Origin of the sequence: Rhodococcus aetherivorans (assembly GCF_025722975.1) — a bacterium.
In the GTDB taxonomy this organism is placed as follows: domain Bacteria; phylum Actinomycetota; class Actinomycetes; order Mycobacteriales; family Mycobacteriaceae; genus Rhodococcus; species Rhodococcus aetherivorans.
Genome location: NZ_CP106982.1, coordinates 5609348 through 5724690 on the forward strand (window position 1 = coordinate 5609348; position 115343 = coordinate 5724690).

Annotated in this window: 107 protein-coding genes, 2 tRNA genes, 3 rRNA genes and 1 riboswitch (2 of these 113 running past the window's edge); of the genes, 40 read left to right on the forward strand and 72 right to left on the reverse strand. The window is 70.4% G+C overall.

The window, feature by feature from the left end; all coding sequences use genetic code 11:
• Both radA and dinB read left to right on the forward strand, forming a co-directional pair.
• On the forward strand, positions 1–300 hold the final stretch of the coding sequence (radA, locus tag OCS65_RS25660) for a DNA repair protein RadA (protein ID WP_043797668.1). 1119 nt of this gene lie to the left of the window's left edge; only the last 300 of its 1419 coding nucleotides appear in the window; its start codon lies off the left edge, out of view; it ends in the stop codon at positions 298–300.
• A gap of 25 nt (positions 301–325) precedes the next feature.
• Positions 326–1573: a DNA polymerase IV gene (gene dinB / locus OCS65_RS25665; protein ID WP_065923078.1), complete on the forward strand. Its 1248-nt coding sequence runs from the start codon at positions 326–328 to the stop codon at positions 1571–1573.
• Between the two features lie 9 nt (positions 1574–1582).
• Here the strand turns inward: dinB and OCS65_RS25670 are convergent, their stop codons facing one another.
• Positions 1583–2143 (reverse strand): PaaI family thioesterase, encoded by a 561-nt coding sequence (locus OCS65_RS25670; protein WP_029540763.1) that lies wholly within the window; start codon positions 2141–2143, stop codon positions 1583–1585.
• Between the two features lie 97 nt (positions 2144–2240).
• Here OCS65_RS25670 and disA point away from each other — a divergent pair, with 97 nt between their 5' ends.
• Positions 2241–3326: a DNA integrity scanning diadenylate cyclase DisA gene (disA, locus tag OCS65_RS25675; RefSeq protein ID WP_006947908.1), complete on the forward strand. Its 1086-nt coding sequence runs from the start codon at positions 2241–2243 to the stop codon at positions 3324–3326.
• A 42-nt stretch (positions 3327–3368) separates the two neighbouring features.
• Here the strand turns inward: disA and OCS65_RS25680 are convergent, their stop codons facing one another.
• The gene (locus tag OCS65_RS25680; RefSeq protein WP_029540760.1) at positions 3369–4130 is read right to left on the reverse strand and encodes a hypothetical protein; all 762 of its coding nucleotides are present in this window, start codon (positions 4128–4130) and stop codon (positions 3369–3371) included.
• 58 nt (positions 4131–4188) lie between these two features.
• Entirely contained in the window at positions 4189–4815 is a 627-nt protein-coding gene (locus OCS65_RS25685; protein WP_006947904.1) for a carbonic anhydrase, read from the reverse strand.
• A gap of 95 nt (positions 4816–4910) precedes the next feature.
• On the opposite strand from OCS65_RS25685, the gene OCS65_RS25690 reads away from it, so the two are divergent.
• Positions 4911–5801, forward strand: coding sequence for an HhH-GPD family protein (locus tag OCS65_RS25690; RefSeq protein WP_006947902.1), 891 nt, complete (start codon positions 4911–4913; stop codon positions 5799–5801).
• Here the strand turns inward: OCS65_RS25690 and OCS65_RS25695 are convergent, their stop codons facing one another.
• Positions 5802–6542, reverse strand: coding sequence for an alpha/beta fold hydrolase (locus tag OCS65_RS25695; protein WP_006947901.1), 741 nt, complete (start codon positions 6540–6542; stop codon positions 5802–5804).
• 32 nt (positions 6543–6574) lie between these two features.
• On the opposite strand from OCS65_RS25695, the gene OCS65_RS25700 reads away from it, so the two are divergent.
• Positions 6575–6901, forward strand: coding sequence for an antibiotic biosynthesis monooxygenase family protein (locus OCS65_RS25700; RefSeq protein ID WP_006947900.1), 327 nt, complete (start codon positions 6575–6577; stop codon positions 6899–6901).
• Between the two features lie 10 nt (positions 6902–6911).
• Positions 6912–7415 (forward strand): DUF1990 family protein, encoded by a 504-nt coding sequence (locus tag OCS65_RS25705; RefSeq protein ID WP_050034533.1) that lies wholly within the window; start codon positions 6912–6914, stop codon positions 7413–7415.
• 79 nt (positions 7416–7494) lie between these two features.
• Here OCS65_RS25705 and OCS65_RS25710 read toward each other — a convergent pair whose 3' ends face one another.
• Complete coding sequence (locus OCS65_RS25710) at positions 7495–7935, reverse strand: OsmC family protein (protein WP_006947898.1); 441 nt, start codon at positions 7933–7935, stop codon at positions 7495–7497.
• A gap of 185 nt (positions 7936–8120) precedes the next feature.
• On the opposite strand from OCS65_RS25710, the gene OCS65_RS25715 reads away from it, so the two are divergent.
• Together OCS65_RS25715 and OCS65_RS25720 are read left to right on the forward strand one after the other, a co-directional pair.
• Positions 8121–8738, forward strand: coding sequence for a YrhK family protein (locus OCS65_RS25715; RefSeq protein ID WP_006930360.1), 618 nt, complete (start codon positions 8121–8123; stop codon positions 8736–8738).
• Positions 8739–8786: 48 nt separating this feature from the next.
• Positions 8787–11645 (forward strand): ATP-binding protein, encoded by a 2859-nt coding sequence (locus tag OCS65_RS25720; protein WP_263508058.1) that lies wholly within the window; start codon positions 8787–8789, stop codon positions 11643–11645.
• 24 nt (positions 11646–11669) lie between these two features.
• Here OCS65_RS25720 and OCS65_RS25725 read toward each other — a convergent pair whose 3' ends face one another.
• A complete protein-coding gene (locus OCS65_RS25725) occupies positions 11670–12869 on the reverse strand; it encodes an acyl-CoA dehydrogenase family protein (RefSeq protein WP_050034531.1) in 1200 nt (399 codons plus the stop codon).
• A gap of 106 nt (positions 12870–12975) precedes the next feature.
• Here OCS65_RS25725 and OCS65_RS25730 point away from each other — a divergent pair, with 106 nt between their 5' ends.
• Positions 12976–13740 carry a PIG-L deacetylase family protein gene (locus OCS65_RS25730; RefSeq protein WP_029540736.1) on the forward strand — a complete coding sequence of 255 codons (765 nt, stop codon included), beginning with the start codon at positions 12976–12978 and terminating at the stop codon, positions 13738–13740.
• Positions 13741–13749: 9 nt separating this feature from the next.
• Here the strand turns inward: OCS65_RS25730 and OCS65_RS25735 are convergent, their stop codons facing one another.
• Positions 13750–14697, reverse strand: coding sequence for a helix-turn-helix transcriptional regulator (locus OCS65_RS25735; RefSeq protein ID WP_006930367.1), 948 nt, complete (start codon positions 14695–14697; stop codon positions 13750–13752).
• Between the two features lie 93 nt (positions 14698–14790).
• Here OCS65_RS25735 and OCS65_RS25740 point away from each other — a divergent pair, with 93 nt between their 5' ends.
• Positions 14791–15384, forward strand: a complete 594-nt coding sequence (locus OCS65_RS25740; protein WP_050034530.1) for a TIGR03086 family metal-binding protein — start codon at positions 14791–14793, stop codon at positions 15382–15384.
• 70 nt (positions 15385–15454) lie between these two features.
• On the opposite strand, the gene OCS65_RS25745 is transcribed toward OCS65_RS25740, so the two are convergent.
• From OCS65_RS25745 to ftsH, 16 genes are all read right to left on the reverse strand, one after another.
• Complete coding sequence (locus OCS65_RS25745) at positions 15455–17980, reverse strand: ATP-dependent Clp protease ATP-binding subunit (protein ID WP_029540728.1); 2526 nt, start codon at positions 17978–17980, stop codon at positions 15455–15457.
• Between the two features lie 256 nt (positions 17981–18236).
• Positions 18237–19667, reverse strand: a complete 1431-nt coding sequence (locus OCS65_RS25750; protein ID WP_065923080.1) for a phospholipase D-like domain-containing protein — start codon at positions 19665–19667, stop codon at positions 18237–18239.
• A gap of 288 nt (positions 19668–19955) precedes the next feature.
• Complete coding sequence (locus OCS65_RS25755; protein ID WP_006930387.1) at positions 19956–20312, reverse strand: histone-like nucleoid-structuring protein Lsr2; 357 nt, start codon at positions 20310–20312, stop codon at positions 19956–19958.
• Positions 20313–20414: 102 nt separating this feature from the next.
• Positions 20415–21923, reverse strand: a complete 1509-nt coding sequence (gene lysS, locus OCS65_RS25760) for a lysine--tRNA ligase (RefSeq protein ID WP_006930389.1) — start codon at positions 21921–21923, stop codon at positions 20415–20417.
• Between the two features lie 91 nt (positions 21924–22014).
• Positions 22015–22458, reverse strand: a complete 444-nt coding sequence (locus tag OCS65_RS25765; protein ID WP_006930391.1) for a rhodanese-like domain-containing protein — start codon at positions 22456–22458, stop codon at positions 22015–22017.
• Positions 22459–22545: 87 nt separating this feature from the next.
• Complete coding sequence (locus OCS65_RS25770; RefSeq protein ID WP_006930394.1) at positions 22546–23388, reverse strand: type III pantothenate kinase; 843 nt, start codon at positions 23386–23388, stop codon at positions 22546–22548.
• A 2-nt stretch (positions 23389–23390) separates the two neighbouring features.
• A complete protein-coding gene (gene panD, locus OCS65_RS25775; protein ID WP_029540720.1) occupies positions 23391–23828 on the reverse strand; it encodes an aspartate 1-decarboxylase in 438 nt (145 codons plus the stop codon).
• A gap of 32 nt (positions 23829–23860) precedes the next feature.
• The gene (panC, locus tag OCS65_RS25780) at positions 23861–24802 is read right to left on the reverse strand and encodes a pantoate--beta-alanine ligase (protein WP_006930397.1); all 942 of its coding nucleotides are present in this window, start codon (positions 24800–24802) and stop codon (positions 23861–23863) included.
• A complete protein-coding gene (locus OCS65_RS25785; RefSeq protein WP_006930399.1) occupies positions 24795–25730 on the reverse strand; it encodes a Rossmann-like and DUF2520 domain-containing protein in 936 nt (311 codons plus the stop codon). The genes panC and OCS65_RS25785 overlap by 8 nt, the downstream gene beginning before the upstream one ends.
• A gap of 129 nt (positions 25731–25859) precedes the next feature.
• Complete coding sequence (locus tag OCS65_RS25790; RefSeq protein ID WP_263508066.1) at positions 25860–26678, reverse strand: DUF6779 domain-containing protein; 819 nt, start codon at positions 26676–26678, stop codon at positions 25860–25862.
• A 130-nt stretch (positions 26679–26808) separates the two neighbouring features.
• Positions 26809–27273 (reverse strand): DUF3180 domain-containing protein, encoded by a 465-nt coding sequence (locus tag OCS65_RS25795; RefSeq protein ID WP_037200442.1) that lies wholly within the window; start codon positions 27271–27273, stop codon positions 26809–26811.
• The gene (gene folK / locus OCS65_RS25800; protein WP_050034528.1) at positions 27273–27797 is read right to left on the reverse strand and encodes a 2-amino-4-hydroxy-6-hydroxymethyldihydropteridine diphosphokinase; all 525 of its coding nucleotides are present in this window, start codon (positions 27795–27797) and stop codon (positions 27273–27275) included. The genes OCS65_RS25795 and folK overlap by 1 nt, the downstream gene beginning before the upstream one ends.
• A complete protein-coding gene (folB, locus tag OCS65_RS25805; RefSeq protein ID WP_006930416.1) occupies positions 27794–28162 on the reverse strand; it encodes a dihydroneopterin aldolase in 369 nt (122 codons plus the stop codon). The genes folK and folB overlap by 4 nt, the downstream gene beginning before the upstream one ends.
• Positions 28159–28977 (reverse strand): dihydropteroate synthase, encoded by an 819-nt coding sequence (gene folP / locus OCS65_RS25810; RefSeq protein ID WP_263510384.1) that lies wholly within the window; start codon positions 28975–28977, stop codon positions 28159–28161. The genes folB and folP overlap by 4 nt, the downstream gene beginning before the upstream one ends.
• 32 nt (positions 28978–29009) lie before the next feature.
• Complete coding sequence (gene folE, locus OCS65_RS25815) at positions 29010–29663, reverse strand: GTP cyclohydrolase I FolE (RefSeq protein ID WP_263508070.1); 654 nt, start codon at positions 29661–29663, stop codon at positions 29010–29012.
• 32 nt (positions 29664–29695) lie between these two features.
• Positions 29696–32002, reverse strand: coding sequence for an ATP-dependent zinc metalloprotease FtsH (ftsH, locus tag OCS65_RS25820; protein ID WP_029540710.1), 2307 nt, complete (start codon positions 32000–32002; stop codon positions 29696–29698).
• 224 nt (positions 32003–32226) lie between these two features.
• Here ftsH and OCS65_RS25825 point away from each other — a divergent pair, with 224 nt between their 5' ends.
• Positions 32227–34347 carry a protein kinase domain-containing protein gene (locus OCS65_RS25825; protein ID WP_072634221.1) on the forward strand — a complete coding sequence of 707 codons (2121 nt, stop codon included), beginning with the start codon at positions 32227–32229 and terminating at the stop codon, positions 34345–34347.
• On the opposite strand, the gene hpt is transcribed toward OCS65_RS25825, so the two are convergent.
• The 4 genes from hpt to dacB are packed head-to-tail and all read right to left on the reverse strand — an operon-like array spanning position 34335 to position 38348.
• Positions 34335–34889 carry a hypoxanthine phosphoribosyltransferase gene (gene hpt, locus OCS65_RS25830; RefSeq protein ID WP_006930428.1) on the reverse strand — a complete coding sequence of 185 codons (555 nt, stop codon included), beginning with the start codon at positions 34887–34889 and terminating at the stop codon, positions 34335–34337. The two genes, OCS65_RS25825 and hpt, sit on opposite strands and share 13 nt — an antisense overlap.
• Before the next feature lie 20 nt (positions 34890–34909).
• Positions 34910–35908, reverse strand: a complete 999-nt coding sequence (gene tilS, locus OCS65_RS25835; protein ID WP_006930429.1) for a tRNA lysidine(34) synthetase TilS — start codon at positions 35906–35908, stop codon at positions 34910–34912.
• Positions 35909–35910: 2 nt separating this feature from the next.
• Positions 35911–36951, reverse strand: coding sequence for a zinc-dependent metalloprotease (locus tag OCS65_RS25840; RefSeq protein ID WP_006930430.1), 1041 nt, complete (start codon positions 36949–36951; stop codon positions 35911–35913).
• On the reverse strand, positions 36942–38348 hold the full coding sequence (dacB, locus tag OCS65_RS25845; RefSeq protein WP_263508074.1) for a D-alanyl-D-alanine carboxypeptidase/D-alanyl-D-alanine endopeptidase: 1407 nt from the start codon (positions 38346–38348) through the stop codon (positions 36942–36944). The genes OCS65_RS25840 and dacB overlap by 10 nt, the downstream gene beginning before the upstream one ends.
• Positions 38349–38518: 170 nt before the next feature.
• On the opposite strand from dacB, the gene OCS65_RS25850 reads away from it, so the two are divergent.
• Positions 38519–39010, forward strand: coding sequence for an inorganic diphosphatase (locus OCS65_RS25850; RefSeq protein ID WP_006930432.1), 492 nt, complete (start codon positions 38519–38521; stop codon positions 39008–39010).
• A 54-nt stretch (positions 39011–39064) separates the two neighbouring features.
• Here the strand turns inward: OCS65_RS25850 and OCS65_RS25855 are convergent, their stop codons facing one another.
• Together OCS65_RS25855 and OCS65_RS25860 are read right to left on the reverse strand one after the other, a co-directional pair.
• Positions 39065–40174 (reverse strand): SRPBCC family protein, encoded by a 1110-nt coding sequence (locus OCS65_RS25855; RefSeq protein ID WP_231772051.1) that lies wholly within the window; start codon positions 40172–40174, stop codon positions 39065–39067.
• A gap of 11 nt (positions 40175–40185) precedes the next feature.
• Positions 40186–41016, reverse strand: a complete 831-nt coding sequence (locus tag OCS65_RS25860; RefSeq protein WP_006930434.1) for a crotonase/enoyl-CoA hydratase family protein — start codon at positions 41014–41016, stop codon at positions 40186–40188.
• Positions 41017–41163: 147 nt separating this feature from the next.
• Between OCS65_RS25860 and OCS65_RS25865 the strand changes: the two genes are divergently transcribed.
• Positions 41164–41685: a 2-oxo-4-hydroxy-4-carboxy-5-ureidoimidazoline decarboxylase gene (locus OCS65_RS25865; protein WP_006930435.1), complete on the forward strand. Its 522-nt coding sequence runs from the start codon at positions 41164–41166 to the stop codon at positions 41683–41685.
• Between the two features lie 65 nt (positions 41686–41750).
• A complete protein-coding gene (locus OCS65_RS25870) occupies positions 41751–42224 on the forward strand; it encodes a YbaK/EbsC family protein (RefSeq protein ID WP_006930436.1) in 474 nt (157 codons plus the stop codon).
• A gap of 55 nt (positions 42225–42279) precedes the next feature.
• Here the strand turns inward: OCS65_RS25870 and OCS65_RS25875 are convergent, their stop codons facing one another.
• Positions 42280–43599 carry an aminotransferase class V-fold PLP-dependent enzyme gene (locus OCS65_RS25875; protein ID WP_029540699.1) on the reverse strand — a complete coding sequence of 440 codons (1320 nt, stop codon included), beginning with the start codon at positions 43597–43599 and terminating at the stop codon, positions 42280–42282.
• Positions 43600–43665: 66 nt separating this feature from the next.
• Positions 43666–43781: riboswitch (SAM riboswitch) on the reverse strand.
• A 248-nt stretch (positions 43782–44029) separates the two neighbouring features.
• Between OCS65_RS25875 and OCS65_RS25880 the strand changes: the two genes are divergently transcribed.
• Both OCS65_RS25880 and OCS65_RS25885 read left to right on the forward strand, forming a co-directional pair.
• Entirely contained in the window at positions 44030–47944 is a 3915-nt protein-coding gene (locus OCS65_RS25880; RefSeq protein WP_051359163.1) for a Pls/PosA family non-ribosomal peptide synthetase, read from the forward strand.
• Entirely contained in the window at positions 47941–49302 is a 1362-nt protein-coding gene (locus OCS65_RS25885) for a M1 family metallopeptidase (RefSeq protein ID WP_006930439.1), read from the forward strand. Before OCS65_RS25880 ends, OCS65_RS25885 begins: the two co-directional genes overlap by 4 nt.
• A gap of 4 nt (positions 49303–49306) precedes the next feature.
• On the opposite strand, the gene OCS65_RS25890 is transcribed toward OCS65_RS25885, so the two are convergent.
• Together OCS65_RS25890 and OCS65_RS25895 are read right to left on the reverse strand one after the other, a co-directional pair.
• Complete coding sequence (locus OCS65_RS25890; RefSeq protein ID WP_230304602.1) at positions 49307–50488, reverse strand: MFS transporter; 1182 nt, start codon at positions 50486–50488, stop codon at positions 49307–49309.
• An 83-nt stretch (positions 50489–50571) separates the two neighbouring features.
• Positions 50572–51213: a GntR family transcriptional regulator gene (locus OCS65_RS25895; protein WP_263508079.1), complete on the reverse strand. Its 642-nt coding sequence runs from the start codon at positions 51211–51213 to the stop codon at positions 50572–50574.
• 325 nt (positions 51214–51538) lie between these two features.
• On the opposite strand from OCS65_RS25895, the gene OCS65_RS25900 reads away from it, so the two are divergent.
• Complete coding sequence (locus OCS65_RS25900) at positions 51539–51880, forward strand: YciI family protein (RefSeq protein ID WP_006930444.1); 342 nt, start codon at positions 51539–51541, stop codon at positions 51878–51880.
• Positions 51881–52115: 235 nt separating this feature from the next.
• On the forward strand, positions 52116–52496 hold the full coding sequence (locus tag OCS65_RS25905; RefSeq protein WP_029540694.1) for a hypothetical protein: 381 nt from the start codon (positions 52116–52118) through the stop codon (positions 52494–52496).
• Between the two features lie 540 nt (positions 52497–53036).
• Here OCS65_RS25905 and rrf read toward each other — a convergent pair.
• The 6 genes from rrf to OCS65_RS25935 all read right to left on the reverse strand — a co-directional run bounded on the left by rrf (position 53037) and on the right by OCS65_RS25935 (position 60572).
• Positions 53037–53153, reverse strand: a 5S ribosomal RNA gene (gene rrf / locus OCS65_RS25910).
• A 158-nt stretch (positions 53154–53311) separates the two neighbouring features.
• Positions 53312–56448: ribosomal RNA gene (locus OCS65_RS25915) — 23S ribosomal RNA — on the reverse strand.
• A 296-nt stretch (positions 56449–56744) separates the two neighbouring features.
• Positions 56745–58266, reverse strand: a 16S ribosomal RNA gene (locus tag OCS65_RS25920).
• Together the 16S, 23S and 5S rRNA genes form the textbook arrangement of a ribosomal RNA operon.
• A 496-nt stretch (positions 58267–58762) precedes the next feature.
• Positions 58763–58960 carry a hypothetical protein gene (locus tag OCS65_RS25925; protein WP_029547229.1) on the reverse strand — a complete coding sequence of 66 codons (198 nt, stop codon included), beginning with the start codon at positions 58958–58960 and terminating at the stop codon, positions 58763–58765.
• Between the two features lie 286 nt (positions 58961–59246).
• A tRNA-Thr gene (locus tag OCS65_RS25930) sits at positions 59247–59319 on the reverse strand.
• Positions 59320–59384: 65 nt separating this feature from the next.
• The gene (locus OCS65_RS25935) at positions 59385–60572 is read right to left on the reverse strand and encodes a DNA polymerase III subunit delta' (RefSeq protein WP_006940064.1); all 1188 of its coding nucleotides are present in this window, start codon (positions 60570–60572) and stop codon (positions 59385–59387) included.
• 94 nt (positions 60573–60666) lie between these two features.
• Here OCS65_RS25935 and OCS65_RS25940 point away from each other — a divergent pair, with 94 nt between their 5' ends.
• Positions 60667–61053 carry a VOC family protein gene (locus OCS65_RS25940; protein WP_029547227.1) on the forward strand — a complete coding sequence of 129 codons (387 nt, stop codon included), beginning with the start codon at positions 60667–60669 and terminating at the stop codon, positions 61051–61053.
• 4 nt (positions 61054–61057) lie between these two features.
• Here OCS65_RS25940 and OCS65_RS25945 read toward each other — a convergent pair whose 3' ends face one another.
• The 4 genes from OCS65_RS25945 to OCS65_RS25960 all read right to left on the reverse strand — a co-directional run bounded on the left by OCS65_RS25945 (position 61058) and on the right by OCS65_RS25960 (position 65754).
• Positions 61058–61732, reverse strand: coding sequence for a helix-turn-helix domain-containing protein (locus OCS65_RS25945; protein ID WP_168579019.1), 675 nt, complete (start codon positions 61730–61732; stop codon positions 61058–61060).
• 32 nt (positions 61733–61764) lie between these two features.
• Positions 61765–64698, reverse strand: a complete 2934-nt coding sequence (gene topA, locus OCS65_RS25950; protein ID WP_263508084.1) for a type I DNA topoisomerase — start codon at positions 64696–64698, stop codon at positions 61765–61767.
• Positions 64699–64833: 135 nt separating this feature from the next.
• Positions 64834–65421, reverse strand: coding sequence for a hypothetical protein (locus OCS65_RS25955; RefSeq protein ID WP_029547224.1), 588 nt, complete (start codon positions 65419–65421; stop codon positions 64834–64836).
• 129 nt (positions 65422–65550) lie between these two features.
• Positions 65551–65754 carry a cold-shock protein gene (locus OCS65_RS25960; protein ID WP_003935252.1) on the reverse strand — a complete coding sequence of 68 codons (204 nt, stop codon included), beginning with the start codon at positions 65752–65754 and terminating at the stop codon, positions 65551–65553.
• A 391-nt stretch (positions 65755–66145) separates the two neighbouring features.
• On the opposite strand from OCS65_RS25960, the gene OCS65_RS25965 reads away from it, so the two are divergent.
• Complete coding sequence (locus OCS65_RS25965; RefSeq protein WP_263508092.1) at positions 66146–68491, forward strand: DEAD/DEAH box helicase; 2346 nt, start codon at positions 66146–66148, stop codon at positions 68489–68491.
• A gap of 9 nt (positions 68492–68500) precedes the next feature.
• On the opposite strand, the gene OCS65_RS25970 is transcribed toward OCS65_RS25965, so the two are convergent.
• The 7 genes from OCS65_RS25970 to ssd are packed head-to-tail and all read right to left on the reverse strand — an operon-like array spanning position 68501 to position 73061.
• On the reverse strand, positions 68501–68845 hold the full coding sequence (locus OCS65_RS25970) for an Rv3654c family TadE-like protein (RefSeq protein WP_263508094.1): 345 nt from the start codon (positions 68843–68845) through the stop codon (positions 68501–68503).
• Complete coding sequence (locus OCS65_RS25975; RefSeq protein ID WP_006941351.1) at positions 68842–69156, reverse strand: TadE family type IV pilus minor pilin; 315 nt, start codon at positions 69154–69156, stop codon at positions 68842–68844. Before OCS65_RS25975 ends, OCS65_RS25970 begins: the two co-directional genes overlap by 4 nt.
• 17 nt (positions 69157–69173) lie before the next feature.
• Positions 69174–69377, reverse strand: a complete 204-nt coding sequence (locus OCS65_RS25980) for a DUF4244 domain-containing protein (RefSeq protein WP_006941350.1) — start codon at positions 69375–69377, stop codon at positions 69174–69176.
• Between the two features lie 42 nt (positions 69378–69419).
• Complete coding sequence (locus OCS65_RS25985; RefSeq protein WP_050034520.1) at positions 69420–70058, reverse strand: type II secretion system F family protein; 639 nt, start codon at positions 70056–70058, stop codon at positions 69420–69422.
• Complete coding sequence (locus tag OCS65_RS25990; protein ID WP_006941346.1) at positions 70022–70822, reverse strand: type II secretion system F family protein; 801 nt, start codon at positions 70820–70822, stop codon at positions 70022–70024. The genes OCS65_RS25985 and OCS65_RS25990 overlap by 37 nt, the downstream gene beginning before the upstream one ends.
• Positions 70819–71991, reverse strand: coding sequence for a TadA family conjugal transfer-associated ATPase (locus OCS65_RS25995; RefSeq protein ID WP_050036261.1), 1173 nt, complete (start codon positions 71989–71991; stop codon positions 70819–70821). Before OCS65_RS25995 ends, OCS65_RS25990 begins: the two co-directional genes overlap by 4 nt.
• On the reverse strand, positions 71988–73061 hold the full coding sequence (gene ssd, locus OCS65_RS26000; RefSeq protein ID WP_006941338.1) for a septum site-determining protein Ssd: 1074 nt from the start codon (positions 73059–73061) through the stop codon (positions 71988–71990). The genes OCS65_RS25995 and ssd overlap by 4 nt, the downstream gene beginning before the upstream one ends.
• A 377-nt stretch (positions 73062–73438) precedes the next feature.
• Here ssd and OCS65_RS26005 point away from each other — a divergent pair, with 377 nt between their 5' ends.
• Positions 73439–74281: an HAD-IB family hydrolase gene (locus tag OCS65_RS26005; protein ID WP_006941337.1), complete on the forward strand. Its 843-nt coding sequence runs from the start codon at positions 73439–73441 to the stop codon at positions 74279–74281.
• A gap of 409 nt (positions 74282–74690) precedes the next feature.
• On the opposite strand, the gene OCS65_RS26010 is transcribed toward OCS65_RS26005, so the two are convergent.
• Positions 74691–75443 carry a Fic family protein gene (locus OCS65_RS26010; RefSeq protein WP_185713948.1) on the reverse strand — a complete coding sequence of 251 codons (753 nt, stop codon included), beginning with the start codon at positions 75441–75443 and terminating at the stop codon, positions 74691–74693.
• 204 nt (positions 75444–75647) lie between these two features.
• On the opposite strand from OCS65_RS26010, the gene acs reads away from it, so the two are divergent.
• Positions 75648–77585 carry an acetate--CoA ligase gene (gene acs, locus OCS65_RS26015; protein ID WP_029547218.1) on the forward strand — a complete coding sequence of 646 codons (1938 nt, stop codon included), beginning with the start codon at positions 75648–75650 and terminating at the stop codon, positions 77583–77585.
• 71 nt (positions 77586–77656) lie between these two features.
• Here the strand turns inward: acs and OCS65_RS26020 are convergent, their stop codons facing one another.
• A complete protein-coding gene (locus OCS65_RS26020) occupies positions 77657–79030 on the reverse strand; it encodes an MFS transporter (protein ID WP_006945544.1) in 1374 nt (457 codons plus the stop codon).
• A gap of 197 nt (positions 79031–79227) precedes the next feature.
• On the opposite strand from OCS65_RS26020, the gene nhaA reads away from it, so the two are divergent.
• Genes nhaA through OCS65_RS26035 form a run of 3 tightly spaced genes read left to right on the forward strand, consistent with a single transcriptional unit; the run spans position 79228 to position 81895 of the window.
• A complete protein-coding gene (gene nhaA / locus OCS65_RS26025) occupies positions 79228–80445 on the forward strand; it encodes a Na+/H+ antiporter NhaA (protein ID WP_044476468.1) in 1218 nt (405 codons plus the stop codon).
• A complete protein-coding gene (locus OCS65_RS26030) occupies positions 80442–80942 on the forward strand; it encodes a phage holin family protein (RefSeq protein WP_006945547.1) in 501 nt (166 codons plus the stop codon). Before nhaA ends, OCS65_RS26030 begins: the two co-directional genes overlap by 4 nt.
• 8 nt (positions 80943–80950) lie before the next feature.
• Positions 80951–81895: an alpha/beta fold hydrolase gene (locus OCS65_RS26035; RefSeq protein WP_006945554.1), complete on the forward strand. Its 945-nt coding sequence runs from the start codon at positions 80951–80953 to the stop codon at positions 81893–81895.
• Between the two features lie 12 nt (positions 81896–81907).
• Here the strand turns inward: OCS65_RS26035 and OCS65_RS26040 are convergent, their stop codons facing one another.
• The 4 genes from OCS65_RS26040 to nth are packed head-to-tail and all read right to left on the reverse strand — an operon-like array spanning position 81908 to position 85245.
• The gene (locus OCS65_RS26040; RefSeq protein ID WP_006945555.1) at positions 81908–83098 is read right to left on the reverse strand and encodes a MarP family serine protease; all 1191 of its coding nucleotides are present in this window, start codon (positions 83096–83098) and stop codon (positions 81908–81910) included.
• Entirely contained in the window at positions 83095–83793 is a 699-nt protein-coding gene (locus OCS65_RS26045; protein WP_006945556.1) for an NUDIX hydrolase, read from the reverse strand. Before OCS65_RS26045 ends, OCS65_RS26040 begins: the two co-directional genes overlap by 4 nt.
• Positions 83790–84413: a TlpA family protein disulfide reductase gene (locus tag OCS65_RS26050; RefSeq protein WP_006945557.1), complete on the reverse strand. Its 624-nt coding sequence runs from the start codon at positions 84411–84413 to the stop codon at positions 83790–83792. The genes OCS65_RS26045 and OCS65_RS26050 overlap by 4 nt, the downstream gene beginning before the upstream one ends.
• Positions 84414–84450: 37 nt before the next feature.
• A complete protein-coding gene (gene nth / locus OCS65_RS26055; RefSeq protein ID WP_037201375.1) occupies positions 84451–85245 on the reverse strand; it encodes an endonuclease III in 795 nt (264 codons plus the stop codon).
• A gap of 72 nt (positions 85246–85317) precedes the next feature.
• Here nth and OCS65_RS26060 point away from each other — a divergent pair, with 72 nt between their 5' ends.
• Complete coding sequence (locus tag OCS65_RS26060; protein ID WP_029547213.1) at positions 85318–85587, forward strand: hypothetical protein; 270 nt, start codon at positions 85318–85320, stop codon at positions 85585–85587.
• A gap of 198 nt (positions 85588–85785) precedes the next feature.
• Positions 85786–86460 (forward strand): Crp/Fnr family transcriptional regulator, encoded by a 675-nt coding sequence (locus OCS65_RS26065; protein WP_003935274.1) that lies wholly within the window; start codon positions 85786–85788, stop codon positions 86458–86460.
• Between the two features lie 62 nt (positions 86461–86522).
• On the opposite strand, the gene OCS65_RS26070 is transcribed toward OCS65_RS26065, so the two are convergent.
• The 3 genes from OCS65_RS26070 to OCS65_RS26080 form a co-directional block, all read right to left on the reverse strand.
• Positions 86523–87311 carry an MBL fold metallo-hydrolase gene (locus OCS65_RS26070; RefSeq protein WP_006945563.1) on the reverse strand — a complete coding sequence of 263 codons (789 nt, stop codon included), beginning with the start codon at positions 87309–87311 and terminating at the stop codon, positions 86523–86525.
• A gap of 67 nt (positions 87312–87378) precedes the next feature.
• Positions 87379–87858: a RidA family protein gene (locus tag OCS65_RS26075; protein WP_006945565.1), complete on the reverse strand. Its 480-nt coding sequence runs from the start codon at positions 87856–87858 to the stop codon at positions 87379–87381.
• Between the two features lie 5 nt (positions 87859–87863).
• Positions 87864–88028, reverse strand: coding sequence for a Sp36 family protein (locus tag OCS65_RS26080; RefSeq protein ID WP_006945567.1), 165 nt, complete (start codon positions 88026–88028; stop codon positions 87864–87866).
• Positions 88029–88070: 42 nt separating this feature from the next.
• Here OCS65_RS26080 and bagA point away from each other — a divergent pair, with 42 nt between their 5' ends.
• Complete coding sequence (bagA, locus tag OCS65_RS26085; protein ID WP_006945568.1) at positions 88071–89084, forward strand: ATPase BagA; 1014 nt, start codon at positions 88071–88073, stop codon at positions 89082–89084.
• Positions 89081–90220 carry an ATPase BagB gene (bagB, locus tag OCS65_RS26090; RefSeq protein ID WP_006945569.1) on the forward strand — a complete coding sequence of 380 codons (1140 nt, stop codon included), beginning with the start codon at positions 89081–89083 and terminating at the stop codon, positions 90218–90220. The genes bagA and bagB overlap by 4 nt, the downstream gene beginning before the upstream one ends.
• A gap of 25 nt (positions 90221–90245) precedes the next feature.
• Here the strand turns inward: bagB and OCS65_RS26095 are convergent, their stop codons facing one another.
• The gene (locus tag OCS65_RS26095; protein ID WP_026137870.1) at positions 90246–90569 is read right to left on the reverse strand and encodes a WhiB family transcriptional regulator; all 324 of its coding nucleotides are present in this window, start codon (positions 90567–90569) and stop codon (positions 90246–90248) included.
• A gap of 301 nt (positions 90570–90870) precedes the next feature.
• Between OCS65_RS26095 and OCS65_RS26100 the strand changes: the two genes are divergently transcribed.
• Positions 90871–93222 (forward strand): penicillin-binding protein, encoded by a 2352-nt coding sequence (locus OCS65_RS26100; protein ID WP_029547209.1) that lies wholly within the window; start codon positions 90871–90873, stop codon positions 93220–93222.
• A gap of 43 nt (positions 93223–93265) precedes the next feature.
• Here OCS65_RS26100 and OCS65_RS26105 read toward each other — a convergent pair whose 3' ends face one another.
• A complete protein-coding gene (locus OCS65_RS26105; protein ID WP_006945572.1) occupies positions 93266–93742 on the reverse strand; it encodes a GatB/YqeY domain-containing protein in 477 nt (158 codons plus the stop codon).
• A gap of 65 nt (positions 93743–93807) precedes the next feature.
• On the opposite strand from OCS65_RS26105, the gene OCS65_RS26110 reads away from it, so the two are divergent.
• From OCS65_RS26110 to OCS65_RS26120, 3 genes are all read left to right on the forward strand, one after another.
• Positions 93808–94761 (forward strand): metallophosphoesterase, encoded by a 954-nt coding sequence (locus OCS65_RS26110; protein WP_006945573.1) that lies wholly within the window; start codon positions 93808–93810, stop codon positions 94759–94761.
• A 54-nt stretch (positions 94762–94815) separates the two neighbouring features.
• Positions 94816–94889, forward strand: a tRNA-Pro gene (locus OCS65_RS26115).
• Between the two features lie 196 nt (positions 94890–95085).
• Entirely contained in the window at positions 95086–95556 is a 471-nt protein-coding gene (locus tag OCS65_RS26120; RefSeq protein WP_006945575.1) for a DUF5994 family protein, read from the forward strand.
• A gap of 20 nt (positions 95557–95576) precedes the next feature.
• On the opposite strand, the gene OCS65_RS26125 is transcribed toward OCS65_RS26120, so the two are convergent.
• The gene (locus OCS65_RS26125; RefSeq protein ID WP_006945577.1) at positions 95577–96299 is read right to left on the reverse strand and encodes a TetR/AcrR family transcriptional regulator C-terminal domain-containing protein; all 723 of its coding nucleotides are present in this window, start codon (positions 96297–96299) and stop codon (positions 95577–95579) included.
• 114 nt (positions 96300–96413) lie between these two features.
• On the opposite strand from OCS65_RS26125, the gene OCS65_RS26130 reads away from it, so the two are divergent.
• The 3 genes from OCS65_RS26130 to OCS65_RS26140 all read left to right on the forward strand — a co-directional run bounded on the left by OCS65_RS26130 (position 96414) and on the right by OCS65_RS26140 (position 98921).
• Positions 96414–96542 (forward strand): hypothetical protein, encoded by a 129-nt coding sequence (locus tag OCS65_RS26130; RefSeq protein ID WP_006945579.1) that lies wholly within the window; start codon positions 96414–96416, stop codon positions 96540–96542.
• Positions 96543–96608: 66 nt separating this feature from the next.
• Positions 96609–97850: a fatty acid desaturase family protein gene (locus OCS65_RS26135; RefSeq protein WP_006945580.1), complete on the forward strand. Its 1242-nt coding sequence runs from the start codon at positions 96609–96611 to the stop codon at positions 97848–97850.
• A gap of 51 nt (positions 97851–97901) precedes the next feature.
• On the forward strand, positions 97902–98921 hold the full coding sequence (locus OCS65_RS26140) for an ABC transporter substrate-binding protein (RefSeq protein ID WP_006945587.1): 1020 nt from the start codon (positions 97902–97904) through the stop codon (positions 98919–98921).
• A gap of 12 nt (positions 98922–98933) precedes the next feature.
• Here the strand turns inward: OCS65_RS26140 and OCS65_RS26145 are convergent, their stop codons facing one another.
• The 3 genes from OCS65_RS26145 to OCS65_RS26155 all read right to left on the reverse strand — a co-directional run bounded on the left by OCS65_RS26145 (position 98934) and on the right by OCS65_RS26155 (position 103139).
• Positions 98934–99698, reverse strand: a complete 765-nt coding sequence (locus OCS65_RS26145) for a maleylpyruvate isomerase family mycothiol-dependent enzyme (protein WP_065923090.1) — start codon at positions 99696–99698, stop codon at positions 98934–98936.
• 65 nt (positions 99699–99763) lie between these two features.
• Positions 99764–101215, reverse strand: coding sequence for a family 43 glycosylhydrolase (locus OCS65_RS26150; RefSeq protein ID WP_006945624.1), 1452 nt, complete (start codon positions 101213–101215; stop codon positions 99764–99766).
• A 139-nt stretch (positions 101216–101354) separates the two neighbouring features.
• A complete protein-coding gene (locus OCS65_RS26155; protein WP_006945626.1) occupies positions 101355–103139 on the reverse strand; it encodes a cholesterol oxidase substrate-binding domain-containing protein in 1785 nt (594 codons plus the stop codon).
• A gap of 291 nt (positions 103140–103430) precedes the next feature.
• Here OCS65_RS26155 and OCS65_RS26160 point away from each other — a divergent pair, with 291 nt between their 5' ends.
• Entirely contained in the window at positions 103431–104561 is a 1131-nt protein-coding gene (locus tag OCS65_RS26160) for an LLM class flavin-dependent oxidoreductase (RefSeq protein ID WP_006945628.1), read from the forward strand.
• Positions 104562–104575: 14 nt separating this feature from the next.
• Here OCS65_RS26160 and OCS65_RS26165 read toward each other — a convergent pair whose 3' ends face one another.
• The 4 genes from OCS65_RS26165 to OCS65_RS26180 form a co-directional block, all read right to left on the reverse strand.
• Complete coding sequence (locus OCS65_RS26165) at positions 104576–105370, reverse strand: metal-dependent hydrolase (RefSeq protein ID WP_006945629.1); 795 nt, start codon at positions 105368–105370, stop codon at positions 104576–104578.
• 143 nt (positions 105371–105513) lie between these two features.
• Entirely contained in the window at positions 105514–105987 is a 474-nt protein-coding gene (locus OCS65_RS26170; protein ID WP_006945630.1) for a Dps family protein, read from the reverse strand.
• Between the two features lie 298 nt (positions 105988–106285).
• Entirely contained in the window at positions 106286–107746 is a 1461-nt protein-coding gene (locus OCS65_RS26175) for a catalase (protein ID WP_263508111.1), read from the reverse strand.
• Positions 107747–107830: 84 nt separating this feature from the next.
• Positions 107831–108262 (reverse strand): Fur family transcriptional regulator, encoded by a 432-nt coding sequence (locus OCS65_RS26180; protein WP_044476473.1) that lies wholly within the window; start codon positions 108260–108262, stop codon positions 107831–107833.
• Between the two features lie 137 nt (positions 108263–108399).
• On the opposite strand from OCS65_RS26180, the gene OCS65_RS26185 reads away from it, so the two are divergent.
• Positions 108400–109200, forward strand: a complete 801-nt coding sequence (locus OCS65_RS26185) for a DUF5602 domain-containing protein (protein WP_263508113.1) — start codon at positions 108400–108402, stop codon at positions 109198–109200.
• Positions 109201–109202: 2 nt separating this feature from the next.
• The gene (locus OCS65_RS26190; protein ID WP_006945634.1) at positions 109203–110000 is read left to right on the forward strand and encodes a DUF5602 domain-containing protein; all 798 of its coding nucleotides are present in this window, start codon (positions 109203–109205) and stop codon (positions 109998–110000) included.
• Positions 110001–110016: 16 nt separating this feature from the next.
• Here OCS65_RS26190 and OCS65_RS26195 read toward each other — a convergent pair whose 3' ends face one another.
• Genes OCS65_RS26195 through OCS65_RS26210 form a run of 4 tightly spaced genes read right to left on the reverse strand, consistent with a single transcriptional unit; the run spans position 110017 to position 114428 of the window.
• On the reverse strand, positions 110017–110643 hold the full coding sequence (locus OCS65_RS26195; RefSeq protein WP_029547198.1) for an acetoacetate decarboxylase family protein: 627 nt from the start codon (positions 110641–110643) through the stop codon (positions 110017–110019).
• Positions 110636–112351: an FAD-dependent oxidoreductase gene (locus tag OCS65_RS26200; RefSeq protein WP_251550164.1), complete on the reverse strand. Its 1716-nt coding sequence runs from the start codon at positions 112349–112351 to the stop codon at positions 110636–110638. Before OCS65_RS26200 ends, OCS65_RS26195 begins: the two co-directional genes overlap by 8 nt.
• Entirely contained in the window at positions 112348–113853 is a 1506-nt protein-coding gene (locus OCS65_RS26205; protein ID WP_251550162.1) for a flavin-containing monooxygenase, read from the reverse strand. Before OCS65_RS26205 ends, OCS65_RS26200 begins: the two co-directional genes overlap by 4 nt.
• Positions 113850–114428 (reverse strand): TetR/AcrR family transcriptional regulator, encoded by a 579-nt coding sequence (locus OCS65_RS26210; RefSeq protein ID WP_006945640.1) that lies wholly within the window; start codon positions 114426–114428, stop codon positions 113850–113852. Before OCS65_RS26210 ends, OCS65_RS26205 begins: the two co-directional genes overlap by 4 nt.
• A gap of 197 nt (positions 114429–114625) precedes the next feature.
• Here OCS65_RS26210 and OCS65_RS26215 point away from each other — a divergent pair, with 197 nt between their 5' ends.
• Positions 114626–115343 carry the 5' portion of an acyl-CoA dehydrogenase family protein gene (locus OCS65_RS26215; protein ID WP_029547195.1) on the forward strand. It continues 449 nt past the right edge of the window, so 718 of the gene's 1167 nt are visible here — the first part of the coding sequence; it begins with the start codon at positions 114626–114628; the stop codon falls past the right edge of the window.

The window sequence follows — 115343 nt, forward strand, 5'->3', positions numbered from 1 at the left end:
ACCGATCCGGCCGCGGACCTGGCCCTGGCCCTGGCGGTCGCGTCGGCCGCACGTGAGCGCCCCCTGCCGCCGGGCACGGTGCTGCTCGGCGAGGTCGGCCTCGCCGGCGAGGTCCGCCGGGTCACCGGGGTCGGGCGGCGCATCGCGGAGGCGGGGCGGCTCGGATTCACCCGCGCGATCGTGCCGCACGAACCCGCGGCGGCCCCGGTGGGCGGCCGCACGTCGCGGTCCCCGGCCTCCGCCGGGGATCCGATCGAGGTCGGCAACGTCGGCCAGGCGCTCGCCGCGCTGGGCATGTAGACGTGTCGGAACCGGATGCGAACATGTGTTCGTGTCCGGTCACGCGACCATCCTGCACGCCGATCTCGACTCGTTCTACGCATCCGTCGAGCAGCGCGACGACCCGGGCCTGCGCGGCCGGCCCGTGATCGTGGGCGGGGGTGGCGTCGTACTCGCCGCCAGTTACGAGGCCAAGGCCTGCGGCGTCGCGACGGCCATGCCCGGGCGCGCCGCCCGCGCCCTGTGCCCGGCGGCGATCGTCGTTCCTCCGCGCATGCACGCGTACGCGCAGGCCAGCCGCGCCGTGTTCACGGTGTTCGAGCAGACCACGCCGCTCGTCGAGGCCGTCTCCATCGACGAGGCCTTCCTCGACGTCGCCGGGCTGTGGCGAATCGGCGGCACCCCGGCCGACATCGCGGCCCGGCTGCGGCGCGACGTCGCCGAACAGGTGGGGCTGCCGATCACGGTGGGGGTGGCCCGGACCAAGTTCCTCGCGAAGGTCGCGAGCGGCGTCGCCAAGCCGGACGGGCTGCTGGTGGTGCCTCCCGACCGGGAACTCGAGTTCCTCCACCCGCTGCCTGTCGAACGCCTGTGGGGCGTCGGCAAGGTCACCGCCGCGACCCTGCACGCGCACGGCATCCGTCGCGTGGCCGACCTGGTGCGGGAGAGCGAGGTCGAGCTCGTCGCCCTGCTCGGCACGTCCATGGGACGTCACCTGCATGCGCTCGCGCACGGGCACGATCCGAGACCGGTCCGCCCCCACCACCGGCGCCGGTCCATGGGCGCGCAGCACGCCCTCGGCCGGCCCCGCAGCGCCGCCGGACACGATCCCGAGAAGGTCGACGGGACGCTGCGGATGCTGGTGGAACGGGTCACCGGCCGCATGCGCGCGGCCGGGCGGCCCGGTCGCACCGTGGTGCTGCGCCTGCGCTTCGCCGACTACACGCGGGTGACGCGGTCGCACACGCTGCGCGGACCCACCGCCCGGACGGACGTCGTCCTCGGCGCCGCGCGGGAACTGCTGGCGCAAGCGGGGCCGCTGGTCGCCGATCGGGGGCTGACCCTGATCGGCGTGGCCGTGTCGAATCTCGACTCCGCGGACACCGAACAGCTCGAGCTGCCGTTCGACGAACCGGCCTCCGACGGTGCGGCGGCCGGCCATCCGCCCGTCGACCGCCACGCGTTGGACGCCGTGCTCGACGACGTGCACGGCCGGTTCGGCACGCGGGCGCTCACGTCGGCCTCGCTGCTCGGCCGGCGTCCGCACCCGGCCGTGCCCCTCCTGCCGGAGTGACCGGGGCGGCTACACGGACGAGGTGCCGTGCGGCGACCTGGGTACCCCGTCGACGAAGTCCTTGGCCCTGTCGAAGTGCTGCGCGCCGACGGTGAGGAACAACCCGCGCGACGTCGCGACGACGACGTCCGGGTCGGCGAACGGTCCCTCGACGATGCGGGCCTCCGCGCTGGTGTACACCTTGCGGCGCACCGTCCCGTCGATCCGGGCGCGCAGCTCGAGCACCGACCCGAGCGGGATAGGCTTGGCGAAGTCGATCTGCAGGTGGCCGGTGACGACGGGCCGGCGCAGCACCATGCATGCCATGCCCTGCGCCTCGTCGAACGCCGTGCTCAGGATCCCGCCGTGGATGAAGCCGGGACCGCCCTGGTAGCGGTTCGCGACGTCGAGCATGCCGGTGATCTCGAGACCCTCGCCGAACGTGAACTGCATCGCCATTCCCGCGGGCTGGTCGTCGCCGCAGCCGAAGCACTTGCTCCAATGGGACGGAATCGGCGCGCCTGCCCCGGGATGGTCGTCGGGAAGCTTGGGAAGGGTGAGGTCGTCGGGCAGGGTCCAGGTACCGCTCATGGGGCAGTAATCTAGTCGGCGGTTCGGTCGGCTCCACCCGGCGGACCGACACGAAGTGACGTTCGCCGCACCGGCCGGACACGGGAAGGATCCATCGATGACCGATGTGGCACCGTCCGTGACGCTGCGCGAGACCATCGCCCGGCTCGCGCCCGGCACCGCCCTGCGCGACGGACTCGAGCGCATCCTGCGCGGCCGCACCGGAGGCCTGATCGTTCTCGGGTTCGACGACGACGTGGCAGCGCTGTGCGACGGCGGCTTCGAGCTGGACGTGGAGTTCGCCCCCACCCGGCTGCGGGAGCTGTCGAAGATGGACGGAGCGGTCGTGGTGTCCACCGACGGCGGCCGCATCGTCAGGGCCAACGTGCAGCTGGTACCCGATCACCGGATCCCCACCGTCGAATCCGGCACGCGGCACCGCGCCGCCGAGCGCACCGCGATCCAGACGGGCTACCCGGTGGTGTCGGTGAGCCAGTCGATGAGCATCGTGACCGTCTACGTCGACGGCCAGCGGCACGTGATCAACGATTCGGCGACCATTCTCTCCCGCGCCAACCAGGCCGTCGCGACGCTCGAGCGCTACAAGTCGCGGCTGGACGAGGTCACCCGGCAGCTGTCGGTGGTGGAGATCGAGGACTTCGTGACGCTGCGCGACGCGCTCACCGTCGCGCAGCGGCTCGAGATGGTGCGCCGCGTCTCGGTGGAGATCGAACAGGAGGTGCTCGAACTGGGCACCGACGGGCGGCAGCTGGCACTGCAGCTCGAGGAGCTGGTGGGAGACAACGACCTGGCCCGGCAGCTGATCGTGCGGGACTATCTGGCCGGCACCGAGGCGCCGCAGCTCGTCGCCGTCGAGCAGACCCTCGCCGCGCTGGACCGGCTCACCGACGTCGATCTGCTGGATCTGACGACGTTGGCGCGCGTGTTCGGGTATCCGGGCACGATCGAGGCGCTGGACGCGGCGACGAGTCCGCGCGGTTACCGCGTGCTGCATCGGGTGCCGCGACTGCAGTCGTCGCAGATCCATCGGCTGGTCGGCTCGTTCGGGAGCCTGCAGGGCCTGCTGGCGGCGACGGCGGCGGACCTGCAGTCCGTGGAGGGCATCGGCGGGCTGTGGGCCCGCTACATCCGCGAAGGGCTGTCGCGGTTGGCGGAATCGTCCATCAGCGGCCCGTACGACTGATCCGCGAGCACGGCGGCGCGCCGGTCGGGCGGTGTCGGCCGGTCAGGCGATGTTGAACGGCTCCGGCGTGCTGCGCAGGCCCCCGAGCTGGCCGACCACCGTGTAGGCCCCGGCCGGAACCCGCTCCCGCGGTGCCTGGCAACCGGGCTCGGAGGTCGTTCCGGACCACTTCACCGCGAAGGCGGCCTGGTCACCCGGGGCCAGCTTGCGCACATCGGCGGTGGACTCGGGGAAGCAGTCGGTGTTCGCCCACAACCGCCGGCTGCCGTCGAGCGAGTAGACCAGCACCTGCTGCAGGCCCGCGCCGAGGTCGCGCTCGCAGGCGGCCGTGCCGATGTTCGTGATGACGATGGTGAACTCGGGCTCCTCGCCCACCTGGTAGTTGGGCCGGTCCGCGGTCACCCGCACGGCGAGCGACTGGTCCGGGCACTGCCCGGCCGCGACGGCGGACGCACTCGCCGCCGCGGAACTCGAGGACCCGGCGGACCCCGACGTCGTGCTCGACTGCGACGACCCCGACTGCGACGACCCCGAATCGGAGCCTCCGGAGGACCCGCCGGGGCCGGCGGCGGCGACGCCGTCGGCCTCCTCGCTCCCGGTGCTGCTGGTGGGTGTGCGGGTGGTGCTGGTCTCGGACGTCAGGACGCCGGCGGCCGCCGGGTCGGGCTCCGGGTCGTCGCCCCCGCCGGTCAGGGACAGGACGAGCCACACGACGAGCGCGAGCACGACCACGCCGACACCCACGGCGAGCGCGCGTCGACGCCAGTAGATCTCGGGGGGCAGCGGCCCGGTCGGTTCAAGCACGCCTCACACGGTATGTGCCACCGGCGAGGCGTCGCCGCACCGAAGTCGGCGTGTCGCGTCAGTCGACGGTCACACCGATGTCGCCGACGTGTCCCTGCAACTGGACGTGACCGTCGGAGAGCTTGTAGGTCACGCCCGCGATGGCGCACTGCCCCTTGGCGATGCGCTCGGCGATGATCTGGGACCGCTGGCTGAGCAGCTTCCCGGTCTCCACCACGTGGCGGCCCTCGAGCTCGTCGACCGTCGACAGCCCGTCGTTGCGGCCCATGAGAATCGACGGCGCGACGCGCTCGACGATGTCCCGGATGAATCCCGGCGGGATGTCTCCCTTGTCGAGGGCGTCCAGGGTGGCCTTGACCGCGCCGCAGCTGTCGTGACCGAGCACGACGATCAACGGCACGTTCAGCACGCCGACCGCGTACTCGATCGAACCGAGCACCGCGCTGTCGATCACGTGTCCGGCGGTGCGCACGACGAACATGTCGCCGAGGCCCTGGTCGAAGATGATCTCGGCGGCCACCCGCGAGTCGCCGCATCCGAAGAGCACCGCGATGGGGTGCTGCTCGTTGACGAGGGTGGCACGGTGGTCGATGCCCTGGCTGGGGTGCAGCGGGGTACCACTGACGAAACGCTGGTTACCCTCGGTCAGGGCCTTCCACGCGGATATGGGGTTGGAGTTAGGCATAAGGGCATTATCCATCCCTTACTGTGACGCATCCCGCTCGGTGGAGTTACCGCGGGGCTAAATCGGGCCGACAACGGGACGGGAGGATGTGAGAGATGCCGGTCGACGCGACCGCCCTGCTGCGCTGGTACGCCGCCGAGGCGAGGGATCTGCCGTGGCGCGAGGAGGGCGTCACCGGGTGGCAGATCCTGATGAGCGAGGTGATGCTGCAGCAGACGCCGGTGGCCCGCGTGGCACCGATCTGGCTGGAGTGGGTGCAGCGGTGGCCGGTGCCGTCGATGATGGCCGCGACGAGCCAGGCCGACGTCCTGCGCGCCTGGGGCAGGCTCGGATATCCGCGCCGGGCGCTGCGGCTGCACGAGTGCGCCGGGGTCCTGGCCACCGAGCACGGCGACGTGGTCCCTGCCGACGTGGACGTGCTGCTGTCGCTGCCGGGCATCGGCGCGTACACGGCGCGGGCGGTCGCCTGCTTCGCGTACGGCCGGCGCGTCCCGGTGGTGGACACGAACGTCCGTCGCGTCGTCGCGCGGGCGGTGCACGGTGCCGCCGAACCCGGTAATCCGTCGGTCACCCGGGACCTGGCCGACGTCGAATTGCTCCTGCCGCGAACCCGCGAGCGGGCGGCAACGTTCTCCGCAGCCCTGATGGAACTCGGTGCGACCATCTGCACGGCCCGCTCGCCCGACTGCGCCCGGTGCCCGCTGCCGCGGTGCGCATGGGTGGAGGCCGGCCGGCCCGCCCACGACGGCCCGCCGCGACGGGTGCAGAAGTTCACGGGCACCGACCGTCAGGTGCGGGGCAAGCTCATGGCCGTACTGCGCGAGAGCGACGTCCCGGTCGAGCGGCCGGTGCTGGACCGGGTGTGGCTCACGGATCCGGGGCAGCGCGACCGGGCGCTGCACTCGCTGCTCGTGGACGGTCTCGTGGAGCAGACCGACGACGGACGTTTCGCGCTCGCCGGCGAAGGCCTCGCCGGCCAGGCGTGATCAGGCGAGGGTACGGAGGAATCGTTCGACCTCGGCGCGATATTCGTCGGGGCGTTCGTCGTGCACCAGGTGCCCTGCGCCCGGAATCCGGGCGTACCGGGCCCCGGGGTGCTCGTCGGCCATCCGCCGCATCTGTCCATCCGGGGTGATGGTGAACTCCCCCTCGACGAGCAGGGCAGGCACCGAGATCGACCGCCACTGGTCCCAGAAGTGCCGGGCGCCCCACTCCTCGGAGATGTCGCGGAAGGTGGCCACCTCGCCGTGCAGGTACCAGCCGTCGGCCCGATGCTCGAAGGAGTCGAGGAAGTACCGCCCGGCGACGTCGCCGAAGTAACCGACGACCGCCTCCTCGTCCGGGAACGGCTGCGGCCACCGCGCGATCATCGCGGCCCAGTCCGCCGCGGTGCGGCCCCGGAAGTCGGGGGCCATGTCCTCGACGACGAGCGCGGCCACCCGGCCGGGGTGCGCGGCGGCGAAGCACCACCCGTGCAGGGCGCCCATCGAGTGCCCGATCACCACCAGCGGTTCACCGATGCCGTCGAGGTGCGCGGCGAGGTCTGCGACGAACGCCTCGGTGGTGAGCCGATCCGGGGCGGGACGGCCGTGGCCGGCGGCGTCGAAGGTGTGGACGTGGCCGTGCGCGCGCAGCCACGGCAACTGCCGGCGCCACGTGCGGGAGCTGCCCATCAGGCCGTGCAGCAGCAGGATCGGCCGCCCGGAACCACCTTCGTCGTGCAACACAACCGCCAAGGTAGCGGAGTACGCTCGCCGCCATGGCAGTGGTGAAGATCAATGCAATCGAGGTCCCCGAGGGCGCGGGCCCGGAACTGGAGACGCGCTTCGCGCACCGCGCGCACACCGTGGAGAACTCGCCCGGTTTCCTCGGTTTCCAGCTCCTGCGGCCGGTGCAGGGCGAGACGCGCTACTTCGTGGTGACCCAGTGGGAGTCGGAGGAGGCGTTCGCGGCGTGGCGGGACGGCCCGGCCCGGCAGGCGCACGCCGGTGAGGCGAAGCGGCCGGTCGCGTCGGGGGCGTCGCTGCTCGAATTCGAGGTCGTGCTCGACGTGAAGGCCGCCGGCGAGGACACCGATCAGGGCTGAGCGCGCCGCCGTGAACGCGCAGCGCTCGTTCAACTACCCGCACGTCGGCGCCACGCGCGGCAGGGTTCCGGCAGGGTTCCGGCACGCGCACCTCACCCGCCGCCTCGGCTCGGGCGACGTCGCGTTCCGCACCGCCGTTCGGGCACTGGAAAGCTGGAACATGCAGCGGCATGCGGGGTTTCGCGTCGATGCGAATACTCCGCGGCCGCGGGCGGGGCTGGAGGTACGGCTGGCTCCACGGTTCGGTCCGGCGCGCTGGGGCGCGTGGTGCCGCGTGGTCTACGTCGTCGACGAGCCGGATCGCCGCGGTTTCGCGTACGGCACCCTCGACGGTCACCCCGTCAGCGGTGAGGAGGCGTTCGTCGTCGAGCGACGGCCCGACGGCGCGGTGTTCGGCCACATCAGCGCCGTCTCCCGCCCCGGCCGATGGTTCACCCGCCTCGGCGCGCCGGTCCTGCCGCTCGCTCAGCGGTGGATGATGGGCCGCTACCTCGACGCGCTCGCCGGACGGTGACGCACACCGCGGGTGCGCGGGTGCCGGGGACGACACGGTCGTCGCCGCAGCGGGTGCGCACCCGCGGTGGTGGAATCGCTCAGGATTCGAGTGCCGCGTCGAGCGTGATGTCCACCCCGGTCAGTGCCTTGCTGACCGGGCAGCCCTCCTTGGCCCCCTGAGCGGCCTTCGCGAACCCGTCGGCATCGAGGCCGTCGACCTCGCCGCGCACCGTCAGCTTGATGCCGGTGAGCCGGAAACCGCCGTCCGGGTCGGGGCCGAGCGAGACGTCGGCCGTGACGTCGAGGCTCTGCGGCGTGCCGCCGGCCTCGGCGATCAGCGCCGAGAGCTGCATCGCGTAGCACGACGAGTGTGCCGCGGCGATGAGCTCCTCCGGACTGGTGGTGCCGCCGGCGTCCTCGGCGGCCCGCTTGGGGAACGAGACGTCGAACGTGGCGCGGCCGGAGCTGGTGAGTTCCACCTGTCCGGCGCCGTCCTGCAGGCCACCGTTCCAGGCGGTGCGAGCGGTACGTGTGGGCATCGATCGGTCCCTTCGTCGTGGGGTGTCCTCCCCCGCCGAACCTACGCCACGTCGCGCGGCCCGGCTCCGGTTCTGCACGGCGGCGGGCCGGCTCCGGTTCTGCACGGCGGCGGGCCGCCCCTGCTGCACGGCGGCGGGCCGCCCCTGCTGCACGGCGGCGGGCCGCGCCCGCTAGGTTCGCGGGTGTGTTCACCCGGCCGACGCTGCGCCGCGAGTCGCGGCTGTTCGTCATCGGCTCCGCCCTGTTCGCCGCGGGTTCCGGCGGCGTGCTCGTCCTCCCCGCCGCCACCTCGAATCTGCTCTACTTCGTGGGCTCGTGGTTCTTCACCGCGGCAGCGACCGTGCAACTGCTGCTGACGCACCGCCCGCCCGCGGCGACGCGAGTGGACCGGTACGACTGGTGGTCGGCCGCGGTGCAGTGGGCGGGCACACTCGCGTTCAACGTGAGCACCGGATTCGCGCTCGTCGCCGGCCTGACGGCGTCCGAGGAGCGGAACCTGGTGTGGCGGCCCGACGCCGTCGGGTCGGTGTGCTTCCTCGTCAGCAGCGCACTGGCGGTGGTGGCCACCACCGACACCGATGCGCTGTGGGATCCGCACGCCCGCAACTGGCGCAGCACGTGGCTGAACATGCTCGGTTCGCTCGCATTCGGCGCCTCGGCCGTCGGCGCCCACATCGATCCGGCCGGCGAAACACTCGCGCCGCGGCTCGCGGACCTCGGCACGTTCGTCGGGGCGGTGTGCTTCCTCGTCGCGGCGCTGTGGATGCGGCCCGCCGATCCGCCGGAACCGCATCGCACGTGAAGGCCCCGGGTCTCGGCAGGAGACCGGCGGGAGTGGTCCAATGGTTCCGTGGTCACGGGTGGCGACCGGGCGCGAGTCGAGGTACTCGGCCCGCTCCGCGTGCTGGATGCGGATCGGCGCGACATCACTCCCGACGGGCTGCTGCAGCGACGCCTGCTGGCACTGCTGGTGCTCCGGCGGGGCCGGGTGGTGCCGGCGCACTCCGCCGTCGATGCCCTGTGGCCGTCCAGGCGACCGGCGGATCCGGCCGCCGCCCTGCAGAACCACATGTTCCGGCTTCGCCGTGGTCTGCCCGACGGCCTGATCGAGTCCGTCGGTGAGGGCTATCGGCTCGATCCGGCCGGTATCGAGGTCGACGCCGACCGGCTCGTGGTGGCCCTGAGCGCGGGGGCGACGGGGGATGCGGGCGTGCCGGCCGAGATCGACGCCGTGCTCGCGCGCTGGCAGGGCCCCGCCTACCCCGAACTCGACGAGGTGGACGAGGCCCGGGCCGAGGCGACGCGGCTGGAGGAGCTGCGTTCCCGGGCCCACGAGGTCCGGGCCGAGGTGCGGCTCGGACGGGGCGACACCGACGGCCTCGTTGCCGAACTGGTGGCGCTCGCCGACGCGCAGCCGCTGCGGGAACGGCCGCGCGCGCTGCTGATGACGGCGCTCGCGGCGACCGGACGCCGGGCCGAGGCGCTACGGGTCTACGACGACTTCCGGCGGCTGCTCGGCGACGAGCTGGGCATCGAACCGTCGCCGGCACTGGCGGCTCACCACGCGGAACTGCTCGCCGGTGCCGCCGACCGGGTGTGGGCGCCGGTGGGCCGGTTGCCGGTTCCGGCGACGTCGCTCGTCGGCCGGGACGCCCTGGCGGTGGCGGTGACCGAGCTGGCGGAGTCCGGGCGCCTGGTGACCCTGGTCGGTCCGGGCGGGGTCGGCAAGACCCGGTTGCTCCTCGAGGTCGGGCACCGGCTCCGGGCCGCCCGACCGGATCGGCCGGTGGTGTTGTGCGAATTGGCCACTGCCGACCCGGACTCCGCGGTCGACGTGGCCGCCGCCGCCCTGCGGATCGACGCCCGTCCCGGCACCTCCCTCGCCGAGCGGGTGGCCGACGTGCTGGGCGACACCGAGCTCGTGCTGCTGCTCGACAACTGTGAGCACGTGCTCGATCCGATCGCCGCTGTCGTCGAACGCCTGCTCGCCACCTGCGCGCACGTGCGGATCGTGGCGACGAGCCGGGAGCGGCTCCGAGTCGTAGGCGAGCACGTCCGCCAGGTGCCGACGCTGTCGTACGACGGCGAGGACGCACCGGCCGTGCGGTTGTTCGAGGAGCGGGCGCGGGCCGTCGTCCCGGGCTTCGAGCCGGACGGGCGAGAACTCGCCTGCATCGCCGAGATCGTGCGGCGCCTGGACGGGTTGCCGTTGGCGATCGAGCTGGCAGCCGCGTGCCTGCACACCCACGAGGTCGCGGAGGTCGCCGCGGGCCTGGACCACCGCTTCGAGCTGCTGGCGTCGGGGTACCGCACGTCGCCGCGGCACGGGTCGCTGGCCGCGGCGGTGTCGTGGTCGTTCGGGCTGCTCGCGGAGGATCTGCAGCGGACCTTCGCGGAACTGTCGGTGTTCTCGGGCTCGTTCGACGCGGCCGACGCCGCGGCGGTCTGCGGCACGGATCCGGGGACGGTCACCGCGGCGTTGACACACCTCGTGGAGCGCTCGCTGGTGATGCGGATACCCGGCCGCCGGTACATGCTGCTCGAGACGCTGCGGGCGTTCGGCGCCGAACAACTCACCCGCGAGGGCCGGGTCGACCTCGTCGCGGAACGGCACGCCCGGCACCTGGCCGACTGGGTCGACCGGGCGGATTCACGACTGCTGCAGCCGGGCGAGCCGGTCCTGGCGCAGATCGATGCCGCCGTACCGGAGTTGCGCAGCGCGCTCGGCTGGTTGCTCGACCACGACGAGGTCGCGCTCGCGGGTCGTCTCGTCAATGCCCTGCTGGACTACGGGATCTTCCGGCTGCGACCGGACGTGCTGGGCTGGGCGCGGCTGGTGATCGACGCCGATCCGGAGGGCCGGAGCCCGTTCGCCGCGCGCGTGCGGGTGGTGGCCGCCTACGCGGCATGGATGTCCGGCGACGTGGCCGAGACGGGCCGGCTCAGCGCCGCTGCGTTGCGCGCCGTCGAGCGGGCGAAGACCGAGCCGGCGGCGGAGGCGATGACCGTTCGCGGGAGCTACGAGTTGTTCGAGGGGCATCTCGACGAGGCCGCCGCCTGGTACCGGCGGGCCGCCGCGGCCGCCGCGAACGACCCGGCGCAGCGGCTCATGGCGCGTGCCACCGAGCTGCTGCCGTTGGGTTATGCGGGTGACCCGGCCGCCGTCGAGCAGGCCGAGGCACTCCTCGCCGAGGTCGCCGACGCACGCACCCCGCACGCCGCGTATGTCTGGCACTGCGCCGGGGAGGCGGACCTGGCAGTCGACGTCGAACGGGCCCGCGCGCGCTTCGCTCGGGCACTGGACATCGCGGAACAGACGAACGCCTCGTTCGTGACCGGTCTCGCCGGCGCGTCGAAGGCGTCCATCGACGCCCGGATCGGTGACCCGGCGGCCGCCGCCGACGAGTACCGGCGCCTGATCCCGCACTGGCGGCGCGCCGGGATGTGGTCGACGCAGTGGACGATGCTGCGCTCGATCGCCGGGCTTCTCGAACGCCTGGACCGCTACCGCGACGCCGCGGTGCTCGAGGGGGCCGTGCGCGCGACCGCGGCCGGTCATCGCATCTTCGGCGCCGACGAGGTGGCCCTGGACGAGCTCGGCGCGCGACTGCGCGCCGCGCTCGGCGACGACGCGTACGAGGCGGCGCGACGACACGGCGCGATGCTCGACGGCGAGGCCGCCGCCGAGCATGCGCTCCGCGCGCTGTGACCGCCCGGGCCGGGAGCCGCGACCTCACCACCTGGGCTGTTCGCCGAGAATGCCGAGCAGCGACTTGCCGACGAGTTCGTGGGTGAGCGCGTCGTTGCCGGGGTGGAATCCCCCGCACCGCACGTCGCGGTAGAGGCGTTCGAGCTCGTTCCCGGTGAACATGCCGGCGCCACCGGCCACGTCGAGGGCGATGTCGACGACCCGTTTGGCCGCTTCCACCGCCCGCCACTTCATCGCATACACCTTGGGCACCCACTCGTCGCCGTGGTCCGTGCCGGCCACCCAGTCCGCGACGAACCGGTCGAGCGTCGCCGAGGCGGCGTCCAGCTCGAGATACATCTCCGCGACCTGGTGCTGCACGAACGGGTTGTACGCGTACGCGCCCCGCTCGATCGCCACCGAGGTCTTGCGCCGGGCGCTGCGGACGGCGAGTTCCAGGGCGCGGTCGGCGATCCCCAGGTACACCGCCGCCATGAGCGAGAGCGGCCACATCGTCATCGCCACGAGGAACGGGTCGCTGCCGTCGCCCGCGGGGACGACCCGCCCGATGCGGTCGTCGGGCACGAAGACGTCGTCGAGAACCGTGTCGTGGCTCTGCGTCGGCCGCATGCCGAGGGTGTCCCACGTCTCCACGACCTTCACCCCCGCGCTGCGCCGTTCGACGAAGGCGTGCACGATGTGCGGCCCGCCCGCCGCGTCCGCGTCGACGGCGTGTGCGCCGAGCCACCGCCACGCCGGACCGTTGGAGCCGAACTGTTTGCGGCCGGTGAGCCGGTAGCCGCCCGCCACGCGCTGCGCCCGGCACGTCGACAGCAGCACCGGGATGTCGTTGCCCGTCTCGGCGTGTCCGGCGGCGAACACGTCGCCGGCCACCGCGGCCTCCAGGATCCAGCGGAGCGACGTGTCGCCCGTGCGTTCCATTTCGGTGGCGATCCCGATCCAGTAGGAGTGCATCGTCATCGCCAGCGCGGTCGCCGGGGCGTAGCGGGCGAGGCGCCGCTGGCTCGCGGCCAGCCGGGCCAGATCGAGGCCCCATCCCCCGTTGCGGGTGGGTACGGCGGCGGCGAGATAGCCGGCGGCCCGCAGCTCGGCGAGGTCCTCGTCGAAGTAGGAGTTGGACCGGTCGAGTTCGCCGGCACGGGATCGGAACCGCTCCAGCATCTCGGTCGGCAACTCGGCCGCGGTCCGGTTCCGGGTGGGGTTCATGGTGAGTGTGGTGTCCATGGCCACGACGATGCGCCCGCCTGCTCTCACCGCGCTCCCACCGGATCCCAGCGCGCCGAGAGCGCGCGGGAGCGCCGGGGCAGGGCCCGCACGGACCGTGAGAGGCATGAACGCGACGACATCCCTGCCCCTGTCCGGGACGATCCTGTCGATCTGGGCCCACCCCGACGACGAGACCTACCTCGCCGCCGGCGTCATGGCCGCCGCCCGCGACGACGGCCGGCGCGTCGTGTGCGCCTCGGCCACCGCCGGCGAGCACGGAACCGCCGACCCCCGCTCGTGGCCTCCGGAGCGGCTGGGCCGGGTCCGCCGCTGGGAAGCGGCCGCCGCCATGGCCGTCCTCGGTGTCGAAGAGCACCACGTCCTCGGCCTGCCGGACGGTGCCCTCGCCGAGCACGAGGACACCGGTCTCGCGTGGGCCGGACGGCTCCTCGACGACGTCCGCCCCGGCACGATCCTGACCTTCGGTGCCGACGGGATGACCTACCACCCCGACCACACCGCCGTGCACCGCTGGGTCACCCGGGCCTGGCGTGACCGCGGTTGCCGTTCCCGGCTGCTGTACGCCACCCCCACCGTGGAGCATCTCGACCGGTTCCGGGACCTCTACGAGGAATGGGGCATGTACATGAGCGACGAGCGCCCCACGGGCGTGCGCGAAGAGCGGCTCGCGGTCCACGTCCGGCTGCACGGGCTCGCGCTCGACCGCAAACTCACCGCGCTGCGGGCCATGGCGACCCAGACCGCCGACCTCGTCGCGCGGATCGACCCGGCGGTCTACGCGGCCCAGATCGCGGAGGAGGCGTTCGTCGCCGCCCCTCGCGTCCCGGACCGCGGCGATGCGGCGACGAGAACCGCAGTGGCGCGGTGACGGGCCGGGCTACCGGTGCCGCTCGGCGAGGCGCTCGGCCGACGACCGGACCTGCTCCCGGAGTTCGGGCGGCCCGAGCAGCTCGGCGTCGTCGCCGAGTTGCCACATCGCGGCGCCGGCGTGGGTGGCCCCGCCGAACTCCGCCTCGGCCTCCCACCAGCCGTCGCCGGTGGGCCGCTGCGCGACGACGCGGATCGCGATCGCCGCGAGGTCTTCCCGGCGCCGGTCCCGGATCCGCACCGCGGCGGTGACCGTGCCCAGACCGGCCCGGAACTCGGTGCGGCGCCGCTGCCAGATCCGGGCGAGGTCGACGTCGGGTGGGCGGTGAGCCGCGGTGTCGAGCGGTTGCACCCGTTCCATGCGGGAGAGGCGGTAGGTGCGTTCGGCGCCGCGATGCAGCGCCACCAGATACCAGCGGCCCGCCGCGCTGACCAGCCCGAGCGGGTCGACCGTCCGCCACCGCGCCTCGGCGCCACGGGAGCGGTAGCGGATGCGCAGGCGGCGATCGGTGAACACGGCCTGCTGGACGACGCCGAGGTGCTCGTCCCGCCGGTGATCGACCACCCACCCCGACGAGCTGACGACGATCCGCTCCCCGACCCGTGCGGCGGCGGTGCGCTGCGCCTCGGGCAGCGCGACGGTCACCTTCCGCATCGCCGAGGCGAACGCGGAGGCCATGCCGAGCGAGTCGGGGGTGGCCGACGCGCTCGCCGCGAGCAGGGCGGTCGCCTCGTCGACGGTCAGGCCGGTCAGGTCGGTGGTGAAGCCGGGGAGCAGCGCGAAACCGCCGTCGCGTCCGCGTTCGGCGTAGACGGGGATCCCGGCCGCCGACAGGGCCTCGACGTCGCGCAGCACGGTGCGCACCGAGACCTCGAGTTCCCTGGCGATCGCGGGCGCGGTCATCCGGCCCCGGTGTCGCAGCAGCAGGACCAGGGACAGCAACCGATCGGCTCGCACCTGCCGAACTCTCCCAGAAATACATGACAGAAGGTGTCGTGTTTCGCGCGCAGGATCGTGTCCGGCAGCAACCACACGACCGAAAGGCCCGACATGAGCACCGCGTCCGACCCCCGTCCCCTCTACCGCGACGCCCTGGCGTGGGTGGCCACGCTGATCGACGAGGTCCGCCCCGAGCAGATGACCGACCCGACGCCCTGCCCGGACTACGACGTGCGCGCGCTGCTCGGCCACCTCGTCGCCACCGTCGATCGCGGCCGCGTGATCGGCAGCGACGGCGACCCGCTGAGCGTTCCGGAGTTCCTGACCGGCGTGCCCGACGACGCGTGGCGCGCCGAACTCGAGCGGGCGCAGGCCCACTACCGGAAGGTGTGGAGCGACGACGACCTGCTCGACCGGCCCGTCGTCGCGCCGTGGGGAACGGTGCCCGGCCGCGCCGCGGTGCTGAGCAGTCTCAACGAGGCCCTCGTGCACGGCTGGGATCTCGCCGTCGCCACGGGACTGCCGGCCGAGCCGGATCCGGTGCTCGTGGAGGCCGCGTTCGTCGTCGCGCGCAGCAAGATCCCCGCCTCCGTGCGCGGCGGACGGGTTCCCTTCGGCGCGGCCGTCGAGCCGGCGCCGGACGCGAGCCCCGTCGAGCGGCTCGCGAACTGGTCCGGGCGGGACACCGCGGCCTGGCGGCGCTGATCCCGACACACCAACGCCGACGGGCGGCACCCGCAGTGGGTGCCGCCCGTCGGCGTTCGTCGGAGCAGGACTACTCGGCGTCCTTGGCCAGGGCCACCGCCGGGGTGTCGGGCACCGCGGCCGGCTTCTCGCTCGGGGTGAAGGTGAACTTCGCGTTCTCTCCGGCACCCTCGCCGTCCCAGCCTTCGACGTCGACCAGGACGATCTGGCCGGGGCCGATCTCGTTGAAGAGGATCTTCTCCGAGAGCTGGTCCTCGATCTCGCGCTGGATCGTGCGGCGCAGCGGCCGGGCGCCGAGGACCGGATCGAAGCCCCGCTTCGCGAGCAGCGACTTCGCCTTCTCGGTGAGCTCGATGCCCATGTCCTTGTTCTTCAGCTGCACCTCGACGCGGCCGATCATCAGGTCCACCATCTGGATGATCTGATCCTGCGTGAGCTGGTGGAAGACGATGATGTCGTCGATGCGGTTGAGGAACTCGGGCCGGAAGTGCTTCTTCAGCTCGTCGTTGACCTTGAGCTTCATCCGCTCGTAGTTCGACTCGGCGCCGGAGCCCTTGGTGAAGCCCAGGCCGACCGCCTTCGAGATGTCGGCGGTACCGAGGTTCGAGGTGAAGATCAGCACGGTGTTCTTGAAGTCGACCGTGCGTCCCTGGCCGTCGGTGAGGCGGCCGTCCTCGAGGACCTGCAGGAGGGTGTTGTAGATCTCCTGGTGGGCCTTCTCGATCTCGTCGAACAGGACCACGGAGAACGGCTTGCGGCGCACCTTCTCGGTGAGCTGGCCGCCCTCTTCGTAGCCGACGTAGCCCGGAGGGGCACCGAAGAGCCGCGACGCGGTGAACCGGTCGTGGAACTCGCCCATGTCGATCTGGATGAGCGCGTCGTCCTCGCCGAACAGGAAGTTCGCGAGCGCCTTCGACAGCTCGGTCTTACCGACGCCGGACGGGCCGGCGAAGATGAACGAACCGGCGGGACGCTTCGGGTCCTTCAGGCCGGCGCGGGTACGCCGGATCGCCTTGGCGACAGCCCTGACGGCGTCCTCCTGGCCGATGATCCGCTTGTGCAGCTCGTCCTCCATGCGGAGCAGACGGGTGGTCTCCTCCTCGGTGAGCTTGAACACCGGGATACCGGTCCAGTTGGCGAGGACCTCGGCGATCTGCTCCTCGTCGACCTCGGCGATGACGTCGAGATCACCGGCGCGCCACTGCTTCTCGCGCTCGGCGCGCTGCGCGACGAGCTGCTTCTCCTTGTCGCGCAGGTTCGCGGCCTTCTCGAAGTCCTGCGCGTCGATCGCGGACTCCTTCTCCCGGCGCGCGTCGGCGATCTTGTCGTCGAACTCGCGCAGGTCCGGCGGCGCGGTCATCCGGCGGATGCGCATGCGCGCACCGGCCTCGTCGATGAGGTCGATCGCCTTGTCCGGCAGGAAGCGGTCGTTGATGTAGCGGTCGGCCAGGCTCGCCGCGGCGACCAGCGCCTTGTCGGTGATGGACACGCGGTGGTGCGCCTCGTACCGGTCGCGCAGGCCCTTGAGGATCTCGATGGTGTGCTCGACCGTCGGCTCGCCCACCTGCACCGGCTGGAACCGGCGCTCGAGCGCGGCGTCCTTCTCGATGTACTTGCGGTACTCGTCGAGGGTGGTGGCACCGATGGTCTGCAGCTCGCCGCGCGCCAGCTTCGGCTTCAGGATCGACGCCGCGTCGATGGCGCCCTCGGCGGCACCCGCCCCGACGAGCGTGTGCAGCTCGTCGATGAACAGGATGATGTCGCCGCGGCTGTTGATCTCCTTGAGCACCTTCTTCAGGCGTTCCTCGAAGTCACCGCGGTAGCGGCTGCCCGCGACCAGCGAACCGAGGTCGAGGGTGTACAGCTGCTTGTCCTTGAGCGTCTCGGGGACCTCGCCGTTGACGATGGCCTGCGCCAGGCCTTCGACGACGGCGGTCTTGCCGACGCCCGGCTCGCCGATGAGCACCGGGTTGTTCTTGGTGCGGCGGCTCAGGACCTGCATGACGCGCTCGATTTCCTTGGCGCGACCGATGACGGGGTCGAGCTTGCCCTCGAGCGCGGCCTGCGTGAGGTTGCGGCCGAACTGGTCGAGCACCAGCGACGTCGACGGGGTGCCGGCCTCGCCACGGCTGGTGCCGGATTCCTGGGGCTCCTTGCCCTGGTACCCGGAGAGCAGCTGGATGACCTGCTGGCGCACCCGGTTCAGGTCCGCACCGAGCTTGACGAGCACCTGTGCCGCGACGCCCTCGCCCTCGCGGATGAGGCCGAGGAGGATGTGCTCGGTACCGATGTAGTTGTGTCCGAGCTGCAGCGCCTCACGCAGGCTGAGCTCGAGCACCTTCTTGGCACGGGGCGTGAACGGGATGTGGCCCGACGGGGCCTGCTGTCCCTGGCCGATGATCTCCTCGACCTGGCTGCGGACGCCTTCGAGGGAGATCCCCAAAGATTCGAGCGACTTGGCCGCTACGCCCTCGCCTTCGTGAATGAGGCCCAGGAGAATGTGCTCCGTGCCGATGTAGTTGTGGTTGAGCATCCTGGCCTCTTCCTGAGCCAGGACGACGACGCGCCGCGCGCGATCGGTGAACCTTTCGAACATCGCACTCCCTCACACTCTCCGGCCGACAGGTCCGGTACGCGGATCGTTCCGGACCCGGCTGCCGCGTTTCGCTCCGGCACTCGAGTCGTCGAGTGGAACCAGGTTCCACGACCCCACTTGACACTCTAGTTGCCGCCGTTTCGAGGCGCTGCCCCTCCACCCGATCGGCGCCGGCGGCAACTCCGGTCACGAGGGGTAACGCTGCACGTCGGCACGGCGTTCCCGCCTCCGTGTACGCCAGCAGCGAACACGCTGCTCAGCGGGGCATCAGCTGGCGAATGCGCCGTCCGATGCGCTGCGGGGCGCGTTCCGGGTCGACGAGTTCGTTCTCCGCGAGGGGGCTGTCCTCGTCGGCGACGGTGCCCGGCTCGAAGAGCGCGAGGGTCCGACCGGGTCCGCGCAACCGCTCCACCGCGGCGACGAGCGAACCTTCGGACCGGACGGCGGACGCGACGTCGTCCGGGGACACCCCGAGGTGCTCGGACAGCAGGCGCTCCCGCATCTCGACCACCGCGCGGCTGATGTGGTCGCCCTCGTGGTCCGCTTCGACGAAGAGATCGCACTCGGTGTCGAAGCCCAGGGACCGGTTGTTCAGGTTCGACGAGCCGATGCGCAGCAGCACGTCGTCCATGACGACGACCTTGGCGTGCACATAGATCGGCGCCCCGCCCGCGGTGACGGGGTAGTAGGCGGCGAACCGGCCGTGGACGTCGGCGTTCCACAGCAGGTGCAGCAGCTTGCGGCGGGCGCCGTCCATCGCCTTCTGCTCGAGCCAGCCCTCGGCGTTGCGCGGCAGCACCAGCACGATCTGCGGGCCGTCCGGTTCCCGCAGCCGCTTCGCGAGGGCCTCGGCGAGCGTCCGGGACGCCAGGTACTGGCTCTCCAGGTAGAGCGTGCGGCGGGCGCCGGCGATCACCGCCAGGTAGAGGGCCTCGATCTCCCGGACCTCCGCCCGGTCGCCGAGTTCGGGGAGGGTCCGTGCGACGGCGACATCGACGTCGCGCAGGGCCGGGCGCAGCCCGTCGGGCCAGATGGTGTGCCCGGTGTCGACCGGCTCGAGGTCCTCCCCCGTTGCCGCCTTCCACCGGGCGCGAGCCTGTTCGCCGATCGCGCGGGCGGCCGCGCCGTCCACCGCGGTCGTCACGTCGTGCCACGGTCCGTACCGACGGCCGTTCGGCTCCCGCCGGTAGCGGCTGTGGTCGGGATGCTCGCTGGTGTCCCAGCGATCGACGGTCATGTCGATGCCCCCACAGAACGCGACGGCGTCGTCGATCACGATGATCTTCTGGTGGTGTGCCGCTCCCACGGGATGGGCGCCGTCGATTTCGAGCCGGAGCCGCGGGTCGCTCATCCAGTTGAGCACGAAGACCGGTGTCATCCCGCGCCCGATGGCTGCGAATGCGCCGATGTTCCACTTCAGCAGGAACACCTCGAGATCCGGGTGCCGGTGCGGCAGCCACTTGAGGAATGCGCCCAGCCGGTTCGGGCCTTCGAGGGTCTTCCGGTCGGGTTCGAGCTTGATCCTCGTGTCGAAGTCCCACCCGATCAGGAGGATCCGCCGCCGTGCCTGCAGCATCGCCGACTTGGCGTATCGGAAATAGTCGGCGGCGTCGACAATGCAGGCGAGGCGATCGGCACGATCGACCCGCCAGCACGTCTCACCCGGGACGGCAATCCGCTCTCCCATGGCCGACACGCTACCCGGGGATACCGCCGTTTCCGCCGCGACGGACGGGATACCGAGCGGGTGTGACCCTTGTCTCCGATTCCCGACTGTCTCCGATTCCCGACTGTCTCCGATTCCCGACTGTCTCCGCTTCCCGACTGTCTCCACTTCCGGCGACGTCCCGTTCCGACCGACCGTTTCTTTTTTCGAACGAATAACAAAGAATTCCGCGAGGCACGACGACGAGGCGATATCCGCGACAGTTGTCGCGGATATCGCCTCGGTCGGACGGAAGGCGACGCTTCCGGCTCAGTGCGCCTTGTTGTAAGCCTCGATGATTTCGGCGGAGATACGGCCTCGGGCCGAGACGGGCATGTCGTTGTTGCGGGCCCATTCCCGAATTTCCGCGGTACGTTCCCGGTCCGTGCCGCCGCGAGAAGACTTGCGGGGAGCGGGCGCGGTGGGCACGACCTTCGCGCGCTTACGGCCACCCACCTTGCGGGCATGAGTGACCCAGAACTCCAATTCCTCCCGGAGCTTGGCCGCGTTGTCTTCCGACAGATCGATCTCGTAGGTGACTCCGTCGAGCCCGAATTCCACGGACTCGTCCGCCGCCGTCTCCCCGTCCACGTCGTCGATCAGGGTAACGGTGACCTTCTTTGCCATGTGCTGCAAATCCTCTCGAATGAAGAAGCGCGGCCCCCCGCGGTACGAGACAACAATACCCGGGAATCAATTCATGGCAATACGGAAAACGAATGCGATCAATTACCTCGCCGGGCGAACAATTGGGAACAGGATTGTTTCCCGGATTCCGAGGCCCGTCAGCGCCATCAGCAAACGGTCGATTCCCATGCCGGTTCCGGTCGTCGGAGGCATACCCTGTTCCATCGCCGCGAGGAAGTCCTCGTCGAGAACCATCGCCTCGTCGTCACCGGCCGAGGCGAGCCGCGCCTGGTCGACGAACCGCTCCCGCTGGATCACGGGGTCGACGAGTTCCGAGTAACCGGTGGCGAGTTCGAAACCGCGCACGTACAGATCCCACTTCTCGGTCACGCCGTTCTTGCTGCGGTGCTGCCGCGTGAGGGGCGAGGTCTCGACGGGGTAGTCCCGCACGAACGTCGGCTCGTGCAACTGGTCGCCGCACTGGTGCTCCCACAACTCCTCGACGAGCTTTCCGTGGCCCCAGCCCTTGCCTTCCGGGACCTCGAGACCCACCCGATCGGCGAGGGCGTGCAGCTCCTCCAGCGACGTGTCGGGCGTGACCTCGGTTCCGATGGCCGCCGACAGCGACGGGTACATCTCCATCGTCTTCCACTCGCCGCCGAGGTCGTATTCGGTGCCGTCGGCGAGGGTGACGACGTGGGTGCCGAACACCGCCATCGCCACCTCCTGGATGAGTTCCCGGGTCATCGTCGCCGAATCGTCGTACGTGCCGTACGCCTCGTACGTCTCGAGCATCGCGAATTCGGGCGAGTGCGTGGAGTCGGCACCCTCGTTGCGGAAGTTTCGGTTGATCTCGAAGACCTTCTCGATGCCGCCCACCACGCAGCGCTTGAGGAACAGCTCCGGCGCGATGCGCAGATACAGATCCATGTCGAGGGCGTTCGAATGGGTGACGAACGGACGGGCCGTCGCGCCGCCGTGCAGGGTCTGCAGCATCGGGGTCTCGACCTCGAGGAAGCCGCGCCGCTCGAGCGCGTTGCGCAACTCGCGCACCACCGCGACACGCATGCGGGCGTTGGCGCGGGCCTCGGGACGCACGATCAGGTCGGCGTAGCGCTGCCGGACCCGGGTCTCCTCGTTCATCTCCTTGTGCGCCACCGGCAGCGGCCGCAGGGCCTTGGCGGCCATCTGCCACGAGTCCGCCATGACGCTGAGCTCGCCGCGCCGAGAGCTGATCACCTCGCCGTGCACGAACACGAAGTCGCCCAGGTCCACGTCGTGCTTCCACGCCGCAAGGGACTCCTCGCCGACGCCGTTGAGGCTGATCATCGCCTGCAACTGGGTGCCGTCGCCCTCCTGCAACGTGGCGAAGCACAGCTTGCCCGTGTTGCGGAAGAAGATGACCCGGCCCGCGACGCCGACCTGTTCCCCGGTCGTCGTGTCGGGCTCGAGGTCCGGATACTTCTCCCGGATCTCCGCGAGGGTGTGAGTGCGGGGCACGACGACGGGGTACGCGTCCTTGCCCTGCGCCAGGATCCGTTCGCGCTTCTCGCGGCGGATGCGGATCTGCTCGGGGGTGTCGTCGGACTGCTGAACGGGTGCATCACTCACGGGTGACCAGACTATCGGACCGCCTCGAGCGCCTGCGCAGGACCAGCGCCTGCGCAGGGCCGCGGTGCCCGGGGCGCCGGCGCCCGCCGGGTCAGTGCGCGGTCACGCGCGCCACGTCGTCCTCGACGTGCGGGGCCGCGGCGATCGCATCGGTCGCCCCGGCCGCCGCGAGGGCCGCGTACCCGCCGACGAGGCCGGTGACGCGGCGCAGCCCGAGCGCCTGCAGCGCGGCGACGACGGCGTCGGTCTCCGCGCCGGAGGCCGAGACCACGACCCACTCGACGTCGCGGTCGACGGCCACCGCCAGACGCTCGTCGCTGGTGGGATGCAGGCGCCGGGGCAGCAGCTCGGCGGAGATGGCCAGCGCCCCGGGCAGGGTGCCCTGGACGGCGCGTTCGGCGTGGGTGCGGATGTCGACGACCACCGCGCCGCGCGCGACGGTCGCGGCCAGCCCGGCCGGATAGGTGCGCTCGGTGGTGAGCGGGAGAGTGTGAACGGGTGCGGCGACGAAGGATGCAGCAAGCGCAGTGCGCATGAGGGTGACTCCAGGTATGGGTGAACGATCGAGGCGGACGTCAGCCTCGACAACACTCCTGGGCGCTCATGCAGCGGATCACGGCGACTATTCTTGCACAGGATCGCGGCGGGCGGAACCCACGGCGGCAGATCGAGCGCCGCGCCGTGCGAGATTGCGCTCGTACACCAGGCGCAGGCCCTCCAGCGTCAGGTCCGGTTCGTGGTGCTCGAGCGTCTCGGACTCCGGCATGATCAACGGCGCACGGTCGCCGGTCCCGATGACCGCGACGTCGTCACCCTCGAATCCGCGCTGCTCGGCACGCACCAGGCGCACCAGCCCGTCGACCATCCCGGCGAATCCGAAAACCGCACCGGACTGCATGCATTCGACGGTGTTCTTGCCGACCACGGCGCGCGGGCGCAGCAGTTCCACCTTGCGCAGCGCCGCGGACTGGGAGGCCAGCGCGTCCATCGACACCTCGATGCCGGGGGCGATGATGCCGCCGAGGAACTCGCCCTTCGCCGAGACCACGTCCACGCACGTGGACGTCCCGAAGTCGACCACGATGCACGGCCGGTCGTAGAAGTGATGTGCCGCAAGGCTGTTGACGATGCGATCGGCGCCGACCTCCTTGGGGTTGTCGACGAGCAGCGGCACCCCGGTGCGCACACCCGGCTCGACGACCACGTGCGGCACGTGTTCCCAGTAGCGGCCCAGCATCACCCGGATCTCGCGCAGCACCGACGGCACCGTGGACAACGCGGTCACGCCGGTGATCTGGTCGGCGTACCCGCCGAGCAGACCACGGAAGATGAGCGCGAGCTCGTCGGCGGTCATGCGCGGATCGGTGCGCATCCGCCAGTCCCGCAACAGCTTCGCGTGCGAGCCGCTGCCGGTGAACAGGCCCAGGACGACGTTCGTGTTCCGGACGTCGACAGCGAGGAGCACTGCTACACCAACGAACCGGAGTCGAGAGTGGCGAGCATGCGCGGGGTGATCAGGCCGGAACCCTCCGGCGCGTGCGCCGGATCGTTGCCGAGTTCGACCTGCCGGTTGTCCGCGTCGACGAACACCACGCGCGGGTCGTAGTCGCGGCACTCCTGCTCGTTCATCACGCCGTAGGCGATGAGGATGACGAGATCACCGGGACTCACGAGACGCGCTGCCGCACCGTTGATCCCGATGATGCCGGAGCCGCGCTCGCCCGCGATGACATAGGTTTCGAGACGGTTGCCGTTGTCGATGTCGACGATGGCGACCTGCTCGCCCTCGAGCAGGTCGGCGGCGTCCATCAGGTCCTGGTCGACGGTTACCGAACCCACGTAGTGCAGATCGGCGTGGGTCACCGTGGCGCGGTGGATCTTCGACTTCATCATCGTGCGGAACATGGTGTCTCCTCAGCTTTTTCGGGCCGGTCGCGCTATCGGCGAGTGAGCAGGTCGTCGGGGGTGGACGCGTCGACCGGGCCGGTCTCGCGTTCGAGGAATCCGGTGCCGATCGCGACACCGACGTTGTCGATGAGCCGGGTGGTGCCGATCCGCGCGGCGATCAGCAGCCGGCCGTCGCCGCGTTCCGGCGCGGGCCCGAGGTCCACGCCGCGCAGCTCGAGGTAGTCCAGCTCCACCTCGGGCGCGGCGGCGAGCACCTCGCGCGCGGTGGTGAGCACCGCCTCGGGACCGCCGGCGGCGGCGTGCGCCCCGGCGACCAGCGCCGCGGACAGCACGGTGGCGACCCGGCGCTGTTCCGGATCCAGGTAGCGGTTGCGTGAGGACAGCGCCAGCCCGTCCTGCTCACGCACCGTGGGCACGCCCACGATGCGGACGTCGAAGTTGAGGTCCTCCACCATCTGCCGGATCAGGGCGAGCTGCTGGTAGTCCTTCTCGCCGAAGAAGGCGACATTGGGGGCGACGATCTGCAGCAGCTTCGCCACCACCGTGAGCATCCCCGCGAAATGCGTCGGGCGGCTGCCACCCTCGAGCTCCGCCCCCAACGGCCCCGGGTGGATCACGGTCCGCCGGCCCTTCGGGTACATCGCGGACACCGACGGCACGAACGCCAGCTCGACGCCGGCCTCCCGCAGCAGCTCCAGGTCGGCGTCGAGGGTGCGCGGGTAGGCGTCGAGATCCTCACCGGCCCCGAACTGCAACGGATTGACGAAGACGGACACCACCACCACGGCACCGGTGAGCTTCGCCTGCCGCACGAGCTCCAGGTGACCGGCGTGCAGGGCGCCCATCGTCGGCACGAGGGCGACCGTGCGGCCGACACCACGCAGCGCCTTGGTGACCTTGGTCAGGGCGGCGGGGTCGTGGTGCACGGTCAGTTCGCCGCGCACGTAGCCGCCCTGTTGCGATTCACTCACCGTGATCAGCCCCTTCGAGGATCTCCATCAGTTCGGGTTTCGCTCCGGCGCGCTGCGCGGATCGCAGGGACATCGCGCGGTATCCGGCAGCGATCCGGGGATCGACCTCCCCGAGCACCCGCAGGTGCGTGGCCACGGCCTGTGCGTCGCCGCGGGCGACTGGTCCGGTCAGCGCGGACGGCCCGCGGCGCAACGCGTTGTCGAGGGCCGCCGACAACAGCGGCTGCAGCACCCGCTCGGCGACACCGCCGGGCGCGTCGTCGACGAGTTGCTGGCCGAGCAGTTCGTCGCCCTCGAGCGCCACCCGCAGCGCCTCCACCGCATCCACCACGAGGGTGACGAGGTGGTTGCTGCCGTGCGCGAGCGCGGCGTGGTACAGCGCGCGCCGCTCCTCGCGGACGCGCACCGGTTCGCCACCGATCTCGAGCACGAGGGACTGGGCGATCGCGTAGCCGATGTCGTCGGCGGCCGTGATGCCGAAGCACGCCGAGGCGAGCCGGGCAGTGTCCTCGTCGTGGCCGGTGAAGGTCATCGCCGGGTGGATGGCGAGCGGCACGATGCCCTGCTCGGTGAGCGGAGCGAGGATGCCGACGCCGTTCGCGCCGGACGTGTGGGCGACGATCGTGCCGCGCGAGACGGAGCCGGTGGCGGCGAGCCCGCGGACGAGCGAGCCGAGTTCCGAGTCCGGAACGGCGAGGAGCAGCAGGTCGCAGCGGGCGGCGACCTCGTCGACGGGGAGAACCTCGGTGTCCGGAAGCCGGGTGCGGGCGCGGTGCTTGGACAGTTCGGATACCGCGGAACAGGCCACGACCAGGTGGCCGACGCGTTCGAGTGCCGCGCCGATCGCCGTGCCCACCCGCCCGGCGGAAACGATTCCGACCGTCAGTCGTGCAGGCGCAGGCTCGTTTGTGATCCCGAAGGAGGTCACGGGAGTCCTCTCGTTCGTTCCAGTCCCGCTCGGCGGGTACCAGACGTTCCGACCGACAATAGCGCGGCCCGAGCAACCCCGGCCATGGCCGGGGAACGTGATCTGCGCCTCACCCGGCGCGGCGAACGCTCAGCGCTCGGCGGACAGGGCGGCGAGGATCTCCGCGACCGTGCGGCCCTGGCTGTGTGCCCCCTCGCCGCCGGCACCGTCCGGCCGCCGTCGCCGGGCGCGTCGGCCCGTGGGCTCGGCGTCGTCGTCCGCCTCGGGGGCCTCGGCCTGCTCCTCGGGTTCCTCCGGCTGCGACCCGGACTCGGCCCGGCCCTCCGGTTCGGCCGGTTCCTCCGGCTCGGTCCGGTCCCGCCGTTCCGTGTCCTCGGATCCGCCGGGAGCGGCCGTCGCGCCCGCCGGCCGGCGGGGCACGGCCGTCGTCGTGTCGCCGTCGGTGACCACCGTGGTCTCGGCGGTCACCGGCTCGTCGTCGGGCGAGGCGAAGAACGGGCCTGCCGGACGGGGCGCGGCCGTCACCCGGAAGTTCCCGCCGCCGAGCTCCTGCAGTTGTCCCCGGCCCGCCCACAACGCCGCGCGGTCCTCGGGCAGCCGGCCCTCGAAGAGCACCTCGAGGTTGCGGCGCAGGGCACCGAGCTCGGCGCGCAGGGCCGCCATCTGGTCGGCATCGATCCGCAGCTCCGACCTGACCTTCTCCTCGACGGTCAGCTCGTACTCCCGCCGCGCCGCGATCTCCCGTTCGAGCTGCAACTCGTACACGGTCTGCAGATCCCGGACCTTGGCACGGTCCAGCGCCGACTCGCGACGGTACTTCGTCATCGCGATCGCGCCGACGGTGGCGGCCCACAACGCGACGACCAGACCGACGCGCAGCAGCTGGACGCTGTCGCTGAAGACCAGGAACAGCGACGCGATCAACGCCAGGGCGAGCAGCGCCGCCACGATCACAGAACTCGCGCTGCGCCGTGACCGACGGCCCTTCCTCGTTCGCACCGGAGTCCCCATGCGTTCCAGACTACTGGGCGCGGCCGCCGGGTCCCGAGAGTCGAGCGCACAGGATTCGCCGCCCCGGTCAGGTCGCGGGCTCGTCCGGGTCTTCCGGTGTCCGGCAACAGTGTTCGAGCCACAGCGCGGCAGCCGCGAGCGCCACGCCGGCGAGCAGCCCGACGATCACCCCGGCACTGTCCTCGACTGCGGCCTGCAGCACCGGCCGCTGCGGAACCAGGTACAGCAGGAATCCTGCCCAAATGCCCGCGCTGGCCGCCCCGACCAGAGCCGACGCCTTCGCCAGCGCCACCGCGCGGGCCGCCGTGATGGGATGCAACTGGTGCGGCCCGTCGCCGATCTCGTGCTTGCCCACCCGGGAACGGATCATGAACGCCAGCACCACCTCGACGATCGCCACCGGGTACAGCGACGCCCCCGCGTAGACGGGGATCGGCGGCAACGTGCCGTACAGGCCGCGCGCCAGCAACCACGCCGCGACGGCGGCGAGCACCGCCAGCGCCAGCAGGTCCCGGATACGCGTCGCCTTCATCACCGCGGCGGCTCCAGCCGGTACTCGGTGCGGCGCACCCCTTCGCGTTCGTCGACGTCGAGAGCGGCGAGCCACTCCGTCAACGGTCGTCGCGTGCCGTCGACCGTCAGCGTCGCCTGAGGTTCGACGTCCCACCACGGGACGAGCACGAAGGCGCGCAGGTGGGCGCGCGGATGCGGCAGGGTCAGTTCGGCATCGTCGCTGAGAACCTCGCTGCCGTCCGAGTCGTGGCAGGTGACCACGTCGACGTCGAGGCTGCGCGGGCCCCACCGCTGCTCCCGGACCCGGTCGGCGGCGGCCTCGAGCTGCCGGCCCAGCTCGAGCCAGCCGCGGCAGTCCAGTGACGGGTCCTCCGCGACGACGACCGCGTTGAGGAAGTCCTGCTGCTCGACCCCGCCCCACGGCGCGGTCGAGTACACCGGCGACACGGCCACGATCCGGTCGGCGAGGGCCTCGGTGACCGAGCGCAGGTGCGCCGGCCGGTCCCCGATGTTCGACCCGATGGACAGCACCACCCGGCTCACGAGCCGCTCCGGGTGCGATCGACCACCACCGCTACGTCCGCGAAGGTCAGCGGGATCGGCGCCGACGGCTTGTGGACGGTGACCTCGACCCGGGTGACCCGCGGATCGGTGAGGACGTCGTCGGCGATCTCGCCGGCGACGGTCTCGATGAGGTCCCGCGACGGGCCCGCGACGATCGCGGCGGCCCGCTCGGCAAGGATGCCGTAGTGCAGGGTGTCGTCGAGGGCGTCGCTCGCCGCGGCCGGCGCGAGATCGAGCCACGCGACGATGTCGATCAGGAAGTCCTGACCGTCGCGCTTCTCGTGGTCGAACACGCCGTGGTGGCCGCGTACGCGCAGTCCGCGCAGTTCGATCCGGTCGCTCACGGTCCTCCCGCCGCACTGCCGCGCTGCCACGCGCCGACGACGGCGACGGCGTCGAGCGACGCCCGCACGTCGTGCACGCGCACCCCCCAGGCCCCGCGCTCCGCCGCGAGCGCCGACACGACCGCGGTGGCCACCTCGCGGCCGCCGGGTGGCCGGATCGTGCCGTCGGGGGCGGCGAGCAGGGACCCGAGGAACCGCTTGCGCGACGCGCCGATCAGCACCGGGTAGCCGAGCTCGGTCAGCTCGGGCAGCCGGTGCAGCAGTTCCCAGTTGTGGTCGGCGTCCTTCACGAAACCGAGTCCGGGATCGAGGATGATGTTCGCCGGCTCCACGCCTGCCGTGAGCGCGGCATCCACCTGCACCATCAGCTCATCGCGGACCTCCCGGACCACGTCGTCGTAGTGGGTGGACCCGCCGGCGTGCACGAAGCCGCCCGCGGGCCGCCAGTGCATGAGGATCCACGGCACGCCTGCCGACGCCACGACCGCGGCCATGCGGGAGTCGGCGCGCCCACCCGAGACGTCGTTGACGATGGTGACGCCGGCCTCGATCGCGGCCTCGGCCACGGACGCGCGCATGGTGTCGACGCTCGTGGGGATGCCGGCGGCGCTCAGGGCGGCGATGACCGGCGCGACGCGCCCGGCCTCGACCTCCGGGTCGACCCGGGCCGCTCCGGGACGGGTGGATTCGCCGCCGACGTCGACGATGTCCACGCCGAGGTCGCGCAGTTCCAGACCGTGCGCGATCGCCGCGTCGCGGTCGAGGTACCGGCCCCCGTCCGAGAACGAATCCCGGGTCACGTTCAGCACGCCCATCACCACCGGGCGCCCGGGGTTCGGGAGCGCGCTCACCGGCGGAGGATCAGATCCAGAGCCTCGGCGCGCGACGCCGAGTTGGACTGCAGCAGCCCCCGCACCGCCGAGGTGGTGGTGCTCGCCCCGGGCTTGCGGATGCCCCGCATGGCCATGCACAGATGCTCGGCCTCGACGACGACGATCACCCCGACCGGATCGAGCTTGCGCACGAGCGCATCCGCGATCTGACTGGTCAGCCGCTCCTGCACCTGCGGGCGCTTGGCGTACAGGTCCACCACCCGCGCCAGCTTCGACAACCCGGTCACCCGGCCGGTGCGGCCGGGAATGTAGCCCACGTGCGCGACCCCGTGGAACGAGACCAGGTGGTGCTCGCACGTGGAGTACATCGGGATGTCACGCACCAGGACGAGTTCCTGATGGCCCTCGTCGAAGGTCTTGTCGAGGACCGAGTCCGGATCGGTGTACAGGCCGGCGAACATCTCCCGGTACGCCCGCGCGACGCGGGCCGGGGTATCGAGCAGACCCTCGCGCTCGGGGTCCTCCCCCACCGCGATCAACAGTTCCCGCACGGCCGCCTCCGCGCGGGCCTGATCGAAGACCCGGCCCGATTCCCGGCTGCGCAGGACCTCGCCGTCACCGCCGATCGACGCGGAATCCGTCTCGGAATCCAGGTGATTCACCGACACCAGACCGTACCTCCACTCTCGTTGACTCGGGCTCAGCGCGGACCGGTCGGCCCCTCCCACGGCTGTGTCGGCGGTGGCTCGGGAGCCACGTTCCTACCGGCCTGCCGCTCGTCGTCGTCGGCCGGGCGCGCGGGCTGGGTCCATTGCGGATACCCAGGATAGGTGCTCTGCGGCGGCTGCTCGGACTCGGCCGGCGGCCAACCGGGTGCCGACCAGCCGGCCGGCGCGCCGTAGTCGGGCCGGGTCGCATGACGCGGCCCACCCGGGTGCGGCGGCTGCCCGAAGCCCGGCAGGGGCTCCGAGGCGGGCGCCGGCACCGGCGCCGGATGCCCGTTCGTCGGCGCCGCGGGCTGCGGCTGCGGCTGGGCGGGCTTGGTGAAGGACGGGCGCACCGCTTCCGGCGGCCACGGCTCGCCGCGTTCCTTCGCCAGCTCGGCCGGCGTCTTGATCGGGGGCTTGTCCGACGGCGTGCGTCCACCGAAGTCGTTGAACTCGGTGATCCGTGGCCGCTTCTCGACGGAGGCGAGGATCCGCTCGAGGTCCTTGCGGGTGAGGGTCTCGTGCTCGAGCAGCTCACCGGCGAGCAGGTCCAGCGCGTCGCGGTAGTCGTTGAGGATCGCCCACGCCTCGGTGTGCGCGGCCTCGATGAGGTTGCGTACCTCCTCGTCGATCTCGCGGGCCACCTCGTGCGAGTAGTCGGACTGCACGCCCATCGAGCGGCCGAGGAACGGATCGCCGTGTTCCTGCCCGTAGCGGACGGCGCCGAGGCGGGCGCTCATGCCGTACTCGGTGACCATCGCCCGGGCGATCTTGGTGGCCTGGTCGATGTCGGAGGAGGCACCCGTCGTCGGCTCGTGGAACACGAGTTCCTCGGCGGCGCGGCCACCCATGGCCATCACCAGGCGGGCGATCATCTCCGAGCGGGTCATCAGGCCCTTGTCGTCCTCGGGGACGGTCATCGCGTGACCACCGGTGCGGCCACGGGCGAGGATCGTCACCTTGTAGACCGGCTCGATGTCCGGCATCGCCCAGGCGGCGAGCGTGTGCCCGCCCTCGTGGTAGGCGGTGATCTTCTTCTCGTGCTCGCTGATGATGCGGCTCTTGCGCCGCGGGCCGCCGATCACGCGGTCCACCGACTCCTCGAGCGAGGCCTCGGTGATGACGGTGCCGTTCTCGCGCGCAGTGAGCAGCGCGGCCTCGTTCACGACGTTGGCCAGGTCGGCACCGGACATGCCGACCGTGCGCTTGGCCAGCCCCTCGAGGTCGGCGTTCTGGTCGAGCGGCTTGCCCTTGGAATGCACCTGCAGGATCGCCCGGCGCCCGGCGAGATCGGGATTGCTGACCGGGATCTGCCGGTCGAACCGGCCCGGACGCAGCAGGGCCGGATCCAGGATGTCGGGACGGTTGGTGGCGGCGATGAGGATGATGCCCTGCCGGTCCCCGAAGCCGTCCATCTCGACGAGCAGCTGGTTGAGCGTCTGCTCACGTTCGTCGTGGCCACCGCCGAGGCCGGCGCCACGCTGGCGGCCGACCGCGTCGATCTCGTCGACGAAGATGATGCACGGGCTGTTCTGCTTGGCCTGCTCGAACAGGTCGCGCACGCGGGACGCGCCGACACCGACGAACATCTCCACGAAGTCCGAACCGGAGATGGTGAAGAACGGGACACCGGCCTCGCCGGCGACCGCGCGGGCGAGCAGCGTCTTGCCCGTACCGGGAGGTCCGTACAGCAGCACGCCCTTCGGGATCTTCGCGCCGAGGGCCTGGTAGCGCGCCGGATTCTGGAGGAAGTCCTTGATCTCGTACAGCTCTTCGACCGCCTCGTCCGCACCGGCGACGTCGGCGAACGTGGTCTTGGGCATGTCCTTGGACAGCTGCTTGGCCTTGGACTTGCCGAAGCCCATCATGCCGCCGCGGCCACCGCCCTGCATGCGGCTCATCACGAAGAAGAACACCCCGAGCAGGATGATCATCGGGAGCACGAACAGCAGGATCGACGTCAGCCAGCTCTCCTGGGTGACGGTGGTGTCGAACTTCTCGAGGCCCGCGCCGGCGACCTTGTCGAAGATCTGCTCGGACGCCGACTCCGGGTACTTCGCGAGGATCTCGGTGTTGTCTCCGGTCGCCTCGTTGCCGCTCTTCAGCCACAGGCGGACCTGCTGCTCGCGGTCGTCGATCTGCGCCCGGCTGACGTTGTTCGCGTCGAGCTGGGCGATCGCGACAGACGTGTCCACCTTGGCGAAACCGCGGGTGTCGTCACCGAAGTAGCTGAAGGCGTAGATGACCAACAGGATGCCGGCGACGATCGCCAGATTACGGAACACTGTCTTGCGGTTCATACAGGTTCGGCCCGGCCGGCCGGTCCTTTCGATAGTGCGGTCATCATCGTGGTCGTCCCGAGGAGTCCGGCGACGAACCGGACACCGCAAGGTTACCGCGTGGACGCGCAGCGTTGCCCTCGCGCGGCCGCACGGTCCGAAGGATCAACGTCCGGGACCACCCGGGGGTTCCCGGTCGCGTCAGGTGCCTGCGGTCACGGGCCACGACGTGGTTATCATTTCGCATGGCCATGCAGGAGCCGGACGCTGCAACCGAGGCCGACCCGACCCGGATCACCGAGGCCGAGCCGACCCGAACGGCTGCGGCCGAGCCGACCCGAACGGCTGCGGCCGAGCCGACCCGCACGGCTGCGGCCGAGCCGACCCGCACGGTTGCGGCCGATCCCACCCGTACCGCACCTGTTGACCTCACGCGCACGGCCGATGCGACCACCGAGCCGACCCGCACGGCTGCGGCCGTCCTTCCTGGCGAGGCGACGACCGAGCCCTTCCCGGTCCGCGTCCCCGCCGGCATCGACGACGTCGAGGCCGGGAACCGGATCGACGACTTCGACCTGCTCACCAACCTCGGCCGCGGCGCCTTCGGCCGCGTGTTCCTCGCCCGGCAGCACTCGATGCAGCGGCTCGTCGCGGTGAAGATCTCCCCCGACCGCGGCACCGAGGCGCAGACCCTCGCCCAGCTCGACCACGACTACATCGTCCGCGTCTTCGACCAGCGGATCCTGCCGGAACACGGCCTGCGGCTGCTGTACATGCAGTATCTGCCGGGCGGGACGCTGCTGCGGGTGCTGCACCGGGTGCGCACCACCCCGCCGGAGCAGCGCAGCGGCCGCCTCCTGCTCGACGTCGTCGACGAGACCCTCGCCGAGAAGGGTGAGATCCGGCCCGCCGAGTCGACCGTGCGCAGCCGGCTCGAGAGCCTGACCTGGCCCGAGACCGTCGCGTGGCTCGGCCGCCGGCTCGCCTCCGCGCTGGACTACGCCGACCGGCGCGGCGTGCTCCACCGCGATGTCAAGCCGGCCAACGTCCTGCTCACCGCGGAGGGCGTGCCCAAGCTCGCCGACTTCAACATCAGCTTCGCCGAGTCCGTCGGCGGCACGTCCGCCGTGGCGTACCTCGGCGGGTCCCTGGCCTACATGTCGCCCGAACAACTCGAGGCGTGCCATCCCGGGCTGCCCGGCACCGCCGCGGACATGGACACCCGCAGCGACATCTACGCGCTCGGGGTGATGCTGTGGGAACTGCTCACCGGCGGCCGGCCCAACAGCGAGGACGATCTGGGCGCCGAGACCCTGCCCGCGCTCGAGACCATGCTCGCGCGGCGCCGCACGGGACTGACCGCGGCTGCACGCGAGCGGGTCCCGGCCGACTGCCCCCAGACCCTGCTCCGGGTGCTCGCGAAGTGCCTCGAGCCGGATCCGGCGGACCGGTGGGCGTCGGGCGCGGAGCTGGCCCAGCAGTTCGACCTATGCCTCGATCCGCGGGCCCGGGACCTCGTCGACCCGCCGCCGCACAGCTGGCGGGCCCGGCTGCGCCGCCCCGTGGTGCCGATCCTCACGGCCGCGATCGCGATCCCGAACGTGCTGGCCGCCCTGTACAACTACCAGCACAATGCGAACCTGATCGTCGACCGGCTCCCACCGGACACCCAGCGCGAGTTCGAACAGCTCGCGCTGATCATCAACGGGATCACCTTCCCCCTCGGCACGGTGATCATCGTGTACCTGTGCCGACGGCTGATCACCGTGCCGCGCGGCCTCCACCGCGGCCGCAGCTACAACGCGGTGGAACTCGCCCGGGCCCGGCACGACGCGCTGCTGATCAGCGACCGCGTCGCCGCGGTGGTGATGACCCTGTGGACGGTCGCGGGCATCGCGTTCCCCGTCGCGCTGCACTTCGTCGGCGGCAACATCGACGGCCCCTCGGCCGCGCACTTCCTCACGTCGATCCTGGTGTGCGGCGCGATCGCCGTCGCCTACCCGTTCTTCCTGGTCGCCTTCTACATGGTGCGATCGTTGTATCCGGCGTTCCTGCCGCACGGGGCGACCGACGCCACGGACGCCCGCGAACTCGAGGGGCTGCACCGGCGCAGTGTGCGTTACCTGGCGCTCGCGGCGGCCGTGCCGCTCGTCGGGGTCGCCGGCGTGACGTATCTCTCGCCCGAGGAGATCCAGCAGGTTCTCGTCGCGGTCCGGGTGCTGGCGGTGGGCAGCATCGCCGCGTTCGTGCTCGTGTACTGGTTGTTCCGCATCATGGAGGACGACCTGCGGGCACTGCAGCGCGGCATGGCCCCGACGCGGTCGACGCGCGATCCGGTGGGGCCGACCTCGGATCAGCCGGTGTAGACCTTCGGGTCGAGGGTGCCGATGTACGGCAGATCGCGGTAGCGCTCGTCGTAGTCGAGGCCGTAGCCGACGACGAACTCGTCCGGAATGTCGAATCCCACGTCGGCGACGTGGACGTCGACCTTCACGGCCTCCGGCTTGCGCAGCAACGTCACCACCTCGAGGGACGCCGGGTTGCGCGAGGAGAGGTTGCGCATGAGCCAGGACAGCGTCAGGCCGGAGTCGATGATGTCCTCGACGATCAGCACGTTCCGGCCGGCGATGTCCTTGTCGAGGTCCTTGAGGATGCGCACCACACCGGACGAGGACGTGGACGACCCGTACGAGCTGACCGCCATGAACTCCATCTGGGTGGGGATCGGCAGTGCCCGCGCGAAGTCGGTCATGAAGAAGATCGCGCCCTTGAGCACGCCGATGAGCAGCAGGTCACCCTCGGGTGCGCCCACCGGGTAGCGCGTGGCGATGGTCTCGGCCAGCTCCTTCGTGCGCTGCTTGATCTGGTCCTCGGAGATCAGTACCGACGCGATGTCGTTCTCGTACACCGGGTTCTTCCTGCCTTCCCTCAGTCGTCCGCGCCCTGTCGCCGGCCGACGAACTCGACGATCAGCCTGCCACGCCGACGCGTGACCACCAACCTGACGCCGGGCTCCGGCCCGCCGCCCACGGCCACCGCGCCCTGCCCGCGCCACCGGCCGATCAGCTCGTCGGCGGCCCGCAGGGTGCGGTCCGTCGGCGCCGACGCCCCCGAGTCGAGCAGCCATCGCCGCAGGACCCGCCGTCGCACCGCCACGGGAGTGCCGGCGAGGGCGTCCACGGCCAGGCCGGTCCCGGCCCGGGCCTCCGCGAGCAGTTGCAGGGCCAGTTCCTCCAATGCGTCCTCGTCCTCGCGCAACTGCCGGGCCGTGCGCGCCAGGGCCGACGCGACCCCACCCCCGAGCACCTCCTCGAGCAGCGGCAGCACCTCCTCACGCAGCCGCACCCGGGTGAAGCGCCGGTCGCTGTTGTGCGCGTCCTCGTAGGGCGCGTACCCCAGTTCCGCGCATGCCCGGCGGGTGACCTCGCGGCGCACCCCGAGCAGGGGGCGGCCCCACGGATCGTCGAACTCGCACATGCCGCGGAGGGACCGGGCACCGGAACCGCGGCCCAGCCCGAGCAGCACCGTCTCGGCCTGATCGTCGAGCGTGTGCCCGAGCAGCACGGGCAACCCCGCCCGGGCCTCGCCGAGCGCCCGGTAGCGGGCCGCGCGCGCTGCCGCCTCGAGTCCGCCGGGGCCGGTCACCGCGACGCGGACGACCTGCACCGATCCGCACCCGGCGGATCGCGCGAACTCCGCGGCCAGGGCGGCCACGTCGCCGGAGCCGGGTTGCAGGCCGTGGTCGACGACGACGGCCCGCACCGAATCCGCCTCCGCGACGGCGGCGGCGGTCAGGGCCGACGAGTCGGCGCCGCCGGACAGGCCGACCGCGACGGACCGGCCGTGGGCCGCGACCCACCGCCGCACGGCCAGGCGCACCTCGTGGAGGGCAGGGGTCTCGGGCAGGAGCGGCCGCTCGGACGACACCGTCAGCCCAGCACCCGCGCGATCCACGCGTGGGGGTCGTCGATCTCGGCGAGGGTCGGCATCGCGTCCGGACCGCTCCAGACGACGTTGAACCGGGCCATGCCCGCCCGCTCGACGACGGTGTCGACGAACTTCTTGCCCTGCACGTACTGGGCCATCTTGGCGTCCATCCCGAGCAGTGCGCGGATGATGCGGTGGACGGGGTTCACGGCCCGGCGCCGGCGGTTGTCGAACGCCCGGCGGATCTGCGCGACGGCGGGCACCACGGTGGGCCCGACCGCGTCCATCACATGGTCGGCGTGGCCTTCGAGCACGGTGCCGAGGGCCAGCATGCGGTCGAGTGCGGCGCGCTGGGGTTCGGACTGCACCGCTCGGACGAGACCGAGCACGCCGCGCTCGGCCATGGGTTTCTCCTCGCCCGGCCGGCGATCGCGCAGGACCCCGGTGATCCGGCCGGCCAGGTCGGTGAACGACTCTTCCGCGGTCCGGCCCAGCTCCGCCGCGGCCTCGCGCATCAGATCTGCCATCCACGGCGCCTCGGCGAACTGCACGCGGTGGGTGACCTCGTGCAGGCACACCCACAGCCGGAAGTCGGCGGTGGGCACCCGCAGCGCCCGCTCGACCGCGACGACGTTCGGCGCGACGAGCAGCAGCGACCGTGAGAACGGGTCGTACTGACCGAGCACGGCGGAGGAAAGGTACGCGAGCATCGCACCGGCCTGCACGCCGGCGGGCTTGCCGACCCAGCGGCCGTCGGCGGGCCCGGAACCGGTGAGGTCTGCCATCGACCTGGCGGCGGCGTGCACCCAGCCGGACCGGTCGACGACCGCGGCGGGCGGCACGTCCCGCCCGTCACCGAGGCCGGTCAGCTCCCGCACCGGCGGCTCGGCGCGGTCGGCGGCCGACGCCAGCTCGGCGGAGACGGTCTCGGCGGTGTAGCGCGACATCGCCGGGCCCGGTCGGGTCAGGCGCGCCCCGATCCCGGCCGCGAGCTTCCAGTCGATCGCGTCACCCAGCGTCCGGTCCTGGTCGGTCATCGGCATCCGCATCCTCGGAGGGTCGCCGCCACCGCGTCGAGGGCCGGCCGGCTCTCGCCCGGCGGACGGTCGTTGGACAACAGGGCGAACGTCAGCACCCGTCCGTCGCTGTCGACGACGAATCCGGTCAGGCCGCTCGCCTGTGACAGAGTGCCCGTCTTCGCGCGGACCCAACCCGCCCCGTCGCGATTGGTCGAGGCGTAGCGCTCGGAGAGGGTGCCGGTGGCGCCGGCGACGGGCAGGTAGTCCAGCATCGGGCGCAGCGACGCCTGTTCGGTTCCGGCGGCGGCGGCCATCACCCCGTCGAGCAGTTGCGCGGGAATCCGGTTGTCGACGGACAGCCCGCTCACGTCGTGGAGGGTGAGCCCGGTCAGGTCGAATCCGGCCTCGCGCAGGACCGCGGAGACGCTGTCGACCGCGCCGCGGAACGACGGCTCGGCGCCCTCGGCCGCGGCGATCTCGCGGCCGACGGCCTCGGCGAGGACATTGTCGGAGTAGCCCATCATCTGCCCGAGCCGGTCGCGCAGCGGCGCCGACTGGACCGCGGCCAGCGGGGCTGCTCCGGGCCGGGCGGTGCCGGCGGCGACCCGGGCGGGGTCGGCGCCGAGTGCTGCGGCGAGGGCCCGACCGGCGTCGAGGGCGGGGGTGGGCGTGCGCGGCGACTCGTCCTCGAGCGGGTTCAGGCGGCCGCCGTCGAGCATCACCGGTTCGATCGGGGCCACGGAACCGCCGGCGATGTCGGCCGGGAACCAGCCGGGGGCCAGAGGGTCGCCGGCGTAGGCACCGGCGTCGACGAGCACCGTGTCGACGACGGTGCCGCTCCGCTGGATCTGCTGCACCAGGTCGGCGATGCGCGGGGCGCCGGCGTAGAAGCCGGATTCGCCGACGGGCCGGGCGGTGAGGGTGGGATCGCCGCCGGCGACGAGCACGATCTCCCCCGGCCGGCCACCCTCGACGACCTTGGTGGTGACGCGGTGTTCGGCCGGCAGGGCGAGCAGCGCCGCAGCGGCGGTGAGGACCTTCGTCGTCGACGCCGGAATCATCGGCCGGGCGGGATCCTTCGACCACAGCACGGTGCCCGTGGCGGCGTCGGTGATCGAGCCGGTGAAGTTGCCGAGTCCCGCGTTCCCCAGCGCCGGTGCGAGCGTGGCCGCCAGCGCGGGAGCGGTGGGGGCGAGCGCGTCGGCGGGTACCGGCGCCACCTGCGGGGTTGCGGTGACGGGCGCCGGCGCGGGCGCTATCGCGGCGGCGGCCTCCCCGCTGCGGACGTCGGAGAGCGCGAAGGCTCCCCCCACGAGCAGCGCGACGGTTCCCGCTCCCCAGATGGTGAACAGGATCCGGAGGTTCCGGCGGCGCCGTCCCGCCAGTGTGCCCAGCTTCTTCTTGCCCTGCCCCGCCAACACGCCTCCGCTGTGTCGAATCCCGCGGCGTCCGCTCCGGCGAAACCCGCGCCCTGGTGGCCGCCCCGCTGGTCCGGCACCTGCGCCACCAGCCTAGCGCCGACCCGTTATCCTCTGTGCGGACCATCACCGCAGATACGGCAGTCGTATCGACTTACAAGTGAGGACACGGCGTGGAGTTCGAGGTCACCATCGAGATCCCCAAGGGACAGCGCAACAAGTACGAGGTCGATCACGAAACCGGCCGTGTGAAGCTGGACCGCTACCTCTACACCTCGTTCGGCTACCCCGCCGACTACGGCTACATCGAGAACACCCTCGGCGAGGACGGCGACCCGCTGGACTGCATGGTGCTGCTGCCCGAGTCGGTGTTCCCCGGCGTCATCGTCGAGGCCCGCCCGGTGGGCATGTTCAAGATGGTCGACGAGGCCGGGGGCGACGACAAGGTCCTCGCCGTGCCCGCGGGCGATCCGCGCTGGGACCACGTCAAGGACATCAGCGACGTCTCGCAGTTCGAACTGGACGCCATCAAGCACTTCTTCGTGCACTACAAGGACCTCGAGCCGGGCAAGCACGTCGAGGCCGCGGACTGGGTCGGCCGCGCCGAGGCCGAGGCCGAGGTCTCCGCGTCGATCGAGCGCCTGAAGGCCGACGGCGGGCACTGACACCACGCATCGTTCGGGCTCCGCGGCCGCCGGCTGCGGAGCCCGAACGCGTTCTCACACGCCCTGCTCGATCGCGTCCCGGACCTCGGCGAGCCGATCGAGCAGGCGCGGGCGGAGCCGGGCGTCCACCCGCGCCGACCACGACTGCAGCGGGCGCGGCAACCGCATGACGAAGTGCTGCCGCAGGAGACATCCCCCCGGGGTGGACTCGATCCGGTAGTCGAGGTGACCGGTGAACCAGGCGCTCCGGAAGTCCATCCCGAGCAGCTCCGGCTCCTCGATCGCGGTCACGACGCTGTCGACGGACATCCACCAGCCCGGCGCGAGCCGCACCCGCTCGTGCCACCGGGTGCCCTCGGCGGTCGGACCGAGTGGAGATTTGCTCATCCGGACGCCCGTGCGCGCCGGTGCACCCACGTGTTCCTGAACGTCGGCGAGCAGCGCGAACGCCGCACCGGGCGGTCGGCGCACCGGGATCATGAGCCGGAAATCCATTGTGGCCCCATGACTTTCGTCGACAGGCGGCGGCCCGCCCCGGCGCCGTCGGGCATGCCGCTCGGCCCGGTCCCGGATGCCGAGCAGCATCCGCCGGGACATCACGAAGTCCCCCGCGTCCATGAGGGCGGCCCAGCCGACAGCGAACGGCGACGGAGGGATGCGGAATCGCACGCGATGCACCAGCCGGCTACGGCCGGGACCGTCCGGGCGCAGCACCAGCGCGGCGGTGACCGTGCCACCGTCGTGCGAGTGGGCATACACGAGCGAACGTCCGGGGTCGATCGACCCCACCCGGAAGGCGGCCGGAGAACCCGCGACGAGCCGGACGGGGTCGCCGACCTCGAGCCGCTGCAGTTCGGGCCGGATCTCGCCGGCGCTCGGCTTCCCGCCGTTGTCGACGAGGTCGTAGCTGTACCAGCCGGCACGGTCCCCCGCCCCCATCTGGACCAGCCAGGGCCACACGTCCTCGGGGTCGGCCGCGATCGACACCGCACGGGTCGCCGACCAGTGCGGACCGGGCACGATCTCATCACCCGGAACCCGCTGAGCCACTTCGGTCCTGGTCGCACCCCAGCGCAGCTGCCACGGCCGATAGACCGCCGGATACAACAGTGGGACGACCGGCACCAGCCGGCCGCCCCACGTCAGGGCCGGATGCCGTCGCACCCGTCCATCCTCTACCGCCCCCGGAACTCCGGGGGCCGCTTCTCGAAGACTGCCGTGATGGCCTCGGTCAGGTCCTCCGACGGCAGGAACGCCGCGTTCCAGGCCGCCACGTAGCGCAGGCTGTCGTCGACGCGCGCCGAGCGGCTGTGGTCGAGGACGTCCTTGATGCCGTGCACGACCAGCGGCGGGTTCGCCGCGATCTCGGCGGCGGTGGCCTGCGCGGCCGCCAGAACGGCGTCGGCGTCGGCGAAGACGTCGTTGACCAGACCGATCTTCTCCGCACGTGCCGCGTCGATGTCCTTGCCGGTGAGGGCGAGTTCGCGCAGGTGCCCGTCGCCGATGATCAGCGGCAGGCGGGCGAGGCTACCCACGTCGGCGACCATCCCGACCTTGACCTCGCGGACGCTGAACTTCGCGTCGGCACTGGCGTAGCGGATGTCGGCCGCCGAGATCAGGTCCACGCCGCCGCCGATGCACCAGCCCTGCACGGCCGCGACGACCGGCTTGCGGCAGTCCGCGACCGCGGTGATCGCCGCCTGCATCCGCTTGACCATCTCGTGGAACTCGGTGCGCGGGGCGGCCAGCGCCTTGTCGGCGAGGACCTTGCCCAGGTCGCCGCTCATGGCGGGCAGGTCGAGGCCGAAGGAGAAGTGCTTGCCGGCGCCGGCGAGCACGACGGCGCGCACGTCCGGATCGGCGTCGAGCTCGCCGAACAGCACGGGCAGCTCGGTCCAGAAGTCGGGACCCATCGCGTTGCCCTTGCCGGGCCCGACCAGCGTGACGCGGGCGACGTGGTCGGCGACGTCGACGGTGAACGCTTTCCAGCGGGAATCTGCAGTCATTACTCAACAGTAATGTCTGCGCTTCGGACGGCCGACGAGGGCCGCTCGTTACAGCCTCGAAAATTCCCTGCTACCCCACTGGTGACCGCCGCGAACCGGACGGATCCTGAGGACACGAACGGTCCGACTCGCAAAGGAGCGACTGCCATGTTGATGCATCAGGGCATCGGTCTGGGCGCCTTCAATGCCCTGTCCCGGCGGGGCGCCACCCACGCGCTGTACGAGTGTTGCGCGTCGCTGACCTGGGCCCAGTCGGTGGCGGCCGGGCGGCCCTACGCGAGCTACTCGGAACTGTTCGCCCGAGCCGACGCCGCCCTGTTCTCGCTGGGCGACGCGGAGATCGCGGAGGCCCTCGACTGCCACCCGGTGGTGGGACGCCGGCGCGGCAGCACCGCCTCGCGGCTCGAGCAGTGCTCGCTGTGGGACGAGGACGAGGCGTTGATGACCGCGATCACAGCCGCGGCGGCCGCCTACGAGGAGCGCTTCGGCTACCGCTACCTGTGGTGCCCCCAGGGACGCGGGCCGGGGGAACTGCTGACGGATCTTCACCACCGCCTCGCGCACGAACCCGAGGCGGAGCGCAAAGCGTGCACGGAGGAACTGGCCAAGATCACCCGTACCCGGCTCGAGCGCATGCTCGGACCGGAGGACGGCTTTCCCCTGTATTGACCGCCGACTGCGGGCAGCCCTGTCGATCGGGGCCACGGACGGCGGTGGGCTCCTAGGCTGGAACCATGTCCGGGACACTGCATCCGAATGCCGCTCGGGTGGCCGACACGCTCATCGCGCGCGGTCATCACGGGCTGATCACAACCCAGCCGGAGTCGGTGCACACCGCGGAGCAGGCGGCGGCCGCACTCGGGGTCGACGTGGGTGCGATCGTCAAGTCGCTGGTGTTCCTGCTCGACGACGAACCGGTGCTGCTGCTGGTCTCGGGTGCGCATCGGGTGAACCCGGAACGGACGGGCAAACGCCTCGGTGGTGCGCTCGTTGCGGCGCCCCCGGACGTGGTCACCGAGGTCACCGGGCAGCCCGTCGGCGGGGTGGCACCGCTCGGGCATCCGACGAACCTGACCACGTACGTCGACACCGCCCTGGCCGCTTTCCCCGAGCTGTGGGCCTCCGGCGGGCATCCGCGCACGCTGTTCCGCACGACGTTCCGCGAGCTGATGCGCATCACGGCGGCCGTCGACGTCGACGTCGACTAGACCTGCCGGCTCGACCGGCGGGCAGTGCCTGTCCGGCGGTCCGCCCGGGAATCGGTCAGCTGCACTGCGCGGCGCCGGCGGTGGACTCCACCAGGCCCGGACGGGTCTCGGGCGACGGTCCCCACAGGCCGTCGGTCTTGGCGTAGGTCCAGCCGGGACCGGCGTCGACGAGCCCGCGCAGCGCGTCGAGCAGGCGGTCCACGTCGGCGGACGAACTGCCGAGCCCCAGGGAGGCGCGCACCGCACCGCCGGGCAGGCCGACCCGCGCGAGCAGCGGGTGTGCGCAGAACCGGCCGTCGCGCACACCGATTCCGTGCTCGGCGGACAGGTACGACGCTACCTCGCCGGGTTCGAATCCGGAGACCGTGAAGGTGACGATGCCGACCGAGTCCGGCGAGTCGCTCCACAGCCGCAGGATCTCCACGCCGTCGAGGTCGCGCAGCCCGCCGAGGAGGCGCCGGCACAGCGCCTCCTCGTGCTCGGCGACGGCGTCGGCGTCGAAACCGGCGAGCGCGTCGCACGCCGCGGCGAGGGCCGCGACGCCGAGCACGTTCGGCGTGCCGGCCTCGTGCCGCGCCGGGGCGCACGCCCATTCGGTGTGACCGAGACGCACTTCGCGGACCGCACCGCCCCCTGCGAGATACGGTTCCGCGACGTCGAGCCAGTCCCGGCGTCCGACCAGAGCGCCGGCACCGAACGGGGCGTAGAGCTTGTGACCCGAGAACGCGAGGTAGTCGACGCCGAGAGCGGTGAGGTCGATCCGCCGGTGCGGCACCAATTGCGCTCCGTCGACGAGGATCCGGGCGCCGCAGGCGTGCGCCACGTCGGCGAGTTCGGCGATCGGGAGGACCTCGCCGGTCACGTTGGAGGCGCCGGTGACGGCGAGCAGCGCGGCGGGCTTGCTGCACAGCTCGGCGACGAGCCGGCGGACCGTCTCGGCGACGGTGTCCGCGGCCTCGACGACGCGGGCGTTCTTCCAGGGCAACAGGTTTGCGTGGTGCTCGACGTCGAGCACCACGACGTCGCCGGGTACGGCTCCGGCCAGGAGGTTGAGGGAGTCGGTGGTGTTGCGGGTGAACACCACCACCTGATCGTCTGCGGCGCACACGAATCGGGCCACCGACTCACGAGCCTGCTCGTAGCTCGAGGTGGAGATCCGGGAGGCGTAACCGGCACCGCGGTGCACACTGGCGTAGTACGGCAGGAGCTCGGCGATCCGCTCGGTGACCGCTTCGAGGGCGGGCGCGCTCGCCGCGTAGTCGAAGTTGGCGTAGGTGCAGGTACCACCCTGGACCAGGGGTACCTGCAGGTCACATCCGGTGACCCGGGCGAACGGGGCGATGCAGGTGTCGGCGGTCAGTACGGCAGCAGTCATGACGTTCCCTCGTCGTTCAGGGATTCGCCGGTGGTCGCCTCGTCGCCCGAGTGCGATCACGGTCCGAATCCGCGCTTGCCGTGTCCGGTGTGGAAACACGGCCTGGTCGTCACCCGGAGCACCCCACCGCGGAGGAGGGTTGCCGACCAGCTAGCCGGGGCTTGTCGCTGGTTCTCGTGACCTGCCGAAGAGGATTGCAGGAGCGCGCACGGATGTCAAACCGGAATCGCGGCGGCCGTCGTCCCGCAAACGGAAGTTTCAGGGAGATACGGTTTTTCGAGCGGAATCGGACGCCGCGCCGCGGAGCGCGACGTCGGGTCGAGCGGGAGATTCCACCGATGGAGTGGGCACCGACACACCCGATGTTCACCCTCCGTCCATCTGACCGTGAGATAACCGGACGAACGCATCACCAGGCCGAGAGAAGGACATGCGATTGCCTGCCCAGCCCACGACGGATCCGGATCGGTCGTATCGCATCCCCGAGGAGTTCGTTCGCTCCTCCCACGCCCCGGCCCCCCGCACCCTCGTCGACATCCTGCGGGCCACCGCCGACACCCACCCGGACGCCCCGGCCGTCGACGACGGCACCGTCACTCTCAGCTACACCGAACTCGTCGAAGAGGTCATCGCCTGCTCGTACCGGCTCGCCGACGCGGGAGTCGGCGCCGGTGACCGCGTCGGCGTGCGCATGCCGTCCGGCTCCAAGGACCTGTACGTGATGATCCTGGGCATCCTCGCGGCGGGCGCGGCCTACGTGCCGGTGGACGCGGACGACCCCGACGAACGCGCCGAACTCGTGTTCGGGGAGGCGATGGTCACCGCCGTCGTCACCGCCGACGGCATCGGCCCGGGCACCGCGCCGCCGTCGCCCGCGCCACAGCTGCGCGGCCCGCGCCTCGACGACGCCGCCTGGATCATCTTCACCTCCGGCTCCACCGGCACCCCCAAGGGCGTCGCGGTCAGCCATCGCAGCGCCGCCGCCTTCGTCGACGCCGAGGCCCGGCTGTTCCTGCGCGAGAACCCGATCGGGCCCGGCGACCGCGTACTGGCCGGACTGTCGGTCGCCTTCGACGCCTCCTGCGAGGAGATGTGGCTGGCGTGGCGGCACGGCGCGTGCCTCGTGCCGGCGCCCCGCTCGCTCGTGCGGTCCGGGATGGACCTCGGGCCGTGGCTGGTCTCCCGCGACATCAGCGTCGTCTCCACCGTCCCCACCCTCGCGGCGATGTGGCCCGCCGAGGCGCTCGAAGCGGTGCGGCTGTTGATCTTCGGTGGCGAGGCCTGCCCGCCGGACCTCGCCGAGCGACTGGCCGTGCCCGGTCGCGAGGTGTGGAACACCTACGGGCCGACCGAGGCCACCGTCGTCGCATGCGCGGCAACCATGGACGGCAAGGGCCCGATCCGCATCGGTCTGCCGCTCGACGGCTGGGACCTCGCCGTGGTGGACGCCGACGGCCGGCCCGTGCCCGAGGGCGGTACCGGCGAACTCGTCATCGGCGGCGTCGGACTGGCTCGCTACCTCGACCCGGCCAAGGACGCCGAGAAATACGCCCCCATGCCCACCCTCGGCTGGGACCGCGCGTACCGCAGCGGCGACCTGGTCACCCTCGACCGCAGGGGCCTGCTGTTCCAGGGACGCGCCGACGATCAGGTCAAGATCGGCGGTCGGCGCATCGAGCTCGGCGAGGTCGACAACGCTCTGCAGAACCTGCCCGGCGTCGCCGGCGGCGCGGCCGCCGTGCGCAAGACCGCGGCCGGGCACTCGATCCTCGTCGGGTACATCGCCAGCACCGACCCGGAGTTCGACCTCGCCTCCGCGCGCGACCTGCTCGGCGAGCAGTTGCCCGCGGCCCTGGTGCCGCGGCTGGCGCTGGTGGACGAGCTGCCCACCCGCACCTCCGGCAAGGTGGACCGCAACGCGCTGCCGTGGCCGCTACCCGGCGCCGAGGCCGACTCCGCCGAGGCCCTGGGTCTCGACCCGACCGCCGAGTGGGTCGCCGGACTGTGGGTGTCGATCCTCGGCACCCCGATCGAGAGCATCGACGACGACTTCTTCGAACTGGGCGGCGGCTCCCTCTCCGCGGCCCAGCTGGTGACCGCCCTGCGCGAGCGCTACCCCGCGATGACCGTCGCCGAACTGTACGACCATCCGCGGCTCGGCTCGCTGGCCGGGTACCTCGACGACCTCGCACCGTCCGCGGTGGTCGCGCCGCGGCAGGTGGCCCCCGTCCCACGCCGGACGCAGCTGCTGCAGCTGGCCATCACGGTGCCGCTCACCACCCTGACCGGACTGCAATGGGTGACATGGCTGGCGACGGCGAACAACGTCTTCGCGCTGTTCGTCGACCTGCCGTGGCTCGCGCCGGTGTCGTGGTGGTGGGTGGCGCTCGGCATCCTGCTGTTCCTGACCCCGCTCGGCCGGATGTCCGTCGCCGTCGCCGGGACGCGGCTGCTGCTGCGCAACCTGGAACCCGGCACCTATCCGAGGGGCGGCAGCGAACACCTGCGGCTGTGGACGGCGCTGCGGCTGTCGGAGGCCAGCGGCGCGGTGAACCTGTCCGGGGCGCCGTGGATGCTGTATTACGCCCGCGCCCTCGGCGCGAAGGTCGGTCAGGGCGTCGACCTGCACAGCCTGCCGCCGGTGACCGGCATGCTCGAACTCGGCGACGGCTGTTCCGTCGAACCCGAGGTCGACCTGTCCGGCCACTGGGTCGACGGCGACGAGGTCCACATCGGCACCATCCGGATCGGCGCCGGCGCCACCGTCGGTGCCCGCTCGACGCTCGCCCCGGGCGCCAAGATCGGCAAGAACGCCGAGGTCGAGGCCGGCTCCGCCGTCTTCGGCCGGGTCAAGGCCGGCCAGCACTGGGCGGGCTCCCCTGCGCGGAAGGTCGGCAAGGCCGTACATCCGTGGCCCGACGAGCCGCCGCGCCGCGCCGCGTGGTGGGTGCCGGTCTTCGGCCTCACGTCGGTGGCGCTGGCCTCGCTGCCGATCGTCTCGATCGCCGCCGGCCTCACGCTGGTCGGATGGTGGATCCGCGACACCGCCGACCTGACCGACGCGTTGCTCCGCAGCGCAGCGATCCTGCCGGTGGCCGCACTGTTGACCCTGTTCGTGTTCGCCGCGCTCACGGTGCTGTCGGTGCGCGCCCTGTCCCTCGGCATGATCGAGGGCCACCACCCCGTCCGCAGCCGCGTCGGCTGGCAGGTGTGGGCGACCGAGCGCCTGATGGACAGCTCGCGCACGTTCCTGTTCCCGCTCTACGCCTCGATGCTCACCCCCGGCTGGCTGCGGCTGCTCGGCGCCGACATCGGCAAGGACGTCGAAGCCTCCACCGTGCTGATGGTGCCCAAGTTCACCCGCGTCGCCGACGGCGCCTTCCTCGCCGACGACACCATGGTCGCCAGCTACGAACTCGGTGGCGGCTGGCTGTACATCTCCCGGGCCAAGGTCGGCAAGCGCGCGTTCCTCGGCAACTCGGGCATGGCCGCCCCCGGGCGCCGGGTGCCCAAGTACGGGCTCGTCGCCGTGCTCTCCGCTGCCCCGTCGAAGGCCAAGTCGGGTTCCTCGTGGCTGGGCAGCCCACCGGTGCGGCTGCGCCGCGCCGCGAACGACGGCGACTCGAGCCGCACGTTCGCGCCCCCGCTGCGGCTCCGGGTGGCACGCGGCTTCGTCGAGACCTTCCGCCTGCTCCCCATGATCGTCACGTTCGGCATCGGCCTCGGCGTCCTGTTCGCCCTGCAGGCGCTGGCCGGCGCGGCGGGATACGGCCCGGCCGCGGCGCTGAGCGGCCTCGTGCTCATCCTTGCCGGCGCCGTGGCCGGCATCGTGTCCGTGACCGCCAAGTGGGTGGCCGTCGGGCGCATCGGCCGCGAGGAGCACCCGCTGTGGAGCTGGTTCGTGTGGCGCAACGAGGTGGCCGACACGTTCGTCGAAACCGTCGCGGCGCCGTGGTTCGCCCGGCCCGCCACCGGAACGGCCGTGATGAACCTGTGGCTGCGGGGCCTGGGCGCGAAGATCGGCCGCGGGGTGTGGTGCGAGAGCTACTGGCTGCCGGAGGCCGACCTGGTGACCCTCGGCGACGGCGCGACGGTGGAACGCGGATGTGTTGTGCAAACGCACCTGTTCCATGATCGGATCATGTCCATGGACACCGTCACGCTCGGCGCCGGCGCCACCCTCGGCCCCCAGTGCGTCGCACTGCCCGCGGCCGGAATCGGAGCCGGCGCCACCGTCGGTCCCGCCTCGCTGGTGATGCGCGGCGACGTCGTTCCGGATTCGAGCAGATGGCAAGGCAATCCGATCGCACCGTGGTCACACCCGAGCGATTGGTCCCCGCAGTGAAGCCGGGGAACGACCCGAAGAAGTCGCGCGACAACGGCAGGACCGCGAAGCCGGACGCCCCGATCGATCCGTACCTGCCGCGGAGCGGCAACCGCGGGTACCGCGTGTCGCGGTACGAGCTCGACCTGACCTACCGGGTGGTGGCCAACCGGCTCACCGGCACGGCCACCGTCATCGCCACCACCACCGACGCACGCGGCAAGTTCGCGCTCGACCTCGCACCGACGATGCGGGTGACGAAACTGTCGGTCAACGGATCCCGGCCCGCCAAGTACGCCCAGCGCGACGGCAAGCTCGTCGTCACCCCGGCCCGGAAGATTCCCGTGGGCGGGGTCCTGACGATCGTCGTCCACTATCACGGAACACCGAAACCGATCCGCAGCCCCTGGGGCGAGGTCGGCTGGGAGGAACTCGAGGAGGGGTCGCTCGTCGCGAGTCAGCCCAACGGCGCCGCATCGTGGTTCCCCTGCGACGACCATCCCGGCGCCAAGGCCAGCTACCGGATCACGGTCACCGCCGACTCGCCCTTCCAGGTGATCGCGAACGGCACACTGGTGCGCAGGACGACGAGGGCCAGCCAGACCACCTGGGAGTACGAACAGCCGGAGCCGATGGCGACCTACCTGGCCACCGTGCAGATCGGAAACTACGAGACCCGCAGGGTGTCCGACGGGCCGGTGCCCCTCTACGCGGTGCATCCCCCGCGCCTGAAGGCGAACTTCGACCGGGACTTCGGCCGGCAACCACAGATGATGGACGTCTTCTCCCGGCTCTTCGGGCCCTACCCGTTCACGCACTACAGCGTCGTCGTCACCGCGGACGAGCTCGAGATCCCGATCGAGGCGCAGACCCTGTCGATCTTCGGCGCGAACCACTGCGACGGCAGCCGCGGCGAGGAGCGGCTCGTCGCGCACGAGCTCGCCCACCAGTGGTTCGGCAACAGCCTCACCCTGTCGCGGTGGCGCGACATCTGGCTGAACGAGGGCTTCGCCTGCTACGCGGAGTGGCTGTGGTCGGAGAACTCCGACGGCCCGTCGGCGCACACGATCGCCGCCGACGCGCACCGGGGGCTCGGCCGCAAACCCCAGGACCTCCTCCTCGGCGACCCGGGCCCGGAGCTGATGTTCGACGACCGCGTCTACAAGCGCGGCGCCCTGACCCTGCACGCGCTGCGCCTGCGCCTCGGCGACGAGAAGTTCTTCGCGTTGCTGCGGCAGTGGACCGCCGAGCACCGGCACGGGACCGTCACCACCGAGCAGTTCACCGATCTGGCGGCGCGGTTCGCGGATGCACCGCTGCGTCCGCTGTGGGACGCGTGGCTCGCCGAGAAGGCACTGCCGCCGATGCCCGAGCCGTGAGGCGTCAGGCCTGTGCTCGCTCCGGCAGGTGCGCCCGCCACTTGACCAGGACGAGCACCAGGCACGCGGCCGCCGCGACGGCGCCCACGACGAACATCGCCGGGTAGGTCAGGACCGGGTACGTCTGCGACAGGTACACCATGGCGGCGGGCACCGCGAAACCGAGATAGCTCAGCGAATAGAACACCGCGGTGAGCCCGGCGAGGTCGTCGGGGCCGGCGATGCGCTGCACCTCCTGCAGACCCGACACCAGTGCCATGCCGTAGCCGCACCCCAGGACGACCGCGGCCAGCAGCGCCAGCGGCACGGTCAGTGCCGCGGCCGCGACCGCCGCCGTGACCATCCCCACCACGAGCAGCGTCAGCGCCACCACCACGGCCCGGGCGTTGCGTGGGGTGTCGATCCGGCGGCCCAGCGACTGGATCGCGAAACCGGCACCGAGGGCCACGACGCACAGCAGTGCCGAGAACGCGACCGGCGCGTCGCCGCTGTGTCCGGTCATCAGCGCCGGAATGATCGCGTAGGCCGAACTCGCGGCACCGAACACCCAGGGGGCGACGGGGGCGATCACGAACAGGAAGCGGGCGTGCCCGGCCGCCGGGATCTTCAGATCCTCCCGCAGCGGAGTCCGTTCCACCTCCGGCTGCGCCGGCCGGGTCTCCGGCGTCCGGAGCAGCGCCGCACCGGCGCCGACGCTCAGCCCGATGTGCACGAGGTAGGTCAGGGCGCTCGGCATCGGCGCCCACTGCGCGAGGGCCCCCGCGACCCCGGCCCCGACCCCGAAGCCGGCGGTCAGGCTCATCGCGGCCCGTCGCGCACCGGCACCGGGAGTCGCGCGCGGATCCCAGCGCGGATCGGACAGTTCCTTCAGCCAGCTGCCGCCGACGGCCATGCCGAGACCGAGGGCGATCCCGCAGAGGATGCGACCGAGGATGAGCAGCGGCGCGGAGTCCGCCCCGAGGGCGAGCACCGCGGAACCGGCCAGGCCGACGAACGGCGCGGGCACCATGACCGGTCGCCGCCCGAGCCGGTCGGAGAGCGGGCCGCCGACGAGCAGGGCCGGCACGATGCCCAGGACGTACGCGAAGAGGAACAGGTCGACGACGACCGGCGCGAAACCGTGTTCGAGCCGGTACATCACGAGCAGCGGCGTGAACTCGTTGCCGCCCCAGGCGACGGTGAACATCGCGGCGGCCACGAGCAGCCACGTCCCGCGCGGGACCGTTTCCGTAAGTGTCGGCAGCCGACCGGGGTCGGTGGTAGTAGCGGTCACAGTCGTCCCCCTCCGAGTCCGTGCACCTCACGCATGTGCACCTGAAGCGCCTCGTCGAACGCGTCGGCATCCCCGGCGGCGACGAGATCCGCCAGGTGCGTGTGGTCGGCGATGATCTTCTGCAGCTGCGCCGGATCACGAGCGACCGAACGCGCCGTCATCCGTCGCTGGCGTTCACGCAGGCTTGCGTAGAAGTTGTCGAGGAGCGGATTGCCGCCCGCCGCGACGATGCTGCGGTGAAAGTCCGCGTCGGCGCCGCTGAAGGCGCCGACGTCCCCGCGCTCGGCCAGCTCCCGCTGGGTGTCCAGGCATTCGCGCAACGTGCGCTTGAGCCGTTCCCGCGCCTGCGGAGCCGACGCGACGGCGCGCACGGCGTGCGTTTCCAGCAGCCGTCGCGCATCGACGACGTGCTCGGCCTCCCCGTCCGCCACCGGGACGACGAGCGCGCCCCGCTTGGGGTACAGGCGCATCCAGCCCTCCGCCTCGAGCCGGAGGAAGGCCTCGCGCACCGGGGTGCGGCTGCACGACATCCGTGCGGCGATCTCCCCTTCGCTGATCAGATCCCCGCCGGGCAGCTCACCCGAGAGGATCAGCTCCTTGACCTCGCGGTAGGCCGCCTCGGCGGCTGAATACGACATAGACACAAGATGTATTTATACCGTAGGCCGACGGTGGGGCACCACGCGGCCCTGCCGGCTTGCCCAGGAGGGCAAGGTGAAAGGGAGCCATGACCGCGACCGCCTCGGGGAGCTCTTCGCGGCGGCGGCCTCGAATCCGGTGAACCCGTCCATCGCAACAGGAGAAAGCGGTCGTGGGGAGAGCGTCGAGGAGGTTCTGCGGGTCCGTCGCGACGCCCTACCTCGAGCACATGTCGGGCGCCGGAGCCACAATCGGGCTGGGCATTCGAGCGGTGCCGTAGAGAAGATCCGGCGAATGACGCGGCAGGAGCAGAGGAGTCCTCGAATGGCGAAGTACCTGATCTCGTTCCCTGGCGAGGCCATGGTGTTCCCCGAGGAGGACTTCGAGGCGGTGGTCGAAGCCTCCCATGCCGTCATCGACGAGGCCAAGGCGGCGGGCGTGTACGTCTTCGCCGGAGGGATCGATGAGGACGTAGACCCGGTGCTCGTGGCCGGTGACGGCACCGTCACCGAGGGCACGTACCCCGGCCACAAAGTGCCTAACGGCGGTTACACCGTTCTCGAGCTGCCCTCGCGGGAGGCGGCACTCGAGTGGGCCGCGAAGATCGCCGTCGCCTGCCGCTGCTCGCAAGAGGTCCGGCAGTTCCAGGACGACCCGGCCCGCTGACGAGGGCAACCCCAGCCGGAGCCGGTCGTGCGTCGCGCGCCCATAATGAAAGGCGTGCAGCAGCGCACAGGGCGGGTGACCCCGACCGGCGGCACCTCGCCGGCCGACCCGGCCACCGACGCGCCGACCAGCCCTACACCCTCAACTGCGAAGAGCAGCCGCCATACTCGGATGCATTGAAGGGAGCGTGATGAAACCACCGCCGACGTGGGGCGATCGGCTGCACGCGGTTGCGATGGGCAGCGTCGCCGGCGGCGTCGCGGCGTACTGGCTCGACTACTTCACTGCCGGACATGTCAGGTCGTCCGACGATGCCGCCTATATCGCGTTCGAGAACGCCTTTCCGGCCGCCGACGGACTGATGGCCGCGAGCTTCGCAACGAGTGCCTGGCACCTGACAAGGGGACGAGCGGTCGCCATCCCGCTCGGGATCGCGGCCGGCGGCGCGATGACATTCCTCGGGGCCATGGATACGCTGTGGAACCTCGAGCACGGCAGCTACCGGCACATGACTGCGGACATGGCGGTCGAGACCGGGATCAACATCATCTCGCTCGTGTTCGGGCCATGGACGGTTGCCCGGCTGTGGCGGCGGCGCGAGGCACTGGCAGGCTGATCGGACTGGAGAAGGTCGTCGACACGCTGCACCCGGGCAGGTAGCCGCCGGCGGTCTACGCGCCAACCCGCACCTCTCCCTGATCGACTCTCACCGACTGGGGCACCTATCGCCTGTGCTTCAGTAGGACTTGCGCCGCCACGGCTCGACGGTGAGGTGTCCTGCAACGATGACCATGGGTGCGCTCCACTCCTGTCGCCTTCGCCTCCAGCCCGCCGGGCTGTTCCGCTGAGATAGACCTCCAGGGCAGGAGAAATTCGTCGTTCAGCATCCCGAACCAGCCGGCGAACACCGACACACCGCGCACAGCGGCCCGTCCCCTCATCGAGTGGAACTCGAGGAGGCAATGCCCGTGGGCTACCAGCGGTACAACCTGGTGCCTGCACCGCAATGACCGACTCTCACACGAAACGGAGCAGTTCACGGGGCCCGGTCACGGCCGTGAACGCAGGTTTCCGGAAGGGAATGGCGACGCCCCGGAATAGACACGAAAAATGCCGGAAGCCCCCCAACGAGGTTGGGGGGCTTCCGGTAACGGGTGTTCGGCGGTGTCCTACTCTCCCACACCCTGTCGGGTGCAGTACCATCGGCGCTGGAGGGCTTAGCTTCCGGGTTCGGAATGGGACCGGGCGTTTCCCCTCCGCTATGGCCGCCGTAACTCTGCGAAACGACCCATACCCACTCGCTTCGCTCGTGAACGATCGAGTGAACGCTGTTCCCCCTTGTTCCGGGGGCTTCGCCTTCACTCGATTCACGAAAAGCGTGTGAATCGGGTGTGTTGTTTCAGATACCGCACAGTGGACGCGTAGCTTCTTTGTGGTAAGTCCTCGGCCTATTAGTACCGGTCACCTGCATGCGTTACCGCACTTCCAGTTCCGGCCTATCAACCCGGTGGTCTGCCGGGGGCCTTACCCCCTCGAGGGGGTGAGAAACCTCATCTTGGAACAGGCTTCCCGCTTAGATGCTTTCAGCGGTTATCCCTTCCGAACGTAGCCAACCAGCCGTGCCCCTGGCGGGACAACTGGCACACCAGAGGTTCGTCCGTCCCGGTCCTCTCGTACTAGGGACAGCCTTCCTCAAGTTTCTAACGCGCGCGGCGGATAGAGACCGAACTGTCTCACGACGTTCTAAACCCAGCTCGCGTGCCGCTTTAATGGGCGAACAGCCCAACCCTTGGGACCTACTCCAGCCCCAGGATGCGACGAGCCGACATCGAGGTGCCAAACCATCCCGTCGATATGGACTCTTGGGGAAGATCAGCCTGTTATCCCCGGGGTACCTTTTATCCGTTGAGCGACACCGCTTCCACATGCCGGTGCCGGATCACTAGTCCCGACTTTCGTCCCTGCTCGACCTGTCGGTCTCACAGTCAAGCTCCCTTGTGCACTTGCACTCGACACCTGATTGCCAACCAGGCTGAGGGAACCTTTGGGCGCCTCCGTTACATTTTGGGAGGCAACCGCCCCAGTTAAACTACCCACCAGGCACTGTCCCTGAACCCGATCAGGGTCCGAGGTTAGAGGTCCAATACGATCAGAGTGGTATTTCAACAACGACTCCACCCACACTGGCGTGCGGGCTTCCCAGTCTCCCACCTATCCTACACAAACCGAACCGAACACCAATACCAAGCTGTAGTGAAGGTCCCGGGGTCTTTTCGTCCTGCCGCGCGTAACGAGCATCTTTACTCGTAGTGCAATTTCGCCGAGTCTGTGGTTGAGACAGCAGAGAAGTCGTTACGCCATTCGTGCAGGTCGGAACTTACCCGACAAGGAATTTCGCTACCTTAGGATGGTTATAGTTACCACCGCCGTTTACTGGGGCTTAAATTCTCAGCTTCGCGGAGTGAACTCCGCTGACCGGTCCTCTTAACCTTCCAGCACCGGGCAGGCGTCAGTCCGTATACCTCGTCTTACGACTTCGCACGGACCTGTGTTTTTAGTAAACAGTCGCTTCTCTCTGGTCTCTGCGACCACCCCCGGCTCACGGAGCAAGTCCGGTCACCGGGACTGGTCCCCCTTCTCCCGAAGTTACGGGGGCATTTTGCCGAGTTCCTTAACCACAGTTCTCTCGATCGCCTCGGTATTCTCTACCTGACCACCTGTGTCGGTTTGGGGTACGGGCCGTGTGAAAGCTCGCTAGAGGCTTTTCTCGGCAGCATAGGATCATGGAATTCGCCTCATTCGGCTACGCATCACCTCTCAGGCTGTGTGCGACACGGATTTGCCTGTGTCACGCCCTACGGGCTTACACCGGTACAACCACTGACCGGCCCCACTACCTTCCTGCGTCACCCCATCGCTTGGCTACTACCACCGAAGGTCCCGTGCAGCAGGCTCTCGGCTCCCGAAGGAACTCGATCACCCTTTGGACGGTTAGTACCGATGATTCACCAGGGGCGCGTTCACACGGGTACGGGAATATCAACCCGTTGTCCATCGACTACGCCTGTCGGCCTCGCCTTAGGTCCCGACTCACCCTGGGCGGATTAACCTGGCCCAGGAACCCTTGGTCATTCGGCGGACGAGTTTCTCACTCGTCTTTCGCTACTCATGCCTGCATTCTCACTCGCGCAGCCTCCACACCTGGATCACTCCGGCGCTTCCCCGGCTGCACGACGCTCCCCTACCCACCCGCACCACTGCCGGACGATCCGTGGACCCTCCGGGGTGTTGTGCGAGTGCCGCGGCTTCGGCGGTGTACTTGAGCCCCGCTACATTGTCGGCGCAGAACCACTTGACCAGTGAGCTATTACGCACTCTTTCAAGGGTGGCTGCTTCTAAGCCAACCTCCTGGTTGTCTCAGCGATCCCACATCCTTTTCCACTTAGTACACGCTTAGGGGCCTTAGCCGGCGATCTGGGCTGTTTCCCTCTCGACTACGAAGCTTATCCCCCGCAGTCTCACTGCCGCGCTCTCACTCACCGGCATTCGGAGTTTGGCTGATTTCGGTAAGCTTGTGGGCCCCCTAGACCATCCAGTAGCTCTACCTCCGGTGAGAAACACGCGACGCTGCACCTAAATGCATTTCGGGGAGAACCAGCTATCACGGAGTTTGATTGGCCTTTCACCCCTACCCACAGCTCATCCCCTCAGTTTTCAACCTAAGTGGGTTCGGGCCTCCACGACGTCTTACCGTCGCTTCACCCTGGCCATGGGTAGATCACTCCGCTTCGGGTCTAGAACATGCCACTACAGACGCCCTGTTCGGACTCGCTTTCGCTACGACTACCCCACACGGGTTAACCTCGCGACATGCCACTAACTCGCAGGCTCATTCTTCAAAAGGCACGCCGTCACCCCCAGCAGACCAAACTGCTCGAAGGCTCCGACGGATTGTAAGCGCACGGTTTCAGGTACTATTTCACTCCCCTCCCGGGGTACTTTTCACCTTTCCCTCACGGTACTAGTCCGCTATCGGTCACCAGGGAGTATTCAGGCTTATCGGGTGGTCCCGACGGATTCACAGCAGATTTCACGGGCCCGCTGCTACTCGGGTACCCTCCACGAGAGCCGGCATGTTTTCGTCTACGGGATTCTCACCCTCTACGACAGGCCGTTCCAGACCATTTCGACTAACACACCGGTTTCTTACTCTCGCCCACCATGACAGTGATGGGAAGAAGGGCCCCACGACCCCACGAGTGCAACGCCTGCCAGCTCTCACACACCCGCGGTTTAGCCTCTTCCGTTTTCGCTCGCCACTACTCACGGAATCACATGTTGTTTTCTCTTCCTGTGGGTACTGAGATGTTTCACTTCCCCACGTTCCCTCCACACGCCCTATATATTCAGGCGCGGGTAACACGACATCACTCGTGCTGGGTTTCCCCATTCGGAAATCCTCGGATCACAGCTCGGTTGACAGCTCCCCGAGGCATATCGCAGCCTCCCACGTCCTTCATCGGCTCCTGGTGCCAAGGCATCCACCGTACGCTCATAAACACTTACAACAAAGATGCTCGCGTCCACTGTGCAGTTCTCAAACAACACACAACACCCACTACTCACCCCACCGACCGGCGGAAGCTTTGATGAGCATCGTCGCTGACAAAACACTCGCGTGTTCTCTCAGGACCCAACAGTGCACCGATATAACTCCTCGGATCCCGCACAGAAACGGGACCCGGACGAGAAGTAGCTGTCAGCGTTCCACCCATGAGCCACCGTGTCCCACATGCGGGGACAAACGGTCTCTGGCCGCACACGCGCCCCGACTGTTCGGGGTGTGTGGGCAGATGCTCCTTAGAAAGGAGGTGATCCAGCCGCACCTTCCGGTACGGCTACCTTGTTACGACTTCGTCCCAATCGCCGATCCCACCTTCGACGGCTCCCTCCCACGAGGGGTTAGGCCACCGGCTTCGGGTGTTACCGACTTTCATGACGTGACGGGCGGTGTGTACAAGGCCCGGGAACGTATTCACCGCAGCGTTGCTGATCTGCGATTACTAGCGACTCCGACTTCACGGGGTCGAGTTGCAGACCCCGATCCGAACTGAGACCGGCTTTAAGGGATTCGCTCCACCTCGCGGTATCGCAGCCCTCTGTACCGGCCATTGTAGCATGTGTGAAGCCCTGGACATAAGGGGCATGATGACTTGACGTCGTCCCCACCTTCCTCCGAGTTGACCCCGGCAGTCTCCTGCGAGTCCCCAACCGAATTGCTGGCAACACAGGACAAGGGTTGCGCTCGTTGCGGGACTTAACCCAACATCTCACGACACGAGCTGACGACAGCCATGCACCACCTGTACACCGACCACAAGGGAAACCCCATCTCTGGGGCGGTCCGGTGTATGTCAAACCCAGGTAAGGTTCTTCGCGTTGCATCGAATTAATCCACATGCTCCGCCGCTTGTGCGGGCCCCCGTCAATTCCTTTGAGTTTTAGCCTTGCGGCCGTACTCCCCAGGCGGGGCGCTTAATGCGTTAGCTACGGCACGGATCCCGTGGAAGGAAACCCACACCTAGCGCCCACCGTTTACGGCGTGGACTACCAGGGTATCTAATCCTGTTCGCTACCCACGCTTTCGCTCCTCAGCGTCAGTTACTGCCCAGAGACCCGCCTTCGCCACCGGTGTTCCTCCTGATATCTGCGCATTTCACCGCTACACCAGGAATTCCAGTCTCCCCTGCAGTACTCAAGTCTGCCCGTATCGCCTGCAAGCCCGCAGTTGAGCTGCGGGTTTTCACAGACGACGCGACAAACCGCCTACGAGCTCTTTACGCCCAGTAATTCCGGACAACGCTCGCACCCTACGTATTACCGCGGCTGCTGGCACGTAGTTGGCCGGTGCTTCTTCTGTACCTACCGTCACTCGCGCTTCGTCGGTACTGAAAGAGGTTTACAACCCGAAGGCCGTCATCCCTCACGCGGCGTCGCTGCATCAGGCTTGCGCCCATTGTGCAATATTCCCCACTGCTGCCTCCCGTAGGAGTCTGGGCCGTGTCTCAGTCCCAGTGTGGCCGGTCGCCCTCTCAGGCCGGCTACCCGTCGTCGCCTTGGTGGGCCGTTACCCCACCAACAAGCTGATAGGCCGCGGGCCCATCCTGCACCGGAAAACCTTTCCACCCCGGAACATGCATCCCGAGGTCCTATCCGGTATTAGACCCAGTTTCCCAGGCTTATCCCGAAGTGCAGGGCAGATCACCCACGTGTTACTCACCCGTTCGCCACTAATCCACCCAGCAAGCTGGGCTTCATCGTTCGACTTGCATGTGTTAAGCACGCCGCCAGCGTTCGTCCTGAGCCAGGATCAAACTCTCCGTTGAAGACTCACAATCAAACCCCGAAGGGCCGATCAGTCATAGACATCGAGCCAAATCACCAGCAAAAAACTCAAACCAGCAAAAAACACTGACCACCACAGACGGAAGAATGCGGCAGCCAGCAACAACCACCCCCCGAAAAGAGGGGCGGTCGCACCAAAAATATTTTGGCACTGACATTCATCGGCACACTGTTGAGTTCTCAAAGAACACGCACACACCATCACCCACGAACCGAGGTCCGCGGCGCTCCGGGGCAACCGTTCCAGCCTACCCACACCACCCGGCGAAAACAAACCCGACGCGCTCGGTGGGATCGGCAACGGCCCAGAACCCTACCAGAAGATTCCGAACCGAACAATCAGGCGCCTGCGTCCAACCTCGTTGTCCCGAGCCCCTGCGGGCCGGTTCGGTGTCCGTGTCGCTCTGACCTGGAATAAGTTACGTGAACATTGCGCTCTCACCAAATCACCTGGTCAGACCGCTTTTCTGCGCCGAGTCAGGGCACCCAGTACTTCACGGCCAGCTCCTCCACGACGGCATCGCCCTCGGCGGCCTGCTCCAGCAGCGCCAGGTCGAGGTCGATGTCGATGAGCCGGGGGTTGTCCCCTTCGGCGTCACCGAGAGGGCGCCCGCCGTCTTCGCCGCGCTGGCGCAGAATCTTCGCTCGCACCCGCTCTTTCAACGACTCACTCATAAGTCGAGTGTACTGAGGGGGCGCCGCCCGAGCGGGGTGCCGAGCGACGAAGACCGACCTAGTGGTCGTCGTCGCGCCGGCGGAACACGCGCATCGCGGTGGGGATGAGAACGACCAGGGCGCCGACGATCAGAACGATCGAGAAAATTTCCAGAAGCACACGTGCCATCATCCGGCACGGAGGGCGCCGGCGGGCGACTTCGTCGTGGGCGAGCGGACCGGAAGGGTCCCCCGGTCGACGAAGGCCCTCCACCCGTCTTCCGGGTGAAGGGCCTTCGTCGCTCCGAGCTGCCTGCGAGAATCGAACTCGCGACCTTTTCATTACGAGTGAAATGCTCTACCGACTGAGCTAAGGCAGCGTGCCTGACGGCGCGCACGAGTTTAGCGCCTACCCCCCTGTCCAATGCAAACCACCCCTCGCCGCCTACCGGAATGCCGAGCTCAGCCGGGCCGCCATGGCGGCCACCGCGAAGCGCGGTTTGACGTTCTGTGCGAGAACCTCACGGCATTCGAGGATCGCCTCGATGCAGGTCAGCAACGCCTCCGGCCGGGCCCGCGAAGCCAGTTCGGAGGCACGCTCGGCCATGTCGGGATGGTTGGCGGTGCCGGAAGCGCCCAGGGAACGTGCCAGCGCATCCCGGTAGAGACCGGCCAGATCGATGAGGGCGCGGTCCATGATGTCGCGCTCGGTCCGCGTGCGCCTGGACTTCTGGGTGCGTTCGAGGTCCTTGAGGACGCCGGCCGCACCGCGGAGCGCCCCGGCGGCGCCCTTACCGGTGCCACCGGCGCCGAGAGCCGTCCGGAGTTCCTCGGTCTCGCGCTCGTCGCGCGCGACGCTGATCTCCTTCGCCTCGGCCTCGGCACGCTGGACCAGCTCGTCCGCGGCGGTGTAGGTGGTCGCGGGGCGGAGCACGGCTTCGGCCAGATCCAGCGCACGCCGACGGCTGGCGCGGGCGGACTCGTCGGTGGCCAGACGCCGGGCACGGCCGACGTGGCCGCCGCTGATCGACGCCGCCCAGCTCGCGGTCTCGGCGTCGAGCCCGTCGCGTTCGCGCAGGACCCGGGCGATCGCGTCCGGGCTGGGCGTGACGAGTGCGACGTGCCGGCATCGCGAGCGCAGGGTCACGGAGATGTCCTGCGGATCGATCGACGGCGCGCACAGCAGGAACACCGTGCGTTCGGGCGGTTCCTCGACGACCTTGAGCAGCGCGTTCGCGGCGCCCTCGGTGAGCCGGTCCGCGTCCTCGATCACCACGACCTGCCACTGCCCGGTGCTCGGGCGACGCGAGGCGGTCCGGACGATGTCGCGCATCGCCTTGACGCTGATCGTGAGCCCCTCGGGGATCACCCGACGGACGTCGCCGTGGGTGCCGGCCATGGTGGTGCTGCACGCGTGGCAGTGACCGCAGCCCGGTGCCGCGGGGTCGGTGCACTGCAGGGCGGCGGCGAAGCAGAGGGCGGCGATCGACCGCCCGGAGCCGGGGGGCCCGGTGAACAGCCACGAGTGCGTCATCCGAGAACCGGCTCCGCCCCCGCGCGCGGCGGTGGCCGCGGCGGTCAGTTCGGTCTCCACGTCGCGCTGGCCGACGAGACGTTCGAAGACACCGGGCATGGCCTCAGCGTAGCGACCGGCTCCGACGCGGCCGGTGCGTCGGCCGTCCGAAACCTTCAAGACGGCGACGTCGCGGCGGCCTAGCGTCACCGTCATGACTGCACAACTCGCGCTGGTCGGGCTCGTCGTCGCCGACATGACCCGTTCCTTCGACTGCTATCGCCGCCTCGGGCTGGACCTGCCCGCCGGCTCCGACGAACCGCACTACGAGACGACGCTGCCGGGCGGGCTCCGCCTGGCGTGGGACACCCTCGAGTCGGTCCGGGCCTTCCATCCGGGCTTCCGGCCGGGCACCGGTGGTCCTGCACTCGCGTTCGACTGTGGTTCACCAGCGGATGTGGACGCGACGTACCGCGACCTGCTGGAGGCGGGATGCACGAGCGTGCTCGAACCGTGGGACGCGTTCTGGAAGCAGCGGTATGCGAGCGTGCACGATCCCGACGGGCACAGCATCGAACTGTTCGCGGCCTTGCCCGCGTGACCGCTCAGCGAACGAGCGCGCCGAGCGTAACGCCGGAGAGGGCGCGTACCTCCCGTGCGAGGTGGGCCTGGTCGCTGAAACCGCACTCGGCCGCGACGTCGGAGAACGACCGGCCGGCGCGCGCGAGACCGACCGCGCGACGGAATCGCAGCACGCGCGCCAGCGTCTTCGGACCGTAGCCGTAGACCCGCAGCGCGTGCCGGTGCAACCGCCGCGCACTCCAACCCATCGACGTCGCCACCTCGGCGACGGACGCTCCGGCGCCGAGCTGCGACGCGATGCCCGTCTCGACGCTGCGGTCGACGCCGTCCAGGCGGCGCCGCGTCTCGTGCAGGAGCGCACCGAGCGGGTCGGACTCCGCGGCCGACACCAGGCGACGAACGTGCGCCTCGGGCCGGATGCGGTCCAGCGGTACGCGCGCGTCGCGCAGCTCGGCCGCGTCCGCCCCGAGCACCGCCGGCCCCACCCCGGGACCGAACCGCACCGCGGTCAGGTCCCGGCGGGTGCCCAGGTCGGAGAACTGGGCGCGGGTATCCGGTCCGGCCACCAGGAAGCCGTCCTCGTGCCAGATCAGATCCGTGCAGCCGTCGGGCAGCACGGACGTTCCGGCCGTACCCGCGGTCCTCGTCGCCGTCCACACGAGCACGCCGGGTATGCCGGACGCCGCCTCGCGGTACACACGGCGAGGATAGGCCGCCGCTCCGGGGAGGGTCACTCCTTCTTCGCGGCGGCCTTCTTCGCGGTCGTCTTCTTTGCCGCGGTCTTCTTGGCGGCCGTCTTCTTGGCCGGAACCTTCTTGGCCGCGGTCTTCTTCGCGGTCTTCTTCGCCGGGCCCCGGGCGCGACGATCCGCGAGCAGCTCGGAGGCGCGTTCGTCGGTGATGGTGTCGACCTCGTCGCCCTTGCGGAGGCTGGCGTTGGTCTCGCCGTCCGTGACGTACGGGCCGAAGCGCCCGTCCTTGATCACCATCGGGCTGCCACTGACCGGGTCGGTGCCCAGCTCCCGCAGCGGCGGCGTGGCGGCGGCCTGCCGACCGCGGCGCTTGGGCTCGGAGTAGATCTTCAGCGCCTCCTCGAGGGTGACGGTGAACATCTGCTCCTCGTCGGCCAGCGACCGCGAGTCGGTGCCCTTCTTCAGGTACGGCCCGTAGCGGCCGTTCTGGGCGGTGATCTCCTCGCCCGTCGCGGGGTCGACCCCGACCACCCGCGGCAGCGACAGCAGCCGCAGGGCGTCCTCGAGCGTCACCGTCGACAGTTCCATCGACTTGAGCAGCGAGGCCGTGCGCGGCTTGGGGCCGGCCGCCTTCCTGGCGGCCTTCTTCGCCGGCGCCTTCTTCGCGGCCTTTTTCGTCACGGTGGCCGTGCCACCACCAGTCGCGGTGCCGCCCGCCGAGGGTGCCTCCTCTACCGGAATGGGCGTGATGTCCGGTTCCGGCTCCGGCTCCGGTTCGCGCAGCAGCTCGGTCACGTACGGACCGAAGCGGCCCTCCCGCGCGACGATCTCGTTGCCGCTGGCCGGGTCGACGCCGAGGACCCGGCCCTCCTGCGGGGTCGAGAACAGCTTCTCCGCGTACTCGAGCGTCAGCTCGTCCGGCGGCAGGTCGTCGGGCAGGTTCGCCCGCTGGGAGACCGGTTCCCCGTCGGGAGCGTCGGGATTGGGGACCATCCGCTCGAGATAGGGGCCGAACCGGCCGACGCGCACGTGGATCTCCCGGCCCTCGGCGTCGTCGAACAGCCGGATCGAGTTGATCTCGCGGGCGTCGATGTCCTCGAGGTTCTCTCCGACCATCTTCTTCAGGCCGCCCTCGCGCGCCACCGAGTTCTCGGCGCCGTGGGCACCACCGAAGTAGAAGCTCGTCAGCCAGTCGGTGCGCTGCTCGTGGCCGCCCGCGATCTCGTCGAGGTCGTCCTCCATGGCGGCGGTGAAGCCGTAGTCGACGAGGCGTCCGAAGTGCGCCTCGAGCAGCCCGATGACCGCGAACGCCACCCACGACGGGACCAGGGCGCTGCCACGTTTGTAGACGTAGCCGCGGTCGAGGATGGTCTTGATGATCGACGCGTACGTCGACGGCCGGCCGATGCCGAGATCCTCGAGCGCCTTGATCAGGCTGGCCTCGGTGTAGCGGGCCGGCGGGTTGGTCGAGTGGCCGTCCGGATCGAGCTCGGTCGCAGTGACGCGCTGTCCCTCGGACAGGTTGGGCAGCCGGGACTCGGCGTCGTCGGACTGGCCGCCGGCCTCCTCGTCGACGCTCTCGACGTACGCCTTGAGGAAGCCCGGGAAGGTGATGGTGCGGCCCGACGAGGAGAACGTGCACTCCTCGCCGCTCGCGGCGGTGCCGGTGATGCGCAGCGTCAGGGTGGTGCCCCGCGCGTCGGCCATCTGGGAGGCGACGGTGCGCTGCCAGATGAGCTCGTAGAGCCGGTACTCGTCGGTGTCGAGGCGCGAGTGCAGCTCGCCGGGCGTGGCGAACACGTCGCCGGCCGGACGGATCGCCTCGTGCGCCTCCTGCGCGTTCTTCACCTTGCGGGTGAACTGCCGCGGGGTGGCGTGCACGTACTGCGCGCCGTACAACTCGGTGGCCTGCGCCCGGGCGGCGGAGATCGCGCTCTCGGACAGGGTCGTCGAGTCGGTACGCATGTACGTGATGTAGCCGTTCTCGTACAGGCGCTGCGCGATGCGCATCGTGCGCTCTGACGAGAACCGCAGCTTGCGGCCCGCCTCCTGCTGCAGGGTCGACGTCATGAACGGCGCGTACGGCTTGCGGGTGTACGGCTTGCTCTCGACCGACGTCACCGTCAGGTCGACACCGTGCAGGGCCTCGGCGAGCCGTCGCGCGTACGCCTCGTCGAGCACGACGACGCCGGTGGACTTGAGCTGCCCGTCGGGTCCGAAGTCGCGGCCGGCCGCGACGCGGGCGCCGTCGACACCGACGAGCCGGGCCCCGAACGAGCGGGGGCTCGCGTCGGCGCCGGCGTCGAGCGTGGCGGCGATGTCCCAGTACGTCGCGGACCGGAAGGCCATGCGCTCGCGTTCGCGCTGCACGATGACCCGAGTGGCGACGGACTGCACGCGGCCCGCCGACAACCGCGGCATGACCTTCTTCCACAGCACCGGGCTGACCTCGTAGCCGTAGAGGCGGTCGAGGATGCGGCGGGTCTCCTGGGCGTCGACGAGGTTGTTGTCGAGGTCGCGGGTGTGTTCCGCGGCGGCCCGGATGGCCGGCTCGGTGATCTCGTGGAACACCATCCGGCGGACCGGGACCTTCGGCTTGAGGGTCTCGAGCAGGTGCCAGGCGATGGCCTCGCCCTCACGGTCGGGGTCGGTCGCGAGGTACAGCTCGTCCGCGTCCTTCAGCAGCCCCTTCAGTTCGGTGACCTTGGACTTCTTCTCGGGACTGACGACGTACAGCGGCTCGAAGCCGTGGTCGACGTTCACGCCGAGCCGGGCCCACGACTCGCCCTTGTACTTGGCCGGCACGTCGGCGGCACCGCGCGGCAGGTCACGGATGTGCCCGACGGAGGCCTCGACGACGTAGTCCCGGCCCAGGTAGGGCGCGATCTTCTTCGCCTTGGTCGGGGACTCGACGATCACGAGCCGACGCGTGCCCGACGAGCCGTTCGACGTGCTGTTGTCCCGTGCTGCCACAGCGCTGCCCGCACCTTCCCTGTTCGCTGACATGTCGTGCTTCTCCCCGACATGTATACCGACCCGTTCCCCGGACGCGGCCATACACAGGGTCGCACACCTGCGACGGAAGGCCTGTCACCTGTGATGCGGCGCCTACCGCACGCGCGGCCAGATCTGCCGCGCGCGGGCGTCGTCCGGCGGCGCCCCGATGTTCTCGACGAGACGCATCAACCTGCGTCGCCCGGACACCCGCAGGCCCGGTGCGGCGCCGCGCGTGCCGATCAGCGTCGGCGCGATCCCGGCGCGCATCAGCGACTGGGCCAGCACCGGGTGGGTGTCCGGGGCATGCGGATCCAGCCCCAGCACGTAGCGCTCGCCCTCGGCCTCGGCGCGGCCGGCCGCGAGCACCCACGCCCGCAGAGCTCGCGAGCCCGGCACCCATCCCGCCGGCACCGCCTTCACCGCACCCCGTGTCCATGCGGCCGCCACCGGGACGAGTTCCGGTAGGGCGGCGGTGCGCACCAGGGGGTGTCCCTCGTCCGTCCGGGTGACCTCCGGGGACAGCGCGGCCTGCGCCATCAGCTCCGCGATCGCCTCCGCCCGCCACGGCTCGTCCACGACCACGGAGATCCGTGCGCCGTCACCGGAGACCACCGCGTGGCCGTGCGCGGCCAGCAGGCCGCCGAGGTCGGTCGGGTCCGGGGGCATCTCCTCGGCCCCGAAGAACGACAGTTGGCTCACTCACCCGCCCTTCCTCCGCTACCTGCCGCAGAAACAGATCGTCCCCCCTCACCGATGGTGACGGGGGACGATCGAGGATTCGGTCCCTGCGGACCGAGTCACGTCAGGCTCCGGCAGGAGCGTCGACGATCAGAGCGCGCGAACGCCGGTGGCCTGCGGGCCCTTGGTGCCCTGGCCGACCTCGAACTCCACGCGCTGGTTCTCCTCCAGGGTGCGGAAGCCGCTGCCCTGGATCTCCGAGTAGTGGACGAAAACGTCGGCGGAGCCGTCCTCGGGAGCGATGAAGCCGAAGCCCTTCTCCGCGTTGAACCACTTCACAGTGCCCTGTGCCATGCTTTTCCTTCTCTTTCTAACACCGGATGCGGCGGTTCGCGGGCGAGCGAGCCGCCGGGCCGGTTCCGACCGCTGTACTTCTTGATCCCCCCACAGGAAGAGCAAAGCACCGCGCTCGCAACCATCGATCCTGCGAGCCGTGCACTTTCTCAAGTCACCGAACACAGAAGCTGCGACCGATGTCAGTGAACCACGTTCCGGGCGCAGACAACAGTAGGCGGGCGCACAATTCGCCCGAAAATTTGATCTTGTATATGCCGACGGCAGGATTACTCGCCGGTACGGTTACGTCGATGTTACCCCGCGCCCGACCGGACACCGACCGAACGCCGGGAGCGATGGCCTACTACGCTGGTTACCCATCCCGACCGCATCCTCCGGAGTACCCAGTGTGACCAGCTCGCCGCACCGCCGTCCCGTCGGCGACGGGCCGTCGAGCTTCGGCCACGAACTGCTCGAACGGGTGCTTGCCGGCACGCCGGCCTCGGAACATCCCCTCACCCACAGCGCGGACCTGCCCGCCCGCGACGTTCGCCACACCGACTGGCCGGACTGGGCGTCCGACGCCGTCGTCCGGGCTCTGCGCGCCACCGGCGTGCCCCGGCCGTGGAGCCACCAGACAGAGGCCGCCGACCTCGCCGCCGGCGGGGAGCACGTCGTCGTCTCCACCGGCACCGCCTCGGGCAAGTCCCTCGCCTACCAGCTGCCCGTGCTCACCGCACTCGCCGAGGACCCGCACGCCACCGCGCTGTACCTCTCCCCTACGAAGGCGCTCTGCGCGGACCAGTTGCGCGCCGTCACCGAGGTGACCGCCGCCGAGCCCGAACTCGGTCACGTGCACGCGTGCGCCTACGACGGCGACACCTCCACCGAACTGCGGCAGTGGGCGCGCAGCCACTCACGGTGGATCTTCACCAACCCCGACATGCTGCACATGTCGATGCTGCCCGGGCACGCCCGCTGGTCCCGGTTCTTCCGCCGGCTGCGCTACGTGGTGGTCGACGAGTGTCACTCCTATCGCGGCGTCTTCGGCTCCAACGTGGCCCTGGTGCTGCGCCGGCTGCGGCGGATCGCCGCGCGCTACGGCGCCCGGCCGGTCTTCGTCCTCGCCTCCGCCACGACCGCCGACCCCGGCGCCGCGGCGTCCCGGCTCGTCGGCGCGCCCTGCCGGGAGGTGACCGAGGACGGCTCCCCGCACGGACCTCGCACCGTCGCGTTGTGGGAGCCGCCGCTGCTCGAGCAGGTGACCGGCGAGAACGGTGCCCCCGTGCGCCGCGCCGCCGGAACCGAGGCCGCCCGCATCCTCGCCGACCTCGTCGTCGAGGGTGCCCGCACCCTCGCCTTCGTGCGGTCCCGGCGCGGTGCCGAACTCACCGCTCTCGGTGCGCAGCGGCTGCTCGCCGAGGCCGCCCCCGAGCTCGTCGATCGGGTCGCCGCCTACCGCGCCGGCTACCTCGCCGAGGAGCGCCGCGAGCTCGAGGCGGCCCTGGCGGACGGCCGGCTGCTCGGTGCCGCCAGCACCAACGCCCTGGAACTCGGCATGGACATCGCCGGCCTGGACGCCGTCGTCGTCGCCGGATTCCCGGGCACCGTCGCGTCGTTCTGGCAGCAGGCCGGCCGAGCCGGGCGCCGCGGTGCGGGATCGCTGGTCGTGCTCGTCGCCCGCGACGATCCGCTCGACACCTACCTCGTGCACCATCCGGCGGCGCTGCTCGACAAGCCCGTCGAGGCGACCGTCACCGATCCCACCAATCCGTACGTGCTCGGCCCGCAACTGCTGTGCGCCGCGCTCGAGCTGCCGCTCACCGACGCCGAGGTCGAGGAGTTCGGTGCGGCCGACGTGCTCGCCGCCCTGGCCGCGCAGGGAGCGATCCGGCGGCGCCCGCACGGCTGGTTCGTCACCCCGGACACCCGTCCCCACTCCGACATCGACATCCGCGGCGGCATCGGCACCCAGATCGCCATCGTCGAGTCGGACACCGGACGGATGCTCGGCACCGTCGACGGCGGTCGCGCACCGGCGACCGTGCATCCGGGAGCGGTGTACCTGCACCGCGGCGAGTCGTTCGTCGTCGACGAGTTGCACCTCGACGACGGGATCGCGCTCGTGCACGCCGAGGACCCCGAATGGTCCACCTCCGCGCGGGAGATCACCGACATCGTCGTGACCGCCGTGACGGAGCAGCGCTCGCACGGTCCGGTGACCGTGGCCCTCGTCGAGGTGGAGGTGACCCATCAGGTGGTCTCCTACCTGCGGCGACTGCCGTCGGGCGAGGTTCTCGACAGCACCGAACTCGACATGCCGTCCCAGTGCCTGCCGACGCGCGCGGTGATGTACACCGTCACCCCCGAACTGCTCGACCGGTGCGGGATCGGACCGGAACGGGTACCCGGCGCGCTGCACGCCGCCGAGCACGCCGCCATCGGCCTGCTGCCGCTCGTGGCGACGTGCGACCGCTGGGACATCGGCGGCGTGTCCACCGCGGTGCACCCGGACACCGGGCTGCCCACCGTCTTCGTCTACGACGGGCATCCCGGGGGCGCCGGTTTCGCCGACCGCGGGTACGCGCGCATCGCCGAGTGGCTCGGTGCAACCCGCGCGGCCGTGACGGCCTGCGAATGCGCCGCCGGTTGCCCGTCATGCGTGTACTCCCCCAAGTGCGGCAACGGCAACGACCCGCTCGACAAGGCCGGCGCGGTCGCGTTGCTGGGCGCGGTGCTCGACACCCTCGCCTGACCTCGCGTCTCACCCGGCCGGCCCCGCCCGCGCGATCGCCCGGGCCTGCCGCCCAGCCGGCAGCGACACCTCGGCCCCGACCTCGACGACGGCGTCCCAGCCGTCGACGGTGCACGAGCGCACCTGCACCCGCATCCGCGCCGCGATCCGGTCCGCCTCCGAGCATGCGGTGTCCGATCCGCGATCGAGCGCACCGGCCACCGCCAGGGCCGCCAGGTCGGCCGCCGCCTGTGCCCGGTGCCGCGTCGCGACCCCCGCACCCGTCTGCACGAGCAGCCCGGTGACCACGATCAGCGCGACCGCGACGAAACACCCCATCACGCTCGCACTACCCCGGTCGTCCCCGAATGTCACTGCGCCACTTCCGGTTCGAGCACGGATACCGCCTCCGCCGTGAGCGTCACCATCGGCAGCAGCGGACCGTCCGCCGTCACCGTCGCCACGACGAGGTCACCGTCGGGGCGCACGGAGATCCGTGCGCCCTCCGGAGCGACCCGCGCCGCCACCTCCACCGCTCGCACCCCGTCGCCGCGAGCCGCGAGCCGGGCGGCCTCCCGCGCCGCGTCCTGACACCGGAGCTGATTCGAAACACACAGCACCGCACCGAGACACAGCACGAGAACACTCACCAGCGTGGTGAGGGCGATCGCCGCCTCGACGGTCACCCCGCCGTCGTCCCCGCTCACACCGCCGTGTTCAGCGCGCGCTCGACGATGCCGGTGAGCGCGGTGACGATGTTGTCGCCGGTGACCACCGTGTACAGCACGGCACCGAACGCCGCCGCGGCGATCGTGCCGATCGCGTACTCCGCGGTGGACATGCCGTCCTCCGCCGCGACGGCACCGCTCAGCCGCTGCGCCGCCGCCCGAATCACGTTGCCTACCATGGTTCCTCCCCTCCTTCGGCGCGGACCGTCCGCGCCTACGTCTCACAACAGCCCGTCGCCGAGCACGCGTCCCGCGAGCCCGATCACGACGGGCACGATGCCCAGGCACACGAACGCCGGCAGGAAGCACAGCCCGAGCGGGCCGCTGACCAGGACCCCGGCACGCTCGACGGCCGCAGCCGCCCGGTCCTCCGCCTGTTCGCGCTGCCGCTCCGCCACCTCGGCGACGATGCCCGACAGCGGGGCACCGGACCGCGCCGATCGCCGCGCCGCGCGGGCGAAGGCCTCCAGCGCCTCCGTCTCGGCGCCGGAGCCGTCCGAGGTCGCGTCCCCGAGACCGCTCCACGCGTCCGTCGGGGCGGCCCCGAGCTCGAGCCGGTCCGCGCCCCGACGCAGGGCCCGTGCGAGGGCCGGCGGCGCCGAGTCGGCGACCGCCCGGGCCGCCGTCGCCGTCGGCAGGCCGGCACGCAGGCAGGCGGCCATCAGGTCGAACGCGGCGGGCACGGCATGGGGGTCGTCCGGCGCACCGCCGGAGTCGGCCGCTCCGCCGGACGTCGCAGCCCCGGCGGCGAGGGCCTGCAACCGTCGCGCCTGCAGGTCCGGCAGGATCACGAGCGCCACGGCAAGGCACACCAGCGACGCCGTCACGATGCCACCCGCGTCGCGATCCGATCGGTCCACAGCAGCCCGGCGCACGCCAGCACGGTGCCCACCACCAGCAACACACCACCGAGACCGTCGCCGAGCAGCACCGTCACCGGCGCGGCCCCCATCATCTGCCCCAGCGCCACACCGAGCGCCGGAAGGGCCGCGAGCACCGTCGCCGTCGCGCGGGCCCCCGCCAGTCCCGCCTCGGTGCGCGAGCGCAGCCGCATGCGGCCGGACAGATCCGAGCGCGCGGCCGTGAGGAGTTGCGCCAGCGCCAGCCCGTGCCGGTCCGACACCTCCCAGGCCGCGGCGAGCCGCTCGAGCGACGCGGCGAGCCCCGACTGTCCCGGCGCGCGGGCCGCGGCGCGCAGGCCGTCGGCCGCGCTGCCGCCGAGCCGGACCCGCGCCGCCGCGACGCGGAAGGCGTCGGCAGTCGGCCCGGTCGTCTCCCGCGCCGCCGTCGCGCACGCCTCGGCCGGATGGGTGCCCACCTCGAGCTCGGCGACAACGGTTTCGAGCCCGGCGAGCAGGGTCCGCTGCTCGGCGTCGAGTGCGCGGTCCCGGCGCCGTCGCCGCAGCCGTCGCACGGCGGTGCCGGCGACGACCGCCGCCGCGACGGCGGGCGCGACGCCGAGCAGCAGCGCCGGGAGGACGCACAGCCCGACCGTCACCTCCTGCGGCGGCCGCCACGACCGTCCGGCGGCGACCGTCGTGCGCAGTGCCCGCAGCCGCGGCGTGGCGACCGCACCCGGCGCCACCAGCACGGCCGCGGCCAGGCACAGGGCCGCCGCGGTCACCGCGGTTCCCGTCGGCGGAAGAGCTCTTCGAGTCGGTCCATGCCGGCCTCCGTGCCGCGCTCGTGGGTCCACGCGGGCGCGACGACGACACCCGACACGGTGTCCCGCTGCACGACACCGATCTCCGTCAGCCGGCGGGTCCCGTCGGGGGTGCGGTGCACGTGCAGAACCACCTGCACCGCCGCGACGAGCTGGCTGTGCAGGGCGGCCCGGTCCAGGCCGCCGAGTGCGGCGAGCGCTTCGAGCCGCGCCGGCACCTCGTCCGGCGAGTTGGCGTGCACCGTGCCCGCGCCGCCGTCGTGACCGGTGTTCAGTGCCGTCAGAAGATCGACGACCTCGGCGCCGCGCACCTCGCCGACGACGATGCGGTCGGGCCGCATCCGCAGCGCCTGCCGCACGAGGTCGCGCACCGCGACCTCACCGACGCCTTCGACGTTGGCGGCCCGGGCGACGAGCCGCACGACGTGGGGATGTGCGGGAGCGAGCTCGGCGGCGTCCTCGACGCACACGATCCGCTCGCCCGGGTCCACCGTGCCGAGCAGTGCCGCGAGCAGGGTGGTCTTGCCTGCCCCGGTGCCCCCGACGACGAGGAAGGCGAGCCGGGCGGCGACGATCCGTCGCAGCAGCCGATAGGCGTGCGGATCGACGGCGCCGCGATCACGCAGCGCGTCGAGCCCCTGGGTGGCGGGCCGCAGCACGCGCAGCGACAGGCAGGTGCCGCCCTGCGCGACGGGTGCGAGGACGGCGTGCAGGCGCACCCCGAAATCGCCGTGCCCTGGCAGCCGGCCGTCGACCCACGGCTGCGCGTCGTCGAGGCGCCGTCCGGCGAACAGCGCGAGGCGCTGGGCGAGTCGCCGCACCGACGCCTCGTCGGGGAAGGCGACGGGAGCGAGCCGCAGCCCGGCGCCGCGGTCGACCCAGACCCGGTCCGGGGCGGTGACGAGGACGTCGGTGACGCCGGGCTCGGCGAGCAGCGCTTCGAGCGGGCCGGCGCCGGAGAGCTCGGTCTGCAGGTGCCGCAGGGCCGTGAGCAGGTCGAAGTCGCCGAGAACCCCGCCGGACTCCGCACGCAGCGCGGCGGCGACGCGGTCCGGCGTGGGTTCGCCGGCCTCGGTCGCGAGCCGTTCGCGGACCCGGTCGAGCAGCTCGGCGGTGAGGACGGCGCTCATGCCGCCCACCGCGAGCCCGGTTCGGGTCCGGTCAGCACGTCGAGGACGGACTCGGCGGCGTGGACGAGTGGAGAGCGCCGTCCGAGCCGCAGTCCGCCGCGTTCGAGCGCCGCGGCGAGCCCGGGCTGCGCGCGCATCGTGGTGATCAGCGGCAGCCCCACCACGTCGGCAACGTCCCGGCCGCGCAACCCGCCGGGGGCCGGGCCGCGCACGACGATGCCCTGATTGGTGTTCTGTTCGGCGACCCAGCCGGCGACCCGCCCCGCGGCGAGGGCGGCGCGGACGCGGGCGGGCACCACCAGCACGGTCAGGTCGGCGGCGGCCACCATCGCCTCGGCGGCGGGCCCGCGGCTGCGGGGCACGTCGCACACCACCAGGTCGCCGGAGCGGCGGACGGTGTCGAGCACGGCGGTGACCGCGGCGGGCGCCGGCTCTGCGGCGGACTCGCGATCTGCGGACAGCACGCCGAGTCCCGGCAGCCATTCGGGCACCGCATCGCGCAGGGTCCGGGCGGAGAGACGGCCACGATCGACGGTGAGACCGGGCCAGCGGACACCCGGCCGGTCCTCGATTCCGGTGAGGACGTCCAGTCCCCCGCCCAGGGGGTCGCCGTCGACGAGGAGGGCTCCCGCACTGCGCCGGAAGGCGGCGACCGTCCATGCCAGGGCGGCTGCGAACGTGGACGCGCCGGCGCCGCCGCAGCCGCCGAGGACAGCGACGACGTGGCCGCCGCCCGCGTCGGGCTCGGCGGCCGTGCCGAGCACGGTGAGCAGTTCGACCTCGTCGTCGGGCAGCCCCACCACGTGTTCGGCGCCGACCGCGGTGGCCGCCTGCCAATCGGGGAGGTCGGCGCCGCCGGCGGTGACCAGGACGATTCCGCCCCGCCGGGGGAGCTGCTGCGCGCATGCCAGGGCCGCGGTGCGGTCGATCACGACGAGTCCGGCGTCGAGCCAGGTTCTGCGCGACGGTGTCGTCACCGTCTCACCGACCGTGCGGTCGGAGGCGGCCGCCACGCGACGCAGGCTCGCCATCAGCGCGGGATCGTCGACGAGGGCCAGGACATCGGTCATGGCGCCCAGCTTGCGCGGTGGCCGGGCGCCCCGGAAGCAGCTGCCGGGGGAACCGGCGAATCTGTGGATGAACGCGCTGCCTGTGGATGAACGCGCCGGGCTCCGAAAGGTCCCGGAACAGAGGACGACCCTCGCCAGGGGGGGAGGAGGCGAGGGTCGTCATGTTCAGCCCCGGGGGGTCGGGCTGAACACCCCCTGGACTATGTCCAGGTGTCGTCGATACTACGCCCCGACCCGATATTTGCAAGTTCAACCGTCGCGCATTTCACGCAGTGTGCACGTTCGACCGTCGCGGGTTTTGCGCAGGTGGAGGGGCCGGACGACCGGCCGGAGCGCAGGGCGTACCGGGAAGGAGCAGTCACACCTATTGTGGTGCCGTGACCGACGCGACCGTGGCCCCGACCCAGTCCGGCCGAATCGCCGCCTTCTTCGACCTCGACAAGACCGTCATCGCGAAGTCCAGCGCACTCGCCTTCAGCAAGCCGTTCTTCGCCCAGGGACTCCTCAACCGGCGGGCGGTGCTGAAGAGCAGCTATGCCCAGTTCCTGTTCATGCTGTCCGGGGCCGACCACGATCAGGTGGAGCGCATGCGGGCCCACATCGCGGCGATGTGCACGGGCTGGGATGTCGAGCAGATCAAGTCGATCGTCGCCGAGACGCTGCACGATATCGTGGATCCTCTGGTCTTCGCCGAGGCCGCCGATCTCATCGCGGACCACAAGCTCCGCGGGCACGACGTGATCATCGTGTCCGCGTCCGGGGAGGAGGTGGTCACTCCCATCGCGGCGGCACTGGGGGCGACGCACAGCACCGCCAGCCGGATGCGGATCGAGGAGGGCCGCTACGCCGGAGAGCTGGAGTTCTACTGCTACGGCGAGGCCAAGGCGGAGGCGATACAGGCACTGGCGCTGCAGTACGGTTACGATCTCGCACGTTGCTACGCGTACTCCGACTCGTCGACGGACATTCCGATGCTGCGGGCCGTGGGCCATCCGCGCGCGGTGAACCCGGATCGGGTGCTGCGTCGAGAATCCCTCGAAAATGGTTGGCCGATACTTACTTTCACGCGTCCTGTGCCGCTCCTGCATCGTCTCACCGCGACGCCGCCGGCCGCCGTCGCCGCGACGGCCGCGATCACGGCGGGCGCGGTGGCGGCGGGCGCGGCGACGTACCTCGCGCTGCGCCGGCGGCACCGGCCGGGGTTCGCGGCGCGCGGGTGACGGTCCCGAAAATGGGACTTGCCCCCCTCGGAGACCGGGAGTAGAAAGGAGTTACGGAAGGACGGAAGGCCAAGAGCGAATCGGAAGAGAAGGTTCGATCTCCCGACCGGAATTCCCAGCACGGACACCGAGCACCCACGCGGAGCCGATGCCACTATAAGGGCAAAAGTGTTGTGGGCTTGCGAGATTCGGGTCTTCGAAGGCGAACACCCCGCACCCGTTGCGAGGACGAACCAGCGATATCCGAACCCTCGCCGAGGCCAGTGACACACAACCCATGCAGCACGCTTGGTAACTCGGCAGTCCGTGCCGGCGGGCGACGCCACCGAAGTCATTCGGCGACGTCGCCCGCTTACATGTGGTCACCTGCATGAAAATCGGTGACACGCTTGACGATTCACGCTCCGGATCATCCTCCGGCGAAGGCGTCCGCGATCGATGTCGCCTCGCGCGCGCCCGCTTCCAGCCCGCCGCAGCAGAAGACGATCCAACCCCCGACGCCCTCCGCGGTGCCCGACTCGAAGCCCGCGAGCCCGTCGCGGTAGACCTGGGCGCGACGCATCCAGCTCACCTCGGGAACACCGAGATTGTGCACGTCCAGCCCGCTCGCGACCGACACGAGGCGGGACGCCGCCCGGGCGATCACGCCGTCGGCGACACCGAACGGGCGCAGCACCGCCAGCTCGCCGTGCACCACCGCGGCCAGCACCGGCGCCGGCGCCCGGGTGCCTCCGGTCACCAACTGGGCGAGCGCGTCGAGCCGCTCCCCCACGCCCGGTTCCGTGCGAGGCCGGCCCAGCGCCTCCGACTCGTCGACGAGGTCGGCCGCCGCGAGCAGGTGCAGGCGCGCAAGGGCCTGCAGGGGCGCGCGCTGCCAGGTGGACACCATGACGGCCAGGCCGTCGCCGTCGAGCGCCTGCGCCACCCGCAGCGCACCGGCCAGGATCGGATCACCCGCCTCCCCCGGCGGCGGCAGCTCCATCGATCCGCCATCGAGCGCGGCGGAGGCCCGGGCCGCCCGAACCGACGCCTCGGCGGCGGTGTTCGGCCAGCCGCGCCGGTTGGTCCTGTGCCGGTGCACCTCGGCGAGGGCATCGCGCGCCCGGTCCGCGGCATCGCGCACTCCGGGCAGGTCGAGCAGGGGCTGCAAGGGGTCGGTCACGGCATCCGACGGTACCGGCCGTTGCCGACCACCCGCGCCCGCGGTTCCACTGGCCGCGGAGGCCGACCGCCCGTCGCGCGGGACCGACCGATCGTCGAAAGTGACCAGGTTGCAGCCGGATGCAACGGTGCGATGTCGGTCACAGGTGACTACCCTCACAGGTGCCCGAACTGTTTGGACCGACCGGAAAGAGGCCCCGCAACCATGACGAGCGCAGCGCAGGACCACGAACAGCAGGTGTACCCACCGAGCCCCGAGTTCGTCGCCACCGCCAACGCCGGTCCCGAGTTGCAGGCCGCCGCAGACGCCGACCGGCTCGGATTCTGGGCGACGCAGGCGCAGCGGCTGGACTGGGCCACCGAGTGGTCCGAGGTGCTGGACTGGTCCGACGCGCCGGTGGCGAAGTGGTTCGTCGGCGGGCAGCTCAACGTCGCCTACAACTGCGTCGACCGGCATGTCCTCGCCGGCAACGGCGACCGCGTCGCCATCCACTTCGAGGGCGAGCCCGGCGATTCGCGCGCGCTGACCTACAACGATCTGCTCGCCGAGGTGTGCAAGGCGGCGAACACCTTCACCGACCTGGGCCTGGTCGCCGGCGACCGGGTCGCGATCTACATGCCGATGATCCCCGAGGCGATCGTGGCGATGCTGGCTTGCGCCCGCCTCGGCCTGACCCACTCGGTGGTCTTCGCCGGGTTCTCCTCGCACGCGCTGCGCTCGCGCATCGACGACGCGCAGGCCAAACTCGTCGTCACCGTCGACGGGCAGTGGCGCCGCGGTCAGGCCGCCCCGCTCAAGCCGGCCGCCGACGAAGCTGTCGCCGATGCGGCGTCGGTGCAGCACGTGCTGGTGGTCAAGCGCACCGGCATCGACGTCGACTGGACCGAGGGACGCGATCTGTGGTGGCACGAGACGGTCGACAAGGCCTCCGCCGAGCACGAGGCGCAGCCGTTCGACGCCGAGCACCCGCTGTTCATCCTCTACACCTCGGGCACCACCGGTAAGCCCAAGGGCATCATCCACACCTCCGGGGGCTACCTGACGCAGGCCTCCTACACCCACCACTACGTGTTCGACCACAAGCCCGGCCGCGACGTGTACTGGTGCACCGCCGACATCGGCTGGGTCACCGGGCACAGCTACATCGTGTACGGGCCGCTGAGCAACGGCGCGACCCAGGTCGTCTACGAGGGCACCCCGAACTCGCCGAACGAGCACCGGCACTTCGAGATCATCGAAAAGTACGGGGTGAGCATCTACTACACCGCCCCGACCCTGATCCGCACCTTCATGAAGTGGGGCCGGGACATCCCCGACGCGCACGACCTGTCCTCGATCCGGCTGCTGGGCTCGGTCGGCGAGCCGATCAACCCCGAGGCGTGGCGCTGGTTCCGGGAGGTCATCGGCGCCGGCCAGGCCCCGATCGTCGACACCTGGTGGCAGACCGAGACCGGCGCGATCATGATCTCCCCGCTGCCGGGGATCACCGCCACCAAGCCGGGCTCGGCGATGGCGCCGTTGCCCGGCATCTCCGCCAAGATCGTCGACGACAACGCCGTGCCGCTGGGGGCCGGCGGCAACGGCTACCTGGTGCTCGATCAGCCGTGGCCGTCGATGCTGCGCGGCATCTGGGGCGACATGGACCGCTACAAGGACACCTACTGGTCCCGGTACGCCGAGGAGGGGTGGTACTTCGCCGGCGACGGCGCCCGCTACGACGAGGACGGGGCCCTGTGGGTCCTCGGCCGCGTCGACGACGTCATGAACGTCTCCGGACACCGGATCTCGACCTCGGAGGTCGAATCCGCGCTCGTCGGGCACCCGGCCGTCGCCGAGGCCGCCGTCGTCGGTGCCGCCGACGAGACCACCGGCCAGGGCATCGTCGCGTTCGTCATCCTGCGCGAGGGCGTGACCAACACCGGCGATCAGCTCATCACCGAGCTGCGCAACCAGGTCTCCACCGAGATCTCCCCGATCGCCAAGCCCCGGCAGATCTCGATCGTGCCGGAACTGCCCAAGACCCGCTCCGGCAAGATCATGCGCCGCCTGCTGCGCGACGTCGCCGAGGGCCGCGAGCTCGGCGACACCTCCACCCTGGTCGACCCGAAGGTCTTCGAGGCGATCCGCGCCCAGGGCAAGTAGGCAGCGGAGCTGCCGGTGCGTCCTTCGGGTTGTCGTAGCCGCCCGAAGGACGCACCGGTCGCGAAGCGGCCCTACACCTCCTCGAGGTGGCGGTCCTTGGTCTCGTGCATCACGAGCAGCGCGACGAAGGTCAGCGCGGCGGCCACCAGCAGGTACACACCCACCCAGCCGACGCCGTAGGTGGTGGCGAGCCACGTCGCGATGAACGGGGCGACGGCCGCGCCGAGGATGCTCGAGACGTTGTAGGCGATGCCCGAACCGGTGTAGCGCACGTTGGTCGGGAACAGTTCGGGCAGCACCGCGCTCATGGGGCCGAAGGTGAAGCCCATGAGGATCATGCCGATGATCAGGAACAGGAGCATGCGCGGTTCGCTCATGCCCTCCGGGGCGAGCAGGATCCCGAAGGTCAGGCCGAACACCATGATGGTTCCGGTGATGACCAGCAGCGTGATGCGGCGGCCGTGGCGATCGGCGAGACGACCGGACACCGGGATCGCGGCCGCGAAGAACAGCACGGCGACGAGTTGGAGCACCAGGAAGTCCGAGTACTGGAAGCCGGCGCCGGTGCCGCCCTGGGCGGGGGTCTTGCCGGTGCCGTGGCTGAGCACCCAGGTCGTCATGATGTAGAAGAGGGTGTACGTCGCGAGCATCACGAACGTGCCGATGATCAGCTGACGCCAGCTCGTCCTGAACACCTCGGCCAGTGGCGTCTTGACCTTCTTGCCCTCGGCGACGGCCTGGGCGAACACCGGGGTCTCCTCCAGCTTGAGCCGCACGTAGAGGCCGATGATCACCATCACGGCGCTGAGCAGGAACGGGATCCGCCAGCCCCACGTCAGGAACGCGCTGCCCAGGTCGGGGTCGGCGTTGTCGTGGTTCAGGAACAGCGTGATGATCAGGAACAGGCCGTTGGCCAGGAAGAATCCGATCGGCGCGCCCAACTGGGGCCACATGGCGGCCCAGGCCCGCTTGCCCTTCTCGGCGGTCTCGGTGGCCAGCAGCGCCGCGCCGCTCCATTCGCCGCCGAGGCCGAGGCCCTGGCAGAAGCGCATCAGTGCGAGCAGTGCGGGGGCCAGCAGTCCCACCTGGTGGTACGTCGGCAGGATTCCGATGAGGAACGTCGCGATGCCCATCGTCAGCAGCGAGCCGACGAGGGTGGCCTTGCGGCCGATGCGGTCCCCGAAGTGGCCGAACAGGATCGAGCCGACCGGCCGGGCGACGAACGCGAGACCGAACGTCGCGAGCGAGGCGAGCAGGGCGGTGGTGCCGTTGCCCTTCGGGAAGAACAGGTGCGGGAACACCGACACGGCGGCGGTCGCATAGATGTAGAAGTCGTAGAACTCGATCGAGGTGCCGACGGTGCTCGCGACGATGATGCGGCTGCGCGGTACTCCCGCGACCAGCGATCCGTCCCGGCCGGCGGTGTTGTCGAGGGAAGTGCTCACGAAACCAGCTCCAGAGAATCACATGATGGGAATCGATCCCAGTTGCTAGGAAAGTGAACACTTCCTTTCCCGAGCGAATCAAATCGGACATCGGTCGTCCGGGGTCTGCGACGGCTACGATTCGTGCCGGGATACGCCGGGACGTCCGTTCGGCGGCGCTCCCCGCGTACCCCGAATTCGCGAATCGAAAGGCCTTCGTGAACCAGCCACTGCGCTCGGAACTCACCCGGTACCTGCGTACCGAGACCGTCGGTGGCGCGATCCTCCTGGTCGCCGCCGCCGTGGCCGTGCTGTGGGTCAATTCCCCGCTCGGACACGCCTACGAGGCGCTGCGCGACTTCCCCCTCGGGCCGGAATCACTGCACCTGAACCTCACCGTCGGCACCTGGGCGCAGGACGGCCTGCTCGCCGTGTTCTTCTTCGTCGCCGGACTCGAGCTCAAACGCGAGCTGGTCGTCGGTGAACTGGCGGACCGTAAGAGAGCCCTGCTGCCGGTCATCGCCGCGTGCGGCGGCGTGCTGCTCCCGGCGCTCATCGCCGCCGCGGTCGGGTGGGGCAGCCCGGGCATGGACCGCGGCTGGGCGATCCCCGTCGCCACCGACATCGCTTTCGCACTCGGAGTCCTCGCCCTTACCGGTTCCCGCATCCCCACCGGCGCGCGCGTCTTCCTGCTCAGCCTCGCCGTCGTCGACGACCTCATCGGAATCGCATTGATCGCCGTCCTGTTCACCACGTCCATCGCGGCACTGTGGCTGCTCGGGACCGTCGCGTGCGCTGCCGCCTACTGGTACGCCCAGCACAAGCGGATCACGACCTCGTGGCTGTATGTCCCACTGGCGCTGCTCACCTGGTACGGCATGCACGAGGCCGGCATCCACGCCACCATCGCGGGCGTCGTACTGGGCCTGCTCACCCGCGTCCGCACCGACCCGGGCGAGCGGCAGGCACCGGCCGAACGGCTCGCCCACGACATCCAGCCCTGGTCCGCCGGCCTGTGTGTGCCCCTGTTCGCGCTGTTCGCCTCCGGCGTCCCCATAAACGGTGAGGTCCTCGGTGACGTGTTCACCAGCCCGGTGGGCCTGTCCGTCCTGCTGGGCCTGCTGATCGGCAAGACCGTCGGCATCTTCGGCGCGTCCTGGCTCGCGATCCGCGTGGGCGTGGCCACCAGGCCGACCGGGCTGGCGTGGCAGGACCTGCTGGCACTCGCCGTGCTCGGAGGCATCGGATTCACCGTGAGCCTGCTCATCGCCGACCTCTCGCTCGCCGGTATCGACGGCGGGGCGCCCGCGGAGATCGCGAAGGCGTCCGTCCTCGTCACGTCACTGATCGCCTCGGTGCTGGGATCGACGCTACTGTTACGGCGTGGGCGAGCCCACCGTAGTCAATACGAACCAACTGGAGGGGTCGACAATTGAGCGTGACGAACGGGAACCGGAAGCAGGGTGACGGGGTACCGACGAGCATCTCGTCCATTCCGCTGACCGAGGTGCGCGCCCGCACTCCTCAGGAAGCGAGCATCGGAGACCTGGTCCGCGATGCCACGGCACAGGTCTCGACGCTGTTCCGCGCCGAGGTCGAACTCGCCAAGGCCGAGGTCACCGGGGAGGTGAAGAAGGGCCTGCAGGGCAGCCTGTTCTTCATCCTGGCCTTCGCGGTCCTGGTGTTCAGCTCGTTCTTCTTCTTCTTCTTCCTCGCCGAACTGATCGACATCTGGACGCCCCGCTGGCTGGCGTTCCTGATCGTCTTCCTCATCATGGTCGTGGTCACGGCGATCTTCGCCCTGATCGGCTACCTGCGGGTGCGCAAGCTGCGCGCCCCGGAGAAGACCATCGACTCGCTCAGGCAGGCCCGTACCGTCCTGCCGCAGCAGCACGACGCGGAGCCGGCACCGGGCCCCCGGCACGCGCGCTGACCCTCCACATGCAGGGCACCGTGTCCCTCCCCGATCCGTCCACGGTCCGGTACCCCGGGCCGTGGACGCACCGCGACATCCACGCCAACGGCATCCGCCTGCACGCCGTCGAGGCCGGCCCGTCCGGCCCCGACGCGCCGCTGGCGCTGTTCCTGCACGGGTTCGCCGACCTGTGGTGGTCGTGGCGCCACCAGCTCACCGCCTTCGCGGACGCCGGATACCGCGCCGTCGCCGTGGACCTGCGCGGCTACGGTGACTCCGACAAGCCGCCGCGCGGCTACGACGGCTGGACCCTGTCGGGCGACGTCGCCGGCCTCATCCGCGCCCTCGGCTGCTCCGAGGCGACGCTGATCGGACACGCCGACGGCGGGCTGGTGTGCTGGGCGACGGCCGTGCTGCACCCGCGGCTCGTCCGGGCGATCGCCCTCGTGGACTCGCCGCACCCGATCTCGCTGCGGGACGCGGCGCTGCACGACCGCGCGCAGCGGTCGGCGCTGCTGCCCACGTTCCTCGCCTACCAGGTGCCGTGGCGGCCCGAACGCAAGCTCGTGCGCGACGACGGGTGGGAGATCGAACGACTGCTGCAGGCCCGTTCCGGCGCGCGGTGGCAGCAGTCGGACGAATTCCGGGAGGTCGCGGAGCGGATGCGGTCGGCCATCCGGATTCCCGGCACCGCGCACTGCACGCTCGAGTACCAGCGCTGGGCGTTCCGCAGCCAATGGCGGCCGGACGGACGCCGGTTCATGGCCGCAATGGACAAGACGCTGACCCTGCCGGTCCTGCAACTGCACGGCACGCTGGACCCGTACGTGCTGCCGGCGACCGTGCGCCGGTGCGTCCGCCACGCTCCGGGCCGGAAACTGCTCATGATCGACGACGCCGGGCACTACGCCCACCAGGAATGCGCCGACGACGTGACCGCCGCGCTGCTCGACTTCGCCGCCGGACTGTAGGGACGCCCCGGCTCAGGCGATGCACGTACCCGTCGCCACCGCCGCGAAGGAATCGTCGGCCAGCTCCAGCTGACTGCTCACCTCCGCCGCGGTCAGCACGAACCCGGTATCGCTGTTGTCCACGGCCGCGCCGAACACGACGCCGAGCACCCGGCCCTGATCGTCGACGAGCGGCCCGCCGGAGTTGCCCTGACGAATCGAACCGCGGACGGTGTACACCTCCCGTTCGACGGTGCCGGAGCGGTAGATGTCCGGCCCCTGCAGGTCGAGTGTCTCCCGGATCCGTGCGGCGCTCGCCGTGTACGGGCCCCCGCCGGGATATCCGAGGACGAGGGCGTCCTGACCCGAATCGGCGGGCGCGGGCGCGAACGCGAGCGGCGCCACGTCGAGTCCCGGCACCGAGAGGATCGCGACGTCGACGGCGGGATCGAAGAGCACGACCTCGGCGTCGAGCGCCCCACCGAGCGTCTCCACCGACACCGCCGACGTGCCGGCGACGACGTGCGCGTTGGTCATGACGCGTTCGGGCGCGACGACGAACCCGGATCCCTCGAGCGCACGCTGGCAGCTCGGCGCGACGCCGTTGATGCGCAGCACACTCGGGTGCAGGTCGAGCGCGACGGGACTGGCGAGCACGCTCGGGTCCGGCGGCTCCACCTCGGTGATGGGCGTGCGGCCGAACGGCCCGATCACCTCCGGCAGGCCCGAGGTGTCGAGCAGCGCCGAGAACTCCTTGGGGACGCCGCGCAGCCAGTCCGGGGCCAGCACGTCGACCGTGGCCAGCACCCGGGAGCCGCGTACGGCGGCCGAGATCTCCGGTTGCGACGACGCGGTGAGCGGAATCGCGAGCAGCCACGCCGCGACCAGCACCGCCACGGCCTGCAGACCGGCCCCGACCACGCTGTCGACGCCCCGCGCGACGGGGCTGTGCATGTTGCTCCGTGCCGCCCGGCCGAGCACCATGCCCGCGACCTCGCCGATGATGACGAGCACGACGATGAGCGCAATCCCGGCGAGGATCCGCATCCGTCCCTCCTCGACGTGCACGAGCACGTGCGGGGCGATGAGGATGCCGGCGACCGCGCCGAGCACCACGCCGAGGAACGCCAGCGCAGACGCCACCGCGCCCTGTCGCAGGCCCGACGACGCGGCCACGAGCACGACCAGCAGGATGAGCACGTCGATCCATCCGGACGGTGTCACGGTTCGACCACCCCTGTCTCGAGCTCGGCGAGCGTGACCTCGAAGTCACGGATGTCGGTGTGGTCCCACTCGATCTCCCAGCCCGACACCGCGAACAGGCCCGCCAGGATCCCCGCCGTGAACCCCCACACGAGCATGTCGTCCACGAGGAAAGCCGGTCCCTGGTAGCCGCGCTCGTGCCGGATCTGGAAGCGGTTGTCCGGATCGAGCAGGTCGTGCAGAGAGACCCGCACCACCCGGACGGCCTCGCGGGGATCGACCACCCCGATGGGGGTGGGCTTCTCCCAGAAGGCGACCACCGGGGTGACGTCGAACCCCGACGGTGGGATGAAGATCTCGGGCAGCACCGTCAGCGGACGGACGCCGGCGGGGTCGAGGCCCGTCTCCTCCTGCGCCTCGCGCAGCGCGGTCGCGATCGGGCCGTCGTCCTCCGGGTCGGCGGCGCCACCCGGGAAGGCGACCTGCCCGCTGTGCTGACGCATCGTCGGCGCCCGCTGGGTGAGCAGGACATCCGCGTCGGCGGGCAGACCGCCCCGCGCGAGGGGATCGGGTTCGGACGAGCCACCGAACAGCACGAGCACGGCCGCCGGACGGACGGTGAACCCGTTCGGTGCGCGGCGGTCGAGCACCGGGTTGACCTGGTGCGGATCGCTCGGCGCCACGGTGGACACGCGGCGCAGCCAGTACGGCGTCATACCTTCACCCCCAGGTGGTTCTCCACGGCTGCGGCGACGTCGTCGGCGCTGCGGAACGGCTGAGGCAGCACCTTCGCGACGGAACCGTCGGGCCGGATCAGCACCGTCACCGGCAGCACGGGTGGCGACTGCACCGCTGCCTGCACGCGCGCGGACCCGTCCTGCACCCCCGGCAGCCGTACGGCGTACTCGGCGAGCCGGGACAGGGCGTTGGCCTCGTTGGGGTCGGTGTGGACGGTGACGACCGCAACCGCGTCACCGGCACGCTGCGCGTACTCCTGCAGGTAGGGCAGTTCCTCGGCGCACGGCCCGCACCACCAGGCCCACAGGTTCACCAGCGCGGGCCGGCCCGCGAGCGCGGCGGCCAGATCGACGCTGCTGCCGTCGCCGAGGCACTCGAACCGCAACCCCGCGAGGGGCCCGGCCCCGTTCCCGGCCGGGGCCGGGCAGGGCTCGAGCGCCGCCGCGGCACGCAGCGGCGCGAGGGATTCGGGGGTGTCCTGGGCGCGGCGGTCCACCGGCGCCGCGGTCGGGCGACCACCGTCGGCGGCCGGCGCCGGGTCGTCGGCGTCGCGGGGCCAGATCGCGACGATCAGGGCCACCACGACGACGAGGGCCACCAGGCTCCAGCGGCCTGCGCGGGTCAGTTGCACCGGGTCACCGTCCGGCCAGTTCGAGCAGGTGCTCGGTCTCCGGTCCCTTCACCAGCGCGGCGGCGGTCACGGGGTCGGTGGGTCCGATGCCGTAGGACGGGCAGTCCTTGGCCAGCACGCAGATGCCGCAGGCGGGTTTGCGGGCGTGGCAGACGCGCCGGCCGTGGAAGATCACCCGGTGCGAGAGCAGGGTCCATTCCTTGCGGTCGACGAGCGCGCCGACGGCGTGTTCGATCTTGACGGGGTCGGTTTCCTCGGTCCACTTCCAGCGGTGCACGAGACGCTGGAAGTGGGTGTCGACGGTGATGCCGGGGATGTCGAACGCGTTGCCGAGGACCACGTTGGCGGTCTTGCGGCCGAATCCGGGAAGTGTGACGAGATCCTCGAGGCGGCGCGGTACCTCGCCGTCGAACCGCTCGAGCAGGGCCTGTCCGAGGCCGATCAGGGAGTTGGCCTTGTTGCGGTAGAAACCGGTGGGCCGGATGTACTCCTCGAGCTCGGCCCGGTCGGCCTCCGCGTAGGCGCGGGCGTCCGGGTAGCGGGCGAACAGGGCCGGGGTGACCTGGTTGACCCGCACGTCGGTGCACTGCGCGGACAGGATCGTGGCGACCGCCAGCTCGAGCGGCGTGGTGAAGTCGAGTTCGCAGTACACGTGGGGGAACGCCTCGGCGAGCCGCCGGTTCATGCGGCGGGCCCGCCGCACCAGGGCGAGCCTGCTCTCGGGTTTCCGCTCGCCTCCGGACACGCGTCGTCGGCGCACGTCGGGACTCTCGGACGGGGTCGCATGCACCTGCTCCACTGTACGTACCCGGCCGGTCGCGGATTCGGCGCTGTGTCGCTTCTGAGACCTTTCTTGTGTTTACTTCCCGGTATGCAAGCTCTTGCTGTCGTACTCTTCCCCGTGCTGCTCATGCTGTTCGCATTGGCGATGGAGCGGGTCGAGTCCCGGCTGAGCCGTCTGTCCGTTCGCCAGCAGGAGGTCGAGGAGTTCCTCGACAAGGCGAGCCACGACGACGTCGCCACCCTGGCCAGGGAGGGATTCCCCCACGCTCTCGCCCGGTTCCACCGCCGTCGGCGGCGGGTCCTCGTCATGGAGCTCGACGATGCGGAGTCCGACATGGGAGCGCGCCGCGCGAGCTGATATCGGGACGCATCGGTAGGATGCGTGGGCGTTGCTGCAGGAACGGCACGGCAGCTGTCGTGGTGTCAATCACTCATGCCGAGTGCGCGCACAGTAGACTTCGTTTCCGTACGCGTTGCAGGTGGCCTGTCCGGGCGCCCGTGGACGTCGTGCAGACCCGGCAGCATGACGACGAGAATTTTCCCCAAAGGAGCGCACGTGGACGACGTCCTGGCCAGAGCAGGCATCTTCCAAGGAGTCGAACCCTCGGCGGTTGCGGCGCTGGTCAAAGAGCTTCAGCCGGTCGATTTCCCCCGCGGACATGTCATCTTCAACGAGGGTGAGCCGGGCGACCGCCTGTACATCATCGTCTCCGGCAAGGTGAAGCTCGGCCGCCGCTCGCCGGACGGCCGCGAGAACCTGCTGACCATCATGGGCCCGTCCGACATGTTCGGTGAGCTGTCGATCTTCGACCCGGGCCCGCGTACCTCCACCGCCACGACCGTGACCGAGGTCCGGGCCGTGAGCATGGACCGCGACGCCCTCAAGGCCTGGATCGACCAGCGCCCGGAGATCGCGGAGCAGCTGTTGCGCGTGCTCGCGCGCCGTCTGCGCCGCACCAACAACAACCTGGCCGACCTGATCTTCACCGACGTGCCCGGTCGCGTCGCGAAGGCTCTGCTGCAGCTCGCGCAGCGGTTCGGCACCCAGGAGGCGGGCGCGCTGCGCGTCACGCACGACCTGACCCAGGAGGAGATCGCACAGCTCGTCGGCGCCTCCCGCGAAACCGTGAACAAGGCGCTCGCCGACTTCGCCCACCGCGGCTGGCTGCGGCTCGAGGGCAAGAGCGTGCTCATCTCCGACTCGGAGCGCCTCGCCCGCCGCGCGCGGTAACACCCGTTCCACGAATCGAGGCCGGTGCATCGTCGATGCACCGGCCTCGATCGTTCGGGAGGTCAGGCGAAGCTGCGCAGGTACTCGAGCTGGACGTTGACCGACTTCTCCGCGACCGGCCATAGCGACGGGTCCACGTCGGCATACACGTGCTCGACGACGGACCGCGGCGTGGCGTCGTCCCCCAGCACCCGCAGCGCGGCCCGCACCTGGTCGAGCCGCTCCTCCCGATGGTCGAGGTAGCCGCGGGCGATGGTCTCCAGGTCGGGCAGGTCCGGTCCGTGCCCGGGCAGAACGGTGTAGCCGGCGCCGAGGTCGATCAGCCGGCGCAGCGACCCGAGGTAGTCCCCGAGGTCGCCGTCGGAGTCGTCGAGGACGGTGGTGCCCCGACCGAGGATGGTGTCGGCGGTGAGCACGCTGCGGTCGTCCTCGAGGACGAAGGACAGCGAGTCCGCCGTGTGACCCGGCGTGGCGAGTACCCGGATACGCAGTCCGGCCGCCTCGATCACCTCGCCGTCGGCCAGGCCCGCTCCCCCGCCGTGCCGGTGCCGGGCGTCCACGGCCCGCACCGCGCTGCCGGTGAGTTCGGCGAACCGTCCGGCGCCGTCGGTGTGGTCGCCGTGCCGGTGGCTGACCAGGGTCAGCGCCACGGGCACCCGGGCGACGCGCGCGAGGTGCGCCTCGTCGAGCGGGCCCGGATCGACCACGACGCACTCGTCGCTGCCGGGCGCCCGCAGGATCCAGGTGTTGGTGCCGTCGAGCGTCATCATCGACGGGTTCTCCGCCAGCACCACCGCGGCATTGGCGGTGACCTGTCGCAACTGCGCGTACGCGGGGTGAACCAGCGTCATGATCCGGCCTCCTCCGTCGGAAGGTGTGGGGTGCGTCCCACTCTAGATCCGGCTCACCCCGCGCCCGTCAGCGCACCTCGGCGATGATCTCGACCTCGACGGGAGCGCCGAGCGGCAGTTCGGCCACGCCGACGGCGGAGCGGGCGTGCACGCCCGCCTCCCCGAACACCTCACCGAGGAGCTCGGACGCGCCGTTGATCACACCCGGCTGGCCGGTGAAGCCCTCCGCCGAGGCGACGAAGCCCACGACCTTCACGATGCGGACGAGGTTGTCGATGCCGACGAGGCCATCCAGCGCGGCCAGCGCGTTGAGCGCGGCGATACGCGCCGCGGACTTGGCGGCCTCGGCCGAGACGTCGGCGCCCACCTTGCCGACGAGACCGAGCGTGCCGTCGACGAACGGCAGCTGCCCCGAGGTGTAGACGTGGTCACCGGTGCGGACGGCGGGAACGTAGGCGGCGACGGGTGCCGCCACCGGCGGCAGGCTCAGACCCAGTTCGGCGAGCCGCGCCGTCCAGGTCCGCCCCGCGGAATCCTCTGCTGCCACGCGGCTCAGCCCTTCGGGCGCTTGAGGTAGGCGACGTGCTGCTCGCCGGTGGGTCCCGGGAGCACCGACACGAGTTCCCAGCCGTCGGCTCCCCACGTGTCCAGGATCTGCTTCGTGGCATGGGTCAGCAGGGGCACCGTCGCGTACTCCCACGTTGTCAATTCGCTCATGTCTCGACCCTATATGCGCACCGGACTTATAGGCTCGACGTCGTGGCATCAACGACTGCTGAACACGACGTCTGGCCGGCGACGGCCGCGCAGGCGCGGCTGCACTTCGTCTCGGGCAAGGGCGGTACCGGTAAGTCGACCGTCGCGGGGGCGCTGGCCCTGGCCCTGGCGGCGGGCGGCCGCAAGGTGCTGCTCGTAGAGGTCGAGGGACGGCAGGGCATCGCGCAGCTGTTCGACGTGCCGCCGCTTCCGCCGGTCGAGACCAAGATCGCCACGACGGACAGCGGCGGCGCCGTGTATGCCCTCGCCATCGACATCGAGACGGCCTTCCTCGAGTACCTGGACATGTTCTACAACCTCGGGTTCGCGGGACGGGCGATGCGCCGGATCGGTGCGATCGAGTTCGCGACCACGCTGGCGCCGGGCCTGCGGGACGTGATCCTCACCGGCAAGATCAAGGAGACCGTGGTGCGTACCGACCGCACCGGCGAACCCGTGTACGACGTGGTCGTGGTGGACTCCCCGCCGACGGGACGCATCGGCAGCTTCCTCGACGTGACCAAGGCGATGGCCGACCTTGCCAAGTCGGGTCCGATCCGGTCGCAGAGCGAGGGTGTGGTGCGGCTGCTGCACTCCGACGAGACGATGGTCCACCTGGTCACGCTGCTCGAGGCGCTGCCGGTCCAGGAGACCGCCGACGCGGTGGCCGAGCTGCTCGCGGCGGACCTGCGGCTGGGCACGGTGATCGTCAACCGCACCGCCCCCGACTTCCTGCCCGAGGAGATGGTCGACGAGGCCGCCGCCGGCCGGATCGACGCGGAGGCGGTACGCGAGGGGCTCGACCGAGCCGGGGTCGCCCTCGGCGACGAGGACTTCGCGGGTCTGCTGACCGAGACGATCGAGTACGCATCCACCCTGCAGGCGCAGCAGGTCAGCGCCGCCCAACTCGACGAGGTGAACGTGGCACGAATGCATCTGCCCGCGCTGGCGGACGGCGTGGATCTCGGCGGGCTGTACGAACTCGCCGAGCAGCTCGGCGAACAGGGCGTGCGGTGACCGCGCCGCGGGCGCACCACGCGCCCCCGCTCGACGTCCGATCCATCCTCGCCGACCCCTCGTCGCGCATCATCGTGTGCACCGGCGCGGGCGGGGTCGGCAAGACGACGACCGCGGCGGCGCTGGCCCTGCGTGCGGCCGAGCAGGGCCGCAACGTCGTGGTGCTGACGATCGATCCGGCTCGGCGGCTGGCACAGGCGCTGGGCGTGCAGGCCCTCGACAACAGCCCGCAACTCGTGCAGCTGGGGCCGGACGCGAAGGGCGAGCTGCACGCGATGATGCTGAACATGCGCCGCACCTTCGACGACATGGTGCTCGAGCACTCGGCACCGGAGAAGGCGCAGCAGATCCTCGACAACCCCTTCTACCAGACGGTGGCCTCGTCGTTCTCCGGCACGCAGGAGTACATGGCGATGGAGAAGCTCGGGCAGCTCGCGGCGAGCGACACGTGGGATCTGATCGTGGTCGACACCCCGCCGTCGCGGAACGCGCTGGACTTCCTCGATGCACCGCAGCGGCTCGGGGCGTTCCTGGACGGCCGGATGATCCGGTTGTTCACCGCGCCGGGCCGCGGGCTCGGGCGGCTGGTCACGGGCGCGATGGGCCTGGCCCTGAAGGCGGTCTCCACGATCGTCGGCAGCCAGATGCTCTCGGATGCCTCGGCTTTCGTGCAGTCACTCGATTCGATGTTCGGCGGGTTCCGGGAGCGGGCCAACCGCACGTACCAGTTGCTGCAGCAGCCGGGCACCCACTTCATGGTGGTGGCCGCGGCCGAACCGGATGCGCTGCGCGAGGCGTCGTTCTTCGTCGAGCGGCTCTCCGAGGACCGCATGCCGCTCGCGGGTCTGATCCTCAACCGCACGCATCCCACGCTGTGCCCGCTGCCGGCCGACCACGCCCTGACCGCGGCGGATCTGCTCGAGGAGCAGGGACGGAAGGAGACCGCGCCGGCCGAGGCCGTGCTCCGGGTCCATGCCCACCGGGCGGTGACGGCGAAGCGGGAGCTGCGGCTGCTGGCCCGGTTCACGAGTGCGCACCCGCGGGTTCCGGTCGTCGGCGTGCCGTCGCTGCCGTTCGAGGTCTCGGACCTCGACGGGCTGCGCGCCGTCGCGGATCAGATGACCCGCGAGGCGTAACCTCGCGGGTCTCGGGGGTGCGCGGTCAGACGGCGTTCTGGTGCTGACGCTGCGCTTCGAAGAAGTCGGCCCAGGAGTCGACTTCGGGGTGCTGCTTGAGCAGCGCCCGGCGCTGACGTTCGGTCATCCCGCCCCACACGCCGAATTCGACGCGGTTGTCGAGGGCGTCGGCGCCGCACTGCAGCATCACCGGGCAGTGCCGGCAGATGACTGCGGCCTTGCGCTGGGCGGCGCCGCGGACGAACAACTGATCGGGGTCCACTTCACGGCATCGGGCTTTCGATACCCATGCGATGCGTGCTTCTGCTTGGTCTACGTCGAGCCGGGCCATCGGGGTGGTCATGTGCATTCAGTTGCCCCTTACTCTCCGAACGCCGTGTCACGGGGTCCTGGAAGGCGCGCAGAATCGGCGGCGTAGCACGACGGATCTGCACCACATTCCTATTCAGGTGTTATCTGCATCACACTGAGGACTCAATCTAGGTAAAGACTTCCCCGGATGCAAGGCGGAGAAACACTTTTCTGGTACGCCCGTGCATCACTGCACGTCGGAGGGCTTTTGCCAGCGCAACGCACACACGGGAACGCGTGCGCCGGGTTCTGCGCCCCGGGGTGGCACGTACTGTGTAGACGTGTCGATCGGAAAAACGGTGGCGAAGCTCGCAGGATGCACGGCACTGGGCGGAGTCCTGCTGGCCGGTGTGATGTTCCCGGCGGCCGGAGGCTTCGGCTACGTGTCGAACCGCGCCGCGGACACGGTGGACAACAGTTCCGCCGAACTCGTCGAGGGTGTGGTGCCGGCGGTCACCACGATGACCGATGCGGCGGGTACCCCCATCGCCTGGCTCTACGACCAGCGCCGGTTCGAGGTGCCGAGCGACCAGATCTCCAACGAGATGAAACTCGCCATCGTCTCCATCGAGGACAAGCGCTTCGCCGAACACCAGGGCGTGGACTGGCAGGGCACGATCCGCGCCTTCCTCACCAACACCACCAGCGGTCAGGTCGAGCAGGGCGCGTCCACGATCGACCAGCAGTACGTGAAGAACTACCTGCTCCACGTGGTCGCCAAGACCGACGCCGAGCGGCGCGCGGCGATCGAGACGACGCCCGCGCGCAAGATCCGGGAGATCCGGATGGCGCTGACGCTCGACGACGAGCTGACCAAGGACGAGATCCTCACCCGCTACCTGAACCTCGTGCCGTTCGGGAACGGGTCCTTCGGCGTGCAGGACGCCGCCCAGACGTACTTCGGCATCGACGCGAAGGATCTGAACGTCACCCAGTCCGCGATGCTCGCCGGCATGGTGCAGTCCAGCTCCGCGCTGAACCCGTACACCAATCCGGACGGCGTGCTGGCGCGACGCAACGTCGTGCTCGACACGATGATCCAGAACATCCCCGAGCGCGCCGCCGAGATCCGGGCCGCGAAGGAGCAGCCGCTCGGCGTCCTGCCCGAGCCGAAGACCCTGCCGCGCGGCTGCATCGCGGCGGGCGACCGCGGGTTCTTCTGTGAGTACGCCCTGCAATACCTGGCCGAGGCCGGGTTGTCGCGCGAGCAGATCGACAAGGGCGGGTACCTGATCCGCACCACGCTCGACCCCGAGATCCAGGGCTCGGTCAAATCGTCGCTGGACAGGTTCACCAGCCCGACCGTCGATGACGTCGCGACGGTGATGAACGTGATCCGGCCCGGGGAGGATTCGCACCGCGTCCTGGCGATGGGGTCGAGCCGCGTGTACGGCCTCGACGGCGGGGCCTCGCAGACGGTGCAGCCGCAGCCGTACTCGCTGACCGGTCACGGCGCCGGCTCGGTGTTCAAGATCTTCACCGTCGCGGCGGCGATGGAGAAGGGCCTCGGCACCAGCGCCGTGCTGGACGTGCCGTCCCGCTACAACGCCCGCGGCCTCGGCGACGGCGGCGCCCCCGGATGCCCGCCGGCCACCTACTGCGTCGAGAACGCCGCACCGTACCCGGCGAAGCTGTCGGTGCCGGACGCGCTCGCACAGTCCCCCAACACCGCCTTCGTCAAGCTGATCGAGGCCACCGGTGTGGACGCGGTCGTCGACATGTCGGTGCGGCTGGGCCTGCGCTCGTACGCGCAGCCCAACACGTCCGGCTTCGGCGAGCAGAGCATGGTCGACATGCAGAAGGCCCAGCACCTCGGCTCGTTCACGCTCGGCCCCACCTGGGTGAACCCGCTGGAGCTGTCGAACGTCGCCGCCACGCTGGCCTCGCACGGCAAGTGGTGCCCGCCGACGCCGATCGACGCCGTGTTCGACCGCGACGGCAAGCCCGTGCCGATCACCCAGCAGGCGTGCGAGCAGGTCGTCGAACCGGGGCTGGCCGACACCCTCGCCACCGCCCTGAGCAAGGACACCGCGGGCGGTGGTACGGCGTCCGGTGCGGCCGGATCGGTGGGCTGGAACCTGCCGGTGGCGGCGAAGACCGGAACGACCGAGTCGCACATGTCGTCGGCGTTCGTCGGGTTCACGAACAACCTGGCCGGGGCGGTCTACACCTACGGCGACTCCCCCACGCCGGGGCAGATCTGCAGCGGACCCGTGCGCCCGTGCTCCGACGGCAATCTGTTCGGCGGCACCGAGCCGGCCCGCACCTGGTTCACGGCACTGCTGCCCGTCGCGAACAAGTTCGGGCCCACCGAGTTGCCGCCCGCGGACCAGAAGTACGTGCGCGGCGCCGGCAATGCCCAGGTGCCCAACGTCGTGGGTCTGAACCGTCAGCAGGCGAGCCAACGGCTGATCGACGCCGGCTTCCAGGTGACGGAGACGACGGTCAAGGCGGAGGGCCGCAGCGGCACCGTCGCCTCGGTCTCCCCGTCGGGGTCGGCCGTCCCGGGGTCCACGGTGACGATCTTCGTCAGCGACGGCTCGGTGCGCGCCGCGCCACCGAGCCCGAGCGCGACCCCCGGCCGACCGACCGAGAGCCAGGTGCCGGACACGACGGTGCCGGCCGCGCCGGCACCCATCCCGGGACGATGACCGTCACCCGTCCGGTCGCGCGACGACCGGACGGGGTCTTCGGCTACAGGCGCGACTTGACGGCGGCGGACAGGCGCTTGCCGTCGGCCTTCCCGGCGGCGATCGCGGTCGCGGCCTTCATGACCTGACCCATCTGCCGCGGCCCGGGCCGCTCCCCGATCTCCTCGGCGACCTGCGCGATGGCGGTATCCGCGACGTCGGCCAGTTCGGCGTCGGTGAGCGGCGTCGGCAGGTACTCGTCGATGATGCGGGCCTCGGCGTGCTCCTTGGCCGCCAGTTCGCCGCGACCGTTCTCGGTATACACCTCGGCAGCCTCGCCGCGCTTCTTCGCCTCGCGCGCGAGCACCGTCACGACGTCCTCGTCGGTGAGCTCGCGCGCCTGCTTGCCGGCGACCTCCTCGGTCTGGATCGCGGCAAGCAGCATGCGCAGCGTGGTGATCCGCAGCGGATCCTTGTCCTTCATCGCGGCCGTGAGGTCGGCGCGGAGCGTGGACTTGAGCGAGGACGTGGTGTCGGACATGCCTCGACGCTACGCGGCGCCCCGCGAACCCGTGCGCGGACGAGCCCCGGCGGTACGCTGGAGACGTGCCAGACGTTCCCACTCTTCGACGTGCCGCGATCGGCGCGGCCGGTGCCGCCGCCCTGGGCCTCGGCTACGCGACGCTCATCGAGCGCAACGCCTTCGCCCTGCGGGAGGTGACCCTCCCGGTCCTTGCGCCGGACGCCTCGACGCTGCGCGTGCTGCACCTGAGCGACATCCACATGACGCCCGGGCAGCGGCTCAAGCAGAACTGGCTCCGCGAACTCGATCGCCTCGAACCCGACCTCGTGGTCAACACCGGCGACAACCTTGCGCATCCGAAGGCTGTGCCCGCCGTCGTGCAGGCGCTCGGCGGTCTGCTCGCCCGGCCGGGGCTGTTCGTCTTCGGCAGCAACGACTACTTCGGGCCCCGGGTGAAGAACCCGCTGAAGTACTTCGACCGCGACCACGAGCGCGTACACGGCGTGCCGCTGCCCTGGAGCGATCTGCGCGCCGCGTTCAGCGAGCGCGGCTGGCTCGACGTCACGCACGTGCACCGCGAACTCGAGATCGCCGGGGTGCGCATCAGCGCGGCCGGTGTCGACGACCCGCACATCGACCGGGACCGGTACGACACCGTCGCGGGTCCGGCGAACCCGGCGGCGGATCTGCGGCTGGGCCTGGCCCACTCCCCCGAGCCGCGCGTGCTGGACCGGTTCGCGGACGACGGCTACGACCTCGTGCTGGCGGGCCACACCCACGGGGGCCAACTGTGCCTGCCGCTGGTCGGCGCGCTGGTGACCAATTGCGGGCTGGACCGGTCGCGGGTCAAGGGCGTGTCGCGCTGGGGCTCGCACATGCGGTTGCACGTGTCGGCGGGCATCGGCACGTCGCCGACGGCCCCCGCCCGGTTCTGGTGCCGGCCCGAGGCGACGCTGCTGACGCTGATCCCGGCCCCCCGCGAGCAGGCTCGCAGCACCGCGGACGCGGGCACCCGGAGCACGTTTTCACCGCACTGACCAGGCGATTTAACCGTCACCCCGATCGTGCTGTAAGCTAACCGAGGTTCGAAACGGGGTGTGGCGCAGCTTGGTAGCGCGCTTCGTTCGGGACGAAGAGGTCGTGGGTTCGAATCCCGCCACCCCGACTCGTGAAGGACCTGACCGGGGCCCCTTCTCCATCCGGAGAAGGGGCCCCGGTCCCGTTCTCCGGGTCTCGGCACGACGCGCCCGACGCGATCGTGAAGTACGGTGAGCAGACCGGCACGTTCCCCGCCTCGAGCGCCCGGCTCGACGCCTCCCGGTGACAAGTCGGCCTCCTCGAGGCCGCGCAAGGAGCGTCTCATGACGCACAACCACGCCATCACCCACAGCAACGGGAATCGCTCCGGCCCGCCCGAGCGCCCCGTACCGTCGCACCGCCCCCCTGCTCGATTTCCCACCCCGACCCAGACTCCCCGCTTCCTGCTCCGGCCGAACTCGGCACCACCGTCCCCGATCGACGGCTCGTGGTTCCCCTGGACCGCGAACCTCACCGATGAGCTGGACGACCTGATCTCCGCGCTCACCCTGCGACTCGGCCCCGTTGCCCGGGTCTGCTTCGACTGGAACGCCCTGCAGATATCGCGAAAGCGAATCGACGAGTTCGACCTCGACTCCGGCGGTATCGCACTGCGCGAGCCGGCACCCGGACAACCACCGCACACGATGTACTTCCTCGGATGCAACGGCACCCAACTCGTGCTGGTACTCCTGTCCCCCGACACCGAACCGGATCACGCCTACGGCATCATGCGCACGCTGGCGGATTCGTAGGTCCGGCCGGCGCCGGCGGCTCATCCGGACGGCCGGCCGCCCCCGGAGTCCAGAGTTGCCCTCAGGCCGGAGAAGAAGAGGTCGAGGCCGCGTTCGAATTCGGCGGCGCCGTCGTAGGAGGCCAGTATCGGCGCGAGACTGCGCAGGAGGGGGAATTCGTCGATCGGCAGGCGATGCAGTCCCAGGCGGAGCAGGTCGTCGGACTCCTCGGGCTGCTCGACGAGTTCCTGCAGCTCGTCGAGGACGTGACCGTGGAGGAATCCGAACAAGGCCCGGTAGACGTGTAACGCCTCGGCCGCGGAGAATCCGGCCCGGGTGAGCAAGGTCAGGATGCCTTCGAGCGGACGCAGCGTGCCGAGCGGCCGCAGTGCGAGGGGTGTGGACAGGGGGCGGGTGACCAGCAACGGAACCACGTGCGGGTGGTCGAGGGCAAGTTGCCGGAAATCCCTTGCAACCGTGCGTAGTTGATCTTCCCAGTCGCCGTCGCGGGGGTCGACGACCAGTTGCTCGAGGACGATTTCGGCGACTCCGTCGAGGAGGGCGGCCTTGTTCGGCGCGTGACGGTAGAGGGTCATCGGATCCCGGCCGAGAGCCTTGCCGAGGCGGCGCATCGAAAGCCCCTCGACGCCGTCGCGATCGATGATCGCGAGCGCAGACGCAAGGATCAATTCCCGGGCTCGAGTGTTCCTGCCGGACCTGCCGTCGTCGAATCCGATCGAGCGGCCCGCAGGAACCTTCGGCATCACGGACTCCTCTCCGTTCGCCTCCACTGTAGCCCTATGCTGTAGGTCTACAGTGTTGACACCTCGAGTGCTGCGGGTGTTGACTGGGTCTACACCCCAGGCCTGGAGGCCGCCATGATCGACGTTCTGCGACCGAACCCCCTGCTCGCTGCCGTGATCGTCGGGCCCGGAGGGCCGAGCGACAGCGAGCGGGCACCCGACTCCACGGAGTACGCCGTGGCAAGCCGCCGCAACCACTACTGATTCAGTCCTGCCGTGCGGGGCCGAATCCGGCATCGCACGTTGCGGACTCGATACGGAAAGAACACGATGGCGATCTCCGACATCAAGGAATATGCGCACCTCACCGCGGAAGACGTCGAGGCGCTGAGCACCGAGCTGAACGGGATCCGCCGGGACGTCACCGAGTCGCTCGGCGCGGCGGACGCCGCCTACATCCGGCGCACGATCGCATTCCAACGTGCGCTGGATGTCGCTGCGCGGTTGATGATATGCGCCAGCAAGGCGCCGGCCGGGTGGGCGCTGGGGGTGACGGCCCTCGCCGGGGCCAAGATCGTGGAGAACATGGAGATCGGCCACAACGTCTCGCACGGGCAATGGGACTGGATGAACGACCCGGAGATCCACTCCACCACGTGGGAATGGGACATGGCCGGGCTCTCCTCACAGTGGCGGTACTCCCACAACTACCGCCACCACGTCTTCAACAACGTCGTCGGCATGGACGACGACCTCGGCTTCGGCGTCATCCGGATCACCCGCGACCAGCCTTGGCATCCGGGCAATCTGGCGCAACCGCTGCGAAACCTGCTGTTGGCAACCACATTCGAGTGGGGAATCGCACTGCACGGTCTGCACTCCGTGAACGAGCACGCCGGCAGCGCGGCCGAGAAGACCGACCACAACCGGGCACTGCTGGGAAAGGTTGTCCGCCAATCACTCAAGGACTACCTGGTCTTCCCCGCCCTCAGCGGTCGTCGCTGGCGGCGCACCCTGACGGCCGGCCTGGCCGCGAATCTGCTCCGGAACCTGTGGTCGTACGTGGTGATCTTCTGCGGGCACTTTCCGGACGGCGCCGAGAAGTTCACCCTCGTCGAGCTCGAGCGCGAGACAAGGGCGGAATGGTATCTCCGGCAGATGCTCGGAAGCGCCAATTTCCACGCCGGCCCGGTGATGGCCTTCATGAGCGGTAACCTCTGCTACCAGATCGAGCATCACCTGTTCCCGGACCTGCCCAGCAACCGCTACGCAGAGATCTCCACGAAGGTCCGGGCGCTGTGCGAGAAGTACGATCTGCCGTACACCACCGGCTCGCTCGTCCGGCAGTACCTTCTGACGCTGCGCACGATCCACAAGCTCGCTCTGCCTGATCGATTCCTGCGCGCGACCTCCGATGACGCCCCGGAAACCGCCTCCGAACTGAAGTTCCGCTCCCCGACTACCGCGCCGGCCGTTCCGCCGGCAGTCCCGCGACCCGGCCGTCGGGCAGTTCTGCGGACCCTGCACATCGACCGGCGCAACCGCCGGCGAGGGACCCCGACAACGGGTTGATCCTCCGGGGGTGGGGCCACGGAGGATATGAGGCAAGGATAGCCTGCCCTCATGCACAAGCTCAGACACCTCGGCCGCCTCACCGCCGCGGCCCTGCTCGTCACCTTCACCGTCGCGGCGTGCGGCGGCGCGGCCGAGTCGACCCGCGACACCGGCTCCGGCAACACCGACGTGGCCACCGGCGGCCGGCTGTTCGCCACCGCCGACGAGGAGACGGCGAAGCTCGGCAGCGACGCGGAACCCGGCCGGTTCCCCCGCGTGGTCACCCACGCTCTCGGCGAGACGGAGATCGCGGCCAAGCCGCAGCGCGTCGTCGTGCTCGACGGCGGCGAACTCGACGACGTCCTCTCCCTCGGCCTCACACCCGTGGGCCTCGCGAGTCCCGAGGGCGCGGCGGAGCAGCCGTCGTACCTCGCGGACCGGCTCGCCGGTGTGGCCGACGTGGGCACGATCAACAACCTCGATCTCGAGGCCATCGGCGCGCTGCGGCCGGATCTGATTGTCGGCAGCAAGCTCCGCGCGGACAAGATGTACCCGCAGCTGTCCGCCATCGCCCCGACCGTGTTCTCGATCCGACCCGGTTTCCCGTGGAAGGAGAATTTCCTGCTCGTCGCGGACGCGCTGGGCGAGGAGGAGAAGGCCGAGTCCGTCCTCAACGCCTACCAGAGCCGCGCCGACGAGGTGCGGGACTCGATTCAGGGCGATCCGAGCATCTCGCTCGTGCGGTTCATGTCCGGCAAGATCCGCCTGTACGGGAACCTCTCGTTCATCGGCGTCATCCTGCAGGACGTCGGGCTGCGACGTCCGCCGGTCCAGGACATCGAGGAACTTGCGGCCGAGGTCAGCCCGGAAACGATCACGGAGGCGGACGGCGACCGGATCTTCTACTCGAGCTACGGCAGGGAAACCGACGAGGCGGCGGTCGTCGGCGGCCCGCTGTGGTCGAGCCTCACAGCCGTGCAGCAGGGGCGCGCCGTCGCGGTGAGCGACGAGACGTGGTTCCTCGCACTCGGCCCGACCGGCGCGATGCTCGTTCTCGACGACCTCGAGCGATTGCTCGCACGGCAGTAACCGAGATCGGCGTCAGATCGTCACCTCGTCGCGCCAACAGGTCAGCAGCGCGGCGTCACCGAACACGTCGAATCGATCGAGGGACGCCCGGTTCCACAGGAGGAGCAGCAGATCCGACGCCGGCCCGCGGACCGCGACGTCCCCCTCGGCGTGGGTGTGGACGACGGAAGGTTCGTCGGCATCGAAGGTGATCAACCATTCGCCCTCGCCGGCGGCGAGGGCGGGGTCGGTCGCATGCAGGTGCATCGTCTTCCCCGACCCGGCCGGCGACCCGGCACTCCCCGCCCCACCGAGGGCCCCCGCGCCGCCGAGGGCACGGAACGGGAGCAGCACCCCGAAGAGTTCGTCGATGCCCTCGACGGCCAGCGCGGTGTCGACGGGCGTGGTGCCCTCGCCCGCGGCGAGTTCGGCGTCGATCCGGTGCAGCGCAGTCTCGACCGCCATGCGACGGACCCAGAACGAAGCCGGTTGCGGTCCGGCGAAGGTCTGCTCGTCGACCTGCGGATCGGCCGATTGCACGGCCTCCGTCAGCTCCTCGAGTCCGTCCCGCACCCATGCGACGACGGCGGCCCCGGCCGGAGCCGGGGGGATCTCGGTGCGACCGCCGGTGCGCAACCAGCCCGCCGCGTTCCGGTGCACTCGGCCGACGTGCCCGAGAAGCCGTTCGACGGACCAGCGCGGGCAGGTCGGGACCGGCCGGTCGAGCCGGCCTTCGCCGGCGGCGAGCAGCCGCTCGGTGTCTGCGCGCAACAGCGCCGGATAGGAGGCTCGATCCATCCCTCGATTATGGGTGGCTCCCCCGTCTCGCCGAAGCCCCGGCGCGCCGGGGTGGGACCACGCGGTCAGCGGGCCGTCTCGCGCACTCGCAGTGTCACCACGTCGAGGGACTCGCCGACGTCCGAGAGCCCGTCGGATTTGCGGGCGGTGACGGCACCGAACTCGACCGTCTCCACACCGTGGGTGCCGGCGAAGGCGTACAGGCCGTAGGTGCCGTTCGCCGCACTGTCGCTCACCGTGAAGGCGATTCGCTCCTCGCGGGTCTCCCCCGGCGCCAGATCGACGTCGATCGGGCCCAGGACCGGTTCGCCTTCCTCGCCGTTCGGACGGACCGCGCTGCCCCACACCTGACCCGTGTAGGGCGCGTCGCCGGGTGCTTCGACGAGCATGGTGGCTTCGATCACCCCGCCCGAGGCGGGCAGCGTCGTGGCCGTGTCGGCCGTGAGCGAGACGCGCACGGGAAGATCCGTCCGGGGAACGTCGGGGCGGGTCGACGACGGGGACCCGTCGCCGATCTCCGGCCAGCCGTTGGCCCACACGATCCGGTCGATCATGCCCTCCCGTCGCTGGGCACCGCTGGGAAGCTGGAGATCGTCGCGGGGAATCGCGTGGTAGACGATCCAGTCGTCGCCGGCGTCGTCGGTCACCACCGTGTTGTGCCCGGGTCCCGCCCACGGATCACTGCCGGCCAGGATGAGCGCGCCGCCACCGCCGTCGAGGTCGTCACCCTTGCGGTCGACGTACGGGCCGGTCAACGACTCGGACCGGCCGACGAGCACCCGGTAGGCGGTGTCTGCGCCGTTGCAGCAGTGGCCGGAGGAGAGGAACAGGTAGTAGTAGCCGTCGCGGTATTCGACGTGCGGCCCCTCGAAGCGTTCGTCCGCGACCCGGACCGGTTCGCCTGCGGGCGCGGTTCCGTCCGCGGCGAGCGGGATGGCGTAGACGCCCTTGAAGTTCCCGACGAACATCGTCTTCGTCGTGCCGTCGTCCCACACGAACGGATCGATCGTGCCCTGGACGCCGACGTCCTCGGCACAGAACACGGGGCGGCCCAGGTCGGTCCACGGGCCGGCCGGTCCGGGTGCGGTGGCGAGGCCGATGCACGGATTCGCCCCGTCCGGCAGCGCGTAGTAGAGGCTGTACCCGGTGTCCGACTCGATCACGTGGGGAGCCCAGACGTAGTTGTTCGCCGGATGCCATCCGGGAATCTCGGAGAACACGTCGTCGACGTACATCCAGTCCGTGAGGTCGAAGGACTTGAAGACGGACATCCCCCGCAGTCCCCGGCCGTCGCCCCAGTCGTCGCCCGTGGTGTACATGTAGTACGCCCCGTCGGGCGCCCGCACGATGCTGGGGTCGGCCGCGACGGGCTCGACGATCGGGTTCGCCGCGGCGGGTGGCGCCGGCGCGATCAGGAAGGCGAGCAGCGACATCGCGGCCGCGACGGATCCACGGCGGACGTGGCGTCGAGCCGCGTGGTGACCGCCCGCCTTCTTCCCCGTCTCGAACTTCCGCACGTCGCTCCCACCGTCGACTCACATGGAACGGGGCAAATGTATACGGATGTGACCGGTGTGGGAGTTGTGAAAGGCGCAAGCGGCCGGATCGAAACCGAACCGTGCCCTCGGACCGTACCGGAACCCCCTCCCATGGCCCCTACACCGGCGGCAGCAGCCGGTCCAGGAAACCGTTGCTGAACACCCGGTGCGGATCGTGCCGATCGAACGCCGCGCGCGCCGCGTCCCAGCCCTCGTCGGCGGACAGTCCGGTGCGGTACATCGCCGGGATCGTCTCGCCGAGGAACCGCGAATCCCGGTGCCCCCCCTGCTCGTCGAACGCCCAGCCCTTCGACCACTCGGACCGGAAGGCGGCGTAGTCACCGGAGTAGTGGTCGGCCATCCACTGCTCCATCTCCCGGAAGAACGCGGACTGCCCCGCGGTGCCGGGAATGGAGACGACGTTCATCCAGATGGCAGTGTCCCAGTCGGGCCGGTCGGGACGGGGACGCACGGCCGACAGATTCGGCGCTCCGGCCGAATCGACGAGCACCTCCGACTGGTCGTCGACGGTGCACAGTCGCACCTCGAACGGCATGTTGACCGGATACTGCCCGAGCGAGGCGTAGTGGGTCATCCGCTCGTGCAGCCAGGTGGTGAACTCGTGGACGACGCGGGCGATGTTCGCGCGCCGCGTGACGACCACCCCACCGCCGGCGATGACGCGCAGCGTGGTGGCCCGCAGGTAGAACAGCAGGTCCTTCGACCAGCCCCACAGGTCGGCGGTGCCGGTGGCGGCGAGACCGGCGGCGACGGCCCCGAACTGGCCGGCACCGAAGGCCGGGGTGGCAGCCTGCATCCCGCTCGCCACCCGGCCGAGAGGGGTGGTGACCTCCTCGGGGATGCTGTCGGAGAAGAAGTAGTTGTACGGGCCGTGCACCTCGCGCGCGGTCGGTGGCTTCTCGGGGCACACCGACCAGATCTTCAGCCACGGCGTCTCGGTGAAGGGGAACCAGATCGCCTCGACGCGGCCGGACTCCTCGACGAACCGCTCGAAGGTACGGCCCGGGGAACCGGGCGGGGCGAACAGTTCCTGCCACGGCACGTCGGTGAAACTCTGGCAGCGCAGCCGGTAGTTGGCCCCGGCCTGCAGGGTCACCGAGGTGACGAAGCTGCGGCCCAGGTGGGCGAGCAGGGGCGTGATCTCGGGTTCGGACCGACGGAACTCACGCAGTTCGTAGGCGCCGGCGGCGGCGTTCCACACGACGGCGGTGAGGGCGACGACGAGGTTCGACAGTGAGCCGAACGACTGGCCGGGGAGCGCACGCTCCCCGGCGGCCGGATAGGTGGCGCCGTGCGCGCCGATCGACAGCGCGCCCGCGATGGTGATGTCGCCGATCGCGGGGGCATTGGCCCAGCCGAGGCCGTGCTGTTCGAGCGCGGCGAGGATCGACTCGATGCTCGCACCCGCGCCGGCGGTGACGGTGGCGGGTGTTCCCGCGGGATCGACGGTGACGGCGTTCAGGTGCACCATCGTGTCGATCAGCACGATCTTCTCGACGCTCTCGCCGGGCACGACGGTCAGCGGGCTCCAGCTGTGCATGGTGCCGCGCGGCCGGACGCGGTAACCGTGGGCGCGGGCCCAGTCGGCGATGCGCACGACGTCGTGCGCATCGCGTGCGGTGGCGGTCCACACCGCGTCGAAGCGGATCGTCCGGGCCCAGTTCTCGAAGCGCTGCTGGGCCAGCGGGATGTCTGCGGGGAACTCCGGCGGTGCCGGAATGGTGGCGCGCGGATCGCCGGCCGGGACCGCACCGGCGGGGGTCCAGGCGAGGCCGGTCAGTGCGACGGCACCGGCGGCACCGGCGGCGCCGAGGAGGGCTCGTCGGCTGAGGGTCGTGGTCGAGGCGGGGTCGCCGTCCGTCCGGGCGTCGCGGGGGTCCACCGGGCTGGGCTCCGATCTGGGAAGAGGCAGAAACAGAGCAAAAATAGAACAAGTTCTCTTTCGATGCCAGTGGTTCCGTAATGCGCCGCCGAACCGGCTGAACGCCGCCGTCCACGACCGGAGCGAGGACGTAGGACCCTAGCCCCGCACCCGGTCACGGGCAGACAGTGGCAAGTGCCGTTGCACGGCGGCGACAGCGTGCCGTTGCACGGCGGCGACAGAGTGCCGTTGCACGGCGGCGTCAGAGCACCGCCGGCCGCCGGTGAACGGACAGGCCCGGAAGGGAACGCCATGACGTCCACCACGATCGATACCGGCATGTACACCTCGTCCAACCCACCGTGGCGCGAGGTGCGGGTCATCACGGCGCTGGCGAGGTATGGCGGGCTGACGTCGCTGTTCGTCTGGGACCATTTCCAGGAGTTCTTCCCGACCGCCCTGTGGGACAGGACCTTCACCCGCTTCAGCGACCAGGTGTCGAGTCCGCACGAGGTGTTCGACTACCAGACCCTGCTCGGGGCACTGGCGGCCCCTGCGGGGAGGATGCGGCTCGGGGTGGCAGTGAGCGAGCCGATCCGGCGCCACCCGGTGCTGCTCGCTCAGGCCGCCCTGACCCTGGCGCATCTGACCAAGCGCGCGCCGATCCTCGGCCTGGGCTGCGGGGAGCGGATGAACATCGACCCGTACGGGTTGTCGCAGGCCCACCCGGTCGACCGACTCGCCGAAGCCGTGCAGATCGTCCGCCGCTGCTTCGACTCGCACGGCCCGTTCGACTTCCACGGCACGCACTTCCACCTGGACGGGGCGGTGATGGACCTGCAGGCCCCACCCGGGCGCACCCCGGAGATCTGGATCGCCGCCCACGGACCTCGGATGCTGCAGTTGACCGGGCGCTACGGCGACGGGTGGCTGCCGATGACCATCGCACTGCGCACCCCGGACGAGTACGGGGCGAAACTGGCGCGCATCCGTACCGCCGCCACCGAGGCCGGTCGCGACCCCGACCGGATCGTGCCGGCGTTGGTGGCCTACATCCTCGTCGCCCCCACACAGAAGCGGGCGCAGGCGATGCTGCACAGCCGGATGATGCGGTACTGGACGCTGCTGTTCTCCGCCGAGCACTGGGCTGCGGCCGGCGCGGTACATCCCTTCGGGCCGGAGTTCCGCGGCTCGGTCGACGTGATCCCGGAACGCTACGACCGGGCCCGGTGGGAGGAGGCGCTCGCGGCGGTGCCCCCGGAGGTCACCGAATACGGATTCCTCGTCGGCACACCGGGCCGGATCACCGCGCGGTTGCGGGAGTTCGGGGAGGCCGGGCTGCGGCATGTGGTGCTCGTCCCCACGTCGGCCTACCTGTCGCTGCAGGACTGGGCGTACACAGTGCCCGCCGTGTATCGCATCGCCGCGTCGCTGCGCAGGTGAGCACCCTCGAGGACCTACACGCCGACGGCCTCCCGCAGGAGTTCCGGCGCGCCGTCGATCGACCACACCGCCATCGCGAACGCGGCGATCGTCAGCCCTGGACCGAGGATCGCCAGCTCGAAGGCGCCGCCGGCGCGGATGGCAAGGAACCCGGGCATCTTGATCTCCCACCAGCGCTCGCCGCGCCACGGCAGGAACGGCGCGAGGAACGGTATGCCCTCCTTGGTGACGGCGTCGCCCAGGCAGTGCGTCGCGCATCCCAGCGCCACTGCCACCCCGAGGCCCACCGAACCGACCTCTCCGGGGAACCAGTTCCACATGAGCACCGACAGCACCGCCGAGGTCGCGGTCACCACGAGCCAGCCGTTGCGCTTGGCCCATCCGTCCGCGAGCCCGCGCAGCGCCAGGCCGAGCGTGACGAACAGGACGGCGACGACCGCGACCCGGTCGAACCGGGCGACAAGCGTCGACACCCCCGCCCCCAGCAGGCCCGCGAACAGGGCCGTGTGCGTCAGCGTGCGATGCCCGCCGCGACGGCTGCGGTCGCGGCGGCCCTTGGTGAGCGTGTAGTAACCGAGCGAGAGGTTGTCGATGCCGCGCGCCGCGACCTGACTCACCGGCCCGAAGGACCGCGCCACCGTCGACTGGGGCGTGTCGAGATCCGGCAGGAGGGCCGAACCGGCGCAGACCGCGGCGAACGCGAACGTCTCGGCCGTGGATGTGGGCCCGCCCCACTCGCGGGGCAGCACGTCGGCGACGAGGAGGCCGACCAGCGCCCCGGACACCGCGTGGGTGGGACCCATGACCATCGCTGCAGGCACCTTTCGATCGAAGAACGAACCGATGCCAACGTAGCAATCACATCCGACACTTCAGTAACACAGGTGTTCGATCGCCCGGCGCACACGAAGGGCCACCCGCGGGAACGGGTGGCCCTCTCGCACTCGACGGCTCAGGCGAGCTGCGCCTGCCACATCCAGTGCGCCTGCTCGAGGCCGGCGGTCTGGGCGATGAGCAGGTCCTGCGTGACCGGGTCGGCCTCGTCCGTCGCCGCGATGCGCTCGCGCAGGCGTCCGATGACGGCCGCGAGGTTGTCGGTGATCGCCGCGACGACCTGCTCGTCCTTGGTCCAGCCCGCGCCGAAACCCGTGGTGCCGGAGTCCTGGGCGACGGTGGTGGCCCGTCCGTCCGGGCTGACGCCGATCGCCGTGAGGCGCTCCGCCACCTCGTCGGTGTAGGTGCGGGCGGCCGTGACGATCTCGTCCAGCGCGAGATGCAGGCTGCGGAACTGCGGGCCGACGACGTTCCAGTGCGCCTGCTTGGCGATCAGGCTCAGGTCGATCATGTCGACGAGGGTGCCCTGCAGAGCGTCCCCGGCGACCTTCTGCTGGTCCGGGCTCAACGTGCTGGTGATCGGTCCGGTCATGATCCGAGCTCCTATCCGTGTCGATGTGCCTCCCGGCGGCGACGGACGTCGCGCGCCGGCCGTGCTTCGGACATATCTCCCCCGCTTCAACGCTCGACGCGGTGACCGAGTTCCGCGCGGCCGCAGGCAACGAAGTGGATACGGGGCCCCTTCGGCCCGGAGTGTCCGTGGCAGCCGCGGCCGCGCGGGCGGATGATGGAGGAAGAATCCGTATCGAGGGAGGACAGAGTGATGCAGACGGTCATCGTGTGGATACTGGCCACCCTCCTCTACTGGTGGGGCATTCTCTGACGGGAGGTCAGGCCCGGCCCGCCCGCACGCCCTCCTCGACCTTCTTGCCGAGGTCGGCGTCGACGTTCGACCAGTATTCGAAGATCCGCTCGTACAACGCCGCCGCGGTCCCCCCGAGGATGTGGCCGACGATGTTGCCCACCAGCCGCTCACGGGCCGCGTCGTCGAGCACCTCGCGGACCAGCGTGCCGGCCTGACCGAAGTCGTCGTCCTCGGCATGCCGGACGTAGCCGGCCCGCACCGCCTCGGTGCCGAACTCCCACAAACCTTCGTCGCCGGCGGCCTGCGGGTCGGCGTGCGGGCCGCCGAAGCTGTTCGGCGCATACACCGGGGCGCCCGGGTCGTTGAACGAGTACCGCATGGCGCCGTCCTTGGAATACGAGTTCACCTCGTTCCTCGGCGCGTTGACCGGCAGCTGCGCGTGGTTCGCGCCGATGCGGTAGCGGTGCGCGTCGGCGTAGGAGAACACGCGGCCGAGCAGCATCTTGTCCGGCGACAGGCCGATGCCCGGCACGATGTTCGACGGCGCGAACGCGGCCTGCTCGATCTCGGCGAAGAAGTTGCGCGGATTGCGATTCAGCGTCCAGGTGCCGACCTCGATCAGCGGATAGTCGCGCTGCGACCACACCTTGGTCAGGTCGAACGGGTTGAAGCGATACCCCTCCGCCTCGGCCACCGGCATGATCTGCACCTTCAGCGTCCAGCTGGGGAACTCGCCCCGCTCGATCGCGTCGTGGAGGTCGGCGCGGTGGTAGTCGGGGTCGGTGCCGGCGAGGCGGTCGGCCTCGGCCTGCGTGAGGAATTCGATGCCCTGGTTCGTCTTGAAGTGGTACTTGACCCAGAACCGCTCTCCGGCGGCGTTGACCCACTGGTAGGTATGGGAGCCGAAACCGTCCATGTGGCGCCAGGTTCGGGGGATGCCCCGGTCACCCATCAGCCACGTCACCTGGTGGGCGCTCTCGGGTCGCAGCGTCCAGAAGTCCCACTGCATGGTGTGGTCGCGCAGACCCGAACCGGGTAGCCGCTTCTGGGAGTGGATGAAGTCGGGGAACTTGATCGGGTCCTTGACGAAGAACACCGGGGTGTTGTTGCCGACGAGGTCGTAGTTGCCGTCCTCGGTGTAGAACTTCACCGCGAAACCGCGCGGGTCGCGCCACGTGTCGGGGCTGCCCTGCTCCCCGGCGACCGTCGAGAAACGCACGAGGGATTCGGTTTTCGCGCCCGGCTGGAACAGCTTGGCCTTGGTGTAGGCACTGACGTCGCCCGTGACGACGAGTTCGCCGAACGCGCCGCCGCCCTTGGCGTGCACGACACGCTCCGGGACCCGTTCGCGGTTGAAGTGGGCGAGCTTCTCGATCAGGTAGTGGTCGTGCAGCAGTACCGGGCCCTGCGTTCCTGCGGTGAGCGATTCGTCGTCGCTCGCGACCGGAATGCCGACGTTGTTGGTGGTGGGGCAAGGATTCGTCACGGTGATCCTCCTCTGGAAGGGTGCACGCTCCGCGCCACGTCGCCGCGGTGCGGGTCGTAGTCGGAGTGGAGAAATGGTGCGGGACTAAGACTCTCGACAGTCGGAGCACAGTCCCCAGAACGTCACTTCGGCCTCGTCCACGACGTAGCCGTGGTCGTCCGAGGGTTCGAGGCACGGCGCCGCTCCGACGACGCACTCGATGTCGGTGACCGCGCCACAGCTGCGGCACACCAGGTGGTGGTGATTGTCGCCGATCCGGGTCTCGTACCGGGCCGGCGAACCCGCGGGTTCGATGCGGCGCAGGAGCCCGGCCCCGACGCACGCCTTGAGCACGTCGTACACCGCCTGCGTGGAGACGGAGCCGAGTTCGCTCCGCACCGCGGCCGCGATCTCGTCCGCATCGGAATGGGGGTGCGCGGCAACCGCACCGAGCACGGCAACACGCGGAGCGGTCACCCGCAGACCCACGGAGCGCAGTTGCGCCGGGGGGTCGAGGTGCTCATTCGCTCGTTGCATGACCCCAGTATGCCCCTTTTCTGGAATTAGTCAAGAAAAGACGGGCGGGATCGGTCCGCACACGATCGCCTGATTCCGCACAACGGACCCGCCGGCCGGGTCTACCCTGCTTCTCAGCCCACCGGAAGAGGTTCGCCATGCGCACCAACCCGATCTCTCGCGCCTCCGGGATCGCGATCGCGGCCGGCACCGTGCTCACCCTGCTGCTCGGCTGCTCCAGCGGATCCGACACGGAATCCGAGCCCTACTCCTACGGCCCCACCGTCGAGGTCGGCGACGGCACGGCCCGCACCTACGTCGAGCAGGGCGACGACGGTGCCCCCGCGGCGATCGGGGTCCGCTTCTCGGCGACGGCGCTCGACGGCCTCTCCGACGCCCTCGAGGTGCACACGCTCGAGTTCCCGGCCGAGGCGGACGAGACCGCGTTCGACCACCTGACCATGGACTGGAACCCGCACGGGCACGAACCGGTGGGACTGTTCGACCAGCCTCATTTCGACATCCATTTCTACATGATCGGCGCCGAGCAGATTTCCGAGATCGACCCGGCCGCACCCGGGTACGCCGACGCGGCGGCCAACATGCCCGAAGCCCGGTACATGCCGGCCGACTACGTGCCCGCCGGTCCGCCGGAGATGGCGCTCGTCCCGCAGATGGGGATGCACTGGGTCGACGGCACCCTGCCGATCGCGCCGGGACAGTACGACTTCACCCAGATCCTCATCGAGGGATCCTGGGACGGCGAATGGACCTTCATCGAGCCGATGCTCACCCGCGACTGGCTGCTCACCCGGCCCACGATCGACGAGCCGGTGAAACAGCCCGAGGCCTATCAGCAGAGCGCGTACTACCCCACCACCTACTCGGTGAGCTTCGACGACCAGGCGCAGGAGTACGTCGTCGAACTCGGTGGACTCACCATGCGAGAGGAGTCGTGACAGTGGTGCACCTTCGCACGTTCGCGGTGCTCGGAGTCGTCGGCGTGACGGCGACGGCGACGGCACTCGTCGTCGGTTCCGTGGCCGGAGCCCAGGGCTCCACGTCCGTCGACGGCCCGCCCCGCCCCGTCGGTAACGGATCGGCGCACACGTACGTCACCGTCGGACCCGACGACACCCCCACCGCGATCGGCGTCCGCCTCGATGCCGCCGCTCTCGAAGGCCTCACGAGCGGTCTGCTGCCCACCACCGAGGCCTACGTGCTCGACGTTCCCGACGGGGCGCCCGCGACGGTCGTCGACCATGTCACGCTGGACTGGAACTCTCACGGCCACAATCCGGAACACGGGTTCGACCAGCCGCACTTCGATGTGCACTTCTACCTCGTCGACACCGCGACGGTGGAGTCGATCAACCCGCTCGTCCCCGGGTATCTCGAGCGGGCGGCGAAGCTGCCGGACCCGAAGTACCTCCCGGAAGGCTACGCGCCGTCGGACCCCCAGCCGATTCTCGGCACCGTCCCCAACATGGGACTGCACTGGCTCGACACCGCCGAGCCGCACGGGCACTTCACCGAGACGGTCCTGCAGGGCTCGTGGGACGGCCGGCACGTCTTCATCGAGCCGATGATGACCCGGGACTGGCTGGCGTCCCGGCCCGACCTGCACGAGGAACTGCGGCAGCCGAGCGCGTATCAGCAGTCCGGCTACTACCCCACCACCTACTCGGTGACGTGGGACGACGCAGCCGGGCAGTACGTCGTCGAACTCGGTGGGCTCACGATGCGCGAGGCGTCGTGAGCCCACCGCAGGTTCCCTAGCGCACCGTCCGGGCCGGGCCGATGCTCATCCGGCCCGACGTGATGACGATGCCGTGGTGGGCCCCCGGCAGCAGCCACCGTCCCAGTGTCGGGCCCTGCGCCTCGACGCGGACGCGGGCATAGCGGAACCGTCCCCTCAGCCGTGCCGTGGCGCGGGCCTGGCTGCCGTCCGGTTCGGGCTGTGCGAACGCCAGTCCCCCGACGATCGGCAGTTCCGGACCGCGCGGGGTCGCGTCGGTGTCCACCTTCCATGTGTCGCCCGTGGCGGAGAACCGGCCGATGACGTCGCCGGTGAACGAGGCGAGCACCTTGGGCAGATGCCAGTGCTCGCGCCCGCCGTGCACGGACGCCTCGGAGTCCACGGCGATGAACGGCACGGCCATCGCCGGGATCAGTCCCGGGCGCAGGACGGGACTTGCGAGCACCTCGCGGTAGGGGCCGACGGGCGATTCGAGGTAGTCCACCACCATCGCGAGGGTGAACGGCAGGGTCCGGCCGCCGGGGCCGAACTGGGCCGCCCCGGGCGCGCTGCGGTGCCACCACAGGGCCGCGCGCGCCTGCGCCGACCACGGCGGCGGCGCGGACGTCGGCCAGTCGGTACGTTCGTCGGTGCTCTCAGGCACGCTCCACAACACGGGCGGCCTCCTCTCGTCGGACGGGATGGATCGGCAGGCGCAGCGCCGCGGGAGCCGACTCCGGCACGCTGGGCCGCACCGGCCGCACCGGAGTGACCGGCACGTAACCGGATCCGAGCGTCGGGCGTGGATCGGCGTCACCCTTGTTGGGCCACAACGCCATCGCCCGCTCGGCCTGCGCCGTGATGGTGAGCGACGGGTTCACGCCCAGGTTGGCGCTGACCACGGATCCGTCCACGACATGCAGGCCCTCGTGGCCGTAGGCGCGCAGGTAGGGATCGACGACACCGGACTCGGGCGAGTCCCCGATCACGCAGCCGCCGAGGAAGTGCGCGGTCATGGGAATATTGACCAGGTCCGCAACTGATCCGCCCGCGTCGCCGTCGATCTTGCCGGCGACCCGCCGGATGGCCTCGTGACCCACCGGAATCCACTCCGGCGGTGGCGCGCCGGGCCCGCGACGGCTCGTGAGCCGGCGTCCGAACGGCCCGCGCGTGCTCGCCAGTTCGAGGGAGTTGTCGTCGGTCTGCATGACCAGCGCGATCACGGTCCGCTCGGACCAGTGCCGCACCGACAGGGTGCGCAGGAACGCGGCGGGGTTGCGGGCCGCCACCGCGAGGAACTTCACCAGCCGCGGTGTCCGGCCCCCACCGTCGACCAGGAGGGCCTGCAACAGCCCGATGGCGTTGCTGCCCTTGCCGTACCGCACCGGTTCGATGTGGGTGTGGTCGTCCGGGTGGAAGGAGGCGGTGATCGCGATGCCGCGGGAGTAGTCCACGGTGCGGTCCTGCGCCGTCGCGGCGAGCACCGCTTCGGAGTTGGTGCGCACCACCGTGCCCAGTCGCGGCGACAACATCGGCAGGGCACCGGTCTCGCGCATCGCGAGCAGCAGCCGCGACGTGCCGTAGGTGCCGGCGGCAAACACCACCTGGTCGGCGGTGAACACTGTGTGGCGCTTGCGGATCCGGTTCGTGCTGCGGGCACGGACCTCGTATCCCCCCTCGGCGCGCGGACTGATCTCGGTGACGGTGGTGAGCGGATGGATCGTCGCCCCGGCCTGCTCGGCAAGGTACAGATAGTTCTTGACGAGGGTGTTCTTCGCGCCCACCCGGCAACCCGTCATGCAGCCGCCGCACTCGGTGCAGCCGGTGCGCTCGGGCCCGGCGCCCCCGAAGAACGGGTCCGGCACCGTCTTCCCCGGTTCGCCGAAGAACACGCCGACCGGCGTGGTGGTGAACGTCTCGCCGACCCCCATCTCCTCGGCCACCGAGCGCATCACCTCGTCGGCGGGGGTCGTCAGCGGATTCGGGCGCACGCCGAGCATCCGCGCCGCCTGCTCGTAGTACGGTCCGAGCTCGGCCTGCCAGTCGGTGATGTGCCCCCACTGCGGGTCCTGGAAGAACCGGGCCGGCGGCCGGTAGAGGGTGTTGGCATAGTTGAGCGATCCCCCGCCGACGCCGGCACCCGCCATGACCAGGACGTCGGGCAGCAGGTGGATGCGCTGCACGCCGTAACAGCCCAGGGCCGGGGCCCACAGGTACTTGCGCAGTCGCCAGCTGGTCTTCGGCAGTTCGTCGTCGGCGAAGCGGCGGCCGGCCTCGAGAACGCCGACGCGGTAGCCCTTCTCGGTCGCGCGCAGCGCGGCGACGCTGCCGCCGAATCCGGACCCGACGACCAGAACGTCGTAATGGGTCATGCCGCAATCCTTTCGGCAGCGGGACGGGTCACGTAGTTCTCGGGATCGAAGCGCTTGGTCCGGGCGCGGTACCGCCAGGTGAACGTCGGCCACATCACCGAGTTGCGCCCCTTGCGGTCGAGGTACCAGCTGTGGCAGCCGCCCGCGTTCCACACCGTGCCGGCGAGGGCGGGGTCGAGTTCGGCGTTGTAGTCGCGCTGCGCGCCGGCGGTCACCTCGACGGTGGCCAGTTCCCGGGACCGCATGGTGCGCAGGGCGTCCGCGATGTAGGCGGCCTGCGATTCGAGCATGTACACGATCGAGCTGTGGCCGAGGTTGGTGTTCGGCCCGTACATCAGGAAAAGGTTGGGGAAGCCGTGGACCGAGACGCCCAGGTAGGCGCTGGGGCTGCCGTTCCAGGCCTCGGCCAGGGTGCAGCCGTCGCGTCCCCGGATGTGCCGGGCCACAGGCGGTTCGGTGACGGTGAAGCCGGTGCCGAAGATGACGGCGTCGACCTCGTACTCGTTGCCGGTCTCGTCGACGACACCCTTCTCGGTGACCGCGGTCAGCCCGGAGGCAACCACGGTGACGTCGGGCCGGGTGATCGCCGGGAACCAGTCGTTGGACAGCAGGATCCGCTTGCACATGATCCGGAACCCCGGGGTGAGCTTCGTCCGCAGATCCGGATCCGGGACCTGCTTGTCGAGGACCGACAGCGCTCGGCGCTCGAACAACGGCACGAGCCACCGGCGCGCGAACGGCCGTGTCATCCCGACGACGTACGTTTCCTTCTGCCCGTAGACGGCCCCGCGAACGACCTTCTGCGCGAGCGGGAAACGCCGGTAGAGGGCGCGCACCGGGCGCGCAATGGTGTGATCGTGCTTGGGCATGACCCACGAGGCGGTGCGCTGGAACAGCGTCAGGTGCCCGACGGTGTCGACGATGGCGGGGACGAACTGTATCGCGGAGGCGCCGGTGCCGATCACGGCGACGCGCTTGCCGCGCAGGTCGTAGCCGTGGTCCCACTCTGCCGAGTGGAACATCTTGCCGCGGAACATCTCCAGGCCCGGCACCTTCGGGAGGGTCGGGGTGGACAGCGCACCGGTCGCCGAGACCAGCACGTCGGCGGTGAGGTCGCCCCGCGACGTCGACACGATCCAGCGGGTGTTCTCGTCGTCCCACTGCGCGTTGCGCAGTTCGCACCCGAACATCGTCCGGTCGGTGACGCCCTGTTCCGTCGCGACCCGACGCAGGTAGGCGTAGATCTCCTCCTGGGTGCCGTGGGCCTTCGACCAGTCCGGTTCGGGCGCGAAGGAGAACGAGTACAGCGCGCTCGGCACGTCGCAGGCCGCGCCCGGGTAGGTGTTCACCCGCCAGGTGCCGCCGACGTCGTCGCCCCGCTCGATCACGAGGACGTCGGCGCGCGGGTGCTCACGCAGCAGCGTGGCCGCCATGCCGATGCCCCCGAAGCCGGCCCCCACGACGAGCGTGTGGACGTGCGGCGGGAGGGTCTCGATGCTCACTTCATCACCAGTTCCTTCCAGACCGGGAGCAGCCGCTCCCGGATCTCACGATCCGATTCGGGGGTACGCATCAGGGCGGCGACGGCGAGGCCGCGGGCCAGCTCGATGCTCAGGTCGATTCCGTCGGGGCCCATCCGGTCCCCCATGATCTCGAGGCAGCCGACCCGCAGCGCGTCGGAGACCTTGCGCTCGAGGGGGATCACCGCCTCGTGCAGGGTGGGATCGGTCCGGGCGGCCACCCACAGCTCGAGCGCGGCGTGGAACAACGGTCCGCGGAACGCGTCGGTGAGGACGTCGAGGCCACGCTCGGGGTCCGGGCTGGCCTCGAGGATCTCCGTGAGGCGCTTGTCGACGAGGTGCTCGACCGCGGCGACGACGAGCGATTCCTTGGTCGGGAAGTGATGCAGCTGCGCACCCCGGGATACCCCGGCCCGTTTGGCGATGACCTGGGTGGTGGTGCGCGCGTAGCCGAGTTCGACGAGCGAGTCGACGGCCGCGTCGAGGAGTTTCGCCCGGGTCACGGCGGTGCGCTCGGCCTGCGTGCGCCCCGTGCCCGTGGATGTGGTTCGAGTCACAAGAACGGACGGTAACAGCAAAACAACAAACAGTCCAGACTGCTTGCAAGTTTTTAGCCGAGACACATATCCCCAGCTGAGGGCACCGCCCACCCGGAAAGCAGATGGAATTCAACCGTTGACTATTTCAATCATTATTGGTCTACTGTGATCTGCGCGACAAACCACGAGGTCGCAGAAGGAGGACCGCCGTCTCCATGAGTGCCGTGTCGCTCGAACGCACCATCTACGAACCCGACCACGCCGCGTTCCGCGAAACCGCGCGACGCTTCGCCGAGCGCGAGGTCGCCCCCCACCTCGAGCAGTGGGCCGCGGCGGGCCGCGTCGATCGCGAGCTGTACCGGCAGGCCGGCAAGCTCGGCCTGCTCGGTGTCGCCGTGCCGGAACGGTTCGGCGGCGGGGGCATCGACGATTTCCGGTTCGGCGCCGTGCTCATCGAGGAACTCGCCCGCGTCGGCGCCCAGGCCGTCACCATGGGCTTGTCGGGATTCAACGACCTGGTCGCCCCGTACTTCACGGCCCTCGGCACCGAGGAGCAGAACCATCGCTGGCTCGCCCCCATGGTCGCCGGTGAGGCGATCGGCGCGATCGCCATGACCGAACCCGGCGCCGGCAGCGACCTCGCCGCCGTCGCCACCACCGCGATTCCCGACGGCGACCACTTCGTGCTGAACGGCAGCAAGATCTTCATCTCCAACGGCCTGCTCGCCGACACGATCATCGTCGTCGCGAAGACCGATCCCGCCGCCGGGAAGAACGGGGTGAGCCTGCTCGTCGTCGAGGACGGCATGCCCGGGTTCACGAAGAACGGCCCGCTCGACAAGGTGGGCCTGTCCGCACAGGACACCGCCGAGCTGGTGTTCGACGACGTCCGCGTGCCCCGCGCCAACCTGCTCGGCGAGGAGAACCGGGGCT

Bases quoted from the DNA above. Each gene is read 5' to 3' on its own strand.
- OCS65_RS26185 (WP_263508113.1), top strand. From the start codon at position 108,400: ATGCGCACCAACCCGATCTCTCGCGCCTCCGGGATCGCGATCGCGGCC.
- OCS65_RS25725 (WP_050034531.1), bottom strand. From the start codon at position 12,869: ATGGACACCACACTCACCATGAACCCCACCCGGAACCGGACCGCGGCC.
- OCS65_RS25905 (WP_029540694.1), top strand. From the start codon at position 52,116: ATGGGCAGCGTCGCCGGCGGCGTCGCGGCGTACTGGCTCGACTACTTC.
- panD (WP_029540720.1), bottom strand. From the start codon at position 23,828: ATGTTCCGCACGATGATGAAGTCGAAGATCCACCGCGCCACGGTGACC.
- ftsH (WP_029540710.1), bottom strand. From the start codon at position 32,002: ATGAACCGCAAGACAGTGTTCCGTAATCTGGCGATCGTCGCCGGCATC.
- OCS65_RS26045 (WP_006945556.1), bottom strand. From the start codon at position 83,793: ATGACGCCGTACTGGCTGCGCCGCGTGTCCACCGTGGCGCCGAGCGAT.
- OCS65_RS26135 (WP_006945580.1), top strand. From the start codon at position 96,609: ATGGCGATCTCCGACATCAAGGAATATGCGCACCTCACCGCGGAAGAC.
- OCS65_RS26120 (WP_006945575.1), top strand. From the start codon at position 95,086: ATGACGCACAACCACGCCATCACCCACAGCAACGGGAATCGCTCCGGC.
- OCS65_RS25935 (WP_006940064.1), bottom strand. From the start codon at position 60,572: ATGCCCGGTGTCTTCGAACGTCTCGTCGGCCAGCGCGACGTGGAGACC.
- OCS65_RS26080 (WP_006945567.1), bottom strand. From the start codon at position 88,028: ATGAGCGAATTGACAACGTGGGAGTACGCGACGGTGCCCCTGCTGACC.
- OCS65_RS25795 (WP_037200442.1), bottom strand. From the start codon at position 27,273: ATGAAGGCGACGCGTATCCGGGACCTGCTGGCGCTGGCGGTGCTCGCC.
- OCS65_RS26165 (WP_006945629.1), bottom strand. From the start codon at position 105,370: ATGGTCATGGGTCCCACCCACGCGGTGTCCGGGGCGCTGGTCGGCCTC.
- OCS65_RS25765 (WP_006930391.1), bottom strand. From the start codon at position 22,458: ATGCGCACTGCGCTTGCTGCATCCTTCGTCGCCGCACCCGTTCACACT.
- OCS65_RS25745 (WP_029540728.1), bottom strand. From the start codon at position 17,980: ATGTTCGAAAGGTTCACCGATCGCGCGCGGCGCGTCGTCGTCCTGGCT.
- OCS65_RS25670 (WP_029540763.1), bottom strand. From the start codon at position 2,143: ATGAGCGGTACCTGGACCCTGCCCGACGACCTCACCCTTCCCAAGCTT.
- OCS65_RS25700 (WP_006947900.1), top strand. From the start codon at position 6,575: ATGGCAGTGGTGAAGATCAATGCAATCGAGGTCCCCGAGGGCGCGGGC.
- OCS65_RS26200 (WP_251550164.1), bottom strand. From the start codon at position 112,351: ATGACCCATTACGACGTTCTGGTCGTCGGGTCCGGATTCGGCGGCAGC.
- OCS65_RS25875 (WP_029540699.1), bottom strand. From the start codon at position 43,599: ATGACTGCTGCCGTACTGACCGCCGACACCTGCATCGCCCCGTTCGCC.
- OCS65_RS25980 (WP_006941350.1), bottom strand. From the start codon at position 69,377: ATGGTAGGCAACGTGATTCGGGCGGCGGCGCAGCGGCTGAGCGGTGCC.
- OCS65_RS25825 (WP_072634221.1), top strand. From the start codon at position 32,227: ATGGCCATGCAGGAGCCGGACGCTGCAACCGAGGCCGACCCGACCCGG.
- OCS65_RS26160 (WP_006945628.1), top strand. From the start codon at position 103,431: ATGACGTCCACCACGATCGATACCGGCATGTACACCTCGTCCAACCCA.
- OCS65_RS25925 (WP_029547229.1), bottom strand. From the start codon at position 58,960: ATGAGTGAGTCGTTGAAAGAGCGGGTGCGAGCGAAGATTCTGCGCCAG.
- OCS65_RS25960 (WP_003935252.1), bottom strand. From the start codon at position 65,754: ATGGCACAGGGCACTGTGAAGTGGTTCAACGCGGAGAAGGGCTTCGGC.
- disA (WP_006947908.1), top strand. From the start codon at position 2,241: ATGACCGATGTGGCACCGTCCGTGACGCTGCGCGAGACCATCGCCCGG.
- OCS65_RS26060 (WP_029547213.1), top strand. From the start codon at position 85,318: ATGCAAGCTCTTGCTGTCGTACTCTTCCCCGTGCTGCTCATGCTGTTC.
- acs (WP_029547218.1), top strand. From the start codon at position 75,648: ATGACGAGCGCAGCGCAGGACCACGAACAGCAGGTGTACCCACCGAGC.
- OCS65_RS26180 (WP_044476473.1), bottom strand. From the start codon at position 108,262: ATGCAACGAGCGAATGAGCACCTCGACCCCCCGGCGCAACTGCGCTCC.
- OCS65_RS25880 (WP_051359163.1), top strand. From the start codon at position 44,030: ATGCGATTGCCTGCCCAGCCCACGACGGATCCGGATCGGTCGTATCGC.
- OCS65_RS26125 (WP_006945577.1), bottom strand. From the start codon at position 96,299: ATGCCGAAGGTTCCTGCGGGCCGCTCGATCGGATTCGACGACGGCAGG.
- OCS65_RS25730 (WP_029540736.1), top strand. From the start codon at position 12,976: ATGAACGCGACGACATCCCTGCCCCTGTCCGGGACGATCCTGTCGATC.
- OCS65_RS26070 (WP_006945563.1), bottom strand. From the start codon at position 87,311: ATGACGCTGGTTCACCCCGCGTACGCGCAGTTGCGACAGGTCACCGCC.
- OCS65_RS25890 (WP_230304602.1), bottom strand. From the start codon at position 50,488: ATGTTCACCGTCGCCTGGGGCGGCAACGAGTTCACGCCGCTGCTCGTG.
- OCS65_RS25995 (WP_050036261.1), bottom strand. From the start codon at position 71,991: ATGAGCGCCGTCCTCACCGCCGAGCTGCTCGACCGGGTCCGCGAACGG.
- OCS65_RS25860 (WP_006930434.1), bottom strand. From the start codon at position 41,016: ATGACTGCAGATTCCCGCTGGAAAGCGTTCACCGTCGACGTCGCCGAC.
- OCS65_RS26145 (WP_065923090.1), bottom strand. From the start codon at position 99,698: ATGGATCGAGCCTCCTATCCGGCGCTGTTGCGCGCAGACACCGAGCGG.
- OCS65_RS26130 (WP_006945579.1), top strand. From the start codon at position 96,414: ATGATCGACGTTCTGCGACCGAACCCCCTGCTCGCTGCCGTGATCGTC.
- OCS65_RS25750 (WP_065923080.1), bottom strand. From the start codon at position 19,667: ATGGGAGAGCGGATTGCCGTCCCGGGTGAGACGTGCTGGCGGGTCGAT.
- OCS65_RS26035 (WP_006945554.1), top strand. From the start codon at position 80,951: ATGCAGGGCACCGTGTCCCTCCCCGATCCGTCCACGGTCCGGTACCCC.
- folP (WP_263510384.1), bottom strand. From the start codon at position 28,977: ATGGGCGTGCTGAACGTGACCCGGGATTCGTTCTCGGACGGGGGCCGG.
- OCS65_RS25755 (WP_006930387.1), bottom strand. From the start codon at position 20,312: ATGGCAAAGAAGGTCACCGTTACCCTGATCGACGACGTGGACGGGGAG.
- OCS65_RS25690 (WP_006947902.1), top strand. From the start codon at position 4,911: ATGCCGGTCGACGCGACCGCCCTGCTGCGCTGGTACGCCGCCGAGGCG.
- OCS65_RS25710 (WP_006947898.1), bottom strand. From the start codon at position 7,935: ATGCCCACACGTACCGCTCGCACCGCCTGGAACGGTGGCCTGCAGGAC.
- OCS65_RS26140 (WP_006945587.1), top strand. From the start codon at position 97,902: ATGCACAAGCTCAGACACCTCGGCCGCCTCACCGCCGCGGCCCTGCTC.
- OCS65_RS25865 (WP_006930435.1), top strand. From the start codon at position 41,164: ATGTTGATGCATCAGGGCATCGGTCTGGGCGCCTTCAATGCCCTGTCC.
- OCS65_RS25740 (WP_050034530.1), top strand. From the start codon at position 14,791: ATGAGCACCGCGTCCGACCCCCGTCCCCTCTACCGCGACGCCCTGGCG.
- OCS65_RS26105 (WP_006945572.1), bottom strand. From the start codon at position 93,742: ATGTCCGACACCACGTCCTCGCTCAAGTCCACGCTCCGCGCCGACCTC.
- OCS65_RS25900 (WP_006930444.1), top strand. From the start codon at position 51,539: ATGGCGAAGTACCTGATCTCGTTCCCTGGCGAGGCCATGGTGTTCCCC.
- OCS65_RS25685 (WP_006947904.1), bottom strand. From the start codon at position 4,815: ATGCCTAACTCCAACCCCATATCCGCGTGGAAGGCCCTGACCGAGGGT.
- OCS65_RS25840 (WP_006930430.1), bottom strand. From the start codon at position 36,951: ATGCCGATGACCGACCAGGACCGGACGCTGGGTGACGCGATCGACTGG.
- OCS65_RS25895 (WP_263508079.1), bottom strand. From the start codon at position 51,213: ATGTCGTATTCAGCCGCCGAGGCGGCCTACCGCGAGGTCAAGGAGCTG.
- OCS65_RS26170 (WP_006945630.1), bottom strand. From the start codon at position 105,987: ATGACCGGACCGATCACCAGCACGTTGAGCCCGGACCAGCAGAAGGTC.
- ssd (WP_006941338.1), bottom strand. From the start codon at position 73,061: ATGACCGATGTCCTGGCCCTCGTCGACGATCCCGCGCTGATGGCGAGC.
- OCS65_RS25870 (WP_006930436.1), top strand. From the start codon at position 41,751: ATGTCCGGGACACTGCATCCGAATGCCGCTCGGGTGGCCGACACGCTC.
- OCS65_RS25940 (WP_029547227.1), top strand. From the start codon at position 60,667: ATGACTGCACAACTCGCGCTGGTCGGGCTCGTCGTCGCCGACATGACC.
- OCS65_RS26095 (WP_026137870.1), bottom strand. From the start codon at position 90,569: ATGCACATGACCACCCCGATGGCCCGGCTCGACGTAGACCAAGCAGAA.